Source organism: Massilia sp. LXY-6 (assembly GCF_051233485.1).
GTDB lineage: Bacteria > Pseudomonadota > Gammaproteobacteria > Burkholderiales > Burkholderiaceae_D > Telluria.
The window spans coordinates 113658-224103 of the sequence record NZ_JBKFGF010000018.1; the positions used below are offsets into that span (position 1 = coordinate 113658).

112 protein-coding genes and 1 other RNA gene (2 of these 113 only partly in view) are annotated in these 110446 nt (G+C 65.5%); 63 read left to right on the top strand and 50 right to left on the bottom strand.

Features of this window, described 5'->3' with window-relative positions; genetic code table 11:
* Together ACI48D_RS09385 and ACI48D_RS09390 are read right to left on the bottom strand one after the other, a co-directional pair.
* Positions 1-308: the 5' portion of a hemerythrin domain-containing protein gene (locus ACI48D_RS09385; protein ID WP_435570954.1), read on the bottom strand. 166 nt of this gene lie to the left of the window's left edge; 308 of the gene's 474 nt are visible here — the first part of the coding sequence; the start codon lies at positions 306-308; the stop codon falls past the left edge of the window.
* 151 nt (positions 309-459) lie between these two features.
* Positions 460-1002 carry an SRPBCC family protein gene (locus tag ACI48D_RS09390; RefSeq protein ID WP_435570955.1) on the bottom strand — a complete coding sequence of 181 codons (543 nt, stop codon included), beginning with the start codon at positions 1000-1002 and terminating at the stop codon, positions 460-462.
* A gap of 195 nt (positions 1003-1197) precedes the next feature.
* On the opposite strand from ACI48D_RS09390, the gene ACI48D_RS09395 reads away from it, so the two are divergent.
* Positions 1198-3516, top strand: coding sequence for a UvrD-helicase domain-containing protein (locus ACI48D_RS09395; RefSeq protein ID WP_435570956.1), 2319 nt, complete (start codon positions 1198-1200; stop codon positions 3514-3516).
* Between the two features lie 52 nt (positions 3517-3568).
* Here the strand turns inward: ACI48D_RS09395 and ACI48D_RS09400 are convergent, their stop codons facing one another.
* The 3 genes from ACI48D_RS09400 to ACI48D_RS09410 are packed head-to-tail and all read right to left on the bottom strand — an operon-like array spanning position 3569 to position 5818.
* Entirely contained in the window at positions 3569-4339 is a 771-nt protein-coding gene (locus ACI48D_RS09400; RefSeq protein ID WP_435570957.1) for a BPSS1780 family membrane protein, read from the bottom strand.
* A complete protein-coding gene (locus ACI48D_RS09405) occupies positions 4336-5295 on the bottom strand; it encodes a homoserine kinase (protein ID WP_435570958.1) in 960 nt (319 codons plus the stop codon). The genes ACI48D_RS09400 and ACI48D_RS09405 overlap by 4 nt, the downstream gene beginning before the upstream one ends.
* Before the next feature lie 49 nt (positions 5296-5344).
* A complete protein-coding gene (locus ACI48D_RS09410) occupies positions 5345-5818 on the bottom strand; it encodes a hypothetical protein (RefSeq protein WP_435570959.1) in 474 nt (157 codons plus the stop codon).
* A gap of 176 nt (positions 5819-5994) precedes the next feature.
* Between ACI48D_RS09410 and polA the strand changes: the two genes are divergently transcribed.
* Positions 5995-8772 (top strand): DNA polymerase I, encoded by a 2778-nt coding sequence (gene polA / locus ACI48D_RS09415; protein WP_435570960.1) that lies wholly within the window; start codon positions 5995-5997, stop codon positions 8770-8772.
* Between the two features lie 208 nt (positions 8773-8980).
* Positions 8981-10201: a DUF4382 domain-containing protein gene (locus tag ACI48D_RS09420; protein WP_435570961.1), complete on the top strand. Its 1221-nt coding sequence runs from the start codon at positions 8981-8983 to the stop codon at positions 10199-10201.
* Here the strand turns inward: ACI48D_RS09420 and ACI48D_RS09425 are convergent.
* Both ACI48D_RS09425 and ACI48D_RS09430 read right to left on the bottom strand, forming a co-directional pair.
* Complete coding sequence (locus tag ACI48D_RS09425; protein ID WP_435570962.1) at positions 10185-10676, bottom strand: hypothetical protein; 492 nt, start codon at positions 10674-10676, stop codon at positions 10185-10187. The genes ACI48D_RS09420 and ACI48D_RS09425 overlap by 17 nt on opposite strands.
* 278 nt (positions 10677-10954) lie before the next feature.
* Positions 10955-11704: a hypothetical protein gene (locus ACI48D_RS09430; RefSeq protein WP_435570963.1), complete on the bottom strand. Its 750-nt coding sequence runs from the start codon at positions 11702-11704 to the stop codon at positions 10955-10957.
* 169 nt (positions 11705-11873) lie between these two features.
* On the opposite strand from ACI48D_RS09430, the gene ACI48D_RS09435 reads away from it, so the two are divergent.
* The 3 genes from ACI48D_RS09435 to ACI48D_RS09445 all read left to right on the top strand — a co-directional run bounded on the left by ACI48D_RS09435 (position 11874) and on the right by ACI48D_RS09445 (position 13762).
* Positions 11874-12686: a dienelactone hydrolase family protein gene (locus tag ACI48D_RS09435; RefSeq protein WP_435570964.1), complete on the top strand. Its 813-nt coding sequence runs from the start codon at positions 11874-11876 to the stop codon at positions 12684-12686.
* Positions 12687-12794: 108 nt separating this feature from the next.
* Positions 12795-13544 carry a ZIP family metal transporter gene (locus tag ACI48D_RS09440; protein ID WP_435571120.1) on the top strand — a complete coding sequence of 250 codons (750 nt, stop codon included), beginning with the start codon at positions 12795-12797 and terminating at the stop codon, positions 13542-13544.
* Positions 13545-13618: 74 nt separating this feature from the next.
* Positions 13619-13762: a hypothetical protein gene (locus ACI48D_RS09445; protein WP_435570965.1), complete on the top strand. Its 144-nt coding sequence runs from the start codon at positions 13619-13621 to the stop codon at positions 13760-13762.
* Between the two features lie 3 nt (positions 13763-13765).
* On the opposite strand, the gene ACI48D_RS09450 is transcribed toward ACI48D_RS09445, so the two are convergent.
* The 3 genes from ACI48D_RS09450 to ACI48D_RS09460 are packed head-to-tail and all read right to left on the bottom strand — an operon-like array spanning position 13766 to position 16676.
* Entirely contained in the window at positions 13766-14623 is an 858-nt protein-coding gene (locus tag ACI48D_RS09450; protein WP_435570966.1) for a sulfurtransferase, read from the bottom strand.
* A 20-nt stretch (positions 14624-14643) separates the two neighbouring features.
* Positions 14644-15561, bottom strand: coding sequence for a DMT family transporter (locus ACI48D_RS09455; RefSeq protein WP_435570967.1), 918 nt, complete (start codon positions 15559-15561; stop codon positions 14644-14646).
* Positions 15561-16676: an aromatic ring-hydroxylating oxygenase subunit alpha gene (locus tag ACI48D_RS09460; RefSeq protein WP_435570968.1), complete on the bottom strand. Its 1116-nt coding sequence runs from the start codon at positions 16674-16676 to the stop codon at positions 15561-15563. Before ACI48D_RS09460 ends, ACI48D_RS09455 begins: the two co-directional genes overlap by 1 nt.
* A gap of 428 nt (positions 16677-17104) precedes the next feature.
* Here ACI48D_RS09460 and ACI48D_RS09465 point away from each other — a divergent pair, with 428 nt between their 5' ends.
* The 4 genes from ACI48D_RS09465 to ACI48D_RS09480 are packed head-to-tail and all read left to right on the top strand — an operon-like array spanning position 17105 to position 21137.
* Positions 17105-17383: an exodeoxyribonuclease VII small subunit gene (locus ACI48D_RS09465; RefSeq protein WP_435570969.1), complete on the top strand. Its 279-nt coding sequence runs from the start codon at positions 17105-17107 to the stop codon at positions 17381-17383.
* Complete coding sequence (locus ACI48D_RS09470) at positions 17380-18288, top strand: polyprenyl synthetase family protein (protein ID WP_435570970.1); 909 nt, start codon at positions 17380-17382, stop codon at positions 18286-18288. Before ACI48D_RS09465 ends, ACI48D_RS09470 begins: the two co-directional genes overlap by 4 nt.
* Entirely contained in the window at positions 18289-20160 is a 1872-nt protein-coding gene (gene dxs / locus ACI48D_RS09475; RefSeq protein ID WP_435570971.1) for a 1-deoxy-D-xylulose-5-phosphate synthase, read from the top strand.
* Between the two features lie 23 nt (positions 20161-20183).
* Positions 20184-21137, top strand: coding sequence for an MYG1 family protein (locus ACI48D_RS09480; RefSeq protein ID WP_435570972.1), 954 nt, complete (start codon positions 20184-20186; stop codon positions 21135-21137).
* Here ACI48D_RS09480 and ACI48D_RS09485 read toward each other — a convergent pair.
* The gene (locus ACI48D_RS09485; protein WP_435570973.1) at positions 21134-21850 is read right to left on the bottom strand and encodes a 2OG-Fe(II) oxygenase; all 717 of its coding nucleotides are present in this window, start codon (positions 21848-21850) and stop codon (positions 21134-21136) included. The genes ACI48D_RS09480 and ACI48D_RS09485 overlap by 4 nt on opposite strands.
* Positions 21851-22000: 150 nt before the next feature.
* On the opposite strand from ACI48D_RS09485, the gene ACI48D_RS09490 reads away from it, so the two are divergent.
* Positions 22001-23203 carry a diguanylate cyclase domain-containing protein gene (locus ACI48D_RS09490; protein WP_435570974.1) on the top strand — a complete coding sequence of 401 codons (1203 nt, stop codon included), beginning with the start codon at positions 22001-22003 and terminating at the stop codon, positions 23201-23203.
* 23 nt (positions 23204-23226) lie between these two features.
* Here ACI48D_RS09490 and ACI48D_RS09495 read toward each other — a convergent pair whose 3' ends face one another.
* The gene (locus ACI48D_RS09495; protein WP_435570975.1) at positions 23227-24393 is read right to left on the bottom strand and encodes a rhomboid family intramembrane serine protease; all 1167 of its coding nucleotides are present in this window, start codon (positions 24391-24393) and stop codon (positions 23227-23229) included.
* 15 nt (positions 24394-24408) lie between these two features.
* A complete protein-coding gene (locus tag ACI48D_RS09500; RefSeq protein ID WP_435570976.1) occupies positions 24409-24963 on the bottom strand; it encodes a cob(I)yrinic acid a,c-diamide adenosyltransferase in 555 nt (184 codons plus the stop codon).
* Positions 24964-25037: 74 nt separating this feature from the next.
* On the opposite strand from ACI48D_RS09500, the gene ACI48D_RS09505 reads away from it, so the two are divergent.
* From ACI48D_RS09505 to ACI48D_RS09535, 7 genes are all read left to right on the top strand, one after another.
* Positions 25038-26519, top strand: coding sequence for an FAD-linked oxidase C-terminal domain-containing protein (locus ACI48D_RS09505; RefSeq protein ID WP_435570977.1), 1482 nt, complete (start codon positions 25038-25040; stop codon positions 26517-26519).
* 9 nt (positions 26520-26528) lie between these two features.
* Complete coding sequence (gene glcE / locus ACI48D_RS09510; RefSeq protein WP_435570978.1) at positions 26529-27611, top strand: glycolate oxidase subunit GlcE; 1083 nt, start codon at positions 26529-26531, stop codon at positions 27609-27611.
* A gap of 16 nt (positions 27612-27627) precedes the next feature.
* Complete coding sequence (gene glcF / locus ACI48D_RS09515) at positions 27628-28866, top strand: glycolate oxidase subunit GlcF (RefSeq protein ID WP_435570979.1); 1239 nt, start codon at positions 27628-27630, stop codon at positions 28864-28866.
* Positions 28867-28871: 5 nt separating this feature from the next.
* The gene (locus tag ACI48D_RS09520) at positions 28872-29720 is read left to right on the top strand and encodes an NMCC_0638 family (lipo)protein (protein ID WP_435570980.1); all 849 of its coding nucleotides are present in this window, start codon (positions 28872-28874) and stop codon (positions 29718-29720) included.
* A gap of 75 nt (positions 29721-29795) precedes the next feature.
* Positions 29796-30110, top strand: a complete 315-nt coding sequence (locus ACI48D_RS09525; protein ID WP_435570981.1) for a hypothetical protein — start codon at positions 29796-29798, stop codon at positions 30108-30110.
* A 55-nt stretch (positions 30111-30165) separates the two neighbouring features.
* Positions 30166-30852: a pentapeptide repeat-containing protein gene (locus ACI48D_RS09530; RefSeq protein WP_435570982.1), complete on the top strand. Its 687-nt coding sequence runs from the start codon at positions 30166-30168 to the stop codon at positions 30850-30852.
* A 54-nt stretch (positions 30853-30906) separates the two neighbouring features.
* Positions 30907-32985 (top strand): glycoside hydrolase family 97 protein, encoded by a 2079-nt coding sequence (locus tag ACI48D_RS09535; RefSeq protein WP_435570983.1) that lies wholly within the window; start codon positions 30907-30909, stop codon positions 32983-32985.
* Positions 32986-33021: 36 nt separating this feature from the next.
* On the opposite strand, the gene hisC is transcribed toward ACI48D_RS09535, so the two are convergent.
* The 6 genes from hisC to ACI48D_RS09565 form a co-directional block, all read right to left on the bottom strand.
* Positions 33022-34083: a histidinol-phosphate transaminase gene (hisC, locus tag ACI48D_RS09540; protein WP_435570984.1), complete on the bottom strand. Its 1062-nt coding sequence runs from the start codon at positions 34081-34083 to the stop codon at positions 33022-33024.
* A gap of 70 nt (positions 34084-34153) precedes the next feature.
* Entirely contained in the window at positions 34154-34633 is a 480-nt protein-coding gene (locus ACI48D_RS09545; RefSeq protein ID WP_435570985.1) for a glutathione peroxidase, read from the bottom strand.
* Positions 34634-34738: 105 nt separating this feature from the next.
* A complete protein-coding gene (gene glcF, locus ACI48D_RS09550; RefSeq protein ID WP_435570986.1) occupies positions 34739-36019 on the bottom strand; it encodes a glycolate oxidase subunit GlcF in 1281 nt (426 codons plus the stop codon).
* Between the two features lie 23 nt (positions 36020-36042).
* A complete protein-coding gene (gene glcE / locus ACI48D_RS09555; RefSeq protein ID WP_435570987.1) occupies positions 36043-37131 on the bottom strand; it encodes a glycolate oxidase subunit GlcE in 1089 nt (362 codons plus the stop codon).
* A 26-nt stretch (positions 37132-37157) separates the two neighbouring features.
* On the bottom strand, positions 37158-38648 hold the full coding sequence (locus tag ACI48D_RS09560) for an FAD-linked oxidase C-terminal domain-containing protein (protein ID WP_435570988.1): 1491 nt from the start codon (positions 38646-38648) through the stop codon (positions 37158-37160).
* A 21-nt stretch (positions 38649-38669) separates the two neighbouring features.
* Positions 38670-40322, bottom strand: coding sequence for an L-lactate permease (locus tag ACI48D_RS09565; RefSeq protein WP_435570989.1), 1653 nt, complete (start codon positions 40320-40322; stop codon positions 38670-38672).
* Between the two features lie 178 nt (positions 40323-40500).
* Between ACI48D_RS09565 and ACI48D_RS09570 the strand changes: the two genes are divergently transcribed.
* Entirely contained in the window at positions 40501-41313 is an 813-nt protein-coding gene (locus ACI48D_RS09570) for a FadR/GntR family transcriptional regulator (protein WP_435570990.1), read from the top strand.
* Here the strand turns inward: ACI48D_RS09570 and ACI48D_RS09575 are convergent.
* Positions 41310-42446 carry a PilT/PilU family type 4a pilus ATPase gene (locus ACI48D_RS09575; RefSeq protein WP_435570991.1) on the bottom strand — a complete coding sequence of 379 codons (1137 nt, stop codon included), beginning with the start codon at positions 42444-42446 and terminating at the stop codon, positions 41310-41312. The genes ACI48D_RS09570 and ACI48D_RS09575 overlap by 4 nt on opposite strands.
* An 8-nt stretch (positions 42447-42454) precedes the next feature.
* Positions 42455-43498, bottom strand: coding sequence for a type IV pilus twitching motility protein PilT (locus ACI48D_RS09580; RefSeq protein WP_435570992.1), 1044 nt, complete (start codon positions 43496-43498; stop codon positions 42455-42457).
* A 54-nt stretch (positions 43499-43552) separates the two neighbouring features.
* On the opposite strand from ACI48D_RS09580, the gene ACI48D_RS09585 reads away from it, so the two are divergent.
* On the top strand, positions 43553-44254 hold the full coding sequence (locus tag ACI48D_RS09585; RefSeq protein ID WP_435570993.1) for a YggS family pyridoxal phosphate-dependent enzyme: 702 nt from the start codon (positions 43553-43555) through the stop codon (positions 44252-44254).
* A 27-nt stretch (positions 44255-44281) separates the two neighbouring features.
* Positions 44282-45100: a pyrroline-5-carboxylate reductase gene (proC, locus tag ACI48D_RS09590; protein ID WP_435570994.1), complete on the top strand. Its 819-nt coding sequence runs from the start codon at positions 44282-44284 to the stop codon at positions 45098-45100.
* Positions 45101-45112: 12 nt separating this feature from the next.
* Here the strand turns inward: proC and ACI48D_RS09595 are convergent, their stop codons facing one another.
* The 4 genes from ACI48D_RS09595 to ACI48D_RS09610 all read right to left on the bottom strand — a co-directional run bounded on the left by ACI48D_RS09595 (position 45113) and on the right by ACI48D_RS09610 (position 48753).
* Positions 45113-45790, bottom strand: coding sequence for a response regulator transcription factor (locus tag ACI48D_RS09595; RefSeq protein ID WP_435570995.1), 678 nt, complete (start codon positions 45788-45790; stop codon positions 45113-45115).
* A 13-nt stretch (positions 45791-45803) separates the two neighbouring features.
* On the bottom strand, positions 45804-47399 hold the full coding sequence (locus ACI48D_RS09600; RefSeq protein ID WP_435570996.1) for a sensor histidine kinase: 1596 nt from the start codon (positions 47397-47399) through the stop codon (positions 45804-45806).
* A 239-nt stretch (positions 47400-47638) separates the two neighbouring features.
* Positions 47639-48163, bottom strand: coding sequence for a hypothetical protein (locus ACI48D_RS09605; protein ID WP_435570997.1), 525 nt, complete (start codon positions 48161-48163; stop codon positions 47639-47641).
* Positions 48164-48207: 44 nt separating this feature from the next.
* Positions 48208-48753: a hypothetical protein gene (locus ACI48D_RS09610; RefSeq protein WP_435570998.1), complete on the bottom strand. Its 546-nt coding sequence runs from the start codon at positions 48751-48753 to the stop codon at positions 48208-48210.
* 242 nt (positions 48754-48995) lie between these two features.
* On the opposite strand from ACI48D_RS09610, the gene ACI48D_RS09615 reads away from it, so the two are divergent.
* Positions 48996-49190, top strand: a complete 195-nt coding sequence (locus tag ACI48D_RS09615) for a DUF1059 domain-containing protein (RefSeq protein ID WP_435570999.1) — start codon at positions 48996-48998, stop codon at positions 49188-49190.
* A 2-nt stretch (positions 49191-49192) separates the two neighbouring features.
* Here the strand turns inward: ACI48D_RS09615 and ACI48D_RS09620 are convergent, their stop codons facing one another.
* Genes ACI48D_RS09620 through ubiA form a run of 4 tightly spaced genes read right to left on the bottom strand, consistent with a single transcriptional unit; the run spans position 49193 to position 51100 of the window.
* Complete coding sequence (locus ACI48D_RS09620) at positions 49193-49495, bottom strand: hypothetical protein (protein ID WP_435571000.1); 303 nt, start codon at positions 49493-49495, stop codon at positions 49193-49195.
* Positions 49488-49883, bottom strand: a complete 396-nt coding sequence (locus ACI48D_RS09625; protein ID WP_435571001.1) for a phage holin family protein — start codon at positions 49881-49883, stop codon at positions 49488-49490. The genes ACI48D_RS09620 and ACI48D_RS09625 overlap by 8 nt, the downstream gene beginning before the upstream one ends.
* The gene (locus tag ACI48D_RS09630) at positions 49883-50203 is read right to left on the bottom strand and encodes a DUF883 family protein (protein ID WP_435571002.1); all 321 of its coding nucleotides are present in this window, start codon (positions 50201-50203) and stop codon (positions 49883-49885) included. Before ACI48D_RS09630 ends, ACI48D_RS09625 begins: the two co-directional genes overlap by 1 nt.
* Before the next feature lie 42 nt (positions 50204-50245).
* Positions 50246-51100 carry a 4-hydroxybenzoate octaprenyltransferase gene (gene ubiA, locus ACI48D_RS09635; RefSeq protein WP_435571121.1) on the bottom strand — a complete coding sequence of 285 codons (855 nt, stop codon included), beginning with the start codon at positions 51098-51100 and terminating at the stop codon, positions 50246-50248.
* A gap of 137 nt (positions 51101-51237) precedes the next feature.
* Between ubiA and ACI48D_RS09640 the strand changes: the two genes are divergently transcribed.
* On the top strand, positions 51238-51801 hold the full coding sequence (locus ACI48D_RS09640) for a hypothetical protein (protein ID WP_435571003.1): 564 nt from the start codon (positions 51238-51240) through the stop codon (positions 51799-51801).
* Here the strand turns inward: ACI48D_RS09640 and ACI48D_RS09645 are convergent.
* Entirely contained in the window at positions 51779-52729 is a 951-nt protein-coding gene (locus ACI48D_RS09645) for a hydrogen peroxide-inducible genes activator (RefSeq protein WP_435571004.1), read from the bottom strand. The genes ACI48D_RS09640 and ACI48D_RS09645 overlap by 23 nt on opposite strands.
* Before the next feature lie 119 nt (positions 52730-52848).
* On the opposite strand from ACI48D_RS09645, the gene ACI48D_RS09650 reads away from it, so the two are divergent.
* On the top strand, positions 52849-54039 hold the full coding sequence (locus ACI48D_RS09650; protein WP_435571005.1) for a PilT/PilU family type 4a pilus ATPase: 1191 nt from the start codon (positions 52849-52851) through the stop codon (positions 54037-54039).
* Between the two features lie 50 nt (positions 54040-54089).
* Positions 54090-54572, top strand: coding sequence for a D-glycero-beta-D-manno-heptose 1-phosphate adenylyltransferase (rfaE2, locus tag ACI48D_RS09655; RefSeq protein ID WP_435571006.1), 483 nt, complete (start codon positions 54090-54092; stop codon positions 54570-54572).
* 3 nt (positions 54573-54575) lie between these two features.
* Here the strand turns inward: rfaE2 and ACI48D_RS09660 are convergent, their stop codons facing one another.
* Together ACI48D_RS09660 and trmL are read right to left on the bottom strand one after the other, a co-directional pair.
* Entirely contained in the window at positions 54576-56171 is a 1596-nt protein-coding gene (locus tag ACI48D_RS09660) for a dienelactone hydrolase family protein (protein WP_435571007.1), read from the bottom strand.
* Between the two features lie 92 nt (positions 56172-56263).
* Positions 56264-56734 (bottom strand): tRNA (uridine(34)/cytosine(34)/5-carboxymethylaminomethyluridine(34)-2'-O)-methyltransferase TrmL, encoded by a 471-nt coding sequence (gene trmL / locus ACI48D_RS09665; RefSeq protein WP_435571008.1) that lies wholly within the window; start codon positions 56732-56734, stop codon positions 56264-56266.
* 195 nt (positions 56735-56929) lie between these two features.
* On the opposite strand from trmL, the gene ACI48D_RS09670 reads away from it, so the two are divergent.
* The gene (locus ACI48D_RS09670) at positions 56930-57532 is read left to right on the top strand and encodes a hypothetical protein (protein ID WP_435571009.1); all 603 of its coding nucleotides are present in this window, start codon (positions 56930-56932) and stop codon (positions 57530-57532) included.
* A 13-nt stretch (positions 57533-57545) separates the two neighbouring features.
* Here ACI48D_RS09670 and ACI48D_RS09675 read toward each other — a convergent pair whose 3' ends face one another.
* Positions 57546-58133 (bottom strand): ComF family protein, encoded by a 588-nt coding sequence (locus ACI48D_RS09675; RefSeq protein WP_435571010.1) that lies wholly within the window; start codon positions 58131-58133, stop codon positions 57546-57548.
* 243 nt (positions 58134-58376) lie between these two features.
* Here ACI48D_RS09675 and ACI48D_RS09680 point away from each other — a divergent pair, with 243 nt between their 5' ends.
* From ACI48D_RS09680 to ACI48D_RS09710, 7 genes are all read left to right on the top strand, one after another.
* Positions 58377-59300 (top strand): methyltransferase domain-containing protein, encoded by a 924-nt coding sequence (locus ACI48D_RS09680; protein WP_435571011.1) that lies wholly within the window; start codon positions 58377-58379, stop codon positions 59298-59300.
* Between the two features lie 360 nt (positions 59301-59660).
* Entirely contained in the window at positions 59661-60854 is a 1194-nt protein-coding gene (gene coxB, locus ACI48D_RS09685) for a cytochrome c oxidase subunit II (RefSeq protein ID WP_435571012.1), read from the top strand.
* Between the two features lie 24 nt (positions 60855-60878).
* Positions 60879-62489: a cytochrome c oxidase subunit I gene (gene ctaD, locus ACI48D_RS09690; RefSeq protein ID WP_435571013.1), complete on the top strand. Its 1611-nt coding sequence runs from the start codon at positions 60879-60881 to the stop codon at positions 62487-62489.
* A gap of 7 nt (positions 62490-62496) precedes the next feature.
* On the top strand, positions 62497-62634 hold the full coding sequence (locus tag ACI48D_RS09695) for a hypothetical protein (protein WP_435571014.1): 138 nt from the start codon (positions 62497-62499) through the stop codon (positions 62632-62634).
* 1 nt (position 62635) lies between these two features.
* Positions 62636-63205 (top strand): cytochrome c oxidase assembly protein, encoded by a 570-nt coding sequence (locus ACI48D_RS09700; protein WP_435571015.1) that lies wholly within the window; start codon positions 62636-62638, stop codon positions 63203-63205.
* Positions 63198-63413: a DUF2970 domain-containing protein gene (locus tag ACI48D_RS09705; protein ID WP_435571016.1), complete on the top strand. Its 216-nt coding sequence runs from the start codon at positions 63198-63200 to the stop codon at positions 63411-63413. Before ACI48D_RS09700 ends, ACI48D_RS09705 begins: the two co-directional genes overlap by 8 nt.
* A gap of 49 nt (positions 63414-63462) precedes the next feature.
* On the top strand, positions 63463-64326 hold the full coding sequence (locus ACI48D_RS09710; protein WP_435571017.1) for a cytochrome c oxidase subunit 3: 864 nt from the start codon (positions 63463-63465) through the stop codon (positions 64324-64326).
* Positions 64327-64441: 115 nt separating this feature from the next.
* Here ACI48D_RS09710 and ACI48D_RS09715 read toward each other — a convergent pair whose 3' ends face one another.
* On the bottom strand, positions 64442-64642 hold the full coding sequence (locus ACI48D_RS09715) for a twin transmembrane helix small protein (protein ID WP_435571018.1): 201 nt from the start codon (positions 64640-64642) through the stop codon (positions 64442-64444).
* A 31-nt stretch (positions 64643-64673) separates the two neighbouring features.
* On the opposite strand from ACI48D_RS09715, the gene ACI48D_RS09720 reads away from it, so the two are divergent.
* The 6 genes from ACI48D_RS09720 to ACI48D_RS09745 all read left to right on the top strand — a co-directional run bounded on the left by ACI48D_RS09720 (position 64674) and on the right by ACI48D_RS09745 (position 68967).
* Positions 64674-65393 (top strand): SURF1 family protein, encoded by a 720-nt coding sequence (locus ACI48D_RS09720; RefSeq protein WP_435571019.1) that lies wholly within the window; start codon positions 64674-64676, stop codon positions 65391-65393.
* A 46-nt stretch (positions 65394-65439) separates the two neighbouring features.
* The gene (locus ACI48D_RS09725; protein WP_435571122.1) at positions 65440-65994 is read left to right on the top strand and encodes an SCO family protein; all 555 of its coding nucleotides are present in this window, start codon (positions 65440-65442) and stop codon (positions 65992-65994) included.
* Positions 65995-66004: 10 nt separating this feature from the next.
* The gene (locus ACI48D_RS09730; RefSeq protein WP_435571020.1) at positions 66005-67159 is read left to right on the top strand and encodes a COX15/CtaA family protein; all 1155 of its coding nucleotides are present in this window, start codon (positions 66005-66007) and stop codon (positions 67157-67159) included.
* Positions 67156-68061 (top strand): heme o synthase, encoded by a 906-nt coding sequence (cyoE, locus tag ACI48D_RS09735; protein WP_435571021.1) that lies wholly within the window; start codon positions 67156-67158, stop codon positions 68059-68061. The genes ACI48D_RS09730 and cyoE overlap by 4 nt, the downstream gene beginning before the upstream one ends.
* 1 nt (position 68062) lies before the next feature.
* The gene (locus tag ACI48D_RS09740; RefSeq protein ID WP_435571022.1) at positions 68063-68659 is read left to right on the top strand and encodes an SCO family protein; all 597 of its coding nucleotides are present in this window, start codon (positions 68063-68065) and stop codon (positions 68657-68659) included.
* 95 nt (positions 68660-68754) lie between these two features.
* Positions 68755-68967 carry an AI-2E family transporter gene (locus ACI48D_RS09745; protein ID WP_435571023.1) on the top strand — a complete coding sequence of 71 codons (213 nt, stop codon included), beginning with the start codon at positions 68755-68757 and terminating at the stop codon, positions 68965-68967.
* 127 nt (positions 68968-69094) lie between these two features.
* Here the strand turns inward: ACI48D_RS09745 and ACI48D_RS09750 are convergent, their stop codons facing one another.
* The 5 genes from ACI48D_RS09750 to nhaR all read right to left on the bottom strand — a co-directional run bounded on the left by ACI48D_RS09750 (position 69095) and on the right by nhaR (position 74505).
* On the bottom strand, positions 69095-70312 hold the full coding sequence (locus tag ACI48D_RS09750) for an acyltransferase family protein (protein ID WP_435571024.1): 1218 nt from the start codon (positions 70310-70312) through the stop codon (positions 69095-69097).
* A gap of 94 nt (positions 70313-70406) precedes the next feature.
* Positions 70407-70877, bottom strand: coding sequence for a hypothetical protein (locus tag ACI48D_RS09755; protein WP_435571025.1), 471 nt, complete (start codon positions 70875-70877; stop codon positions 70407-70409).
* 85 nt (positions 70878-70962) lie between these two features.
* The gene (locus ACI48D_RS09760; protein ID WP_435571026.1) at positions 70963-72048 is read right to left on the bottom strand and encodes a DUF5694 domain-containing protein; all 1086 of its coding nucleotides are present in this window, start codon (positions 72046-72048) and stop codon (positions 70963-70965) included.
* A 125-nt stretch (positions 72049-72173) separates the two neighbouring features.
* Positions 72174-73535: a hemolysin family protein gene (locus ACI48D_RS09765; RefSeq protein WP_435571027.1), complete on the bottom strand. Its 1362-nt coding sequence runs from the start codon at positions 73533-73535 to the stop codon at positions 72174-72176.
* A 64-nt stretch (positions 73536-73599) separates the two neighbouring features.
* Positions 73600-74505 (bottom strand): transcriptional activator NhaR, encoded by a 906-nt coding sequence (gene nhaR, locus ACI48D_RS09770; protein ID WP_435571028.1) that lies wholly within the window; start codon positions 74503-74505, stop codon positions 73600-73602.
* A gap of 123 nt (positions 74506-74628) precedes the next feature.
* Between nhaR and ACI48D_RS09775 the strand changes: the two genes are divergently transcribed.
* The 5 genes from ACI48D_RS09775 to ACI48D_RS09795 all read left to right on the top strand — a co-directional run bounded on the left by ACI48D_RS09775 (position 74629) and on the right by ACI48D_RS09795 (position 80111).
* Positions 74629-75699 carry a DUF475 domain-containing protein gene (locus ACI48D_RS09775; protein WP_435571029.1) on the top strand — a complete coding sequence of 357 codons (1071 nt, stop codon included), beginning with the start codon at positions 74629-74631 and terminating at the stop codon, positions 75697-75699.
* Positions 75700-75801: 102 nt separating this feature from the next.
* The gene (locus tag ACI48D_RS09780) at positions 75802-76377 is read left to right on the top strand and encodes a TerD family protein (protein WP_435571030.1); all 576 of its coding nucleotides are present in this window, start codon (positions 75802-75804) and stop codon (positions 76375-76377) included.
* A 123-nt stretch (positions 76378-76500) separates the two neighbouring features.
* Complete coding sequence (locus ACI48D_RS09785; protein ID WP_435571031.1) at positions 76501-77199, top strand: TIGR00266 family protein; 699 nt, start codon at positions 76501-76503, stop codon at positions 77197-77199.
* A 28-nt stretch (positions 77200-77227) separates the two neighbouring features.
* A complete protein-coding gene (locus tag ACI48D_RS09790; protein ID WP_435571032.1) occupies positions 77228-77812 on the top strand; it encodes a TerD family protein in 585 nt (194 codons plus the stop codon).
* Between the two features lie 844 nt (positions 77813-78656).
* The gene (locus ACI48D_RS09795; protein WP_435571033.1) at positions 78657-80111 is read left to right on the top strand and encodes a hypothetical protein; all 1455 of its coding nucleotides are present in this window, start codon (positions 78657-78659) and stop codon (positions 80109-80111) included.
* A 391-nt stretch (positions 80112-80502) separates the two neighbouring features.
* On the opposite strand, the gene ACI48D_RS09800 is transcribed toward ACI48D_RS09795, so the two are convergent.
* Entirely contained in the window at positions 80503-81657 is a 1155-nt protein-coding gene (locus tag ACI48D_RS09800) for a GGDEF domain-containing protein (protein ID WP_435571034.1), read from the bottom strand.
* 523 nt (positions 81658-82180) lie between these two features.
* Here ACI48D_RS09800 and ACI48D_RS09805 point away from each other — a divergent pair.
* Positions 82181-82591, top strand: a complete 411-nt coding sequence (locus tag ACI48D_RS09805) for a response regulator (protein ID WP_435571035.1) — start codon at positions 82181-82183, stop codon at positions 82589-82591.
* A 185-nt stretch (positions 82592-82776) separates the two neighbouring features.
* Here ACI48D_RS09805 and ggt read toward each other — a convergent pair whose 3' ends face one another.
* Positions 82777-84534 (bottom strand): gamma-glutamyltransferase, encoded by a 1758-nt coding sequence (ggt, locus tag ACI48D_RS09810; protein ID WP_435571036.1) that lies wholly within the window; start codon positions 84532-84534, stop codon positions 82777-82779.
* A complete protein-coding gene (locus tag ACI48D_RS09815) occupies positions 84531-84929 on the bottom strand; it encodes a hypothetical protein (RefSeq protein ID WP_435571037.1) in 399 nt (132 codons plus the stop codon). Before ACI48D_RS09815 ends, ggt begins: the two co-directional genes overlap by 4 nt.
* A gap of 212 nt (positions 84930-85141) precedes the next feature.
* Here ACI48D_RS09815 and ACI48D_RS09820 point away from each other — a divergent pair, with 212 nt between their 5' ends.
* The 5 genes from ACI48D_RS09820 to crtB are packed head-to-tail and all read left to right on the top strand — an operon-like array spanning position 85142 to position 91114.
* Entirely contained in the window at positions 85142-86098 is a 957-nt protein-coding gene (locus ACI48D_RS09820; protein WP_435571038.1) for a polyprenyl synthetase family protein, read from the top strand.
* An 18-nt stretch (positions 86099-86116) separates the two neighbouring features.
* A complete protein-coding gene (locus ACI48D_RS09825; RefSeq protein WP_435571039.1) occupies positions 86117-87445 on the top strand; it encodes a glycosyltransferase in 1329 nt (442 codons plus the stop codon).
* A complete protein-coding gene (gene crtY, locus ACI48D_RS09830) occupies positions 87442-88623 on the top strand; it encodes a lycopene beta-cyclase CrtY (RefSeq protein ID WP_435571040.1) in 1182 nt (393 codons plus the stop codon). Before ACI48D_RS09825 ends, crtY begins: the two co-directional genes overlap by 4 nt.
* Complete coding sequence (locus ACI48D_RS09835) at positions 88620-90134, top strand: phytoene desaturase (RefSeq protein WP_435571041.1); 1515 nt, start codon at positions 88620-88622, stop codon at positions 90132-90134. Before crtY ends, ACI48D_RS09835 begins: the two co-directional genes overlap by 4 nt.
* A complete protein-coding gene (crtB, locus tag ACI48D_RS09840) occupies positions 90131-91114 on the top strand; it encodes a 15-cis-phytoene synthase CrtB (protein WP_435571042.1) in 984 nt (327 codons plus the stop codon). The genes ACI48D_RS09835 and crtB overlap by 4 nt, the downstream gene beginning before the upstream one ends.
* On the opposite strand, the gene ACI48D_RS09845 is transcribed toward crtB, so the two are convergent.
* Positions 91017-91547 carry a sterol desaturase family protein gene (locus tag ACI48D_RS09845; protein WP_435571043.1) on the bottom strand — a complete coding sequence of 177 codons (531 nt, stop codon included), beginning with the start codon at positions 91545-91547 and terminating at the stop codon, positions 91017-91019. The genes crtB and ACI48D_RS09845 overlap by 98 nt on opposite strands.
* Before the next feature lie 32 nt (positions 91548-91579).
* Between ACI48D_RS09845 and ACI48D_RS09850 the strand changes: the two genes are divergently transcribed.
* Positions 91580-91996 (top strand): DUF2141 domain-containing protein, encoded by a 417-nt coding sequence (locus tag ACI48D_RS09850; RefSeq protein ID WP_435571044.1) that lies wholly within the window; start codon positions 91580-91582, stop codon positions 91994-91996.
* A gap of 133 nt (positions 91997-92129) precedes the next feature.
* The gene (locus tag ACI48D_RS09855; RefSeq protein ID WP_435571045.1) at positions 92130-93014 is read left to right on the top strand and encodes a dienelactone hydrolase family protein; all 885 of its coding nucleotides are present in this window, start codon (positions 92130-92132) and stop codon (positions 93012-93014) included.
* Positions 93015-93144: 130 nt separating this feature from the next.
* Here the strand turns inward: ACI48D_RS09855 and rpoH are convergent, their stop codons facing one another.
* The 4 genes from rpoH to ftsY form a co-directional block, all read right to left on the bottom strand.
* Complete coding sequence (rpoH, locus tag ACI48D_RS09860) at positions 93145-94035, bottom strand: RNA polymerase sigma factor RpoH (protein WP_435571046.1); 891 nt, start codon at positions 94033-94035, stop codon at positions 93145-93147.
* A gap of 442 nt (positions 94036-94477) precedes the next feature.
* Positions 94478-95398 (bottom strand): permease-like cell division protein FtsX, encoded by a 921-nt coding sequence (ftsX, locus tag ACI48D_RS09865; protein ID WP_435571047.1) that lies wholly within the window; start codon positions 95396-95398, stop codon positions 94478-94480.
* Positions 95395-96066, bottom strand: coding sequence for a cell division ATP-binding protein FtsE (locus ACI48D_RS09870; RefSeq protein ID WP_435571048.1), 672 nt, complete (start codon positions 96064-96066; stop codon positions 95395-95397). Before ACI48D_RS09870 ends, ftsX begins: the two co-directional genes overlap by 4 nt.
* A gap of 6 nt (positions 96067-96072) precedes the next feature.
* Positions 96073-97323, bottom strand: coding sequence for a signal recognition particle-docking protein FtsY (ftsY, locus tag ACI48D_RS09875; protein WP_435571049.1), 1251 nt, complete (start codon positions 97321-97323; stop codon positions 96073-96075).
* Positions 97324-97606: 283 nt separating this feature from the next.
* Between ftsY and ACI48D_RS09880 the strand changes: the two genes are divergently transcribed.
* Entirely contained in the window at positions 97607-97816 is a 210-nt protein-coding gene (locus tag ACI48D_RS09880; RefSeq protein ID WP_435571050.1) for a hypothetical protein, read from the top strand.
* 96 nt (positions 97817-97912) lie between these two features.
* Entirely contained in the window at positions 97913-99376 is a 1464-nt protein-coding gene (locus ACI48D_RS09885; RefSeq protein WP_435571051.1) for a PQQ-dependent sugar dehydrogenase, read from the top strand.
* A gap of 78 nt (positions 99377-99454) precedes the next feature.
* Here ACI48D_RS09885 and ACI48D_RS09890 read toward each other — a convergent pair whose 3' ends face one another.
* Positions 99455-101155, bottom strand: coding sequence for a thiamine pyrophosphate-binding protein (locus ACI48D_RS09890; RefSeq protein ID WP_435571052.1), 1701 nt, complete (start codon positions 101153-101155; stop codon positions 99455-99457).
* 120 nt (positions 101156-101275) lie between these two features.
* Between ACI48D_RS09890 and rnpB the strand changes: the two genes are divergently transcribed.
* From rnpB to ACI48D_RS09910, 4 genes are all read left to right on the top strand, one after another.
* An RNA gene (gene rnpB / locus ACI48D_RS09895) (RNase P RNA component class A) lies at positions 101276-101621 on the top strand.
* A 19-nt stretch (positions 101622-101640) separates the two neighbouring features.
* The gene (gene glpK, locus ACI48D_RS09900) at positions 101641-103134 is read left to right on the top strand and encodes a glycerol kinase GlpK (protein ID WP_435571053.1); all 1494 of its coding nucleotides are present in this window, start codon (positions 101641-101643) and stop codon (positions 103132-103134) included.
* 256 nt (positions 103135-103390) lie between these two features.
* Positions 103391-103858, top strand: coding sequence for a hypothetical protein (locus tag ACI48D_RS09905; protein ID WP_435571123.1), 468 nt, complete (start codon positions 103391-103393; stop codon positions 103856-103858).
* Between the two features lie 10 nt (positions 103859-103868).
* Positions 103869-104276, top strand: a complete 408-nt coding sequence (locus ACI48D_RS09910) for a hypothetical protein (protein ID WP_435571054.1) — start codon at positions 103869-103871, stop codon at positions 104274-104276.
* Here ACI48D_RS09910 and ACI48D_RS09915 read toward each other — a convergent pair.
* Together ACI48D_RS09915 and ACI48D_RS09920 are read right to left on the bottom strand one after the other, a co-directional pair.
* A complete protein-coding gene (locus ACI48D_RS09915) occupies positions 104177-104587 on the bottom strand; it encodes a hypothetical protein (protein WP_435571055.1) in 411 nt (136 codons plus the stop codon). The genes ACI48D_RS09910 and ACI48D_RS09915 overlap by 100 nt on opposite strands.
* Before the next feature lie 82 nt (positions 104588-104669).
* On the bottom strand, positions 104670-105620 hold the full coding sequence (locus ACI48D_RS09920; protein WP_435571056.1) for an AAA family ATPase: 951 nt from the start codon (positions 105618-105620) through the stop codon (positions 104670-104672).
* Between the two features lie 475 nt (positions 105621-106095).
* Here ACI48D_RS09920 and mraZ point away from each other — a divergent pair, with 475 nt between their 5' ends.
* The 5 genes in view from mraZ to ACI48D_RS09945 are tightly spaced (at most 8 nt apart) and all read left to right on the top strand, a layout consistent with a single transcriptional unit that may run on beyond the window.
* The gene (gene mraZ / locus ACI48D_RS09925; protein ID WP_435571057.1) at positions 106096-106524 is read left to right on the top strand and encodes a division/cell wall cluster transcriptional repressor MraZ; all 429 of its coding nucleotides are present in this window, start codon (positions 106096-106098) and stop codon (positions 106522-106524) included.
* A gap of 8 nt (positions 106525-106532) precedes the next feature.
* Positions 106533-107489: a 16S rRNA (cytosine(1402)-N(4))-methyltransferase RsmH gene (rsmH, locus tag ACI48D_RS09930; RefSeq protein WP_435571058.1), complete on the top strand. Its 957-nt coding sequence runs from the start codon at positions 106533-106535 to the stop codon at positions 107487-107489.
* The gene (gene ftsL / locus ACI48D_RS09935) at positions 107486-107758 is read left to right on the top strand and encodes a cell division protein FtsL (protein WP_435571059.1); all 273 of its coding nucleotides are present in this window, start codon (positions 107486-107488) and stop codon (positions 107756-107758) included. Before rsmH ends, ftsL begins: the two co-directional genes overlap by 4 nt.
* The gene (locus tag ACI48D_RS09940; protein WP_435571060.1) at positions 107755-109542 is read left to right on the top strand and encodes a peptidoglycan D,D-transpeptidase FtsI family protein; all 1788 of its coding nucleotides are present in this window, start codon (positions 107755-107757) and stop codon (positions 109540-109542) included. Before ftsL ends, ACI48D_RS09940 begins: the two co-directional genes overlap by 4 nt.
* Positions 109542-110446: the 5' portion of a UDP-N-acetylmuramoyl-L-alanyl-D-glutamate--2,6-diaminopimelate ligase gene (locus ACI48D_RS09945; RefSeq protein ID WP_435571061.1), read on the top strand. It continues 640 nt past the right edge of the window; 905 of the gene's 1545 nt are visible here — the first part of the coding sequence; the start codon lies at positions 109542-109544; its stop codon lies beyond the right edge, outside the window. The genes ACI48D_RS09940 and ACI48D_RS09945 overlap by 1 nt, the downstream gene beginning before the upstream one ends.

Consider the following 110446-nt stretch of genomic DNA (forward strand, 5'->3'; position numbering starts at 1 on the left):
AGCATCTCGCGCATCAACGGCTCGGCGCCCGCTGCGTCGGGGGCCATGCCCTGCAGCGTGGCAAGCAGATCGTCGACCTTCAAGTGATCCTGTTCGAAATGGCCGACCAGGCCTTCGTCGATGCAGCGCACGTTCGGATAGAAGATGGATTCTTCCAGCCGGGAGTGGGTGTGGATGGCCTGCAGCAGCTGGATGGCCGCCTGCTTCTTGACCTCCATGTCCTTGCTGTTGAGGTAGGTGTCGGCCAGCTTGCGCACCAGGTCGTGGTCGCGCGTCAGGGCAGTGATCGGATCGTCGGCATTGTCCATGTTTCGTTCTCCTGAAAAGGACTGTCATCGTACGCTCGCCAGGAAAACGCTCCGATCCGTTTAGGCGCGGAAATGACGGCAGGGCGCGGCAAAAAAAACGCCGCCCGGAGGCGGCGCTGGCATGAGCTGACGTCGGATCAAACGCGTCGGATCAGTGCTGGGCGATGCTGCCGCGCCAGGCGCCGGTTTCCTTGCCGCGCGACTCCAGCATTTCCTTGAACTTCTGCAGGTTGCCACGCAGTTCCATACGCACCGCGCCGAAGGCATCGCCGATTTTTTCCATGGCGCCTTCCGGCTGGTAATCCATCTGGACGGTCACGCGGCAGACGTTGTCGGAGATCTTGTGGAAGGTCGCGACGCCGCCGTTCGGCACGCCGGTGGTGCTCTGCCAGGCGATGCGCTTGTCCGGGATCTGCTCGGTGATCTCGGCATCCCATTCCTTCTCTTCGCCGGCCACGTTGGCCTTCCAGTGCAGGCGCTTGTCGTCCAGCTGGCGGATCTCGTGCACGCTAGCCATGAATTGCGGGAAGTCCTCGAACTGGGTCCACTGATTGTAGGCAGTGCGGACCGGGACGTTGATCTCGATGGTCTCGACGATCGACGAATCCATGCCCGAACCACGGTTCTTCATTTTTTTCGACAGCATCATGCCGCCAACGGCCAGCGCGGCCACAGTAACGACTCGATTCAGCATTATTGCCTCCTTGTCACAAATAGAGCGTGGGTTGCGATGTAAATCCTTAAGAACACATCTGCCTTTAAATTACGATAAGTCCTGTTTGGATGGCGCTCGCGAGCCTTGAGGCAACTGTTGTGATACTGTATATATGCTCAGTAGATTTGCCGCCGAAAGGGACCGAAGGCCCATCCCGACGTTTATAATGCCCGCATGAATCTCCTCGACAATCTGAATCCCGAACAGCTCGCCGCCGTCACGCTGCCGTCCCAGAGCGCCCTGATTCTGGCCGGCGCCGGATCGGGCAAGACCCGCGTGCTGACCACCCGGATCGCCTGGCTGATCCAGACCAGCCAGGTCTCGCCGGCCGGCCTGATGGCCGTGACCTTCACCAACAAGGCGGCGAAGGAAATGCTGACCCGCCTGTCGACGATGCTGCCGGTGAACACGCGCGGCATGTGGATCGGCACCTTCCACGGCCTGTGCAACCGCCTGCTGCGCACCCACCACCGCGACGCCGCGCTGCCGCAGACCTTCCAGATCCTGGATTCGCAGGACCAGCTGTCGATGATCAAGCGCATGCTGAAGGCCCTGAATGTCGACGACGAGAAGTACCCGGCGAAGGACCTGATGTACTTCATCAACAACGCCAAGGACAACGGCCTGCGCGCCAGCCAGGTCGAGGCCTACGATCATGTCCAGCGCCGCATGGTCGAGCTGTACGACGCCTACGACCAGCAGTGCCAGCGCGAAGGCGTGGTCGATTTCGCCGAACTGCTGCTGCGCGCCTACGAACTGCTGCAGCGCAATCACCCGCTGCGCCAGCATTACCAGATGCGTTTCCGCCACATCCTGGTCGACGAGTTCCAGGATACGAACGACTTGCAATATAACTTGCTGAAACTGCTGGCGGGCCACGGCGAGCCGGCCGGCGGCGCGATCTTCGCGGTGGGCGACGACGACCAGAGCATCTACGCCTTCCGCGGCGCCAACGTCGGCAACATGCAGGCGTTCGAGCGCGATTTCGAGGTGAAGAACCTGATCAAGCTGGAGCAGAACTACCGCTCGCACGGCCACATCCTCGACAGCGCCAACTTCCTGATCGCGAACAACGCGAAACGCCTCGGCAAGAACCTGCGCACGGATGCCGGCCAGGGCGAGCCGGTGCGCATCTACGAAGCCTCGTCCGACCTCGAAGAAGCGCAGTGGATCATCGAAGAGGCCAAGAGCCTGATGGCCGAGGGCATGCCGCGCAGCGAGATCGCGGTCCTGTACCGTTCGAACGCGCAGAGCCGCGTGATCGAGCACGCGCTGTTCGCGGCCGGCATCCCGTACACCGTGTACGGCGGCCTGCGCTACTTCCAGCGTGCCGAGGTCAAGCACGCGATCGCCTACCTGCAGCTGATGGACAATCCGCACAACGATTCGGCCTTCATGCGCGTGGTGAACTTCCCGACCCGCGGCATCGGCGCGCGCTCGATCGAGCAGCTGCAGATGGCGGCCGACAGCTATGGCGTGTCGCTGTATGCGGCCGTGCCCCACATGACCGGCAAGGCCGGCAGCGTGCTGGCCAACTTCGTCAAGCTGATCGAGAGCGCGCGCTTCGAGACCCAGCAGCTGCCGCTGCCGGAGATGGTGAAGGTGGTGCTGGAGCGCAGCACGCTGCTGGACCATTATGCGAAGGAAAAGGAAGGCGCCGAGCGCATCGAGAACCTGGAGCAGATGGTCAGTGCCGCCACCCACTTCGTGCAGGAAGAGGGCTTCGGCACCCATGCGCCGGCCCACCTGGGTCCGCAGGCGCAGGCAAGCAGCGGCCAGGCCATCGTCAGCGCCGACGGCATCGAGCTGCTGGATCCCGACGCGCCGCTGGCCACCGTGATGTCGCCGCTGTCGGCCTTCCTGTCCCACGCCTCGCTGGAAGCGGGCGACGCCCAGGCCCAGGCCGGGCAGGACGCCATGCAGCTGATGACGGTGCACTCGGCCAAGGGCCTGGAATTCGACGCCGTCTTCATTACCGGCCTCGAAGAGGGCCTGTTCCCGCACGAGAGCAGTTCGCGCGAGCTGGACGGCGTGGACGAGGAACGGCGCCTGATGTACGTGGCGATCACGCGCGCCCGCAAGCGCCTGTACATGAGCTTTACCCAGCAGCGCATGCTGCACGGCCAGACCCGCTTCAACATGAAGTCGCGCTTCTTCGACGAACTGCCGGAGGAATCGCTGAAGTGGCTGTCGCCGCGCGTGCAGACCAACTGGTTCAGCAACCGCAAGTCGACCACGGCCTGGGACGACGCCGCCTTCCGCGAGGGCGGCAGCGACAACCAGATCGCCAAGCAGATCGCGCAGAAGTCGAGCAATGGAAACGGCACCGGCTGGCGGATCGGCGAGACGGTCAGCCACGCGCGCTTCGGCGAGGGCGTGATCGTCAACATCGAGGGCGGGGCCGGCAGCGCGCGCGCCCAGATCAACTTCGGCGCGGCCGGCATGAAGGTGCTCGACCTGTCGGTGGCCAAGCTGGAGCGGGTGGGGCGGTAACGCCGCGATGCGTCAATGCCGGCTTCCGCGTGGGCACCCCGTGCCCACGCATTTATGCGGGCAGCGCTTCCTTCTCGGCCGGCTTGCCGAAAATGTCGCGGTAGCCGGCGTAGATCGCGCACTGCAGGAACAGGATGAACAGGAACATCAGCCACATCAGCACGACCTGGGCCAGCGCGATCGCGCTGAACAGGTTCACCACCACGAAGGTGATGACGGTGAAGATGCCGAACCAGGACAGCAGCAGCACGCCGAACACGCGCGCCGAGCGCACCACGGCGAAGAAGCTGTAGAAGGTGGCCTTGCCGGGCCCCATCCGCTTCCAGTAGGTGAGCGGGGCGGCGAAGCACAGGGTCAGCAGCGAGACGGTTTCCAGGATCAGCAGGCCGAACACGGTCAGCACGTCGCTCAGCGTGAACGGCAGCTTGTCCTTCGGATCGAGCTTGATGTTGCCCGGCAGCTGGCGCAGCGATTCCGGCGTCACCAGCAGCGCGACCAGGGTCAGCACCAGGAACACCCCCAGATAGATCACCCCGACCTTGCACAGGCCGGCCAGCGCCGGCTTGCGGAAGCCGGTCAGCAGCACGCTTGGGGTCACACGGTCGCCGTTGTCGATCATCAGGCAGGCCTGCATGAAGGCCATCGAGAACGAGGGGATCAGCACCACCACGACGATGGGGCCGACGATGGGCACGGCGCTGATGCCGATCGCCAGCAGGATGCTCGCAAACAGCAGGGTCGTGAGGGCAGCCGGCTGCTTGCGGAACAGCTTGACGCCGCCTTTCAGCCAATCCCAGCCGGTTCGCGCGGGCAGATTGCTCATGCGCTCAGGCTCGGCGCGGGAACCGCGATGCGTTCGCGCAGCACGCGTTCGAAATGGCTTGGATCGTGCGGCGTCAGCATCTCGGCCTCGCGCGGACGGTGCAGGTCGTACAGGCGCGACAGCCAGAAGCGCAGCGCCGCCGCGCGCAGCATCGGCTGCCAGGCCTGCGCCTCGGCCGCGGTGAACGGGCGGGTTGCGTGGTAGGCCCGGGTCAGGGCGCGCACCCGGACCTGGTCGAGGCGGCCGGTGTCGAGGTCGATGCACCAGTCGTTGACGGTGACGGCGAGGTCGAACAGCCAGCTGTCCCAGCCCGCGAAGTAGAAGTCGAAGCAGCCGCTCAGGCGCTCGCCGACGAACATCACGTTGTTGCGGAACAGGTCGGCGTGCACGGGGCCTTGTTCCAGCTGGCGGTAGGTGTCGCCGGCGGCAAAGGCACGCTGGAACGCCAGTTCCGATTCCAGCAGGGCGGCTTTTTCCGCATCGAGGAAGGGCAGGACCTTGGGCACGGTCTCGATCCACCAGTCCAGGCCGCGCAGGTTCGGCTGGCGCAGCGGGAAATCGCGCCCGGCCAGGTGCATCCTGGCCAGCATGGCGCCCACTTCGGCGCAATGCACGGGCTGCGGATCCATCTGCGAGCTGCCGTCGAGCTTGCTGACCACGACGGCCGGCTTGCCGGCAAGCGCCACCACCAGCTCGCCCTGGGCGTTCGGCACCGGCGCCGGTACCGGCACGCCGCGCTCGGCCAGATGCCGCATCAGCTGCACGTAGAAGGGCAGTTGCTCGAAGCTGAGGTTCTCGAAGATCGTCAGGACGAATTCGCCGCGCTCGGTCGTCAGGAAGAAATTACTGTTCTCGATGCCGCTCGAGATGCCCTGGAGGTCCAGGGCTTTACCAAGGGGGAACTGCTTGATCCACTGGCTCAGGTCGTCCAGTGTGACCGTGGTGAAAACTGCCATCGTTCACGAAAGTTAGGTCACTGTGGCGGCCGCTTTTCGCGGCCGGTCTTTATTTCTTCTCAGCATTGGCCGGCATCGGCATCGGCGGGGGCGGCGGCACATCGGCCGCGGCCGGGGCGTTGGTCCCGGCCTCGGCGGCTTTGCGCTTGCCCGACAGGTCGAACTCGCCCACCTTCCATTGCGGCGCGCGGATCGAGTTGGCGTTGCTCCCCGGTACAGCATTGCCCGGCGGGGTATTCGGTTTCATATAGTAATGGCTGCCGCTGCTGTTGACTTCGACTTCGGTGACCTGGCCGCCGTCGCGCGATTCCTTGATCTGGGTACGGGTACGCGAGGGAATGTTCGTAGCCGGCACATCGCTGCCCGGTTCGATACGCTCGAGCCTGGGCGGGGCCTCGTTCTTGTTCGACTGCTGCGCTGCAGGCTGCTGCGCCGCTTGCTGGGCCAGCGTGGATCCGGCCTGCACGGCCAGCAGCAGTGTCAGGCAAGGTGCGAGGGGCAGGCGGGAGAAGATGCGGGGCATGGTGATCACCTATGTCGTTTAGGCCATTGTAACAAACAGCGCCGCCCGCCAGTAAAAAGCGTACAAAAAGAGCGGATCGACCCCATATGGGAGGCATTCCCGATCTGCGATAATGGCACGCTCGCCGTGCCTTATTGCGTCTCCTGCGGCCCACTTTTGCTCATTCGATTCCATACATGGACAATACCCTGCTTCTCGTTGACGGCTCCAGCTACCTGTATCGCGCCTTCCACGCGCTGCCCGACCTGCGCAGTCCCGACGGCCACCCGACCGGTGCGATGCACGGCATGGTCAACATGCTGCGCCGCCTGCGCGCCGACTTCCCGGCCGCCTACATCGCCTGCGTGTTCGACGCCAAGGGCAAGACCTTCCGCGACGACCTCTACCCCGAGTACAAGGCCACGCGCGCGTCGATGCCGGAAGACCTGGGCAAGCAGATCGAGCCGATCCACGAGGTGGTGCGCCACATGGGCTGGCCGATCCTGATGGTCGAAGGCGTCGAGGCCGACGACGTGATCGGCACGCTGGCGGCGCAGGCCACCGCGCGCGGCATGAACACCGTGGTCTCGACCGGCGATAAGGACTTGGCCCAGCTGGTCAACGACAAGGTCATGCTGATCAATACGATGAGCAACGAGAAGCTCGACGAAGCCGGCGTGCTGGCCAAGTTCGGGGTGCCGCCGAACCGCATCATCGATTACCTGACCCTGATCGGGGACACCGTCGACAACGTCCCCGGCGTGACCAAGTGCGGCCCGAAGACCGCGGTCAAGTGGCTCACCCTGCACGGTTCGCTGGACGGCGTGATCGAGAACGCCCACAGCATCGGCGGCGCGGTCGGCGCGAACCTGCAGGCTGCCCTGGAATGGCTGCCGAAGGGCCGCGAGCTGATCACGGTGAAGACCGACTGCGACCTGGCGAATCACCTGGTGTCGATCGAGGAATCGCTGGTCGGCCGTCCGGAGGACAAGGACGCGCTGCGCGACTTCTTCCAGCGCTACGGGTTCAAAACCATGCTGCGCGAGATCGGCAGCGGCAACGGCAACGCCGGTAAATACGCGTCGCCCGGCGCTGCTCCTGCGGCGGCCCTGAATTCGCCGGAAGGCGTGGCCGGCGCGAATGGCACGCTGCCCGGCATGCCCGTCATCAAGGGCGAGTACGAGACCGTCACCACCATGGAACAGCTGGAGCGCTGGCTGGAAGCGATCGACAAGGCCGAGCTGACCTCGGTCGACACCGAGACCACCTCGCTCGACCCGCTGGCGGCCGAGATGGTCGGGATTTCACTGTCGACCGAAGCGGGCAAGGGCGCCTACATCCCGCTGGCGCACCGCTACGCCGGCGTGCCCGAGCAGCTGAACCGCGAGGAAGTGCTCGAACGGATGAAGCCCTGGCTGGAAAACCCGGACAAGCCGAAACTCGGCCAGAACCTGAAGTACGACGCCCACATCTTCGAAAACCACGGCGTCAAATTGCGCGGCATCGTCCACGACACCCTGCTGCAGTCCTACGTGTTCGAATCGCACAAGCCGCACGACATGGACACTATGGCGATGCGCCACCTGGGTTACACCACGATTCCTTTCGTCGACGTGTGCGGCAAGGGTGTGAACCAGATCTGTTTCGACCAGGTCGAGCTGGGGCGTGCCACCGAATACGCGGCCGAGGATTCCGACATCACGCTGCGCCTGCACCAGGCGATGATCGGCCACGTCGAGAGCGACGAAGGCCTGAACACCATCTACCGCAAGATCGAGCTGCCGACCTCGGTGGTGCTGCAGAAGATCGAGCGCAACGGCGTGCTGATCGACGCCGAGCTGCTGGCCAAACAGTCGGGCGAGCTGGCCGCGCGCATCGCGGAACTGGAGCAGCAGGCCTACGAGCTGGCCGGCGGCCCGTTCAACCTCGGTTCGCCCAAGCAGATCGGCGAGATCTTCTTCGGCAAGCTGCAGCTCCCGGTGATCAAGAAGACCGCCACCGGCGCCCCGTCCACCGACGAGGAAGTGCTGCAGAAGCTGGCCGAGGATTACCCGCTGCCGAAGATCCTGCTCGAGCACCGCGGCCTGTCCAAGCTCAAATCGACCTATACCGACAAGCTGCCGAAGATGGTCAACCCGAACACCGGCCGCGTGCACACCAACTATGCGCAGGCGGTCGCGATCACCGGACGCCTGGCCTCGAGCGATCCGAACCTGCAGAACATCCCGGTACGCACCGCCGAAGGACGCCGCATCCGCGAAGCCTTCGTGGCCCCGCCAGGCAGCGTGCTGGTATCGGCCGACTACTCGCAGATCGAGCTGCGCATCATGGCCCACATCTCGGGCGACGAGGCGATGCTGCGCGCCTTCGCGCAGGGCGAGGACATCCACCGCGCCACCGCCGCCGAGATCTTCGGCCTGGCGCCGGAAGAGGTCGAGAGCGAACAGCGCCGCTACGCCAAGGTCATCAACTTCGGCCTCATCTACGGCATGAGCGCGTTCGGCCTGGCGCAGAACCTGGGCATCGAGCGTGGCGCCGCCGGCAACTACATCGAGCGCTACTTCCAGCGCTTCGCCGGCGTCAAGCAGTACATGGACGAGACCCGCCTGCAGGCGAAGGCGCGCGGCTACGTCGAGACCGTGTTCGGGCGCCGCCTGTGGCTCCCCGAGATCAACTCGCCGAACGGCCCGCGCCGCGCCGGCGCCGAACGCGCCGCGATCAACGCGCCGATGCAGGGCACGGCGGCGGACCTGATCAAGCTGGCGATGATCGCGGTGCAGGACTGGATCGAGAAGGAAAACCTCGCCACCCTCATGATCATGCAGGTGCACGACGAACTGGTGCTGGAGGTGCCGGAAGCCGAGCTGGAACTGGTCAAGCAGAAGCTGCCCGAGCTGATGGCCGGCGTGGCCACGCTGAAGGTGCCGCTGGTGGCCGAGACCGGAGTCGGGAAGAACTGGGAGGAGGCGCATTGAGTATGCGCCTCCGCACATTGAGTATGTGCCTCCGCGCATTGAGCCCCTTATTGTTCAATTAATTTAACGGTTGTGTTTACGCCACGCCCAGCTGTATCAGTTGTAAGTAGAAGTTTCAATGTACGTTGCTTAACATAAAAGTTGCTGTCCAGAATGTATATTGCTTGAACCGTATTCACGCGGCAATAACATGAAAGGCAACACTATTATGAAGACCACGTTCCGTCAGGCCGGCCTGTTCGCCGGCAGCGTCATTGCAGCAGTTTCACTCAGCGCCTGTGGCGGCGGCGGTGGCGGAAGCGGATCGTCCGCCCCGGCCCCGGTCTCCACCGCCGGCACGCTGAAGGTCTCGCTGACCGACGCCCCGGCCTGCGGCTATGATGCCGTCAACGTCACCGTCAACAAGGTGCGCGTGAATGCCAGCGCCACCGCCGCTGACACCGACGGCGGTTGGACCGACATCACCCTGAGCCCGGCCAAGAAGATCAACCTGCTGAACCTGACCAACGGCGTGCTGGAGTCGCTCGGCCAGGCCACGCTGCCGGCCGGGCACTACTCGCAGATCCGCCTGGTGCTGGACGCGAACATCGGCACCGGCCTGGCCAACTCGGTGGTGCCGAGCGGCGGCACCGAGACCACCCTGAGCACCCCGAGCGCGGTCCAGAGCGGCATCAAGCTGAGCAACGAATTCGACGTCGCCGCCGGCCAGAGCGCCGACCTGGTGCTCGATTTCGACGCCTGCAAGTCGGTCGTCACCCAAGGCAAGGGCCGCTACCTGCTCAAGCCGGTCGTGAAGGTCGTCCCGGCGCTGGCCACCGGCATTTCCGGCTACGTTGCCACCTCGCTGCTGGGCAGCCACGTGAGCGTCTCGGCGCAGCAGAACGGCGCGATCGTCGGCGCCACCGTGCCCGATCCGACCACCGGCGCATTCTCGCTGACCCACCTGCCGGCCGGTAACTACGACGTGGTCATCACGGCCGACAACAGCGCCGCAGGCGTGATCGGCGCCGTGCCGGTGGCCGCCAGCGGCAGCACCACGCTCAGCACCGCGAGCGCGCCGCTGACCCTGGCCACCAGCGCCACCGGTTCGATCAGCGGCACCGTAAGCCTGCCGGCCAACGCCACCGAGGCCGCGTATGTCGCCGCCAAGCAGAGCTTCGCGGCCGGCCCGACCGTCACCGTCAAGTATGCCGGCGCCGACCTCGCGACCGGGGCCTATACGATCGCCAACCTGCCGCTGGCGGCGCCGCAGTACGCCGTCTACAGCACGGCCCGGCCGCTGGTGCTGACCCCGAGCGCCACCGTGCAGCCGGGCGTGGGCAAGTACCGCGTCGATGCATCCGGCACCGGCTACACGGCCAAGACGATCACGATGGTCGACATCTCGGCCACCAGCGCCACCAAGGTCGACTTCACGCTGGCGCCCTGAACCTGTCCCCGAGCCGGGGCAGCAGGAGCAGCAGCCCGGCCAGCAGCATGGCGGCGTGCGCCGGTTCCGGGATCGGCGCCGCCGGCGCCGAATTGCTGGCCCCGACTCTGGCGGAGACCGTCATATAGCCGCTGACCGGCTCTGCGCCGCTGACGACGTCGACTTCCACCAAGCGCTGCTGCGATCCCGGCTGGTTCACGAACAGCATGTCGTAGATGTCGGTCTCCGGGGTCGTCGACCCGGCGAAACGCTTGCCGTAGAGGCCGGCGTCGGCGTAGGCCTGGCTGCCGGCATCCGCGGCGGTGCTGCCCGTGGCGTAGGCCAGGAACTCCAGCCGGGTATTCGGCGACAGCGTGAAATAGGAAAAGGTCGACGCTTCGGCGCGCCCCGAACGGTCGCCCATCCCGATCCCGGCATGCGCGTCCTGCAAGTTGACGCCGGCGCTGTACGTATCGTTTCCGTATTGCGCATGCACTTCCCCGTCCTCATGGCGGAAATCCTGGACCAGCTGGTCTCCCTTGTATCCGGTATCGCTGTAGATGATCGCGAACGGTGCGCTCGACCACGGGCCCAGCGTGAGCGAGGGCGCCTGGCCGTCGCCTGGGGTCAGGTCGATCAGCCTGTAGCTGAAGCTGCCGATCGAGGCCGCGGCGGTCGCGGGCCGGTCGCCGCGGCCGCGGGAAGGGCGGCGGCAAGCAGGACGCCGGCAAGCAGGCCGGCAAATGGGCGGATCGGTTTCATGGTATGCCTCGCTTATCCGGGTTGCGGGCGGCGCCGGGCGGCGGGCAGTAGCGCCAGCCCGGCCAGCAGCATGGCGGCCGGCGCCGGTTCGGGCACCGGCGCAACGGTCGCCAGCACATAGGCCGTGTGGTCCAGCCGGCCGCTCAGTTCGCTGTCGCCGGCGCTGAACGACAGCGAGGCCGGCAGCGTCTCCCGGCCCGGCAGCTCGATGTGGACGCCGGAGGTATAGGTCAGCACGGTACCGTCGTCGGGATAGATCTCGACCCGCAGCCTGGCATTCGCCGTCATGTCGGCCTGGCCCGGATCGAAGGCCAGTTCGCCGCTGGTGTCGGCCGAGAAGATCACTGTCGTATGCGGCGACAGGGAAAAGAAGATCCCGCTGTCGGAGGAGGTGGCGTCGGCAGAGTTGGCGCCGATGTCGATGGTGGCGCTGAAGATGCCGCCCTGGACGCTGCCCCCGGCCGAGCCGCCCGGCCCTTCGAGCGTGGTGGCCTGCTCGCCGAAGTTCATGCGGTAATCCGGGGCCGATTGATAGGCGGGAGCAGGGTAGAGATTCACCAGGGTATAGCGCGAACCCGTGATCGAGCTGAACTCGATCGAGGGCGCGATGCCGTCATTCGGCGTCAGGTCGATCAGCCGGTAGCCGATGTTGCCGATGCTGGCCGTCCCGTGCCTCGCCGTGCCGGCCCGCGCCGGCGCCGCGCCGAGGACCAGCGCCAGCGCCAAGGTGGCGGCCAGGCCGCCCGTCGTACGAGAGTTCATATTGTTCTCCCCCGTCAACGCCGCGCTGGCGCATCGCCATGGCGGCCCCTGCAGTATCCTGCGGTTCGCGGCCGGCGGGCGCACGCATGCGCGGCTGAGTCGCGTCGGCGCAACCCGGCGCCCACTGCTAAGATAGCAATCCATTGTTACCCCGACCGGAGGATTGCATATGAAAGACCTCGTACAGGATCGCGCCGGCTTCGCTGCCGCCACGCTGCCGGTGGCGGCCCATTCCGTGATCGAGACCGATACCGCGGGCCTGGATGCCGGCACCGTGAAGCTGACCGTGAACGGCCAGGACTTCCCCGTCTACCACGCCCGCCCCGAGGGCAAGGCCGATCTGCCGGTGATCCTGGTGGTGTCCGAGATCTTCGGCGTGCACGAACACATCGCCGATGTCGCGCGCCGCTTTGCGCGGCAGGGCTACCTGGCGCTGGCGCCGGACCTGTTCGTGCGCCAGGGCGATCCGTCGACGATCGCCGACATCCCTACGCTGATGAAGGACATCGTCTCGAAGACCCCGGACGCCCAGGTGATGGGCGACCTCGATGCCTGCGTGGCCTGGGCCGCGAACAACGGCGGCAACGCCGACAAGCTGGGCATCACCGGTTTCTGCTGGGGCGGACGGATCACCTGGATGTATGCGGCCCACAATCCGAAGGTCAAGGCCGGCGTGGCCTGGTACGGCCGGCTGGTGGGGGAGGCGACCGCGAACACACCGCGGCACCCGGTCGACATCGCACCCGGCTTGAGCGTGCCGGTGCTCGGCCTGTACGGCGCCAAGGACACCGGTATCCCGCTCGACACCGTCGACAGGATGAAGGCGGCGCTGGCCCAGGGCGCGAGCGGGTCGGAGTTCGTGGTCTATCCGGATGCCGGCCATGCCTTCCATGCCGACTACCGCCCGAGCTACAACGAGAAGGACGCGAAGGATGGCTGGACCCGCGCGCTGGCCTGGTTCCGGCAACATGGCGTGGCCTGAGCGCGCACGCATGCAGGCCGGGCGCGGTACAATGCCCGGCTTGCGCGCCGGACGCGCGGACCAAGAATAACAAGAGGCTTCACGATCGACCCCGTTCTCATCTCCATCCTGCTGGCCACCGGACTGGCGGGCATCGTCAGCATCACGGCTGCCGCGGTATTCTCCTTCACCCTGTTGTCGAAGGTCGTCGAGCGCATGGTCAGCCTGTCGGTCGGCATCATGCTCGCGACCTCGCTGCTGCATGCGCTGCCCGAGGCGTTCGAGTCGCATGTCGACCCGCGCGCCCTGTTCGCGACCCTGCTGGGCGGGCTGCTGGCCTTCTTCGTGCTGGAAAAGGTGGCGCTGCTGCGCCATTCGCATCACCACGAGGGCGACGGCCATCACCACGCCCACGGGCACGATGCGCACCAGGCGGGCAAGGCGGGATGGATGATCCTGATCGGCGACGGCATGCACAACTTCACGGACGGGATCCTGATCGCGGCGGCCTTCCTCGCCAATCCGCAGCTGGGCATCGTGACCGGGGTGGCGATCATCGCCCACGAGATCCCGCAGGAGATCGGCGACTTCATCGTGTTGCTGAACGCGGGCTTTTCGCGCGCCCGCGCCTACGTCTTCAACCTGCTGTGCAGCATGCTCGCCGTCGGCGGCGGCCTGCTCGGCTACTACACCCTGGACAAGGCCAGCGGCCTGATTCCCTATGTCCTGGTGTTCGCTTCCTCGGGCTTCATCTACATTGCCGTCAGCGACCTGATGCCGCAGATGCAGCGCCGCGCCACCGTGCACGAGTCGATTCCCCAGTTGCTGCTGATCGGCCTGGGCGTGGTGATCGTGCTGCTCCTGACGCACGGACATTGATGAAACTTGTGCCTGGATGTTGACAGGCGAATTCTTTGCAGCCTATGCTGATCCGTCACCTACGTGGAGGAAGCATGGTAAGGCTGGTCAATCAATTGCTTGTGGCGCTGCGCGAGAAGCCTTGGCGGTTCGGCTATGTGTTGGGCGTGCTGCTGCTGTCGGTCGTCGTCTTTACGCTGGCGGACTTCCTGCCCGCCCCCTATGACTTGAGTCACTGAGCCTTACTGGGCACCCGTCGCCACCGGCCGCGCCGGATCGGCGCTCCATTCGCTCCACGAACCCGGATACAAGGCTGCGCCCGGCATGCCGGCCACTTCCAGAGCCAGCAGGTTGTGGCAGGCCGTGACGCCGGAGCCGCACTGCATGATGGCGCTCTTCGGATCGCCCACCGCCACCCCCAGTTCGGCCTTCAGTTGTGCCGGTGCCTTGAAGCGGCCGTCGGGCTGAAGGTTGTCCTTGAAGAAGCGGTTTTTCGCGCCCGGAATGTGGCCGCCGACCGGGTCGATGGTCTCGTTCTCGCCGCGGAAGCGGTCCGGCGCGCGCGCGTCGACCACCGTGCGGCCGCCATGCTCCACGTTGTGCAGGACCGTCCCGACGTCCACCGTCGTCGCCAGCGGCGCGCGTGCGGCGATCCTGCCGCGCGGGCGTGCCGCGGGCGTATCGGTGGAGAGCGGCATTCCTGCCGTCTGCCATGCCGGCAGGCCGCCGTCCAGCACCGCCACCGCTTCATGCCCGACCCAGCGCAGCATCCACCACAGGCGCGCCGCGAACATGCCGCCGTGCGCGTCATAGGCCACGAGCTGGGTATCGTCGTTCACGCCCCAGGAGCGCAGCAGTTCGATGAAGGCATCCTTCTCCGGCAGCGGATGGCGGCCGCGGAAGGCGCCGCCGGCATCGCGTTTTTGTCCGGAGAGTTCGTGCTCCATGTCCGCGAACAGCGCGTTCGGCAGGTGGCCGGCCGCATAGGCGTCGCGCCCGGCGTCCAGGTTCACCAGGTCGTGGCGGCAGTCGACAACCACCCAGTTGGCGTCGCCCAGGTGGGCAGCCAGGGCGGCGGGTTCGATCAGGGTCGTGTACATGGGCAGTCTCCTCACGATGCTTACGCCTCGCTGGCGATAGGATCGGTTTCCTTGACGACGGCGCCGCGCGCCGTGCTCTTCGTATTGTAGAACGTCGCGGCGATGCCGGAGGCCAGGATCACGCCCATCCCCAGCCACACGTGCCAGTCGAACACGTCGCCCCACAGCAGCATCCCCCACAGGCTCGAGAAGATGATGCCGGTGTACTGCAGGTTGGCCACCACCAGCACCTTGCCGAGGCGGTAGGCGCGCGTCATCGCCATCTGCGCGAGCAGGGCGGGAATGCCGATCGCCAGCAGCAGCACGCCGCTGTGCCAGGTATGCGCGTGGAAGGGCGTCGCCGGGCCGTTCTCGAGCAGGGTGCCGCCCAGGCCCGCCAGGGTCGTGGTCAGCGAAAAGAAGAACACCACGCGGTATTCGGGTTCGCCCATCTGGCCGAGGTTACGCACCTGCATATACGCCATCGCCGAGACGATCGACGACAGCAGGCCGATCGCGCCGCCCAGCCACTGGTTGGTCTCGACCGCCGGGCGCAGCACCAGGGTCACGCCGACGAAGCTCATGCCGATCGCCAGCACCAGCGGCCATTCGGTCTGGCCCTTGGCATGCCACCAGCCGACGAAGAACATGTAGGTGGCGATCCAGATCGGCGCCATGTAGTTGAGGGTGACGGCGGTGGCCAGGGGCAGCTTGCCGATCGCGTAGAACCACATCCACAGCGAAGTCACGCCGACCAGGCTGCGCACCAGGTGCTGTTTCGGGAACATCGTCCGGAACGTGCCGCCCTGCAGGCGCACCGTCAGGAACAGGATCAGGGTGCCGACCAGGCCCCTGTACATGACGATTTCGGAAGTGGAGTAGAAAGAAGAGGCCAGCTTCACGCCCGCGCCCATGGCGGCGAACGCGAAGCTGGCAAATAACATCCATAAGGCAGGCATCAGATTCCTGGAGGGATTGCGTCGAGTTTACTTCTGTACCACTCATGGAAGTGCTGCATGCCGTCTTCCATCGGCGACTGGTAGGGTCCCACTTCGTTGACGCCGCGATCCAGCAGGATCTTGCGGCCGGCATCCATGCGCAGGGCGATCTCGTCGTCCTCGACGCAGGTTTCCATGTACGCCGCGCGCTCGGCCTCGACGAAGCCGCGCTCGAACAGCACGAACTCCTCCGGGTAGTAGAACTCGACCACGTTGCGGGTCTTCTGCGGACCCATCGGCCACAGGGTCGACACCACCAGCACGTTCGGATACCACTCGACCATGATGTTCGGATACAGCGTCAGCCAGATCGCGCCATGCTTCGGCGCCTGCCCGTTGTTGAACTTCAGGACCTGTTCCTGCCACCTCCGGTAAGCCGGCGAGCCGGACTTCTGCAGGCCGCGGTGCACGCCGACGGTCTGGACGCTGTAGTCGGTGCCGAATTCCCAGCGCAGGTCGTCGCAGCTGACGAAGTTGCCCAGGCCCGGGTGGAAGGGCTCGACGTGATAGTCCTCCAGGTAGACCTCGATGAAGGTCTTCCAGTTGTAGTCGCACTCGTGGACCTCGACGTGGTCGAACATATAGCCCGAAAAATCGAGGTCCTTCGTCACCGACAGCTTGCCCAGCTTGTCCATGACGTTGTAGCCGTTCTGCTCGAACAGCAGGCCGTTCCAGTTCTGCAACGGCGTCTTCGAGAGGTTCAGGCAGGGCGTATCGGCAAAGTGCGGCGCGCCGATCAGTTCGCCCTTCAGGTCATAGGTCCAGCGGTGCAGGGGGCACACGATATTGCTGGCATTGCCGCGGCCATTGAACATCAGCGCCTGGCGATGACGGCAGACGTTGGACAGCAGTTCGATGCCCTGCGCGTTACGCACCAGCATGCGCCCCTCGTTCTCCGATTTCAGGGTCGCGAAATCGCCCTGTTCGGGAACCATCAATTCATGCCCGACATAGCGGGGGCCCTTCAGAAACAGGTGCTGCATTTCGCGCTGCATCAGCGCTTGGTCGAAGTAGACATCTACCGGAAGCTGCGCGCACGAGCGAGCCAGCTTGGCGTGGGTAGCCAGATCGGACATCCCAACCCCCCTTTACACAAATTTCAGCCAAAGAAGAGAAAGAATCCGAGAACCAGTATTTGAGGCGTCGAAAAACCCGTGGTGCGTCGCATTCGCGGCCGTGTACGGTTTTTCTCGCCCCATTAAAAAAAAGAATACGGTATTTCGGAGACAGAACCGGAGATTATAGCCTGTAAAGGCTCATCCGGGCTTGGTCCGGCGCGAGCTTGTGGTGCCCGTGTGCTTAAAAATTGCCTGTAGGGCATCGTTTTCATGAATCGGCGGGCAGAGTGGGATAAAATGTGTCTTTGCTTACAAGATGGCGGCGTCAGTCACACCGGCATGCAGGGGTAGGATTGTTTACAATAAGCGATTAGACTGTCGCGCCTTGCACAAGTGCCATCGCACATGTCGCCAGGAAAGCCGAGCCCCGAACCGAACAATTCATTATGCCAAATAAATCAAGCGCGGAGAGCGCCGTAGCCGCCGCACCTCTTGGAACGCCGGCCGCCGCGTCGTTCGAGCAGGCGATGGCCGAGCTGGCCCAGCTGGTCACGCAAATGGAAGGCGGACAATTGCCGCTGGAAGCATCGGTTGCCGCCTATGCGCGCGGCTCCGAACTGGTGCGCTATTGTGCGGCCCAGCTGGAAAAGGTGGAATCGCAGGTCAAGGTGCTCGAGGGCGACATGCTCAAGCCCTTTAGCGCCGATAGCGAGGACGACGAATGAGTGCGCAGCCCGATTTCCGCGCCTGGATGGAGCATGTGCAGGCCTGCACCGAAGCGGCGCTCGAGCGCTTCCTGCCCGCGCCCACGCTGGTGCCGGCCAGGCTGCATGAAGCGATGCGCTACACGGTGCTGGGCGGCGGCAAGCGCGTGCGCCCGCTGCTGGTCCATGCCGCCGGCTCCCTGTTCGGCGCCGCCGACGGGGAAGATGCGGATGCGGTGGCGCGCGCCGCCTGCGCGGTCGAGATGATCCACGCGTATTCGCTGGTGCACGACGACATGCCGTGCATGGACGACGACGCGCTCCGGCGCGGCAAGCCGACCGTGCACGTGGCCTACGACGAAGCGACCGCGCTGCTGGTCGGCGACGCGCTGCAGGCCCAGGCCTTCGAGGTGCTGGCAGGCGCCGCCGAGGTCGCCCCCGCGCGGCTGATACAGATGCTGCGCCTGCTGGCCGAAGCGGCCGGGTCGAGCGGCATGTGCGGTGGCCAGGCCATCGACCTCGACAGCGTCGGCCTGAGCCTCACGCTGGACGAGCTGGAGCGGATGCACCAGCTCAAGACCGGCGCCATGCTGCGCGTTTCGGTGCTGCTCGGCGCCCTCTGCGGGAAGGACCTGGCGCCGCAGGAGATGGACGCATTGAAAGAATATTCGCGCGCGATCGGCCTGGCCTTCCAGGTGGTGGACGACGTGCTGGACGCGACCGAGGATTCCGCCACCCTCGGCAAGACCGCGGGCAAGGACGCCGCGGCGAACAAACCGACTTACGTGTCGATTCTGGGGCTGGAGCCGTCCAAGGCGCTGGCCGAACAACTGCGGCGGCAGGCGCATGAGGCGCTGGCGCCGTTCGGAGAACAAGCACTGCGGCTGCGCGAACTGGCAGACCTGATCGTGCAGCGGAAGGCCTAAATGAAACTGTTAGAGACCATCAACGACCCGGCGGACCTGCGCAAGCTCCCGCGCACCCAGCTGATCCCGCTGGCCACCGAACTGCGCCAGTTCCTGCTCGACTCGGTATCCAAGACCGGCGGCCACCTGTCGTCCAACCTCGGCACCGTCGAGCTGACGATCGCACTGCACTACGTGTTCAATACGCCGGAAGACCGCATCGTGTGGGACGTCGGCCACCAGACCTATTCGCACAAGATCCTGACCGGGCGCCGCGACCGCATGCCGACGCTGCGCCAGCACAACGGCCTGTCCGGCTTCCCGAAGCGCGACGAGAGCGAGTACGACACCTTCGGCACCGCGCACTCGTCGACCTCGATCTCGGCGGCGCTGGGCATGGCGCAGGCGGCCAAGATCAAGGGCGAGAAGCGCAAGGCGATCGCCGTGATCGGAGACGGCTCGATGACCGCGGGCATGGCCTTCGAGGCCCTGAACAACGCCGGCGTGGAGGACGACGTCGACCTGCTGGTGGTCCTGAACGACAACGACATGTCGATCTCGCCGCCGGTGGGCGCGCTGAACCGCTACCTGGCGCGCCTGATGTCGGGCCAGTTCTACGCCGCCGCCAAGAACGTGGGAAAAAGCGTGCTGCCGGCCCCGATGCTGGAACTGGCGAAGAAGCTCGAAGAGCACGCGAAGGGCATGGTGGTCCCGGCCACGATGTTCGAGGAATTCGGCTTCAACTACATCGGCCCGATCGACGGCCACGACCTCGACTCGCTGATCCCGACCCTGGAAAACATCCGCAGGCTCAAGGGGCCGCAGTTCCTGCACGTGGTGACGAAGAAGGGGCAGGGCTACAAACTGGCCGAGGCCGAGCCGATCCTGTACCACGGCACCGGCAAGTTCAACCCCAGCGAGGGCATCAAGCCGGCCACCGCGCCGTCCAAGATCACCTACACCGAGGTGTTCGGCAACTGGCTGTGCGACATGGCGGCCGTCGACAAGCGCCTGATCGGCATCACGCCGGCGATGCGCGAAGGCTCGGGCATGGTGCGCTTCCACCAGCAGTATCCGGAGCGCTACTTCGACGTCGGTATCGCCGAGCAGCACTCGGTCACCTTCGCCGCCGGCATGGCGACCGAAGGCGTCAAGCCGGTGCTGGCGATCTACTCGACCTTCCTGCAGCGCGGCTACGACCAGCTGATCCACGACGTGGCGCTGCAGAACCTGGACGTGACCTTCGCCCTCGACCGCGCCGGCCTGGTCGGCGCCGACGGCGCCACCCACGCCGGCAACTACGACCTGGCCTACCTGCGCTGCATCCCGAACATGGTCGTGATGGCACCGTCCGACGAGAACGAATGCCGCCAGATGCTGACCACGGCCTACCACTACCCGGGCCCGGCGGCGGTGCGCTATCCGCGCGGCGCCGGGGTCGGCGCGAGCATCCAGTCCGAACTGAGCACGATGGAGATCGGCAAGGGCCTGGTGAAACGCCAGGGCAAGGGCGTCGCCATCCTGGCCTTCGGCTCGATGGTCGCTCCCAGCCTGAAGGCCGCCGAGGACCTGAACGCGACCGTGGCTGACATGCGCTTCGTGAAGCCGCTCGACGTCGAGCTGGTGAAGCGCCTGGCGAAGGACCACGACTACCTGGTGACGGTGGAAGAGGGCTGCACCATGGGCGGCGCCGGTTCCGCCGTGGCCGAGGCGCTGGCGGCGGAGGGCATCGTCAAGCCGCTGCTGATCCTGGGCCTGCCGGACCGCTTCATCGACCAGGGCGACCCGGGCGTGCTGCTGGCTTCCGTCGGCCTGGACGCGCACGGCATCGGCAAGTCGATCCGCGAGCGTTTCGGGATCGGCGAGCCGCGCCTGGTCGTGAATAACAACTAAGCAACAACTGAGCAAGGCCGACCATGCTGATCGTCACCCACGGCGGTAAATTCCATGCGGATGATGCCTGGGCCGTTGCCGTCATCACCGTGCTGCACCCCGAGGCGGAACTCGTGCGCACGCGCGACCAGGCCATCATCGATCGCGCCGATATCGTAATCGACGTCGGCGGCGTCTGGGACCCGGCCACGGGCCGCTTCGACCATCACCAGAAGGGCTTCAGCGGCGCGCGCCAGACCGGTGTGCCGTATGCCAGCGCCGGCCTGGTATGGCGCGAATACGGCGGCCCTTGCGTCGCCGCGCTGGCCGCCAAGTACACCGGGCAGCTGCTGGGCGACGACACCGCCCAGCAGATCGCCTACGCCATCGATGCCGACATCGTGCAATACCTCGACCTGTCGGACGTCGGCGCCGCCAAGAACGCGCCCGGCGGCTATGGCCTGTCGGCCGTGGTCTCCGGCTACAACCTGAACTGGATGGACGAGGAGCGGCTGGGTTACGGCGAGGCCGCCGACGTCTACCGCCTGAGCCAGTTCCGCCGCGCGATGGACTTCCTGACCGACGTGATGGCGAACGCCGTCAAGTACCGCGTCGGCGCCATGCTGGCGCTGCAGCAGGTGCGCCAGGCCGAGGTGCTGGAAGAGGGGCGTCTGTTATATCTGAAAAACAGCGCGTTGCCCTGGAGTTCGGTGGTGCGCAAGGAAATGCCCAAGGTGCTGTTCGTCATCAGCCACAACCTGGGCGAGCAGCGCTACATGCTGCACACGGTGCCGGCCACCGCCGACACCTTCGAGGCGCGCGCCGATCTGCCGGCATCCTGGGCCGGCCTGCGCGATGCCGAACTGGCCGCCGTCACCGGCGTGGCGGACGCCGGCTTCTGCCACAACGGCCGCTTCATCGCCGCCGCCAAGTCCTACGAGGGCATCCACGCGATGGCGCTGCAGGCCTTGCGCGAGGTCGAGCAGGGGCAGGCTTAAGCGGCGCGCTGCCCGAACAGTTCTTCCGCGCGCCGGTACAGGATCCACGAAGTCGACACGTATTTGTCGCCGCTGTGCGGCACATGGCCCTTGTGCGTGTGCGTGAAGCCGGCCGGGGCGATGATCAGGCGGCCCTGTTTCGCTTCCACCTTGCGGCCCTGGTACAGGAATTCCGTCTCGCCGCCATCGGTCGCATCGTTCAGGTAGAACTGGAACAGCAGCACCCGGTGCAGGGTCTCGCAGCTGGCGTTCTGCGGGTAGATCTCGGAATGCCAGTGATGGTAGCCGCCGCTGCCGCGCAGGTACTTCTGCAGGTTGATCGGGCCGCAGCGGTACATCGCCTGCACCAGCGCGTCGAGGTGAGGGCGGCCGCACTCGTCGAAGTTGTCGAGCGAGAGCGCGACCGGCTCGCCGGTGGACGGATGCGCGACCATCGGCGACAGCGCGCCCAGCACCAGTGCGCGGTAGCGGTCCACGTAGTGCGCCAGGTGGCGCCGCAGGGTCGACGCCATCAGCGCGGCGACGTCCTGCCACTCCGGATGCTGGGTGATGGTAAGGTCCCAGCTGTCCTTCTTGGCGACGTCCACGCCGGTGCCGGTACGCCCGCGCACGAGCTTGTCGCTGCTGTCGAAGCGCGCCAGGATGCGGGCGCACTGCTCGCCGGTAAGCGCGTTGTCGTAGATGCCGATGAAATCGTCTGTCATGATCGTCATGGAAATGTTTTCAGGAGCATACGCGAAATCGTGCGACGCCAGCCGCCCACGACGCGGCCGTGTGATTTCCGCTTTGCATTTTTAATGTTGTCTCGGAAACGTAACATTCCTATATGTTGAGATGGCTTGTCAGTTCGCCATGGGTTACGCTTGCGTATCCCTCATCCGGGCCTGCCCTTTCTCGTGTTCCGATCCATCCTTTCCTCCGCCACGTCCGAGCCGTTTTCCCCCGCGCTCGAAGCCGCCTACCAGGCCGACCTGGCCGGCGAAAAGATCCGCATGCTCCATATCGCATGCTTCCTTTGCGTGTTGCTGTATATGAGCTCGGCCTTCCTCGACGCCGGCGCCTTGCCGGGCCATGTGGCAGGCGCATGGATCGTACGCTCTACCGTCGTGCTGGCGACGATCATCGTCGCGGTGGCCATCCGCCTGCGGCCCGAGGCCTTCCTGCGCCATTACACGACCGGCATTTGCATGAATGCGCTCATCTGGACCGCCGGCGTCGAAGCCCTCATGATCCTGTCGGACCCGAAGGACCTGGCCTGGAGTAACTATTACGCCGGCCTGATCCTGGTGGCGATGGCCCTGTACACCTGGACCTACCTGCGCTGGCAGCATGCCGGTCTGACGGGCCTGGTCATCATCGGCGTCTACGTCACGGTCGCGCTGTTCGTACAAGGCATGGCGGACGGCAGGCATTGGCCGCTGCTGGCCCAGAACTGCTTTTTCCTGGTCAGCGCGAACGTGCTCGGGATGGCGTCGATGGCCATTCGCGAACGCTTCTCGCGCCAGGCCTTCCTGCTGAAGAACGCGCTGGCGCGCGACCTGAAGCTGGAGGAAGAAGCCAAGCGCCAGAGCCAGTACCGGTCCGAGCACGACGCCCTGACCGGGCTGCCCAACCGGGTGCTGTTCCTGCGCAGGCTGGACGAACTGCTGGCGGCGCGCCAGGGTGCCGCCACGGTGGCGGTGCTGTTCCTGGACCTGGACGGCTTCAAGCCGGTCAACGACTCCCATGGCCACGCCGCCGGCGACCATGTGCTGGCCGTAATCGCCGAGCGGCTGCGCGGCACCATCCGCGCGTCCGACCTGGCGGCGCGCCTGGGCGGCGACGAATTCGTGGTGGCGGTGCCGCTGGCCGACGCCAACGGCGAACTGGTCCTGCGCCGCTTGCGGGCTGCGCTGCGCGCGGCAATCGCCGAGCCGGTCGAGTTCAAGGGACATCAGCTGCGCGTGTCGGCCAGCATCGGTTCGGCGCTGTGTCCGCACGATGCGGGCAGCGCCGCGCAACTGGTCGACCTGGCCGACCAGGCGATGTACGAATCCAAGCGCCAGCGGAAACGCCTGGTGGGCTGAACGCGCGGACGCCCCGGGAGGCGTCAAGCCGCGCGCTGGCTCGGCACGTGCAGCGAACGCGCCAGCAGGTGGCCAGCCAGCCAGCCGGCGGCCAGGCCGCCGATGTGGGCCGCGTTGTCGGTGTGCGGATACAGGAAACCGGCGCCGATATTAAACAGCAGGAAGGGGCCGATCGAAGCGCGCAGGTCGCGCACCACGGTCGGCGGCACGCCGCTGTGCTCGCGGCCGATGAAGGCGAACAGGCCGCCGATGATGCCGAAGATCGCGCCCGAGGCGCCGACGCTGTTGACGGGGTGATGCGTCAGCAGGCCCCACAGCAGGCTGCCCAGGCTGCCGCCGATGCCGGCCAGCAGGTACAGCCCGGCAAAGCGCAGGCTGCCGAAGATGCGCTCGACCAGTTGGCCCGCCTGCCACAGCGCGAACATGTTCATTCCCAAGTGCAGCAGATTCCCGTGCAGGAAGGCCGATGTCACGAGGCGCCACCATTCGCCGGCGCCGAGCGTCCAGCGCGGCACGTTCGAGCCCCATGCCACCAGCTGATGCTGCAGCAGGGCAGGATGGATTTCCGGGCCGAAGCCCGTGAACGAGGCCGCCAGGAGGCGCCAGTTGCTGCTGTGCAGGACGTTCAGCACGCCCTGCATCCACAACTGCAGATGCCCCTGCAGCGCGGCGGCCGAGCCCCAGCCCGGGAGCGGCTTGAACCAGGGCGTGCCGAAACCCTGGCGCTCCAGCCACATCAGCAGGAAGATCGCGATGTTCGCCGCCAGCAGCGTCCGGATCACCGGCGTCGACGGGCTCCAGTAGTCGATACGGTCGTTGAACACTTCCCGTTCGGTATGTGCCTCCATTTCGAACCCGGGCGTGCAGCGCGTGGGGAGCGCGGCCGCGAGCGCCTTGGCGGCCTCGCGGCCGGCGGCGGAAAAGCCGACCTGCTGCATGTCCTGCACGCCGACGACGTCGAAAATCACGTCCTCGCCCGAGGTCCGCACGTTGACGATGTCGGCCTTGCGCAAGCGCTGCTGTTCCGTCTTCGGGAAGCGGAACGCGCGGTGGCTGCTGCCGCGCACGATGACGAAATCGGGCTCGACCGCCAGCTGCCCCGGGCCCTGGAAGCCGAAGGGATTCGACGGCCAGCTCGGGCCGCCCCGGTAGAAACGGACCTCGAAGGTCTCGACGCTACTCTCTTGCAACTGCAGCGCCATCCGTCAGCCGCGCTTGCGTTCGTGCTGCCACAACACGTCGCTGCCGCCGGCATGGCGGTTCAGCACGCGCGCCAGCACGAACATCAGGTCCGACAGGCGGTTCACATATTGACGCGGCTGGGCATTGATGGTGTCCGTTTTCGACAGCGCGACGATGCTGCGCTCGGCGCGCCGGCACACGGTGCGGCACACATGGGCGAGGGATGCCGCGCGCGAACCGGCCGGCAGGATGAATTCCTTCAGGATCGGCAGGTCGGCATTGTATTTCTCGAGCAGCCCGTCGAGGCGCGCGACATGCTCGTCCTTGATCATCTGGTAGCCAGGGATGCACAGCTCGCCGCCCAGGTCGAACAGGTCGTGCTGGATCGAGACCAGCTCTTCCCTCAGCTTGGCGGGCATGTCCTCGCACAGCAGCAGGCCGACGAAGGAGTTCAGCTCGTCGACCTCGCCCAGCGCAGCGATGCGCGCGCTGTCCTTGCCGGTGCGGCTGCCGTCGCCGAGTCCGGTGCTGCCGTCGTCGCCGGTGCGGGTTGCGATTTTCGAGAGTCGATTGCCCATGACTATGCCCTGCCTATAAAAAAAGATAGCGGGAGCATACGCCAAAAAAGTGCAATAGTGCTTACAATCGAATCATGATCCCCGCCATCACCGTCGATCCCGAGCGCCGCCGTGAAGTGGCCTCAGCCTTGCGGGCCGTGCTTCCCGCGCGTTGCGTCCTGCACGATCCGGAAGACACGCGCCCCTACGAATGCGACGGCCTGGCGGCCTACCGCCAGTTGCCGATGATCGTCACGCTCCCCGACAATGAGGAGCAGGTGCTGGCGATCCTGAAAGTCTGTCGGACACTCCAGGTGCCGATCGTGCCGCGCGGCGCCGGCACCGGCCTCTCGGGCGGCGCCCAGCCCCTCGCCGACGGCGTGGTGATCTCCACCGCGCGCCTGAACCGTATTGTGCGGGTCGAACCGTATGCGCGCGCCGCCGTGGTCCAGCCGGGCGTGCGCAACCTCGCGATCTCGGAAGCGGCGGCGCCGTTCGGCCTGTACTACGCGCCGGACCCGTCCTCGCAGATCGCCTGCACGATCGGCGGCAACGTCGCCGAGAACTCGGGCGGCGTGCACTGCCTCAAGTACGGCCTGACGGTCCACAACGTGCTGCGGGTGCGCGTCTGCACCATCGAGGGCGAGGTCATCGAGCTGGGCAGCGAGGCCCTGGACGCGCCCGGCCTGGACCTGCTGGCCGTCTTCATCGGCTCGGAAGGCATGCTCGGCATCGTCACCGAAGTCACCGTGAAACTGGTGCCGAAGCCGGCGCTGGCGCAGGTGATCATGGCCTCCTTCGACGACGTGGTTACGGGCGGCAACGCGGTGGCCAGCGTGATCGCGGCCGGCATCATTCCGGCCGGCCTGGAGATGATGGACCGCACCTCGGTGCGCATGGTCGAGCCCTTCGTGAAGGCCGGCTACGACCTCGACGCTGCCGCGATCCTGCTGTGCGAAGCGGACGGCACCGCGCTCGAGGTGGCCGAGGAAATCGAGCGCATGACGGAGGTGTTGCAGCAGGCCGGCGCCAGCGCCATCGCGGTGTCGCAGAACGAGGCCGAGCGCCTGCGCTTCTGGTCCGGCCGCAAGAACGCCTTCCCGGCGGCGGGCCGCATCTCGGCCGACTACTACTGCATGGATGGCACCATCCCGCGCAAGCAGCTGGCGCACGTGCTGGCGCGGATCGAGGAAATGCAGGACGTCTACGGCCTGCGCTGCGCGAACGTGTTCCACGCCGGCGACGGCAATATGCACCCCTTGATCATGTTCGACGCCAACAAGCCGGGCGAACTGCAGCGCGCGGAAGACTTCGGCGCCGCCATCCTGGCCCTGTGCGTCGAGGTGGGCGGCACCATCACCGGCGAGCACGGCGTCGGGGTCGAGAAGATCGATTCCATGTGCGTGCAGTTCGGGGCCAACGAGCTGGAAGCCTTCTTCACGGTCAAGCGGGCCTTCGACCCCGGCATGCTGCTGAACCCGAACAAGGCGGTGCCGACGCTCCAGCGCTGCGCCGAAATGGGCAGGATGCGGGTGAGCGGCGGCGCGCTGCCGTTCGCGGACCTGCCGCGTTTTTGAAAGTAAACCATGCAGCAGATCCTTGAACAATTCCAAGACCAGGTGCGCGCGGCCGCAAACGGCAAACGCGCGCTTCGCATCCGCGGTGGCGGCACCAAGGACTGGTACGGCCAGCGCCTCGAAGGAGAGATCCTCGACACCCGCGCGTATGCCGGCATCGTCGACTACGAGCCGACCGAACTGGTGATCACGGCGCGCTGCGGCACGCCGCTCGCCGAGATCGAGGCGCTGCTTTCCGAACGCAAGCAGATGCTGGCCTTCGAGCCGCCGCATTTCGCGCATGCCGGTGACGGCGGCGCGACCCTGGGCGGCACCATCGCCGCCGGCCTGTCCGGACCGCGCCGCGCCAACAGCGGCGCGCTGCGCGACTTCGTGCTCGGCGCCAAGCTCCTGGACGGCAAGGGCGAGGTGCTCAGCTTCGGCGGCCAGGTGATGAAGAACGTGGCGGGCTACGACGTCTCGCGCCTGCTGGCCGGATCGCTCGGCACCCTCGGCCTGCTGCTGGAAGTGTCGGTCAAGGTGCTGCCGCTGCCTTACCGCGAAGCCACGCTGCGCTTCGAGATGAACGAGGCCGATGCGCTTCGCAAGCTGAACGAATGGGCCGGCCAGCCGCTGCCGCTGTCGGGCAGCTGCTGGGTTGATGGCGTGCTGGCGCTGCGCCTGTCCGGCGCGCGGGCCGCGGTCGATGCCGCGATCCGCGCGCTGGGCGGTGCGCACGGCGGTCACATCATGCCCGATTGCGCGAGTTTCTGGGCCGATCTGCGCGAGCAGCGCCACGCCTTCTTCGCCGGCGACTTGCCCCTGTGGCGGCTGTCGGTGCCGTCCACCGTCGGCGCCATCGACCTTGGCGCTCCGCAGCTGATCGAGTGGGGCGGGGCGCAGCGCTGGCTGCGCGCGGACGGCGATGCCGCCACCGCGGAGCGCATCCGTGCGAAGGTAGCGGCCTGCGGCGGCCACGCGACCCTGTTCCGCGGCGGCGACAAGCGCGTCGGCGTGTTCCAGCCGCTGGCGCCGGCCATCGCAAGAATCCACGAACGCCTGAAGGCCGGGTTCGATCCGGCGAATATTTTCAACCCGGGCCGCATGTACTGAGCAAAGTGAACCGATCATGCAAACGAATCTCGCCGATTTCATCAAGGACACCCCGGAAGGCCGGGAGGCCGATGCCATCCTGCGCGCCTGCGTGCACTGCGGTTTCTGCACCGCCACCTGTCCCACCTACCAGGTACTGGGCGACGAGCTCGACAGTCCGCGCGGCCGCATCTACCTGATGAAGCAGGTGCTGGAAGGGGTAGAGCCGACCCGCAAGACCCAGCTGCACCTGGACCGCTGCCTCACCTGCCTCAACTGCGAAACCACCTGTCCGTCCGGCGTGCGGTACGGCCGCCTGGTCGACATCGGCCGCCGCGTGGTCGAGGAACGCGTCAAGCGTCCGCTGGACGACCGCGTCAAGCGCACCATGCTGAAAGAGTTCCTGCCGCGCGGCGAGCTGTTCAAGCCGGCCTTCAAGGCGGGGCAGCTGGTGCGCCCGTTGCTGCCGTACAGCCTGCGCGACAAGCTGCAGCCGGCGCGCCGTGCCGGGCCCTGGCCGCAGCGCGAGCATGCTCGCAAGATGCTGGCGCTGGCGGGCTGCGTGCAGCCGGCGATGGCGCCCGACATCAACGCCGCCACCGCGCGCGTGCTGGACATGCTTGGCATCCAGCTGATCGAAGCGCCGAAGGCCGGCTGCTGCGGCGCGGTGCGCTTCCACATGAACGACCAGGAGGCCGGCCTGCAGGACATGCGCCACAACATCGACGCCTGGTGGCCCTACGTGGAAAGCGGCCAGGTCGAGGCGCTGGTGATGACGGCGTCCGGCTGCGGCTTCACCGTCAAGGAATACGGCCACCTGCTGGCCCATGATCAGGCCTATGCGGCCAAGGCCGAGCGCATCAGCAAGATGACGCGCGACCTGTCCGAAATCCTGCCGGAATTCGAAGGCGAGATCGGCGCGCGCATGGCCGGCCGCATCAAGGAACGGGTCGCCTTCCACCCGCCGTGCACCTTGCAGCATGGTCAGAAGATCCGCGGCAAGGTCGAGGGCGTGCTGCGCGCCGCCGGCATCGACGTGGTGCTGCCTGCGGAAAGCCACCTGTGCTGCGGCTCGGCCGGCACCTATTCCGTGCTGCACCCGGAGATCGCGCACGAACTGCGCGACCGCAAGCTGGCCAACCTGGAAGCGACCGGGGCCAAAGAGATCGTGTCCGCCAACATCGGCTGCATCTCCCACCTGCAGTCGGGGACGGCGACCCCGGTCACGCACTGGATCGAACTGGTCGACCGCGCCCTCGCCGGGGCGGCCCGATGAGGGGCGTGGCAGCGTCGCTGCTGGCGCTGGCTTTCGCGTGCGGCCTGCCCGGCATCGCCGCCGCGGCGGAAGAGCAGGCCCACAAGCAGGCCCACAAGCAGGCCCACAAGCAGGCCCACAAAGCCCCGCAAAAACAGGTAGGCAAGCAGTCGTCCAAGCAGGCGAAGCAGCCGGCGAAAAAGCCGGCGCAAAAGGCCGCTCAGCAAAAGGCTGCTCAGCAAAAGGCCGCTCAGCAGAAGCCCGCTCAGCAGCCGGCCGTGGCCGCCGTGCCCGCGGACGAGCATGCCGACGGCTTCCTCAACCTGTATGTGGAACTGTGCGTGCGCCACTTCGGCGACCTGGAAGAGTTCCATGCGCGCCTGCTGCACGACAAGGTGCCCAAGCTGCCGGCGGAAGATGCCCAGCTGTTCCTGTCCGGGATGGAGGGCGACGCCTGGCCGGTGCCGTACAAGGGCGACATGGAAAACTACGTGCTGGCCCTGCCGGCCGGGAAGAACCTGTGCCTGCTGCACGCGCGCCGCGCGAACGCCGCCGCGGTCGAGAAGGGCTTCCTCGACATCGTCGCCGACGCGCCTTCTCCGATGGTGGCGCGGCGCGGCCCCAACCGGGAAGAACTCACCGAGGCGAAGATCAGGACGCGCACCGTGTCCACCACCTGGGCGCCGCCGGACGCGCGCCGCAAGATGGAGTTCATGCTGACCACCACGGCTTCCAGCAAGGCCGAGCTGCAGGTGCTGGGTTCGGTGGCGATGGTGGCCGGCGGCGAACAACAGGCCCCTACCAGTATGCCCACCAAGGCGAAGACGACGGCGCCCGCGCGCCAGACCCAGGCGCGTCCGCACGCCAGCCCCTGAGCGCGGCGGCGTCCGGCGCAAAACCGCGTGCCATGATAGGATCGGCGCCCCCATATTTGCGAGGCGGAGGTGCCCATGAGTTTCGTGTTTCGGCTGATTTCCCAGGACGAGGATGCGGCGCCGTCGGTCGCGTTCCAGGATTCGATCGGCCCCGGCTACGTCTCGCTGTGGGAAGAAGTCGGGGTCTACGATGCGCTCTACAACAGCGACGGACGCGAGGCGCGCGACGTGTCGCGGGCGATCGCCTACGGCATCGACCGGCTGTCGGACGACGAATCGCTGGGCCGCCTGCTGCCGGCCACGGCGCGCCTTGGCGAGGCGATCCGCTTCCTGGAAAACGTGCACCGCGGCTGCACCATCCACCCGTCGGCGCGGGTCGAAACGCGCTAGAGCGCTCCTTCAAACGGGGCTGTATTTTGGCTCGTGGCCGGGTATGCTGTCGGCCATGTCACAACCCACGATTACCCTCACCGGCGAAACCATCGGCCGCGGCCGCATCGAACGGCTGCTCGCGGAACAAGCGCTGCTGGCGTTCGAAGACTGCGATTTCCAGCAGGCCGACCTGTCGCGCCTGAACCTGCAGGATTGCAGCTTTTCCAACTGCGCCGTCGCCGAAGCCTCGTTCTACGCGGCCAACCTGGCCCGTACCCGCTGGCGACGCTGCCGCGGCGGCCACGCCGACTTCGAGGCCAGCGACCTGGTCGACGCGCGCTTCGAATCCTGTGACCTGAACAACGCCAGCTGGCGCCGCGCCAAGCTGGCATCCTGCAGCTACCGCGGCTGCAAGCTGACCGGCGCCAGCTTCGAGGAAGCCGGGCAGCTCGGCCTGTCCTTCGAGAACTGCCTGCTGATCGGCGCCGACCTGCGCCGCATGTCCTTCCGCAAGGCCACGCTGAAGGTGCTGGATTTTTCGGACGCCGACCTGGCGGGTTGCGACTTCCGCGACGTCGTGTTCGAAAGCGGCAGCCTGCGCGACGCCCACATCAAGGACACCCGCTTCGATCACGCCGATCTGCGCGAGGCCGACCTCGGCGGCTTGAAGCTGTCGAACGCCAAACAGTTCGCGGGCGCGACGATCTCGCCGCGCCAGGCGGCGGAACTGGTACGGGCGCTTGGCCTGAACGTAGCCTGAGCTTCGGGCTCATCCGCTGTAGTAAAATTACATCTCTTTATGGAGGTGTCAGCGATGCGCGTTCGTCCCCGTTTCAAGCCGAGTTTCCGTTTGTTCGCCGCGGGCCTGGTGGCGGCAGTCTCCCTGGCCGGCCAAGCCGCATGGGCGCAGGCCGTGGTGGCCAGCGCGTCCTCTCCCGGAGACGTGCTCAGCGTGGAAGTGCAGATCGATGGCGCCGGCAAGCTGGGCTACGACATCAAGCGCCGCGGCAAGGAGATCATCGGCCTATCGCGCCTGGGTTTCAACCTGGCCAACGCGGCCAAGCTGGACGGCGGCTTCAGCCTGCGCGCAAAGAAGCTCAGCGAGCATGACGACACCTGGGAGCAGCCCTGGGGCGAGCGCCGCTTCGTGCGCAACCATTACCGCGAACTGCGGGTCGACGTCGAGCAGAAGGGTGGGCAAATGAGCCGTGCCGGCCGCGCCTTGACCATCGTCTTCCGGATCTACGACGACGGTGTCGGCTTCCGCTACGAATTCCCGGCCCAGCCGCAGCTACCTGATGTCGCCATCCTCGACGAGCTGACCGAATTCGCGGTCGCCCAGCCGGCCACTGCCTGGTGGATCCCGGCCGGTGAGCTGCCCGGCCTGGAAGAGCTGATCCAGAAAGCGCCACTGGCGGAAATCGGCACCGCCAACACCCCGCTGACCCTGCGCCTGGAGGACGGTACCCACGTCGCCCTGCACGAGGCGGCGCTGGTCGATTACGCCTCGATGTGGGTGCGCAAGGTCGAAGGCCAGAAGCTGCGCGCGCAACTGGCGCCGTCGAGCATCGGCCCGGCCGTGGTGCGCCACGGCGCCTTCACGACCCCATGGCGCACGCTGCGCATCGCCGACGACGCGGCGGGGCTGTACATGTCCGACCTCGAACTCAACCTGAACGAGCCGAACAGGCTGGGCGACGTGTCGTGGGTGCACCCGTCGAAATTCGTCGGCGTCTGGTGGAGCATGCACCTGCAGCACACCAGCTGGAATGCCGGGCCGAAGCACGGCGCCAACACGGCCAACGTGAAGCAGTACATCGACTTCGCCGCCCAGAACGGCTTCCGCGGCGTGTTGGTCGAAGGCTGGAACCAGGGCTGGGAAAGCGACTGGGGCCATGGTGGCGCCGACTTCAGCTTCACCAAGCCGTATCCGGACTTCGACCTGCCGGTGCTGGCGGCGTATGCGAAGGAGAAGGGCGTGCGCCTGATCGGTCACCACGAGACCGGCGCCAAGCTGCCGGCCTACGAACAGCAGATGGATGCGGCCTACAAGCTGTATGCGAAGCTGGGCGTGGACAGCGTCAAGTCCGGCTACGTGCACGAAGCCGGCAGCATGCAGTTCGCGGGACCGGACGGCAAAATCCACTACGGCCACTACGATTCGCAGGAGGGCGTACGCCATTTCGTGAAAGCGGTGAAGGAAGCGGCGCGCTACAAGATCGCCGTCGACACCCACGAGCCGATCAAGGACACCGGCCTGCGCCGCACCTACCCGAACTGGATCTCGCGCGAAGGTGCGCGCGGCGTCGAATATAACGCCTGGGGCAATCCGGTGAACCCGGTCGACCACGAAGCCAAGCTGGTGTTCACGCGCATGCTGAGCGGGCCGATGGACTATACCCCGGGCATCGTCAGCCTGCTGGGCGCGGACGGCAAGGTGTTCAACTCGACCCAGGCCAAGCAGCTCGCCAACTTCGTCGTCATCTACTCGCCGGTCGTGATGGCGGCCGACCTGCCGGAGAACTACGCCAAGTACCCGGCCGCCTTCAAATTCATCCGCGAGGTGCCGACCGACTGGGCCGAGACCCGCGTGGTGAATGGTGCGGTCGGCGAGTATGTCAGCATCGCGCGCAAGGACCGCAAGTCGGATGACTGGTACGTCGGCGCGGTGACGGACGGGCAGGCGCGCACCCTGCGTTTCCCGCTGTCCTTCCTCGACCAGGACAAGACCTATGTGGCCGAGATCTACCGCGATGGCGATGCGGCCGATTACCGCAACCAGCGCCGCTTCGATCTCGTCACCGAAACGCGCACGGTGACGGCGAAGGACGTGCTGCAGCTGAAGCTGGCGCCGGGTGGCGGACAGGCGATCAGGCTGTCGCCGCAGCGCTGAGGGCAAGCCTGCGGCGGCAAGCGAAGCCGCGGGAAGCTATCGTTCGAGGAGGTCCGCCAGCGCGGTGTCGAGCTGGGCGCATTCCTCGTCGGTGCCGATGCTGATGCGCAGGTAGTTGTCGATACCGCTGGTCTTGAAGTGGCGCACCAGGATGGCGCGTTCGCGCAAGGCCTGGGCCAGCTCGCCTGCACGGTGGGCAGGATGGCGCGCGAACAGGAAGTTGGCGGCCGAAGGCAGTACCTCGAAACCGAGCGCACGCAGGCGCTCGGCAAGGCGCTCGCGCGTCGCGATGACCTGCGCGCGCCTTGCCTGGAAATAGTCCTCGTCTTCCAGTGCAGCGACGGCGCCGGCGACTTCGAGGCGCCCCAGCGGGTAGGAATTGAAACTGTCCTTGACCCGCTCCAGGCCTTCGATCAGGTGCGGCTGGCCGAACGCGCAGCCGACGCGCAGTCCGGCCAGCGCACGCGATTTGGAGAAAGTCTGGACCACCAGCAAGTTCGAATAGCGACGAATCAGCGGGATGGCGGATTCTGCGCCGAAGTCGACATACGCCTCATCGACCAGCACGACACGATCCGGCTGCGCGCGCAGGATCCGCTCCACCTCGTCGAGCGACAGCGCAATGCCTGTCGGTGCGTTCGGATTTGCGATCACCACGCCGCCGCAAGGGACGCCATACTGGCCAGGATCGATGCGCATGGCCTCGTCGAGGGGTAGCAGGGCGGCTTCGATTCCGTAAAGGCGGCAGTACACCTGGTAGAAGCTGTAGCTTACCGTCGGCATCAGTAGCGGCTTGTCCTGCATGAAGAATGCGTGAAACGCGTGGGCAAGCACTTCGTCGGAGCCGTTGCCGACAAATACCTCGCCTGGTGCGACGCCATGATAAGACGAGAGCGCCCGCTTCAGCTCGGCCGATTGCGGGTCCGGGTACAGGCGCAGCCGGTCGCCGGTTTCGGCATTGATGGCGGCGAGGACCCTTGGCGAGGGGGGATACGGGTTTTCGTTGGTGTTCAGCTTGACCAGGCGCTCGATGCCAGGCTGTTCTCCCGGAATATAAGGCGTCAGATTGCTGACGTGGCGGCTCCAGAATTTGTTCATGGTCTAGCAGGCTGATCGATTATGCGGAACCGCTAACTATAGCAGAGCTGCCGGCCGGGCTGGAGAATCGCTATCCCAGCAGTTTCTCGACGTCGCCCGCAATCTCCTCCGGCTTGGTCTGCGGCGCATAGCGCTTGACCACCTTGCCGTCGCGCCCGATCAGGAACTTGGTGAAGTTCCACTTGATCGCTTCAAGGCCGAGCACGCCCGGCGCTTCGCCCTTCAGGTGCTTCCACAGCGGATGCGCATGGTCGCCATTGACGTCGACCTTGGCGAACATCGGGAAGCTCACGCCGTAGTTCTTTTCACAGAAGTCGCCGATCTCGGCTTCCGTGCCCGGCTCCTGGCTGCCGAACTGGTTGCAGGGGAAGCCCAGCACTTCCAGGCCGCGCCCGTGCAGCTCGCGGTACACGGCTTCGAGTCCCTGGTACTGCGGGGTGAAGCCGCATTTGCTGGCGGTGTTGACGATGAGGAGGACCTTGCCGCGGTACCGGGCGAGGTCGACTGGCTTGCCGTCCAGGGAGGTGGCCTGGAAATCGAAGACGTTCACGGAAGACTCCTGCATTCAGGGTTGAACAAGATGCATGAGTGTAAGGCAAAGCGCTGCGGCGCGCTGGGCGCCGCAGCGGTATCGCGCAGATGTCGATGAGCGCGCTCAGGCAGCCTGCCGGGCGGCGGCGGCCGCAGTCGCCGTTGCCGGCCGCGCCAGCGCTTCCTCGATGAACTCGATCCAGTGGCGTACCGGCAGCGCGGTGCCGCCCTGCAGGTGGCTGATGCAGCCGATGTTGCTTGATGCGACTTCCTGGGCGCCGGTGGCTTCCAGGTTGGCCACCTTGCGCTCGCGCAGCTGGGCCGACAGTTCCGGCTGCAGCACGGAATAGGTACCGGCCGAGCCGCAGCACAGGTGGCTGTCCTTGCACAGCTGGACGTCGACGCCCGCCAGCGCCAGCAGGCGTTCGGCATGGCCGCGGATCTTCTGCCCGTGCTGCAGCGTGCACGGCGGATGGTAGGCGACGCGCGGTCCTTCGCGGCCCGCGAGGCGGGCGGCCAGTTGCGCTTCGAAGCGCGCCAGCACTTCGGACAGGTCGAGGGTCAGCGCGGAGATACGTTCGGCCTTTGCCGCGTAGGCCGGATCGTGCGCCAGCAGGTGGCCGTAGTCCTTGACCATCACGCCGCAGCCGGAGGCCGTCATCACGATCGCCTCGACCGGCGCGCCATTCTTCCCTTCGACGTAAGGCCACCAGGCGTCGATGTTGCGGCGCACGTCGTCGAGCGCGGCCTCCTGTTCGTCGAGGTGGTGGCGCAGGGCGCCGCAGCAGCCGGCCTTGGGCGCCACCACCAGCTGCACGCCGAGCGTATCGAGCACGCGCGCCGTGGCCGCATTGATGTTGGGCGCCATCGCCGGCTGTACGCAGCCGTCGAGCACCAGCATGCGGCGCGCGTGCACCGTCGTCGGCCACTCCGTGCGGGCGGCGCGCGGCGCGACTTTCTGGCGCAGGGCGGCAGGCAGCAGCGGACGCAGCGCCTGGCCGGCCCGCATGGCCGGCGAAAAGATCCAGCGCCGCGGCAGCAGCTCGGCCAGCGCTTGCCGTGCGACGCGCTGGCGCAGCGGACGCGCCACCTGGCGGTCGACCACCTTGCGGCCGATGTCGAGCAGGCGCGCGTACTGCACGCCCGACGGACAGGTGCTTTCGCAGTTGCGGCAGGTCAGGCAGCGGTCCAGGTGCTGCTGCGTCTTGGCGGTCGCCGGCTCGCCTTCGAGCACCTGCTTGATCAGGTAGATGCGTCCGCGCGGGCCATCGAGCTCGTCGCCCAGCAGCTGGTAGGTCGGGCAGGTTGCCGTGCAAAAGCCGCAGTGCACGCAGTTGCGCAGGATGGCCTCGGCCTGGTCGCCGTCGGTGCTGCCCTTGATGAAGTCAGCCAGATTGGTTTGCATAATTTAAAAATTCGCAGGGATCGTCAAAACTCGTTGTACATGCGCGCGGGGTTGAAGATCCCCGCGGGATCGAAGGTGTCCTTGAGGCGCCGGTGGATGCTTGCCAGGGCCGGCTGCAGGGGCGAGAACACGCCGAGGCGCTTGTCGCCGCCGCGGAACAGGGTCGCGTGGCCGCCGTGCTCGATGGCGGTCTTGCGGATCGTCGCGGCATCGACATCGGCAGTGGAATCGCCGAGCAGCCAGCGCTGGCCGCCACCCCATTCGATCAGCTGGCGTCCCGGCAAGGGCAGCGCCGGGGCGGTCGACGGCAGCGCGAGGCGCCACAGGCCGGCGTGATGGGCGCCGATGAAGAAGTCGGCTTGCTGCTCGCGCAGATCGAGCCAGAAGCGGTCGGCATCCTCCATGATCTCTCCACCATGTGCGCCGCCGAGTTCGCGTGCGGCGGCGTCGACCGCCGCGCCGGCACCCGACAGGCGCAGCGCCAGCCTGCCGCCCTGCCAGCTGCTTCCCGAGATCGGCAAGGCGCGGCCGCCCCAGGCGTTGAGCTTGTCGAGTGCTTCCTGCTGGCCGATCTCGAACACCAGCGTGGCCTCGCGCACCGGGCGTGGCAGGACTTTCAGCGACACGCTGGCCAGCAGCCCGAGCGTGCCGAGCGAACCTGCCAGCAGGCGCGAGACGTCGTAGCCGGCGACGTTCTTCATGACCTTGCCGCCGAAGTGGAGCAGCTCGCCGCGCCCATCCACCAGGTCGGCGCCGAGCACGAAGTCGCGCAGCGCGCCGGCGCCCTGGCGCCGCGGCCCGGACAGGCCGCTGGCGACCATCCCGCCGACCGTGGCGCCGGGACCGAAGTGGGGCGGTTCGAAGGCGAGCATCTGGTTCTGCTCGGCCAGCACCTGTTCGAGCTCGGCCAACGGCGTGCCGCAGCGCGCCGTGACCACCAGTTCGGACGGCTCGTAGTCGATGATGCCGCGGTAGGCGCGCGTATCGAGGACCTCACCGGTGACCGCCTGTCCATACCAGTCCTTGCTGCCGCCCCCGCGCAGGCGCAGCGGCGTGCGCGCGGCATGCGCGGCGGCGATGCGCTCGCGGAATTCCTGAAGTACCTGTTCCATCGTGTTGTCGATCCTAAAAAAGCGTCTCAGAAGCGCGGCAGGTGCGCGAACCGGGTGAGGCCGCCGGTGACATGCATTTTTCCGAATTCGGCGCAGCGGTTCAGCGTCGGAATCGCCTTGTCCGGGTTGAGCAGGCGGTGCGGGTCGAACGCGCGCTTGACGGCATGAAAGGCTTCCAGCTCGGCGCTCGAGAACTGCACGCACATCGAGTTGATCTTCTCGATGCCGACGCCGTGCTCGCCGGTGATGGTGCCGCCGACCTCGACGCACAGCGCCAGGATGTCGGCGCCGAAGGCTTCGGCGCGTTCGAATTCGCCGGGCTGGTTGGCGTCGAACAGGATCAAGGGGTGCATGTTGCCGTCGCCGGCGTGGAACACGTTCGCGCAGCGCAGGCCGTAGGTGGTTTCCATCTTCTCGATGCTGGTCAGCACGTGGGCAAGCTGCTTGCGCGGGATGGTGCCGTCCATGCAGTAGTAGTCCGGCGAGATCCGGCCGGCGGCCGGGAAAGCGTTCTTGCGGCCGGACCAGAAGCGCAGGCGCTCGGCCTCGTTCTGCGATACCGTGATCGCGCTCGCGCCGGCTGCCTGCAGCACCTCGGCCATGCGTTCGATCTCCTCGGCCACCTCGAGTTCGGTGCCGTCCGCCTCGCACAGCAGGATCGCCGCCGCCTCGGTGTCGTAGCCGGCCTTCACGAAGGGCTCGACCATGCGCGAGGAGGTGCGGTCCATCATCTCCAGGCCGGCCGGAATGATGCCGGCCGCGATCACGCTGGCCACTGCGTTGCCGCCCGTGACCACGTCGTCGAAGGAGGCCATGATCACCCGCGCGGCGGCCGGCTTGGGCACCAGCTTGACCGTGACTTCGGTGACCACGCCCAGCATGCCTTCCGAGCCGATGAACACGGCCAGCAGGTCGAGGCCGGGCGCGTCCGGCGCCTCGCTGCCCAGCTCGACGACATCGCCGTCGATCGTCACGACGCGCACCCGCAGCACGTTGTGCACCGTGAGGCCGTACTTGAGGCAGTGCACCCCGCCCGAGTTCTCGGCGACGTTGCCGCCGATGCTGCAGGCGATCTGCGAGGACGGATCGGGCGCGTAGTACAGCCCGAGTGGCGCGGCGGTCTCCGAGATGGCGAGGTTGCGGACCCCCGGCTGGACCACCGCCGTGCGCGACGCCAGATCCATGCGCAGGATCTTGTTCAGCTTCGCGGTGGACAGCACCACGCCGTCGGCGATCGGCATGGCGCCGCCCGACAGGCCGGTACCGGCCCCGCGCGGCACGATCGGCACCTGCAGCGCGCGGCACACGGCCAGCACGTCGATGACCTGCTGCTCGGTCTCGGGCAGGGCCACGACCATCGGCAGCTGGCGGTAGGCCGACAGGCCGTCGCACTCGTAGGGCCGGGTGTCTTCCGGCTCGGCCAGCAGGCAGCGGTCCGGCAGCACCGGACGCAAGGCCTGCACCACCTGCCGGCGGCGTGCCAGCAGGGTTTCCGGATCGGGGGACATCTTCATCATTACCTCTTGAAATTGCCGCGCTTACCTGACCAGCGCGGTGAACGGATAAACATAGGCCTGCAGCGTCACCAGCACGCCGACCAGGCAGGCCAGCGCGATCGAATGGAAGAACACGTAGCGCAGGATGTCGCCTTCGTGGCCATACCATTTGGTTGCCGTGGACGCCACCACGATGGATTGGGCATCGATCATCTTGCCCATCACGCCGCCCGAGGAGTTGGCCGCCGCCATCAGGACCGGGTTCAGCCCGAGCTGGGTGGCCGAGGTCTTCTGCAGGCCGCCGAACAGCACGTTGGAGGCGGTGTCCGAGCCGGTCAGGGCGACGCCGAGCCAGCCGAGCAGGGTGCCGAAGAAGGGATACAGCACGCCGGTATGCGAAAACGCCAGGCCGAGCGTCGAGTCGAGGCCCGAATAACGGGTGGTGTAGCCGAGCGCCAGCATGGCGGCGATGGTCAGCAGCGAGAAGCGCAGCAGCTTGATGGTGTCCCAGTACACGGCGAACATCTCACGCACCTTGTAGCCCATGACGAAGGCCGAAATGATCGAGGCGAACAGGATGCCGGAGCCGGTGGCGGACAGCCAGTTGAGGGTGTAGACGGCGGCTTCGGCGGACGGCTTGCTCACGACCGGCGGCATCTTCTGCACCACCTTGTGCAGCGCCGGCCAGTCGTATTTGAAGACCGAAATACTGTCGAGCAGCTTCTTCCACTCGGGGACGCCCCACAGGAACACCAGCACCGACAGGATCAGCCACGGCATCCAGGCCTTGAGCACGGCGGAGCGCGAGTGGTCGTAGGCGACGGACTCGGGCGCGACGGCGTTGCCGCTGCCGGTGAACTTGCCGGCCGCATTGGTCCAGATCGTGGCCGGCTTCCACACCTTGAGGAACATGGTCAGGAAGAACATCGACGAGATCGAAGCACCGACGTCGACCAGCCACGGACCGTGGTAGTTCGAGATCAGGTACTGCGGAATGGCGAACGTGGCACCCGCCACCAGGATGGCCGGCCAGATCGCGGCCATGCCAGCGAAGCCGCAGAAGGCCCAGATCAGCCAGAACGGCACCAGGACCGAGAAGAAGGGCAGCTGGCGGCCGACCATGCCCGACAGTTGCAGCAGGTCGAGGCCGGTCACGCCGGCCAGCGCGATCAGCGGGGAGCCGAGCGCGCCGAACGCCACCGGCGCGGTATTCGCGATCAGCGACAGGCCGGAGGCGGCCAGCGGTGCGAAGCCGAGGCCGATCAGCATGGCGCCGGTGACTGCCACCGGCGTGCCGAAGCCGCCCGCGCCCTCGAAGAAGGCGCCGAACGAAAACGCGACCAGCAGCAGCTGCAGGCGACGGTCGGTGGTGATGCCGGTGATCGATTCCTGCAGGACCTTGAAGTAGCCCTTACGCTCGGTCAGCTGGTACAGGAAGATCACGTTCAGGATGATCCAGCCGATCGGCAGCAGGCCGTTGGCGGCGCCGTACAGGGCGGCCGACACCGCGGTCGGGGCCGGCATCGCATACGCGAAAATGGCGACCAGCAGCGCCGCGGCCAGGCCGAGCAGGGCAGCAATGTGGGCCTTGATGTGAAAGAAAGCGAGCGCCGCCAGCATCACGGCAACGGGAATGGCTGCCGCCGCTGTCGATAGGACGGCATTGCCTAAGGGGTCATACACTTGGCTCCACATGCTTCTATTTCTCCTCAGATGTCATTGGCCAGTCCGTGTGTTGTTTGTTGTAGCCGGACTGGTATTCAAACTTGTATGACAATAAGATGTCATACAAGTTGATTTCAAGTGTAGGCAAGTGCCTATATAATTGTCAATCGAGTTTTCGCTGGTCGATCTATGTAGTAAGGAGTCATGCATGACGCATGCAGGTACATCAAAAGAAGCAATCGTGGCGCCCGGCACCCTGTCTGACCGTGTTACCGAGGTTCTTCTGGAGAAAATCAGGAGTGGCGAATTTGCCACAGGTACGCGCCTCCCCGCCGAGGCGGCACTGGCCGAGCGCTTCGGCGTCAGCCGTACCGTCATCCGCGAGGCCGTGTCGCGCCTGAAGGCGGAAGGGCTGGTGGCCACCCACCAGGGCAAGGGGACGCTGATCGTCGGTTCAAGCCAGGCGGCGCGCTTCCAGATCGATGTCGATGTCGAAAGTTCGGTGCAGGCCGTGCTGCGGGTGATGGAATTGCGCGGCGGCCTCGAAGCCGAAGTGGCGGCGCTGGCGGCCGAGCGCCGTACGCCGGTCCAGAACGACGAGATCCAGCAGGCGCTGGCGTCGATCGACAAGGCGGTATCGGCGGGCAGGGATGGGGTCGACGAGGACCTGGCCTTCCACAATGCGATCGCCGACGCGACCGGGAATCCGCTCTACACCTCGCTGCTGGGTTTCCTGCGCCAGTTCCTGCACGAAGCCGTCACCCTCGGACGCATGAGCGAGCCGCGCCTCGGCGACATCAAGTCGCAGCTGCGCAACGAGCACTGGGCCGTTGCCGATGCCATCGCGCGCCAGGACAAGGAAGGCGCGCGCGATGCGGCGCGCAGGCACGTGGCGAATGTCGCGGCGCGCATCCGCGGCGTCGACGTGGACTTCTGGAGCGGCGCCGGACGCGACGTGGTACGGCGCCTGGCGGAGTCGGAGGAGCAGGTGCTGAAGCAGGTCGTCAAGCGCCAGGCTTAGACGATGCCGAGGTGCTCGGTCCCGCTTGAAAAATCGCGGTTCTTCGCGTGCTTGCTGTTGAGCTTGATGTTCAGGCGCAGGTCGTTGACGGAGTCGGCGTTGCGCAGCGCATCCTCGTAGCTGATCTTGTCCGCTTCGTACAGGTCGAACAGGGCCTGGTCGAAGGTCTGCATGCCGAGTTCGCGCGACTTCTTCATGATCTCCTTGATCTCGTGGACTTCGCCCTTGAAGATCAGGTCGGAGATGAGCGGCGAATTCAGCATGATTTCGATCGCGACCACGCGGCCCTTGGTTTCCTTCTTGGGGATCAGGCGCTGCGAAATCAGTCCCTTCAGGTTCAGCGACAAATCCATCAGCAGCTGCTGGCGGCGCTCTTCGGGGAAGAAGTTGATGATCCGGTCCAGCGCCTGGTTGGCGCTGTTCGCGTGCAGCGTCGCCAGGCACAGGTGGCCGGTTTCGGCGAAGGCGATCGCGTGTTCCATGGTCTCGCGGTCGCGGATCTCGCCGATCTGGATCACGTCCGGCGCCTGGCGCAGCGAGTTCTTCAGCGCGGCTTCGAAGCTGTCGGTGTCGACCCCCACCTCGCGCTGGGTGATCACGCAGTTGCGGTGCGGGTGGACGAATTCGACCGGGTCTTCGATGGTGATGATGTGGCCGTAGCTGTTCTCGTTGCGGTAGCCGACCATGGCCGCCATCGTCGTCGACTTGCCGGAACCGGTGGCGCCGACCATGATCACCAGGCCGCGCTTGGCCATGATCACGTCCTTCAGCACGTCCGGCAGTTCGAGGTCCTCGAACTTCGGGATGGTGGTCGTGATCACGCGCAGCACCATGCCCACGCAGCCCATCTGCATGAAGGCCGAGACGCGGAAGCGTCCCAGGTCGCCGGGGCTGATCGCGAAGTTCGCTTCCTTCGACAGCTCGAAGCCGGCGGCCTGCTTGTCGTTCATGATGGCGCGCGCCAGGTCGGCCGTGTGACCGCCGCCCAGGGCCTGGTTCGAGACCGGGGTCATCCTGCCGTCGATCTTGATCGCGGGCGGGAAGCCGGCCGTGATGAACAGGTCGGAGCCGCCCTTGCTGACCATCAGGCGCAGCAGGTCGAACATGAATTTGGAGGCTTGGTCGCGTTCCATGTTGTCCTTTAGCCCGGGAAGTTTTCGGGAATCTTGGCGGCGGAGCGGGCCGCGGCGGACGAAATCACGTTGCGGCGCACCAGGTCGGTCAGGTTCTGGTCGAGGGTCTGCATGCCGACGTTGGAGCCGGTCTGGATCGACGAATACATCTGCGCGATCTTCGCTTCGCGGATCAGGTTGCGGATTGCCGGGGTGCCGATCATGATCTCGTGCGCGGCCACGCGGCCGCTGCCGTCCTTGGTCTTCAGCAGGGTCTGCGAGATCACGGCCTGCAGCGATTCCGACAGCATCGCGCGCACCATCTCCTTTTCTTCGGCCGGGAAGACGTCGACGATACGGTCGATGGTCTTGGCCGCCGACGAGGTGTGCAGGGTGCCGAACACCAGGTGGCCGGTCTCGGCGGCCGATAGCGCCAGGCGGATGGTCTCCAGGTCGCGCAGCTCGCCGACCAGGATCGCGTCCGGGTCTTCGCGCAGCGCCGAGCGCAGCGCGTTGTTGAAGGACAGCGTGTGCGGACCGACTTCGCGCTGGTTGATCAGGCACTTCTTCGAATCGTGGACGAACTCGATCGGGTCTTCGATCGTCAGGATGTGGCCGTACTCGTTCTCGTTCAGGTGGTTGACCATCGCCGCCAGCGTGGTCGACTTGCCCGAGCCGGTCGGGCCGGTCACCAGCACCAGGCCGCGCGGCTTCATGGCCAGCTCGGCGAAGATCTTCGGCGCGTTCAGTTCTTCCAGCGACAGGATCTTGGACGGGATGGTCCGCATCACGGCGGAGGCGCCGCGCTCCTGGTTGAAGGCGTTGACGCGGAAGCGCGCCAGGCCCGGAATCGCGAACGAGAAGTCGCACTCCAGCATCTCTTCGTACTGCTTGCGCTGGCCGTCGTTCATGATGTCATAGATCATGCCGTGCACGTCCTTGTGCTCCAGCGGCGGCAGGTTGATGCGGCGGACGTCGCCGTGCACGCGGATCATCGGCGGCAGGCCGGCCGACAGGTGCAGGTCCGAGGCCTTGTTTTTGACCGAGAAGGCGAGGAGTTCAGAGATGTCCATTTATAATCAGCACGGGTCCGTATAACCGAAAAATATTTCCTGTAGAAAACCATTATGTCCATAATCGCCGGGAACTTGCAAGCTGTCGAAGCGACAATCCAGCGGGCCTGCGAGGCCGCATCGCGGCCCCGTTCCACCGTCCAGCTGCTGGCGGTATCGAAGACTTTCCCTGCCGAGGCGGTGCTGGAGGCGGTCAGCGCAGGCCAGCGCGCGTTCGGCGAGAACTATCTGCAGGAAGGCATCGACAAGATCGCGGCTGTCGCAAAAGCGCTACCGGATACCCGGCTGGAATGGCACTTCATCGGCCCGATCCAGTCCAACAAGACGCGTCCGATCGCAACGAGTTTCGACTGGGTGCACACGGTCGAGCGGCTGAAGATCGCCCAGCGCCTGTCCGAACAGCGTCCTTTCGCACTGGGGCCGCTGAATATCTGCCTGCAGGTGAACATCAGCGGCGAAGCCAGCAAGAGCGGCATCCCGCCCGCAGAACTGCCCGCCCTGGCGCAGGCGGTGGCCGCGCTGCCGAACCTGCGCCTGCGCGGCCTGATGGCCATCCCCGAGCCGCAGGAAGACCCCGAGCTGCAGCGCGTGCCCTTCGCGCGCCTGCGCGAGCTGGCCCAGGCCATCGTCAAGTCCGGCATCCACCTGGACACGCTGTCGATGGGCATGTCCGGCGACATGCACGCGGCGATCCTGGAAGGCGCAACCATTGTGCGGGTAGGCAGCGCCATTTTCGGCGCCCGCCATTACGAATAGCGCGCTGTGCGCTTGAAAAGGAAAAGCATGAAGATCAGTTTCATCGGCGGCGGCAACATGGCCACCGCCCTCATCGCCGGCCTGGCCGGCACGGTCACGCAAGCATCGAGCATCCACGTGGTCGATCCGAACGCGGACGCGCTGGAACGGCTGCGCACGGAATACGGCGTGACGACCGCGCCCGAGATCGGCGCCGCCGTCGCCGCCAGCGACGTGATCGTGCTGGCCGTGAAGCCCCAGCAGATGCGCGACGTGGCGCTGCGCCTGCAGTCGCAACTGGAGGCGCGGCCGCTGGTGCTGTCGATCGCCGCCGGCATCCGCGGCACCGATCTGTCGCGCTGGCTGGGCGGCTACGGCGCCATCGTGCGCACCATGCCGAACACGCCGGCGCTGATCGGGCAGGGCATCACCGGCATGGTGGCGATGGCGGGGGTGAGCGCGGCGCAGAAAGAGGCGGCCGACAGCATCCTGCGCGCGGTCGGCAAGACCGTCTGGCTGGACAGCGAGGACGCCATCGATCCGGTGACGGCGGTGTCGGGCAGCGGCCCGGCCTATGTGTTCTTCTTTCTCGAAGCGATGCAGCAGGCGGCCCTCGAGATGGGCTTGTCGAAGGAGCAGGGCAGGGAACTGGCGATCGCCACCTTTACGGGCGCGGCCCAGCTGGCGGCGCAGTCCGGAGAGCCGGTCGAGGTGCTGCGCCAGCGCGTGACCTCGAAGGGCGGCACCACGCACGCGGCCATCGTCAGCCTGGAGGCGGCCGGCGTGAAGCAGGCCATCGTCGAGGCGATGAAGGCGGCGGCGGCGCGCGGACGCGAGCTGGGCGAGGAACTGGGCCGGGACGGATGAGCGGCGGGCCGTTCAATATGCCGCGGGGCGGTCCAGGCCATGCTTGACCGCATACACATACAGCTGGAGACGGTTACCGACGCCGAGCTTCTGGTAGATCGCCGACAGGTGATTGCGCAGGGTGTGTTCGCTCATGAACAGCAGCTTGGCCAGCTCCTTGTTGCTGACGCCTGACTCGACGGCGACCATCCTGGCGATCTCGCGCTCCTTGGGCGTGAGTTCGGCGATGCGGGCTCTCTCGCCACTCTGCTGGCGTTCGCGTTCCTGCTGCTGCTGGAGGACCCTGCCGATCATGATGCGGTCGAGCCATAGCTCGCCACGGTGGACGCTGGCGATCGCTCGCAGCACGATCGCGGCCGGTACTTCTTTCTTGAGGATGCCACGCGCGCCCCGGAGGATGGCTTCGTCGGTCCTTGCTTCGTCGCGCACGCCCGTCAGGATCAGGATCTTGGCGTCGCAGCACGCCAGCAGCTCGGGAATGAGCTGGTTGGCGTCGCTCATGCCCAGGTCCATGTCCAGGAGAATGACGTCCGGTTTAAGTTGCGGCGCCAGCCGCAGGGCCTCGGCCGGATCGCTCGCGGTGCCGGCCACCGCCATCTCCGGCTGGCGGCTGTCGATCAGCTGCTGCAGTCCCCACAGTACGGTTTGATGGTCATCGACCACTAGCACGCGGATCGGAAGTTGGCTCATGGATGGGTGCCGCTCATGTGGGAATCGTGATGTGGACCACCGAGTGGCGATCCCGGGTGTCGACCGCGACATGGCCCCCGAGTGCGCGCGTACGGGTCGTTAGCGAGCGCGGTTCGAAGCGCGGCGGCTCGCCCGCGTCGCAGGGATTTTCGATGCGCAGCTCCAGCATGTTTTCGTGGCTGGCGAGCAGGATGCGGCAGCGGCTTGCGCGCGTATGCTTGCGCACATTGCTCAGGCCTTCGTTGACGAGCTGGAGGATCTCGGCCGCCAGCCGGTCGCTGACCGCCAACGGCTCCCGGATCTCCACCTCGACGTGCATGCCGAAGTGGTCGCGGAAGCGCCTGGCACGCTCCTGGATGCCGGACGCGAGGGCATCGGCGGAGGCCACATGCTGCTGTTCGATGTCGTGCACGAAGTTGCGCAGGTCCTTGATGACCGAGGACGTCATCGCCAGCAGCCTGTCGATGGGCGTCGTGAGCGGATTCGCCGGATTCGCCTGCTCCCTGAGCGCCTCCAGTCCCATCTTCAGGCCAATATACGGCTGGATCGCGCTATCGTGCAGGTCGGTGACGATACGGCGCCGCTCGACCGCCGCCGCGACCGACGCCATGCGGTCGAGGATCTTCACGTGCTCGATCAGGCGGAACGCTTGTTCCACCGCTTGCGCCAGGAAGCTGGCGTCGCTGTCCCGGAACCGCAGCCCGTTCGAGGTCAGATACAGCCGTCCGCCATCCCGGCCGGCTTGCAGGGGAACGCTCATGAATGCGCCGGCATTCAGGATGTCGGCCACGCCCTGGCCGAGATCGGAGGGGGCATTCGTCCAGTGGCCGTCGGCGAGGTCGGTCACGCGGGTCGGCCGGCGCTGTCCGCGATCGAGGCTGTCGATGGCGGAGAAACAGACCGCCTCATGGGAGCCGAACGGCGACAGCGAGCGCGCCAGCTCGGCGGGAATCGGTGCCGGGATGCCGCCGGGCCGGGCCGCGTTCGATTCGCGCAGTGTGTAGCGCTCGGTATCGGTATCGTAGGCCAGCAGCACGCAGGCATCGGCCTCGAAAAACAGCCGCAGTTTTTCCATGGTCGCATCGAGCACATGGTCGACACCAAAACGCGGATTCGACAAGCTGTTGATTTCGCGTAGCAGCGCCAGGCGCTTCTTGAGCGAGAGCTCGGAGCCGCCCCACAGCGAGATCATGATGCCCAGGCTGACCAGGAAGAAACTGCGCAGCAACAGGGCCGACCATTCGACCCCGGCATGCTGGCGCGACAGCATGAACACGACCCCGAGATAGACCCCGGCGCTGCCGAAGGTGATGCAGATGCCGGCAACGCTGCCTTGCCTGAACGATGCCACGAGGATGGCGAACACGTAGAACAGGAAGATGCCGCTGGTGGCCGGATCGGTGAGGGCGGTGAGCAGTCCGTACCAGGCCAGGTCCAGCCAGTGCTGCCAGGGCCGCGCGCTGAAGGCGTGCAGTGCATCGGGAAAGGCATACAGGCCCAGGCTGTACAGCAGGTAGGCGGCAATCGCGGCCCAGGTCAGGTGACTGGACTCGACCTGGCCGGGGATGTCGATCAGGTAGGCGAGCAGGACGGTACTGGCCAAGGCCACGCGCACTCCTGCGATCAGCGACGGGCTCGTTTCGAACGACAGTCCGGAGATACCCGAATGAGCAGGCGAGGAAAATAGCATAGGGATCGAAGCGTCGGCGTGCCGGAAAATGCGAGCGAAGATCCAATCTATCGAAGAGTGTTAAAAATTGCAAGAAAATAAAGAATGTCGGTTTCTATTCACGTTCGGACAGCGGGCGGGACGGCGCGCGCTTGCGCCCACGTCCCGCGGCCGGGCTCTTACTGCGGCAGGGCCGGCCAGTTCAGCCGGACTTCGGTACCGCCGTAGCTCACGAACAATCCGTCGACGCCGGTGCCCGAGGTCGTGACCGAGCTCCAGGTCCCACCGGTGCCCTGGTTGCCGGGGCAGGGGCCGCCCACCACGGGTACGGTACCGATCGAGGTTTCGGTGCCGATGCCTTTCAGGATGAAGCCGGTGATCTGGTTCATGACCCGGGGAGCGTAGTTGATCGAGGCGCCCAGCTTGTACTTCAAGGTATGGGTGACGGTATGCGTATGTTCGCCCTTGGTGCCTTCGCCGGTGGTCCAGGTGCATACGGCAACATAGTCCTGGCGCACCTGGTAGGAAAAGCTCAGGCCGGAGGCGTTGGTTTGCAACTGGGCATTGTTCCAGCCGAACGCCAGCTGGACGTCGCCCTTGCCGACGAAACCGCTGCCGGTAAGGGGATCGAAGCTGACATCGGCGTTGGCGAAGGCGGCAGCGGAGAACAGGGCGGCGGCAACGGCGATACGTGCAATTTTCATGTGGTTCTCTCCCATCTGGTGGTTGGTAAAGGGCGGAATGCCCGTCATGGGTGGGGCCCCGGCCGCGCGGCGGCCGGCAAATTCGTGTCCATGCCCGATTGGGCGAGCTGGAGCTGGCGGGCAGCCCTGAATTGCTGGATACGCTCCGCCATCTGTTCCTGGCGCAGGGCCTGGACCGCGGGGTCGATGGCAGCTGCCGCCTGCAGCGGCGCGGTGGTGGTCGGGAGGGCTGCCTTGTCGCCTGCGCGCAGGCCGGCGAGGTCGCCGGGACGGGCCGCGGACCTGGCGGCGGCGCTGTCGGTATCGCTGTGCTTGCGCGGATGCGCCGCCCTGAACCTGGCAATCCGGTCCTGCATCTGCTGCTCGGCGTCCGGCGGGCTTTCCTGCTCCGCGTGCTTGCCGGTGCCGGCCTGGCGCAGGGACCAGGCGTCAATGAAGCCCGCCAGGGACATCCCTTCCTGCGCTGCCTGCGTCTGGGCAGCCCGGCCGGCGGCCGGCGCGGCCGAGGCTGGAGCGGCGCTCAGCCCGGATGAGGGCTTGTCGCATCCCGAGAGTACTGCAAGCACCAGGAAAAAAAGGAAGAGCCGCATTTCATTAACGTTGTTTGATTTGAGTCAAACGCAGTGTAGAAGTAGCTCAAGCGTGCCGCCATCAGCGTCCCGTCCATATTCCTAGTACACATGTACTAAACAACCGGATACCACTCAGCCCATCGATTCGACCGTTTGGCCAAGCCGCGGCCAGGCCGATGCGTGTTGCCAAGCGCTGTCTCCGCTTGATGTGGCGGAGGCCCGGCCTATACTGTGCTTGGTAGTTCTGTCAGGAGGTCGTCATGACACGCAAATACATCGACTGTCGCGAGTTCCCGAGCGACGTCAAATGCAGCATCACGATAGCGGCCGACCGCGAGGATGAGCTGATCGAAGCCGCGGCCCAGCATGCGGTTGCCGTGCACAAGCATGCCGATACCCCCGACTTGCGCAAGCAACTGAAACAGATCATGCGCGAGGGGAGTCCGCCCGAGTAGGCTTACTGCCGCGCCCTTGGTCGAAGCCGCGCCAGCAGCGCCAGCGCTCCCTGCGCCATGCGCCAGGCCGACATCGCGGACCCGGTCGCCGCCAGCAGGCGTTTGCGCCGCACCAGCGCCAGCGCCAGCGTCGCGCCGAGCGCGCCCAGCACCATCTTCTTGTGCCCGGCGACGTAGCCGGCAAGCGGATGGCCGAGCGCATTCGACGGCCGCAGCGACTGCAGTTCGTAGCCCAGCCCGGTACGCTGCTCGGCGCAGCGCTCGATGAGTTCCGCGCGGCGCGCGGCCAGCGATGGTTTATTCATCGATTTCCCCCGCGTTGGCGCCGGCAGCCGCATGGCGCACGTACGCGATGTCCTTGCGCAGCTCGGCCAGGGTGGTCGCGAACAGGGGCGTCTGGGCGTTGAGCCTGGACCGCACGCTCGACACGATGAGAAACGCGCCAAGTCCCAGTACGGCGGCCATCGCGGCCACGGCCTGCAGGCGGTAAGTGTCCCAGAACAGCAGGATCACGAACAGCGCCACCAGCATGACGGCGCCGGCGGCCAGGAACACCGCCAGCATCGACCACGCGAGGTAGCCGAGCAGGCGGCGCGCGTCTTCCTGGAATTCGACGGCGGCCAGTTCCAGCCGCGTGCCGACCATGGCCACCAGGGTCGACGCGATACGGCCTGCCGTCGCAAACAATGCCATTACTTACGGGCGATCAGCATGCCGATCACGACCCCGACGGCAGCGCCGATGCCGACCGACTTCCACGGATTTTCCTGGACGTACTCGTCGGTCGCCTTGGCGGCAATCTTGGTCTTCTCGACCACGGCTTCTTCCAGGCGGATGATGTCGTCCTTGGCCTTGACGATGGTGCGCTCGAACTTGGCCTTGGCCGCCTTCAGTTCGTCGCCGGTCAGCGAACCGCTGTGGCGCAGCCACGCTTCGGCGTCCTGGATGACGGTTTTCAGGTCGGACAGCAGCTGGTCGCGGGCGCCGGTCTGGGTCGGGATTTTTTCCATCATGGGTAAACCTCGTCGATGTTGGGTTGTGTATTACGGACAATATTAACCGAATGCATAGTCTAGCGCGACACCTGCGAACAGTGCGGCACCCAACCAGTTGTTGTGTCGGAAGGCCGCAAAGCAGCGCATGCGGTCGCGTCCGCGGATCAGGGTGTAGTGGTACAGCGCCATCGCGGCCGCCACCAGCACGCCGGCCACGAACCACCAGCGCAGGCCCAGCATCCAGCCGCACACCAGGTCGATGCCCAGCGCCACCGCGTAGCACAGCATGACGGCGAATACATCGTATCTGCCGAAGGTGATCGCCGAGGTGCGGATGCCGATCTTGAGGTCGTCGTCGCGGTCGACCATCGCGTACTCGGTGTCGTAGGCCACGGCCCAGAACACGTTCGCCACCAGCAGCCACCAGGCCAGCGCCGGAACCTGGCCCTGTACGGCGGCGAAGGACATCGGGATGCCGAAGCCGAATGCGATCCCGAGATAGGCCTGGGGAATGGCGAAGAAACGCTTGAAATACGGGTAGGTGCCGGCCACGATCACGGCCACCACCGACAGCTCCTTGGTGAGCGCGTTCAGCGGCAGGATCAGCAGGAAGGACACGACCGCCAGCAGCGCCGCCACCATCAGCGCTTCCCAGCCCTTGATGCGGCCGCTGGTCAGCGGGCGGTCGACGGTGCGCTTGACGTGGCGGTCGAAGTCGCGGTCGGCATAGTCGTTGATCGCGCAGCCTGCCGAGCGCATCAGGGCGGTGCCGAGCACGAAGATCAGCACCAGCATCGGGTCGGGCCGTCCCTTGGTGGCCATCCATAAGGCCCACAGGGTAGGCCACAGCAGCAGCAGGATGCCGATCGGTTTGTCGGCACGGATCAGACGGAAATAGAGCGCCAGCTTGTTCATCGGGTATTTTTCATTGAAAATCTGCAAGGTCAGGATTTTAGCCTGTTCATGGCGCACCATCGACTATGCACAAAGTATGACTAACCCGGCCGGGCTACGATGCCGGCTTTCGACGATAAAACCATGAGGAGACATGCATGCAGTTCGCAAGTATCGTAGTAGCGGCCGGCATCGGGATCGGCTGCTGTGCGCTGGCCGATGCGGACGCCAATGCGGATCGCAGCCGGGGCGATTGGACCGAAGCGCAGTCGCTGCGCGAGTTGCCGGCCGGGGTCCAGGTGCTGCTCGGCGTCGGCCTGTCGCCACACGACGGCGGGATTGCCGACCGCGGCGAAAACTTCAATTCGAGCGATGTGTGGAGCGCCGGAATGCCGCCGGTGCGCCGCTTCGTACTTGGCCTGGTGAGCGGCGACAAGGCCTTGGTGGCGCTGGAGCAGGGCGGACGGGCGCACCAGTTCAAGGCGGTGGAATTCAGGCAGGCCGGCACGACCTGGGAGCCGGTGCGCTGCGTGGCGACCCGCGCCCTGCCGCACCGCGGCGCCGAATTGCTGGAATCCGTCGCCGCGAATCGTCCTCCCGAGGCATGTTCGCTGGCCACCGTGCTGCCGTCCGGCGCGGCCGATACCGCGGTCCAGGCGCCGAACCAGGCGCCGATCCAGCCGCCGATTCCGGCCGGCCTCAGGCTGCGGCCTGGAGGCTGAGCATCTCCACGCCCGGCAGCCGGCAATCGGCCACCGCATTCACCACGGCGTCGATCGCGGCGCGCCGGGTAAAGCTCTTGCGCCAGACGATCACCACGCGGCGCGACGGCGCCGGGTCCTGGAACGGCACGAAGCTCAGCATGCCGTGCGGGTCCTTCATGTCCGGCACCGAGGCGCGCGGCAGCACGGTCAGGCCGATGCCGCTGGCGACCATGTGGCGGATCGTCTCGAGCGAGGAGCCTTCGAAGGTGCGCTGCATGCCGTTGCCGGCGCTCGGCGACGATGAGAAGCGCGCCATCTCCGGGCAGACTTCCAGCACCTGGTCGCGGAAGCAGTGGCCGGCGCCCAGCAGCAGCATGGTTTCGCTTTTGAGGTCTTCGGCGGAGATGTCCTTGCGCGTCGCCCACGGATGGTTCTTCGGCATCGCCACGACGAAGGGCTCGTCGTACAGCGGCTGCACCGCCATCCCGTGTTCGGGCAGCGGCAGGGCCATGATGGCGGCGTCCAGCTCGCCCTGGCGCAGCAGGTCGAGCAGCTTGACGGTAAAGTTCTCCTGCAGCACCAGCGGCATCTGCGGCACGTGCTCGATCAGGTTTTTCACCAGCGGCGGCAGCAGGTAAGGGCCGATCGTATAGATCACGCCCAGGCGCAGCGGACCCGACAGCGGATCCTTGTTCTGCTTGGCCAGTTCCTTGATCGCGGCCGTCTGTTCCAGCACGCGCTCGGCCTGGGCCACGATCTGCGCGCCCAGCGGCGTCACCGAGACTTCCGAGCCGCCGCGTTCGAACAGCGTCACGCCCAGCTCATCCTCGAGCTTCTTGATGGCGACAGACAAGGTCGGCTGTGCAACGAAGCAAGCCTCGGCGGCATGGCCGAAATGCCTGGCGCGCGCGACGGCCACAATGTATTTGAGTTCGGTCAGGGTCATGGGCTTCGAGATTACAACAGTGCGGCACGCTTGAGATGTTGAGCACTATTTTACCGATAAAGCTGCCGATATAATGGGCGCGCCGGGCAATGTTGCCCTGTGTTAACAAAAAGGCCACCATGTCCTCCACCTTCGGCCCGGCGGAAGCCCAGGCGTACACGCACAAGCTGCTGACCGTCATGCAGCAGCAGGGCGGCTCCGACCTCTTCATTTCCGCGGATTTCCCGCCCAGCATGAAGCACCAGGGCGCCATGAAGCCGCTCAGCAGCCAGCGCCTGACGGGCGAGGTGACGCGCGCGCTGGCCCTGTCGCTGATGAACGAGCGCCAGCGTGCCGAGTTCGAGGCCGAGATGGAATGCAACTTCGCGATCTCGCTGCCGAACGTATGCCGCTTCCGCGTCAACGTCTTCGTGCAGCAGCAGAGCGTCGGCATGGTGGTGCGCACGATCGCCTCCGAGATCCCGAACTTCGAGAAGCTCGACCTGCCGGAGGTGCTGAAGGAGGTCGTGATGACCAAGCGCGGCCTGGTGCTGGTCGTCGGTGGCACCGGCTCGGGCAAGTCGACCACGCTGGCGGCCATGATCGATTACCGCAACGCCAACTCGGCCGGCCATATCATCACGGTCGAGGACCCGGTCGAATACGTCCACAAGAACAAGAACTGCCTGGTGACGCACCGCGAGGTCGGGGTCGATACCCACTCCTGGCACAACGCCCTCAAGAACACGCTGCGCCAGGCACCGGACGTGATCCTGATCGGCGAGATCCGCGACACCGAAACGATGGAGCACGCGATCGCCTTCGCCGAGACCGGCCACCTGTGCCTGGGCACGCTGCACGCGAACAATGCCAACCAGACCATGGACCGGATCATCAACTTCTTCCCGGAAGAGAGAAGGCCGCAGCTGCTGATGGACCTGTCCGCCAACCTGCGCGCGATCGTCTCGCAGCGCCTGATCCGCACCGAGGATGGCAAGGGCCGCAAGGCGGCGATCGAGATCCTGCTGAACACGCCGACCATCAGCGAGATGATCCTGAAGGGGAACTTTCACGGCATCAAGGAAATCATGCACAAGTCGCGCGAGCTGGGCATGTGCACCTTCGACCAGGCGCTGTACGAGCTCTACAACGCCGGCCATATCGGCTACGACGAGGCGATCCGCAACGCTGACTCGGCCAACGGCCTGCGCCTGCAGATCAAGCTGTCCGGCGAACGCCGCGCGCCGGCCGGCGACGGCGCGAGCAAGCCGGCCGAGCTGTCGATGATGCCGGAAGAAGAACCGGAAGAAAGCGCGCCGGGCGCGGCCTGATAAGATGCAACGTCGTCCTCGCGAAGGCGGGGACCCAAGTACCCATACCCATGCCTACCTTCGAAACCAAACTCACCACCCGCGCCGAGCTGCAGCAGCGCGTCGCCCAACTGCCGAAACCGGTCGTCCTGACCAACGGCGTGTTCGACATCCTGCACCGCGGCCACGTCACCTACCTGGCCCAGGCCCGCGAACTGGGCGCCTCGCTGGTCGTTGCCGTCAACACCGACGCCTCCGTGAAACGCCTGGGCAAGGGCGACGACCGCCCGCTCAACACCATGGAGGACCGCATGGCCGTGCTGGCCGCGCTGGAGTCGGTCAGCCTGGTGGTCGAGTTCGACGAGGACACCGCCCTGGAGGTGGTGCGGGAAGCCCGCCCCGACATCTACGCCAAGGGCGGCGACTACGTCATGACCGAGATCCCGGAAGGGAAGGAAGTCATCGCGCAGGGCGGCAAGGCGGTCGCGATCGACTTCGCGCACGACCGCTCGACCACCAGGCTGGTGGCGAAGATCCGAAAGTATGGCGGATAAGCTTCAGCCGCCGACAGCCTTCGCCGCCGGAGCCCCTCCCAATGCCTTCAGGCGCTCGATCGCGTGGCCGATCGCCGGATCGATCGACAGCGCGCGGCGGTATTCGTCGATCGCCAGCTGGCGTTCACCGACCGCCTCGTAGGCTTCGGCCAGGCTGTCGGCGATGTCGCCCCATGTTGGCTCCAGCTTGGTGCCGAGACGGAAGATCGGCACCGCCTCCTTCTTGCGGCCGCTGCGCAGCAGCTCGTAGCCGTACACGTTCAGCCATATCGGCTCCAGGGTGAAATCCGGATTGGCGGCGTGCATCCGGTCATAGACCTCTTGCGCGTGCTCGTAGCCGCCCGACTGCAGCGTGCGCACGAATGCCTCTTTCGTCGGCGGGATGCCCGCACCCTTGCGCCGTTCGACCGCCAGCATGTGGGCCGGCGCCCGGTTGGCCGAGGGCTTGTTGTCCAGGAAGGCCATCGCCTGCGCGTCATTTTTCAGGTAGGCGTCGAGGAAGCGCTCGACGTAGCGCGCGGTCCAGCTGTAGGCCATCGACACTTCGTCGCGCGAGTACTCGCCGAAGTGCGCGTCGTTCGCAAAGTGCTGGGAGACCGCCGCGAAGTCCGTGTGCGTCATCGGGCGCATGGTCACGATGGTCATGTCCGCATACGTCATCTGGTTCAGCATGCTGTAGTCGAGTTTCTTCTTTTCCTTCACCAGGGTTTCGGTGGAGTCGCGCTCGCGGCCGACGAACAGCATCGGCACCGCCAGCCGCGCCGGCACCGCATACCTGGCGGCGTCCTTGCCGCCGTCGACGTACTGGGGCCAGTAGCGCACCGAACCGTCCAGGCTTACCAGCGCCCGGATGCGGTCGTCCTTCGCCGCCGCCAGCACGTTCGCCAGCCCGCCCCAGCTGAAGCCAGCCACGGCGATGCGCGACATGTCGGCCTGCGGCATCGCGTGGGCCTGGCCGATCAGGAAGGCGATGTCGCCGGCCTGCGCCTCGAGGCCTTCGAGGTCGGTCGTCATGGTCTTGCTGCGCGGCCCCATCGAGCGGCTGGCGATCACGATGTAGCCGTGGCTGGCCAGGTACTCGCACAAATCGACGTTTTCGGCGGCCACGGAACTGTGGCTGGGCGCATAGATCACGACCGGGAACTTGCCGGCGGCGGGGGGAACGTCGCGGCTGGCCCACATCGGCTGGGCCAGCACCTTGTTGGCGATGGCCGGCGCCAGCCCGGCGGTGCTGCCGGCAAGGTCGGCCTCGACGGCGCGCTGCACGTCGGCAGGCGTCAGCCAGAACGCATCCTCGGTCGCCCTGGTCGCCATGTAGTCGCGCCAGGTGAGCGGCTTGCCCTTGGCGCTGGCCGGATACCAGGTGATCGACTGGATCGGCCGCGCCCGCTCGTGGGTTTCGGGCTGGCCGGTCACCATGTCGAAGGCGGGGCGGTAGACCCGGGTGGTGTCGTATTGCGCCTTGACCTGCACGCCGACCGGCCAGGGGCCGGGGTCGTTCGAAAACACAAAGGGGCCAGGGCCGCCGGAAGCGGCGCTGGCCGCGGCGCCGGCGGCGGCGGAGGCGGTCAGCAGCAGGAGGGCAAGCAGTTTGGGCATCGCAGGAACTGGATGAGTGGAAAGTTTCTCATCCTAGCCGCCGACCCGCGACGGGTATAGCTGGTATATCTGACAGCTCCGCCATCCGGGCTTCATGCGCCGCCCGCGTAAGCGTTCTGGCGCCAGGCCTCGTAGACCACCACCGCCACCGTGTTCGACAGGTTCAGGCTGCGGTTCCCCGGCATCATCGGCAGGCGGATGCGCTGCGCCGGCGGGAAGGATTCGCGCAGCGCCGGATCGAGGCCGCGCGACTCGGCGCCGAACACGAACACGTCGCCCGGCCTGAACTCGGCGTCGGCGAAGGGCGAGGAGCCGTGGGTGGTCATGGCGAACATGCGGCTGGTGTCCGGCTTCGCGTCAAGCAGGAACGCATCCCAGTTCTTGTGCACTTTCATGCTCGCATAATCATGGTAGTCGAGGCCGGCGCGGCGCATCTTGGCGTCATCCAGCGGAAAGCCCAGCGGCTCGATCAGGTGCAGCTGCGCCCCGGTGTTGGCGCACAGGCGGATGACGTTGCCGGTGTTCGGCGGGATTTCCGGCTCAACCAGTACTACGTGAAACAAATTCTTCTCCTTGGCAGTGATCAACGGCGGCTTCCCGCCGTCCGAAGCGGGAGCATAGCGCAGATCGGCAGTGCCGTTGCAATGTCGCCCTATCAGAATCGATGGGCGGATTTCAGCTGGTGTATTGACGGGTGCTGCCTATACTGGATGGATTCGTCTTCGGCCCACCGGTGTACTTCAACACAAGGAGGAAACATGAACGGATCCGGATTTTCCCGCCGCCATCTCTGGATGGCGATCGTCCTGGCCGCGGCCAGCGCCGCGCCGCTGCTCGCCGATGCCGGTCCCGGCAACGGCAACGGCAAGAATGCCGGAACCTCGCTGGACGACGGCGACAGCCGCGTCCAGCGGGGCCGCGAGATCGTCCCGCCCGGCGTCGTCCTGAACCTGCAGGGCAAGCAGCGCGGCATGGTCTGGCTGGGCAGCTACATCGTCAACACGAGCGGCTGCGTCGATTGCCACACCCATCCCAGCTATTCGCCGGGCGGCGATCCGTTCAAGGGCCAACCCGAGCGCATCAACGCCGAGCAGTACATGTCGGGCGGGCGCATGTTCGGCCCGGCCATCACCGCCGCCAACCTGACCCCGGATAACGCCGGACGCCCGGCCGGCCTGACGCGCGACGAGTTCGTGCAGACCTTGCGTACCGGCCACAATCCGCACGATCCGGCCGGCCAGATCCTGCAGGTGATGCCGTGGCCGACGTTCGGCAAGATGACCACCCGCGACCTGTACGCCGTCTACGAGTACCTGCGCGCGATTCCTTCGCTGCCCGACAATCCGAAGCCGGGCCCCTGAACGACGCAATGCTTCAGGCCCGCGGCGGCGTGCGCGCGACCACCAGGCCGGTCACGCGCGCGGCGCCGAAGCGTTTGAAGGTGGCCGCCAGTTCCTCCAGCGTGCTGCCGCTGGTCATGACGTCGTCGACGATGCCGACGTGGCGTCCTTCCACCAGGTCCGGATCCTCGATGGCGAAAGCGCCGGGGATGTTTTCCGCGCGCTCGTGCGGCGAGACGCCGGACTGGGCGCGGGTGTCCACCTGGCGCGACGCCAGCCGCGGGTGCAGGGCGACGCCCAGCGCGCCGGCCAGCGGCCTGGCGATTTCAAGCGCCTGGTTGAAGCCGCGTTCGATCAACCGGGACGGTCCCAGCGGTACCGGGCACAGCAGGTCGGGCAGCGGCAGGCCGGGGCGGGCCAGGACGGCGTCGCGCAGCAGGTCCGCGAACCAGGGCGCCAGCGGCAGGCGGGCGCTGAATTTCAGCTGCAGGACCAGGTGGTCGAGGGGCGGGGCGTAGTCGACGGCAACGACGGCGGCGTCGTAGGAAGGCGGATAGGACAGGCAGACGCCGCAGATGGTGTCCGGCTCCTTGTCAGGCGGGGACGACCCTGTTCCAGGCAAGGGGTTCGCGCAGCGTGCACAGCGATTTGTGGCTGGCAAGCAAAAATGACCGCGGCAGGGCGCACACACGACGCCCTCGCAACCGGCCCCGCACAGCGCGCAGGTCGAGGGCAACAGCAGGTGCAGAAGGGCGCGCGGCCAGCGGCGGGCCCAGGGAGGGTGGCGTTTTGGCATGGGCTTCCGATCGGTTCGGGTGGCATCATGTACACTCCCGCCATTGTCCCCATTTGACCGCAGTTGACCATGGCTTCGCCCCAATCCCCTTCCAAAATGAGTGCGCCGATCGACCCGGCACGCATCAAGCAGCTGTTCGCCGACCCGCGCCGGGTGGCATCGTCGGATTTCCTGCGCCGCGAAATCGCCGGCCGCATGTTCGAGCGCCTGTCGCTGGTGAAAAATTCTCCGCAGCACGTGCTGGATGCCGGCTGCGGCGCCGGCGCCGACCTGGCCCAGCTGCAGAAAGCCTATCCGGCCGCCCAGGTGATCGGCATGGACGCGGTGCCGGCGATGCTGCTTGCGGCCGGCAACGCCGCCCAGGCGCCGCGCTCTTTCCTCAGCCGTTTGCTGCCGGCCAAGAGCGGCATCGATCTGGTGTGCGCCGACTTCGGGCAACTGCCGCTGGGGCCGAACTCGCTCGACCTCGTATGGTCGAACCTGGCATTGCACTGGCATCCGCAGCCGGATCGCGTGTTCGCGGAATGGCGGCGCGTGCTGCGCGTGGAGGGCCTGCTGATGTTCTCGAACTTCGGCCCGGACACCTTCCGCGAGCTGCGCAACGCCTTTGCGGCGATGGACGAAACCCCGCACACGCTGCCCTTCGTCGACATGCACGATTTCGGCGACCAGCTGGTGGAGGCAGGCTTCACCACGCCGGTCATGGACATGGAACAGATCACGGTCACCTACGACACCGCGCAGGCCTTGCTGGCCGACGTTCGCGCCTTCGGCGGCAACCCGCTGGCCACCCGGCGCCGCGGCCTGGTCGGACGCGCGGCCTGGCAGCGCATGCTGGATGCGCTGGAAAGCCAGCGCCGCCCGGACGGCAAGCTCGGCCTGAGCTTCGAGGTCATCTACGGCCACGCATTCCGGCCGGCGCCGAAGGTCACGGCGGCGGGCGAGGCGATCGTGCGCTTCCAGCCGAGGCCGCAGCCGCCGCGTCCGCGCTGAGCGGTGATCGGTATGGCGGTCGTGTCGCAGTGCATCATGCAACATCCATGCCGGTGAGGTAATTTTCCTTGAATAAAAATTAGCGATTTCAGTATAATCAATGACACTTTTTTCGACTTGAGCAGTCATCACGCTAAAAACTTCAGTAAAAACAGCGTGAAGTCGAACTGGTTGCAGCAACACCAAAGGCTCCGGAAAACCGTCTTGCGCGGTAGCGGGGCCCGAGCAAGCAGATTCATCGAGGTCTCGTGGCCCTTGATGGTCGATGTTTGCAGGAAGGATTTCGGAGCGGCGGCAGTTCGTTCATGGAGTGCCGGCCTCTTTAAGAAAATTCATTTTTTTTGGGTGGTTGGGGACAACATGACTTATGCACAGCGATTAAAAGCGGCGATGTTCGGTCTCGCGGTAGCGGCCAGCATTCCGGCCCTGGCGCGGCCGGAGCCTGACATTACCGGTCGGCCGGTGGAGCACCAGTTCGGCATGCAGCCTCCGGTAACGGGGATCGGCGACTATATCTACAGCCTGCACAACTGGATGATGGTGGTCTGCCTGGTCATCTTCCTCGGCGTGTTCGGCGTCATGTTCTATTCGGTGTTCAAGCACCGCAAATCGCTCGGCCACAAGCCGGCAACCTTCCACGAATCCACGGCCGTCGAGATCGCCTGGACGGTCATTCCCTTCCTGATCGTGATCGGCATGGCGCTGCCGGCCACCCACGCGGTCGTCGCCATGAAGGACACCTCGAACCCGGACCTGACCATCAAGGTCACCGGCATGCAGTGGAAATGGGGCTATGACTACCTGAAGGGCGAGGGCGAGGGCATCGCCTTCCTGTCGAACCTGGCCACCCCGCGCAGCGCCGTCGGCGAGCCGGGCGTGGCGCCGACCACCGCGCGCACCGAGAACTACCTGCTCGAAGTCGACAACGAAATGGTCGTGCCGGTGAACAAGAAGGTTCGCCTGGTGCTGACCGCCAACGACGTGATCCACTCCTGGACCATCCCGGCCTTCGCCGTCAAGCAGGACGCCATTCCGGGCTTCGTGCGCGACACCTGGTTCAAGGCCGAGAAGGTCGGCACCTACCGCGGCAACTGCGTCGAGCTGTGCGGCAAGGAACACGCCTTCATGCCGATCGTCGTGAAGGTCGTCTCCGCCGAAGACTATTCCGCCTGGGTCAACGCCAAGAAAAAGGAAATGGCGGCCCTGGCCGACGATCCGAACAAGGTCTGGACCATCGACGAACTGAAGACCAAGGGCGAGAAGGTCTACGCCGCCAACTGCGTGGCCTGCCACCAGGCCAGCGGCCAAGGCGTGCCGAACGCCTTCGCCGCGCTGGTCGGTTCGCCGGTCGTGCTGGGTCCGAAGGCCGACCAGATCAACGTGCTGCTGAACGGTAAGCACAGCGGCAAGTATCCGAGCGCCATGCCGGCATGGAAGCAGCTGTCGGATTCCGACATCGCGTCCGTGATCACCTATACCCGTAATAATTGGACCAACAAGGCCGGCGAGAATATCGTCCAGCCGTCGGAAGTCCTGGCCGCCCGCGGCAAATAAGCGTTTGGATTCGGAGACACTGCCATGAGTTCCACCATCGATCACGCACACGACCATGACCAAGCGCACGACCATGCGCACGATCACGCCCACGATCACCCGACCGGCCTGCGCCGCTGGCTGTTCGCCACCAACCACAAGGACATCGGCACCCTGTACCTGTGGTTCTCGTTCACCATGCTGCTCTCGGGCGGCGTGCTGGCGCTGATGATCCGCACCGAGCTGTTCCAGCCCGGCCTGCAGTTCTTCCGCCCCGAGTTCTTCAACCAGCTGACCACCATGCACGGCATCGTGATGGTGTTCGGCGCGATCATGCCGGCCTTCGTCGGCTTCGCCAACTGGATGATCCCGCTGCAGGTGGGCGCCTCCGACATGGCGTTCGCGCGCATGAACAACTTCTCGTTCTGGCTGCTGCCGCCGGCCGCCATCCTGCTGGCCAGCTCCTTCTTCGTGCCGGGCGGCGCCACCGCCGCCGGCTGGACCCTGTACGCGCCGCTGTCGACCCAGATGGGACCGGGCATGGACATGGCGATCTTCGCCCTGCACATCATGGGCGCCTCGTCGATCATGGGCTCCATCAACATCATCGTCACCATCCTGAACATGCGCGCGCCCGGCATGACCCTGATGAAGATGCCGATGTTCTGCTGGACCTGGCTGATCACCGCCTACCTGCTGATCGCCGTGATGCCGGTGCTGGCGGGCGCCATCACCATGACCCTGACCGACCGCCACTTCGGCACCTCGTTCTTCAACGCGGCCGGCGGCGGCGACCCGGTCATGTACCAGCACATCTTCTGGTTCTTCGGCCACCCCGAGGTCTACATCATGATCCTGCCGGCCTTCGGCATCGTCTCGCAGATCATCCCGGCCTTCGCCCGCAAGCCGCTGTTCGGCTATGCCTCGATGGTGTACGCGACCGCCTCGATCGCGATCCTGTCCTTCATCGTCTGGGCCCACCACATGTTCACCACCGGCATGCCGGTGACCAGCCAGCTGTTCTTCATGTACGCCACCATGCTGATCGCGGTGCCGACCGGCGTGAAGGTGTTCAACTGGGTCGCCACCATGTGGAAGGGCTCGATGACCTTCGAAACGCCGATGCTGTTCGCGGTCGGCTTCATCTTCGTGTTCACGATGGGCGGCTTCACCGGCCTGATCCTGGCCGTGACCCCGATCGACATCCAGGTGCAGGACACCTATTACGTGGTGGCGCATTTCCACTACGTGCTGGTGGCCGGCTCGCTGTTCGCCCTGTTCGCCGGCTTCTACTACTGGGCCCCGAAATGGACCGGCCACATGTATCCGGAATTCCGCGGCAAGATGCACTTCTGGCTGTCCCTGATCACGTTCAACGTGACCTTCTTCCCGATGCACTTCCTGGGCCTGGCCGGCATGCCGCGCCGCTACGCCGACTACGCCGTGCAGTTCACCGACTTCAACCAGATCGTGTCGATCGGCGCTTTCGGCTTCGGCCTGAGCCAGGTCTACTTCCTGTTCTTCGTGGTGCTGCCGACCATCCGCGGCGGCCAGAAGGCGGAAGCCAAGCCATGGGAAGGCGCCGAAGGGCTGGAGTGGACCGTGCCGAGCCCGGCGCCGTTCCACACCTTCGAGACCCCGCCGCTGGTGAAGTGAGATGATCATGGCTGACCAAGCCAAGGAACGCGGCAGGCACGCCGAGGAAATGCGCAGGAAGAACCTGCGCACGGCCCTGTGGGTGGGCGGCCTGGCCCTGTTTTTCTTCGTGCTGCTGTTCGTCAAGCGCCTCTGGCTGGGCTGAGATGAGCGCCGAACGCAGGACCGAGCAAAGCGGCCGCCTGGCGCTGAACCGCAGCACCTTCGTCAAGCTGGTGGTGGTGGCCTGCGTGATGTTCGGCTTCGGCTACGCGCTGGTGCCGGTCTACCGCCAGGTCTGCGAGGTGCTCGGCATTAACGTGCTGACCCAGAAGGACGGCACGGTGGAGCGGCCCGCCAACACCCAGGTCGACCTGGCGCGCACCATCACGGTGGAGCTGGACGGCAATGCGCAGGGACCCTGGCGCTTCCGTCCGACCCAGCGCAGCATCGACGTGCATCCGGGCGAGATGGCGACCGTGATCTACGAGGTCGTCAACACCCAGGCGCGTACCGTGAAGGCGCAGGCCATCCCGAGCTATGCGCCGCAGTCGGCCACCCCGCACTTCAAGAAGGTCGAGTGCTTCTGCTTCAAGGAGCAGGTGCTGGGTCCGAACGAGGCGCGCCAGATGCCGGTGGTGTTCTTCATCGATCCGGCCCTGCCGCGCGAGGTGAAGAACATCACGCTGTCATACACCTTCTTCGAAATTGGCGGGGCGGTGGCAAAAAATGAATGAACCAAGGAAGGCCAGCGAAGTAAAGATGAACTTCGGCGCCACCATGAAGGCCGTCTTCTGGTCCTTCTTCGGGGTGCGCAAGCGCAAGGACTACGAGCACGACGCCGCCAACCTGAACCCGATCCACGTCATCATCGGCGCACTGATCGGGGTGGCGATCTTCATCGGCATCCTGATGTTCGTGGTGCGCTTGGCGGTCGCGAAATAAAGAGTAGAGCAGAGCAAGAATTCGACAAATCAAAAGTTCGTTTGAGGAGATGAGAATGAGTTCGCCACACAATGCGCCGTACTATTTCGTCCCCGGCCCCTCGCGGTGGCCGATGGCTGGGGGCATATCGATGCTCGTCACGATGGTCGGGGCAGCCGGCTGGGTCAATTCCGCATCCTGGGGCCCGGGCGTGTGCGTCGCCGGCATCCTGGCCATGCTCGTGGTCCTGTATTTCTGGTTCGGCGACGCGATCGGCGAATCGGAATCGGGCAAGTACAGCGCGCGCATCGACTCGTCCTACCGCTGGTCGATGAGCTGGTTTATCTTCTCGGAAGTCATGTTCTTCGGCGCTTTCTTCGGCGCGCTGTTCTATGCGCGTTCGATCTCCATGCCGTGGCTGTCCGATCTCGACCACAAGGTCATCTGGCCCGACTTCGCCGGCCACTGGGGCAGCGTCGGCCCGGCCGGCACCGTCGAGTCCTTCAATACGATGGGCCCGTTCCCGATCCCGACCATCAATACCGCGCTGCTGCTGACCTCGGGCGTGACGCTCACCATCGCCCACCACGCCCTGCGCGCCGGGCACCGCAGCAAGACCGCATTCTGGCTGTTCTGCACCATCCTGCTGGGCGCCGTCTTCATGGGCTTCCAGGCCTACGAATACCACCACGCCTACACCGAGCTGAACCTGAAGCTCACCTCGGGCATCTACGGTTCGACCTTCTTCATGCTGACCGGCTTCCACGGCTTCCACGTGACCATGGGTGCGATCATGCTGTCGGTGGTGCTGTACCGCGTGCTGAAGGGGCACTTCACGCCGGAACACCACTTCGCCTTCGAAGGCGCGGCCTGGTACTGGCACTTCGTGGACGTGGTGTGGCTGGGGCTGTACGTGGTTGTGTACTGGCTGTAAGGAATACAGGATAGCAGCGCTGGTACGTCGTCCCCGCGAAGGCGGGGATCCAATTTTTGCATGAGTTATCGAAACGCCAGCAAACTTGGGTCCCCGCCTCTGCGGGGACGACGTTTTAGCGTAAGCCGGTCGGCTGTATCCACCCCATCTTGTACGAAAACAGTACGAGCAGGAACAGCGTGATCGACAGCCCGACCCGCATCGCCAGCGCCTGCACGGTGCGGTTGCTGCGGCCCTTGTCGCGCATCAGGAAGAACAGAGCGGAGGCCAGGCTGCCGAGGATGAGCACGAACGCAATGGCGACGACGATCTTCATGACTAGCCCCGATATGGAATAGTGACATTGTATGCGACTTCGCTTCCGTTTCAGGACTGTCCCGTTCCTTGCCACACTCATCCTCGTGCTGCTCGGGATCGGGCTGGGTAACTGGCAAACCCGGCGCGCGGCCGAGAAGACGCTGCTCCAGGCCAGGCTCGAGCAGGGCATGGCGGCGCCGCCGCTGGCGCTCGACGGCAGCGGCGTCGATCCGGCACGCCTGGAATTCCACCGTGTCATTGTGACGGGGGAATTCGTCCCCAACTGGCCCGTGTTCCTCGACAACCGGCCGCTCGAAGGCCGCAGCGGATTCGTTTTGCTGATGCCGTTTAAAATAGCGGGATCGAAGCGCTTCGTGCTGGTCGCGCGCGGTTGGCTGCCGCGCAATACGGCCGAGCACGACCGGCTGCCGCCCTACACCACGCCCGCGGGCCGCGTCACGATCGAGGGCAGGGCGGTGGGGCAGCTGGCGCACGTGATGCAGCTGGGGACCCCGGCGCCGCTCAAGCCGAATGCGATCGTGCAGAATACCGATCCGGCCGAGCTCGCCCACGCCAGCGGCCTGGACCTGCTGCCGGTCGTGGTCGAGCAGACCGGGCCGGACTTGCCGGGCGACGCCCTGGTGCGCCGCTGGCCGGCGCCCAGCCTCGACATCGACCGCCACAAGGGCTATGCCGTGCAGTGGTATGCGCTGGCGGCGATGGCGTTTCTATTTTTTGTGATAACAGGATTTCGACGTGGACGACCTTAAACCGAGCAAGCCGGCTGAACCCCAACAACGCAAACGCGGCCGCTGGATGCTCTGGATGGTGCTGCTGGTCTGCGCCTCGCCGATGATCGCGTCCTACTTCACCTTCTATGTGTTGAAGCCTGAAAAGCGCAATAACTACGGCACCCTGATCGACCAGCGCGCTCACCCGATCCCGGCGATGGCGACTACCACCCTGGACGGCAAGCCGGCGGCACTCCAGCAGTTCCAGGGCAAGTGGGTGATGCTGATGGCGGCGCCCGGCGCCTGCGAGGATGCCTGCCGCAAGCAGCTGTTCGCGATGCGCCAGCTGCGCCTCATGCAGGGCAAGGAGATGGAGCGCATCGAGCGGGTCTGGCTGATCCTCGATCGCGAGCCGCTCGACACCCTCGTCATCCGTGAATACGACGGCACCCACATGCTGCGCGCCGACGCGCAGGCCGTGGCGGACTGGCTGCCGGCCGACCCGGGCACCAGCGCGGCCGACCACATCTACCTGATCGACCCGCTGGGCCACCTGATGATGCGCTTCCCGAAGGATCCGGAGCCGCGCAAGGTACACAAGGACATCAACAAGCTGCTGAAGGCTTCTTCGGTCGGCTGAGTAATCAAGCATGCAAGTTTCGAATTTCGTATTGCTGGCACTGACCGGCATCCTGGCCGCTTCGGTGCCGCTGTCCATGGTCTGGATGGCAACCGGCGCCCACCGCTACCGCAAGCTGGCGTGGGTGATCGTCTTCTTCACCTTCGACCTGATCGTGTTCGGCGGCTTCACCCGCCTGACCGATTCCGGCCTCGGCTGCCCCGACTGGCCGGGCTGCTACGGCGAAGCCAACCCCTTCCTGGCGCATGCGCACATCGCCGCCGCCGAGGCCCTGATGCCGACCGGACCGGTGACGAAAATGAAAGCCTGGATCGAAATGATCCACCGCTTCCTGGCGATGGGCATCGGCTTCCTGATCATCGGCCTGATGATCGCGTCCTGGGTGCAATGGCGTCGCTCGAAAGGACGCGCGGCTTCTCCTTGGCTGCCGACGGTGCTGTTCCTGTGGGTCTGCGTGCAGGGCGCGTTCGGCGCCTGGACCGTGACCTTGAAGCTGCAGCCGGTCATCGTCACCCTGCACCTGCTGTTCGGCATGACCCTGCTGGCGCTGGCCGCCTGGCTCGGTGGCCGTGAAGACAATATCGTGAAGCCGATGCCGGCGCTGGCCCCGCTTGACGCCATGAAGTTGCGCCGCCTGCGCCCGCTGGCTTGGCTGGCCGGCGCCGTTTTGCTGGTCCAACTGGCCCTGGGCGGGTGGGTGAGTACCAATTATGCGACGCTTGCCTGCAATGACTTTCCACTCTGCCAAGGACAAATTGTCCCAGAGATGGACTTCCAGCATGGCTTCACCTTGTGGCGCGAGCTGGGCAAGACGGCCGCCGGCCACTACCTGCCATTCTCGGCCCTGACCGCCATCCACTGGGTGCACCGGAACTTCGCCGTCGTCGTGGTGCTGGTGCTGGGGCTTACCGCCTGGCGCGCCTGGCGTCTTCCCGGCCTTCACGGCGCCGCCCGGAACATTGCTTTAGTATTATTGGCGCAGGCCCTGACGGGTGTCGCAACCGTCTTTTTGAATTTCCCACTTGCAATTGCCGTGTTGCATAACGCAGGGGCGGCCCTCCTTGTCTTGCTGGTGACCATGTTAAACTACAAGGTACAGTATCAACTCGGAACGAAGCCGCAAGCCCGCCCCCACCCGGCAGCGGCGCCTGCGGGCCATTCATGATTACCCAAACCGCCACCCATAAACCGCCCAGCCGCGTCTCGCAATACTGGGCGCTGACCAAGCCGCGCGTCACCCAGCTTGCCGTCTTCTGCGCCGTGATCGGCATGTTCCTGGCCACCGACGGCTTCCCAGGCTGGCACGTGCTGTTCTGGGCCACGCTCGGCATCTGGCTGCTGGCCGGCGCCGCGTTCGCCGTCAACTGCCTGATCGAAGCCGAGGTCGACGCCCGCATGGCCCGCACCGCGCGCCGCGCCACCGCGATGGGCGAACTGTCGACCACCCAGACCCTGTTCTTCTCCGCCATCCTCGGCGGGGCCGGGATGGGCATCCTGTACACGATGGTCAATCCGCTCACCATGTGGCTGACCTTCGTCACCTTCGTCGGCTATGCGCTGATCTACACCGTCCTGCTGAAGCCGAATACGCCGCAGAACATCGTGATCGGCGGACTCTCCGGCGCGATGCCGCCGGCGCTGGGCTGGGCCGCGGTGGCGAATACCGTGCCGATGGAAGCCTGGCTGCTGGTGCTGATCATCTTCGTCTGGACCCCGCCACACTTCTGGGCGCTGGCGATGTACCGCCGCGACGACTACGTGCGCTCGGGCCTGCCGATGCTGCCGGTCACCCACGGCATGCAGTACACCGGCCTGCAGGTCTGGCTGTACTCGGTCGCGCTGGCGGCCTGCACGCTGCTGCCGTTCGCGGTCGGCATGAGCGGCCTGCTGTACCTGCTGGCCGCCATTGGCCTGAACGCCGTGTTCCTGCGCTACGGCTGGCTGGTCCACAAGCATTACAGCGACCAGATCGCGCGCAAGGCCTTCGCCTGGTCCATCGTCTACCTGTCGCTGCTGTTCGCGGCGCTGCTGGTGGACCACTATGTGAAGCAATACCTGAGCTTCTAAGATGAAGAAACTGCTGCCCGTTCTTGTTGCCGCCGCCCTGACGCTGTCGCTGTCCGCATGCGACAAGCTCGCGGGCAAGCAGGCCGCCAGCTTCCAGAACACCGACGTCACCGGCCTGGACTACGCCAAGGGCTTCAGCCTGACCGACCACACCGGCAAGCCGCGTACCCTGGCCGACTACAAGGGCAAGGTCGTGATCGTGTTCTTCGGCTACACCCAGTGCCCGGACGTGTGCCCGACCACGATGGCGGAAATGGCGAGCGTGATGCAGAAGCTGGGCCCGCAGGCCGACCAGGTGCAGGTGCTGTTCATCACCCTCGACCCCGAACGCGATACCCCGCAGCTGCTGGCCAGCTACGTGCCGGCCTTCGACAAGCGCTTCGTGGGCCTGTACGGCACCCTTGACCAGACTGCCAAGACGGCCAAGGACTTCAAGGTGTTCTACTCGAAGGTGCCGGGTTCAAGCCCCGGCAGCTATACCATCGACCACATGGCCGGCAGCTATGTGTTCGACAAGGACGGCAGGCTGCGCCTGTTCATCCGCCATGGTGGCAACGCCGATTCCATCGTCCACGACATACGCCAGCTGCTGAGCTGAGCTAAGCTAAGGGCATCGGCCGGCGCGCCCCTACCCGGTGGCGGCCGGCATCGTGCTGGGCACTGGGTCGTGCAGATGAGCGTGGCGGCGAGGCCATGCAGCGCATCATGAACGAGGAAGCCGAATCGCTTACCGAGACCGTCAGCCAGACCGTGCGCGGTGCCATGTACGGCCTGCTGGGCACGGCGCTGCCCCAGGCCATGGTGGCGGCGATCGGCTTCCCCATCGCCGGCGTGCCGGCGGTGCTGCTGCTGTCGGTGCTGGTGTTCATCTCGTCCCTGATCCCGGTCGGCCCGCCCCTCATCTGAGGCGGCGCGGCGATCTGGCTGTTCGCCCAGGACAGCACCGGCTGGGGCATCTTCATGCTGGTGTGGGGCTTCTTTGCGATCAGCGGCGTCGACAACGTGGTGATCGCGTTCGGCTTCGTCGGCCTGTTCATCGGGCCGACCTTGCCGGCGGTCGGGTATTCGCTGATGAGTGGGTGGACCCACACGAAGAATCCGATCGTGAAGCGGGAAGGGAAGGAGACATGGGCCCGGTCGGATACCAGCGCGACCGCAGCCGCATGAACGGCGTCTCCACCAGCCGGTACAGCAGCCAGCCGCCCAGGACACCGGCCGCCATCACCGCCACGATGGTCAGCGGCGCGGCCGGATCGATATCCCGCTGTTCCAGTTGCGGCCGCAGGGCCATGAACACCGGCTTGTGCACCAGGTAGACCGCATACGACCACAGCGCCAGGCTGGCCGCGCCGGGAATGCGCACGTGGTTGAGAATGGAGTACGGGCTGAGCGCCGCGCAGCTCAGCAGGGCGAAGCTGATGGCGGTCAGCGAAAAGCCGAAGGTGGAGGTCAGGAAGAGGTTCGGCACGTCGTAGCGCACGCCGTACAGCACTGCCGCCGCCATCCCCAGGCCGGTCACCAGCAGGGCATTCCCGTGCTTGAGGATGCGCTCGAACAGTGTCGGGTGAAAATTCTTCAGCATCGCGATGGCCACCCCGGGTAGCAGCTCGTCGAAGCGGCACCAGGTCGAGTAGTAGGCAGGCGCCGCAAATGCCTCCTGGCCGTTCATGAAGTTGATCGCGCGCGCGGCGATGCCGGCGCCGATCGCCGCAAGCAGCACGCACCACAGCAGGCGCGGCGAGCGGCCCGGTCGCACCAGCGCCAGCACAGCCAGCGGCAGCACCAGGTAGAACTGCTCCTCGATGCACAGCGACCACGAATGCGTGAAGGTCTCCCCATAATTCAGGCCGAAGTTCTGGGTGAAGGTCAGAAAACGCCAGACCGGCGCCATGGTCTTGCCCCAGATCGGGCTGTGCGGCAGCAGCAGGTAGACCGCCAGCACCGCGTAGTAGTTGGGCAGCGTGCGCAGCAGCCGGCGCGCGAAGAAGATCTTCAGCGACAGGCTTTCGCCGCGCGCCGCCGGCGCCAGCAGCTGGTTGCCGATCAGGTAGCCGCTCAGCACGAAGAATAGGTCGACGCCGGCCCAGCCGACCTCGCCGATGAAGCCGAAGATGGAGCCGCGGGCGACGAAGCCGTTGTAATGGGTCATCAGCACCAATGCGATGGCGAGCGCGCGCAGGGTGTCCAGGCCCGTGAGCCTGGCGGGTGCAGCAGGGGTGTGCATCATGCGGTCAAGCGATTCGGCGATCATCCGGCAATTCTATCGTCTTGACGGCCCATCGAATACAGCATCGAACTGGTTTTCCAACGGTCCTCGGCGCCGTTGGCGTCGATACGGTGAGCCCTCAGCCAGGAGGTTCTGCGCGCAGGCTTTCCATGACGCGTTCGAGGTGGGCTTGCGCCGCCTCGCGGCCGTGCTTCGAGGCCTGCAGCGCCATATGCCAGTGCCCGACCACGCCCAGCAGCTCGCGTTCGTCGGCGGCCCGTTCGATGCGGCGCACGACCTCGGCGGCCAACAGGCCGAGGCAGGATTGCGCCGTCTCGACCATCTCCGCCTTTACCTGCGCCAGCCTGGCGGACGAGGGCGCGGCAGTCGCCGGCGCGGACACGCCGGATCGCACGATCAGCCCCATCGACAACAGTTCGCCGACGATGGCCGCGAGCTGGCCGGCCGGCAGCAGCCCGACCAGCACGGAGCAGCGCTTGCGGCCATCCAGCAGGATCAGGACGGTGCGCTGCCTGCTGTTCAGGCCCAGGCTGCGCTGGGCGACCTCGGCCCTGCCTTTTTCCGTCTTGGCATAGACGTCGGTGAGCATGGTTGAGCCTCGTCTTCGTCGTCGGGATCGAATGATTCTATGTGGCAATTATTACTGCCGCGTGTCAGCCATGCCCCGACGAGTGCTAGCGCAGCACCTGCAAGCTCTCTACGATGCGCACGTCGTGCATCTGGTTCGGGTAAGCCTCCAGATACCACTTGTGCGAAGCGCCCACGATCACCAGCGTGCGGCGGCCCGGCTGCATCCCGATGGCTTCGCGGATGTTCGCGGCCATGCGCAGGTTGCGCGTTTCCCAGTAGCCGACGTAGCCGCGACCGAATTGCTGCGGCGAGGGCTCTTCGAGCGCCGCGCCGAAGTCGCTGTCGAAGACCAGCCGGGCCTGCGACGGATCATTGATGGCCCGGTACAGCGCCATGACGCCTTCGGCATCGCCGACCTTCGCATGCAGGCGTTCGTCCATTTGCCGGCGCTTGGCGGTGGCGGGATTGTCCCAGGCCTTTCCGATCGCTTCGCCGGCCGCTTTCGGGTCGGCGTCGGGCGCGTCGGCCGTGTGGTCGTCCATGGCCACCACGCGTTCGAGGCCCAGCGCGGCCGCCAGCGGCGCGGCGAGCAGCGAGTCTTCGCCGCGTGCGCCGCGCCTCGTTTCGAGCGCCGCGACCAGGGTGGCATCGAGGCTGTCACCGGCGTGCCGCTCTGCTTCCGGCAGGCGCAGCCACTGCACCAGCGCCGATACCGGTTCGCCGCCGGCAAGGAACACGGCGGCAAGATGGCGGCGCTGGGCCGGCGTCGGGACGGCGGGCCAGCTGGCCAGCAGGCGGTCGGCTTCGGCGGTCGCGGCAGGCAGGTCGAGACCGGTGGCCGCACGGGCCGGCGCCGGGTCCCACCCGCAATACGATTCGATCGTGTCCTTGTAGCGCTGCGGATACTGGCGCACGAAGGCACACTGCGTGCCGGACAGGTTTTCGATGGCGATGATGCGCGGCTTCCAGGCTAGCAGGCGTTCGTTCAGGAGCCTGAGGCTGGCCGGCTGAAAGGTGGGCGGCAGGTACTTCAGGTGGGCCGTGCCGAGCACCATCACTTCGTTCGGCCTGCCTTTCGCCGGGCCCTTCAGTTTGCCGGGGTCGAAGTTTCGTGCGGATTCCTGCGCGTGCGCGCTGGCGGCGCACAGGATGGCAGCCGCTGCCAGCAGGCCGGTCACTCGTTGCAGCATCGGTCGTTTCCTTTCAAGACGGGTTGAAAGGCTAATGTAGGCGGGTGCCGCCGCCGAGGCTGGCCTTATGCGACAGGATGCAGGATCGGCGGTCTGGAATGCCGCCGGCGCCTGGGATGGCTTCCTTAGTCCAGTTCATCCTCGTCCGCGCCCCGTTCGAGGCGCGGAATCACTTTCACCAGCAGGATGCGCGGGCCGACGGTCTTCTTGACCACCACGTCGAAGCGCGGGAATTCGATGCGCTGGCCCTGCTTGGGGATGTCGCCCAGCTTGGCCATCAGCAGGCCGCCGACCGATTCCACCTCGTCCAGGCCCATCTCTTCGTTATTGATGTCGATCCCGAGCACGCGCTCGAGCGAGACGATCGGCAGGCTGGCCTTGCCGATGAAGGTGCCGTCGGCCTGGCGGATCCAGTCGTTCTCGTTGAGGCGGAACTCGTCGCGGATCTCGCCGACGATGGCGCCCAGCAGGTTGTCCAGGGTGATGAAGCCGACCGGGCGCTTGCCCTTTTCGCCGATCAGGGCGAAGTGCGGGGCGCCGGTGCGGAAGCGGCGGAACAGTTCGATCGCCGGGGTGCGCGCCGAGATCGTCTCGACCGGGCGCAGGAATTCGGTCAGGTCGGAAACCATCTTGCCGGCCTGCTGGGCGAAGAACAGGTCCTTCAAGTGGATCACGCCCAGCACTTCCTCGCCGTCCTCGTCGAACCAGGGGTAGCGCGAGAAGCGGTTGCGGCGCATCGTGTCGAAGTTCTGCTCGAGCGAGCGGCTGGCGTACAGCGCGCTCACCTCGTTAATCGGGCGCATCAGGTCCGACACCGTGTGCTGGGCGAACTCCAGCGACTGCGCCAGGATGTGGCGCTCGTCCTGCGTGAACTTTTCCTTTTCGCCTTTTTCGCCGGTGGTGCTGGTGTTGGTGCGCAGGATCAGCTTCAGTTCTTCGTTCGAGTAATGGGTCTCGTGGCCGCCGGCGCCGGACAGGCCGGCGACGCGCAGCACCATGTTGGCGCTGGCGTTCAACAGCCAGATCGCCGGGTACATCGCCCAGTAGAAGCCGTACAGCGGCAGCGCGCTCCACAGGCCGACCGCTTCCGGGATCCGGATCGCCAGCGACTTCGGCGCCAGTTCGCCTACAACAATATGCAGGAACGAGATCACGCCGAACGCGATCACGAAGGACACGCCGTGGATCAGCTGCGGGTTGGTGACGCCCAGCAGGTCGAATACCGGTTCGAGCAGGCGGGCAAAAGCGGGTTCGCCGACCCAGCCCAGACCCAGCGAGGCGAGGGTGATGCCGAGCTGGCAGGCCGACAGGTAGGCGTCGAGCTGGCTATGGACCTTGTAGAGGATGCGGCCTTGCAGGCCGCCGCTTTTCGCAATCGCCCGCACGCGGGTCTTGCGGAGCGTGACGATGCCGAACTCGGCCGCCACGAAAAAGCCGTTCAGCACCACCAGCAACAGCGCCAGAACGACAAGTAATATATTTTCCATACAAATGGTAGTTAATCAACAGGCACAGCCGAAGCATTGTACATGGTCATCTCAGCCATGCCACTCAGGCCGCGGCGGGCATCGCTTTCTGGACGGCGCCGAGAATGGCTTCGACCGCCGGGTGCTTGATCTTGCGTTCGTTCGAGATCACGTAGAACTGCTCGCGCACGCCGGGCACCGCCCCGACCTGGACCGCGCCGAATTGTTCGGCGATTTCGGACGCCAGCGCCGCCGGCGCGAAGAACAGGCCGAGGCCGCGCCGTCCGAAGGTGTTGAGCAGCGCGTTGTCTTCGAATTCGCCGACCACGTCGGGTTTGGCGGCGACCTGCACGAACCATTCGTCGATCTTGCCACGCAGGGCATTATTACGCGTCGGCAGCAGGAACGGCGCGCCGTTCAGGTTCCCCGGGAAATCTTTTCCGTACTCGGCCGCCAGCTCCGGCGTGCCCACCACGAGCATCTCGCTCTCGAACAATTGGTGGCTGAACACCTTCAGCGCGCTGCCCGGCTGCACCTCGCGGTCGGTCAGCACCACGTCCAGCTTGTGCAGGGCGAGATCGGCCAGCAGCGCGTCGAACTGGTCTTCGTAGCAGACCAGGCGCACCTGCTTGTCGATGCCCATTGCCGCTTCCAGCATGCGGTAGGCGGACAGCTTCGGCAGCGAGTCCGAGATGCCGACCGAGAGCCGGATCCGCCCGCTGTCGGCCTCGCTCACCGCTTCCTGCATCTGCAGGCCCAACAGGAAGATCTGGTCCGCGTAGTTCATCGCCACGCGCCCCGCCTCGGTCAGCACCAGGCGCCGGCCCTGCTGCGCGAACAGGGTCTTGCCCATCGATTGTTCCAGCAGGGTCAGCTGGGAACTAATGGTCTGCACCGCCAGCCCAAGACGCTCGGCGGCACGCGTGATGCCGCCTTCCTTGGCGACCACCCAGAAGTAGTACAGGTGACGGAAATTCAGGTCGTTTTTCATCGTCTTGAGCGATAACTCATGTTTTTACGAAGTAATTCTCTCATTATCTTCGCTTTTTCCTTTTGCGTCATCCCCCTACACTGCGTCATATCAACAACCAAACAAAAACCAGGGAAGACCAAGATGAAACATTTTAGGGTGTCATTTTTTGTCACCGCACTCTGCCTGGCGGCATCGGGCTGGTGGGGGTATACGCACGGCGGGCCTGCCGGCGCGCTGACCGCGGTGGGCGTCGCCGCCATCCTGGCGGTGATGGAGGTCTCGCTGTCGTTCGACAACGCGGTGGTCAACGCCTCGGTCCTGAAGACCTGGGACGCGTTCTGGAAGAAACTGTTCCTCGGCGTGGGCATCATCGTCGCCGTGTTCGGCATGCGCCTGCTGTTCCCGCTGGTGATCGTCGCTGTGGCAGCTGACCTGGGCATGGGCGAGGTCTGGAAGATGGCGCTGGAGAACCCAAAAGAGTACTCGATGCACCTGACTAACCACCACGCGGAAGTGGCGGCCTTCGGCGGCATGTTCCTGCTGCTGGTGTTCCTGAACTTCCTGTTCGACGACGAGAAGGAGCACCACTGGCTGGGCCACTTCGAAGAGAAGCTGGGTTCGCTCGGCAAGGTCTCCTCGATCTCGGTGATGATCGCGATCGGCGCCCTGATGGCCAGCCTTTCGCTGGTGGCGGAAGGCCAGAAGATGGTGGTGCTGATGTCGGGCCTGTGGGGCATCCTGATCTACGTCGGCGTCGATGTGCTGTCGAACATGCTCGAGAAGTCGGAAGAGGGCGGCGGCGAGGTCGGCGACATGGTCAAGCGCGGCGGTATCGGCGGCTTCCTGTACCTGGAAGTGCTGGATGCATCGTTCAGCTTCGACGGCGTGATCGGCGCCTTCGCGATCACCAACGACGTCGTGATCATCATGCTGGGCCTGGCGATCGGTGCGATGTTCGTGCGTTCGCTGACGGTCTACTTGGTGGACAAGGGCACGCTCGACGAGTTCGTCTACCTGGAGCACGGCGCCCACTACGCGATCGGCATCCTGGCGCTGATCATGCTGGCGAGTATGAAGTTCCACGTGCCCGAGCTGGTAACCGGCCTGGCTGGCGTGGCCTTCATCGGCGCCTCGCTGTGGTCGTCGATCCGCTACCGCAAGCGCTTGGAAGCGATCGGTGCGGGGCATAAGGAATTGGCAGAGGTGAAGTGACGTAGGGTGGGCGGCCCCGCCCACGCGAATTCAGCGAACCACGGGACACCAGTTCGCTGCATGTGGTAACGAAGGTGTTCAACCAAAACAAGGAGAGTCAACATGGCAATCAGTCTGCAAAAAGGCGGTAACGTCAACCTGTCGAAAGAAGCGCCGGGCCTGGTCAACCTGAAGGTCGGCCTGGGCTGGGATACGCGCGCCACCGATGGCGCCGCGTTCGACCTGGACGGCGTCGTGTTCCTGCTGAACCAGTCGGGCAAGGTCCGCTCGGACGCCGACTTCATCTTCTACAACAACCTGAAGTCGGCCGACGGCTCAGTCAATCACTCGGGCGACAACCGCACCGGCGAAGGCGAGGGCGACGACGAATCCGTCTCGATCGACTTGTCGAAGGTGCCGGCCGACGTCGACCGCGTGGTCGTGGCCGTGACCATCCACGACGGCGAAGCGCGCCGCCAGAATTTCGGCATGGTCGGCAAGGCCTTCGTCCGTTGCGTGAACGCCGCCAACAACAGCGAGATCGCCCGCTACGACCTGTCCGAGGACAGCTCGACCGAGACGGCCATGATCTTCGGCGAGGTGTATCGTAACGGCGCGGACTGGAAGTTCCGCGCGGTCGGCCAGGGCTTCAACGGCGGCCTCGGCCCCCTCGCCAAGAACTACGGCGTGGGCGTTTAATTTTTAAACCGACACAATAAAGAGGGATCGAGGAAGCGCAGCGAGCATCGCAGACCGCCAATGCGACCGGTCCGCCGTCGCGGCGCACTAGGTTCATCGATCCCCACCACGGGAGCCAAGGAAATGCCTAAATTTACCGTTACCGGAGATGTCGACCCCTTCCTGCACGTGTCCATGCGCCACGGCGAGACCATCTACTGCGAATCCGACGCGATGGTGATGATGGAATCGACGCTCGACCTGAAGGGCAAGATGCGTGGTGGCCTGGGCAGCGCCCTGATGCGCACCTTCGCCAACGGCGAGTCCTTCTTCCAGCAGCACATCGAAGCCGCCCGCGGCGACGGCGACTGCCTGCTGTCGCCGACTTTGCCGGGCGCGATGCAGATCGTCGACTGCGGACCCTCGGGCCAGTACATCATCAGCGACGGCGCCTTCGTCGCGGCCAGTTCGGGCGTGGACCTGAAGGTGCGCACCCAGAGCCTGGGCAACGCCCTGTTCGCGCAGAGCGGCGGCTTCTTCGTCACGGAAACGACGGGCAGCGGCCAGGTGGTGGTGTCGGGCTTCGGCTCGATGAGCATGCTGGAGGTCGAGCCGGGCAAGGACGCGATCATCGACAACTCGCACGTCGTGGCCTGGGATTCCACCCTGCGCTACGAAGTCTCGATCACGACCGGCACCAGCGGCGGCTTCCTGGGCAACCTGATCAACAGCCAGACCAGCGGCGAAGGCATCGTCCTGCGCTTCTCCGGTCGGGGCAAGATCTACGTCTGTTCGCGCAACCGCGCCGCCTTCAAGGCCTGGATGCAGACGTCGTCGCGCTGAGCAAACCTACTTACAAAGGAGTTTTACCATGGCAGTCAACCTGCAAAAAGGGCAGAAGATCTCGCTGGAGAAGGAAGCCGGCGGCGCGCTGTCGCGTGTCACGATGGGCCTGGGCTGGGACGTCGCCAAATCCAAGGGCTTCTTCGGCTTCGGCGGCGGCAAGAGCGAGAGCATCGACCTCGACGCCTCGGTCGTGATGTTCGACGAATCCAACAACCCGGTCGACGTGGTCTGGTTCCGCCAGCTGAAGAGCCGTGACGGCAGCATCGTCCACACCGGCGACAACCGCACCGGCGCCGGCGACGGCGACGACGAACAGATCATCGTCGACCTGCGCACCGTGCCGGCCAGCGTGAAATCGCTGGTGTTCACCGTGAACAGCTTCACCGGCCAGAACTTCTCGACGGTCGAGAACGCGTTCTGCCGCATCTTCGACACCACCAACGGCAAGGAGATCGCGCGCTACGACCTGTCGGTGCAGGGCTCGCACACGGCCCAGATCATGGCCAAGCTGTACCGCCACAACGGCGAATGGAAGATGCACGCGATCGGCGAGAACGGCAGCGGCCGTACCTTCGACGACCTGATGCCGCTGATCGTGTCGCACCTGTAATCGCCAGCCGTTTCCAGTAGTTCCCGCGCGGACACCGTTTCCGTCCACGCGTTCCCGGCCCGGACGGCTTGGCGTCCGGGTTCTTTTTGCGGCTCCTTCGGGAGCCGTTTTTTTTCATGCCTGGCCCACCCATACAAATGTCCCGGGTGTTCAGTACGAGAAGCTGGCATGGAAAAGGACCTATGCCCCTTCATTATCTCAAACCCGTTCTATACCATGGTGATGAATGTTAGATGCACCAAATCGTTCATGAGCAGCACGATTTGAACTAACCATTGGTTTTAAGTTTAGTTTTCACTCGGGCTAGTCGTAAATTCGAATTCACTACCGTTTTGCCACCATGTTGTTTTGCTGCCCGCAGAGCTGCCTGGGCTATAGAGTGTGCTTAGATGGCCCGACGCCAACGCCAGCAGAAAGAGGAGGTCACCCAGCAAAATGTAGAGGGTAGGTACATACGAAAATATTACACCAATATTGTTGGTCAGCAGGTGATCAGTCTAGTATTGCCGTTGTAGTTCGATACCGCATGCGCATCGCAATTAATGGCTGCCCGAGCGGCGGCTTGATATCGTTGTCGCTTCCTTCTAAAAGACAAATGGGCAATAAGAATGAAAATGTAATTTATAAAATATTTTCACATTACTATACATTCTGCCGGTAACTAAATACTGTGTGGTGTCGTCGCGCAGTTCGTTTAATAACTGAATAAATACACGCAGCCTCCATCCCTTTAGGCACTGCAGCAAAGAGAGCGTTCACAGCTGCTGAGGCAGTGAATGCGGACTTCTTGCATCTCTCAGCTGGCAAACAGCGGCCACCATCGCTGAACATACAGGAGAACGCCATGCTTCATCTTGCCTCAAGAAAGGGTTTGGTCCATGGTTTGCTGTGGGGGGCCTCGGCTCTGGTCATCTGCCCGGCCTTTGCCCAGACCTCGCCCGGGACACCCAGTCCGCTTCCCGGTGCGGCGTTTACGACCGATCCGTATTGTAATCAAGTCAATGGCAACATTTATCCGACCAAGGAAGTGGTGTACATCGGCGGCGGCCCCTCGCGCCTGAACGCCGCCGGCCTAAAGCCACTGACGAGTTACTATCTCCGGGTAACCGATCCGAGAGGCGAAGTCGTGTTAGGTACGAGTGCGGTGATGCAACTGCTCACCCCCATCAAGACTGACGCAACCGGCAAATTTTCCTGCATTTCAATTTTCAGCAATGTCGGCCAGATCACTTCGACAGGCGCCTTCAACGGCGTGGGATACGCAACGACGCCAAATAACGGCGGCGAGTACAAAGTCTGGATCAGTCCTGACCCCAACTTCCCCCCGGAGAACTCGAAAACGGACAATTTCAAAGTATTAGCCGACAGTTCCGTGCCACCCAACGGGACAGCCAGCATCACCATCAATAAATTTTACGATGCCAATGCCAACGGCGTGTATGACCCGGGCGAGGACATATTGAACTCAGCTGTCGACGGCAAAGGCTGGAAGGTCGACCTGTTACTGGCCAACCCTGACGGTTCCCCTGTCACCCCTGCTTTCACTGGAGTAACGTACTACAATCTCCTGCCGAATACTGCGTATGTCGCCCGTGAATTTCAACCGATCGAAACGAATTGGAAGACAACCGCAGCCTACGATGAGCAGTTTCCGAATGCACGTCAGCCTTTTTCCACCACGCCGCCGTATATGAACCAGTTCACGGTTAACACGACGGGCGATTCGCTTACGCGTACAGTTTGGTTTGGCAATGTATGTACTGGCCCAGGAAACGGGTACACCTTAGGATTCTGGAGCAACAAGAACGGCAGCAATGCCATTAAGGCGTCGAATATAATCCTCGGCAATATTTTCCTGACCCCGCCCGCCGTCGGCTCAACGCCCTTGGTCAATGCAGATGGGACGCTGCTGTTGAATCCAAGCATCACTCAATTCCAATCGTTTTTGCTGGCCGGAAAAGCGACAAACATGGCCAACATGCTGTCGGTGCAGCTTGCAACCATGGTGCTTAACGTCAATGTTCCAGTTAAGGGAAGCAATGGCTTACTGCAAACCGTCAACGGGTCGGCGATGGTCTTTGCGCCCGGGATGACGAATCCAGGCCGGACCGATTTTATAAGCATCAATGAATTGATCAGCAGAGCGCAAGTCGAGCTGAACACGCCGAAGCACAACGTGACCTTGTCAGCCAATCCAAATAGGCCGTATCAAGAGGCATTGAAAAATGCGCTAGATTGGGCGAACAATAACTTGACATTCGTTCAATCCAAGCCTTGCAGCTATTCTTTCGCTCCATAATCCCGGATAAATGTCGCCTGATCGATGTATGTTCGGGCGGTGTTGAACCTGGTCTGGTCTAATGCATATGTCGAGATCGATTGTTTAACTGCATCATCGGTGACGTTCTCGTAAATAGGCGCTCAATTTCCTACGAACGCCTATTTCGTCTGATTATTGCAGCCGTCCAATGAATTGGCACCCGCCGGTTTCTCCACTTCTTGGAATGCGACCTGCTCGACCCAGGAAGACCTCCCGCTATGACATGAGGTCAACAACACGAAGCAATGCTTGTGTAAGCGTCCAGCCGCGCCACCTGGACATGGCAAACAACAACCGCACCTTCGTGCTGCCGACCCAGTGCAGTTTCAGCATTGCACCGCTGATGTAAGCAGGCTGTGGACGGGGCGCGTCAGGCCAGCTGCATCGACCGCACGCAGTCCCGTCCGCCGCGCTTGGCCTCGTACATGAGCTTGTCGGCCGCCGAAATCAGGTCGTCCAGCGTACGGCCGGTGCCGTCATCGCCCAGATCGGCGGAGGCGACGCCGAAGCTGGCGGTCGTGCAGATCTGGCTGCTGCCGTCGGCAGAAGGACAGGCGCTTGCGGCAAACCGTGTGCGCAGCCGCTCGGCAAAGCGGATGCCGCCTTCGAGGCCGGTGTCGGGCAGGATCGCCAGGAACTCCTCGCCGCCATAGCGGACCACGCTGTCGGTGCCCTTGCGCGTCATGCTGTCGAGCAGCTTTGCAAAGCTGCGAATCACCTCGTCGCCGTCGGCATGGCCGTAGGTGTCGTTGATGCGCTTGAAGTTGTCGATGTCGCACAGCACGACGGTCAGGCTGCGCTTGCGGCGCAGCGGGGCCGCTTGCGGCCGCATCAGGTGGTCGACCAGGTAGCGCCGGTTGTAGCAGCCGGTCAAGTGGTCGCGCTCCGCCGCATGCTGGAGTCGCGCCTGCGCCCGGTATTCCTCGCGCGATGCGCGGTTGAAGCGCCGTGCCGCCAGGGCGCCGAAGGCGTTTGCCAGCGTCAGCAGCATGCTCATCGTGACGATGTCGGCCGGCGTCATATGCGCCAGGCGCAGGGCGAGCGCCAGCAGCCCGACGGTCGCGGCGAAGGCCAGCAGCAGCGCGTTGACGAAACCGTTCGGGATGTAGAGATAGACGACGATCAGCATGATCGCCAGCGACATCGCATGCCAGTGGAATTCCGCCGGACGCAGCATGGCGATGAACATGAAGCAGCCCAGTGCCACCGCTTCCACCACCGACGCCGCGATCCGCATCGCGCGCACGCTCAGGCGGCTGCGGTAAGCCAGCCAGGCACAGGTCCCGGCGGTGACGGCCACCACCATGCGCGCGCCGAGCAGCGACAGGAAGGCCGGTCCGTAGCCGAGCGCGGCCAGGTCGGTGACCGAAAAGGCCACGTAGAACAGCGTGCAAAAGACCAGCGTGAAGCCGAGCAGGCGCTGGGTCTGCGGTTGCCGATGGCGCAGGAACGCGGCCTCGTCCGCCGGCATGGCGAACTCGCCGGTCAGCGAATCGAATTCCATCGGGGCGTCAGCCAGGTTCATGGCCGGGTCTTGGCATTCGGTGTGCAGAAGATGCGTAAGGAAAGCGGGAGCAGGACAGGGCAACTACACGAGAATGGCATGGCGGCGCTTGTGCATACGGAATGTTGCATATTTTGGCACGTTAACCAAAGGAAATACTCACGCATTCTAACGTGTTGGCCATTGGCGGCTCGTTGCCGGCAACCGGACATTGCCTGGAACCCCAAAACGGCCGAGGCCTTGTGCGCAGACTGGCCAGACGCGGTCGACCGTGGCGTGCCTATGTGATTGGCATGAAATGTTGTTATTCGTTCTCAAGGCATCCGTCTTGCTGAATATAGTAGTGTTTTCCCAGAGTCTTTTATATAAAATTTCCTGCAATGGAAAAAAAGCGTAGATAATATCGATACTTATCTTTTTGGAAATTAATGATCGGAAACGGAGGACAACAATAAATCCATCGGTCAGGCGAGAAGAAAGCTAATCAGAGGAGACAGAAAACGCGACGAAGCTCCCTCTGCTTCGAACCGTTTTTTCTACAAAAATGATAAAAATTTGTATTGCTGATCGGCACGAGATCATGCGTAGAAGAGTAAAAATGTTGCTGGACTGTGTGCCCGGCCTTCAGGTGGCAGCCGAAGCGGGTGATGCCGGCCAAACCCTGGCTTGTGTGAGGGAAGGGTACGTCGACGTCCTGTTGCTCGATCCATCGCTGCCACCCTACGATGACATCCTGCTTGTCCAGCAGATTCGCGATGAAGCACCGGAGCTGAAAATCCTTATCCTGAGCAAGAATAATGACGACCAGTACTTGTCTCGCCTCTTGAGGGCTGGCGCGGATGCTTACGTGGCGAAAACGAGTGAGCTGAACCAGTTAATCACCGCCATCAAGGTCGCTGCGTCTGCGACTCGACAGAGAACGCGGTCCCGGTCGTCCTCGCTCTCCCTCGCCTAGGCACTGTGTCGGCACTTGCCGGGCACGCATTCGGTGCCGTGTCCAGGCCAGTGCCTGCCCCGGGCGGCATGGACCGGCCGGGCAGCCTTCGCGTCGACTCGGGCATGGGAAGGCCGGTCTTGCGTGGGCGCCCCGGAGCGCTGCACCCGGCAATCATGACGCGACGCCTGTCCGCGCCTGGTCCCTCAGTGCCCGCGCTTCTGTACCAGCGCCGTGCCGATGCCATGGCGGTGGCTTTCGCTGACCGCCGTCACGGTCCCGTCCGGATTGAACACGAGCGCATTCGCGGCCCCGATCTCTTCCGGCGCCGGACTGGTTTCCCACTTGTGGCCGAAGTTCTCCAGCCCGCGCGCCTGCTGGGTGCCGGCGAAGCCCGGCTCCACCGAGGTCTCCTTCGCGTTGCGCTGCGACAGGCGCGGCGCATCGATCGCCTTGTCCATGCTCATGCCGAGGTCGACGTAGTTGACGATGGTCTGCAGCACGGTGGTGATGATGGTGGCGCCGCCCGGGCTGCCGATGGTGAAGGCCGGCTTGCCGTCCTTCAGCACGATGGTGGGCGCCATGCTGCTGCGCGGGCGCTTGCCGGGTTCCGGGATGTTCGGCGCCGGGCCGGTGAAGTCGAAGTCCGTCATTTCGTTATTCAGCAGGAAGCCGTAGCCCGGCACGACGATGCCGCTGCCGCCCCAGGATTCGATGGTAAAGGTATAGGAGACGACGTTGCCTTCCTTGTCCGACACGGTCAGGTGGGTGGTGTGCGTGCCTTCCTGGATCATTTTCTGCTGCGGGCGCAGCGGGAAGCTCTGGTCGTTCTCGTACAGGAAGGCATCGCCGGCCGGAACCACGGCGGCGGCCTTGTCGGGACGGATCAGCGAACGGCGCTGGGCTGCGAACTGTTTCGACAGGATGCCGTCGACCGGGGCGTCGACGTATTCCGGATCGGCCAGGTAGGCGTTGCGGTCGGCGAAGCTCAGGCGGCTGGCTTCCAGGTACAGGTGCTCGACGTTCGGGCGCGGCATGCTCTTCAGGTCGTAGCCTTCGAGGATGTTGAGGGCCTCGGCCACCGTGATGCCGCCGCTGCTGGGCAGGGACATGCCGTAGATGTCATAGCCGCGGTAGGTCGAGCGCACCGGCTGGCGGATGCGCGCTTCGTAGTTGGCCAGGTCGGCCATCGACATCGTGCCCGGCCGCACCTGCGCGCCCCTCGCCAACGGGGGGCGATTCACGGCGCCGACGATCGCCTGCGCCATCGGCCCTTCGTAGAACGCTTTATAGCCGCGCGCGGCGATCTCGCGGTAGGCCTTGGCCATGTCCGGATTCTTCAGCGTCGTGCCCGCCGGGACCGCCTTGCCGTTCTTCAGGTAGAGCTGGCTGGTGCTCGTAAATAGTTGAAATTTTCCTTCATTTTCGGCCGTTAATTTGTGAAAAGTTTCACTGACCGGAAAACCTTTCGTCGCCACCTCGATCGCCGGCGCCAGCACCTGCTTGAACGACATCGTGCCGTAGCGCTGCAGGGCTTCGTGCCAGCCGCGCACCGTGCCCGGCACCCCGACCGAGGCGCCGCTGGCGACCGCTGTCTCGAAGTCGATCGGCTTGCCGTTTTCCTGGAACACGGCGGGGCTGAACGAGGCGGGTGCCGTCTCGCGGTGGTCGATCGTGATCACGCGCTTGTCCTTGGCCAGGTAGATGACCATGAAGCCGCCGCCGCCGATGCCGCAGCTGAACGGATCGGTCACGCCCAGCGTGGCGGCGGCCGCGACCGCGGCGTCGATCGCATTGCCGCCCTTGTTGAGGATGGCGATGGCCGTTTCGGACGCCTTTTCGCTGATGGTGGCGACCGCGCCGCCGGTACCGGTGGCGACGGGCGTCCTGGCGAGCGCCAGCGGCGGCGCGAGGACGATGGAGAGGATCAGGGCGCTGGCGAGCGCTTTGCACGAGTTGGTCATGGGTGCTTGAAAGTTGAGGTGATCGTGAGCGTGACGGGGATGACGTAGCCGGGGCGCGTCGCAACGCTGCTGCGCGCCGGCGGGATGCTGCCCGGGTCGAGCGCCACGCGCGCGCCGTGCAGCGATGTCGGTGTGGCGGCCAGCTGGTCCGGACCCAGCGAAAACTCCTCGGCGCCCTCCGGACCGTCCAGCACGAACCGGAAACTCAGCCGTCCGGCCCAGATGCAGCGTGCGTTGGCCGGGCAGCGGCTGTCGCTGAAGCTGTCATAGGTGAGGGTGGTATTGCCGGACAGGGCCACGCGCTGGCCCGGCTGCAGCGGATAGGTCCCGTCCTTGAGCGGCGCGCCGGCACAGGCGGACAATCCAGTCAGGACGAGCAGGGCGAGCCACTTCATTGCATCTTTCCGGTTATTTGCGGAAAGCCAATCATAGCAAAGTTACCAGGCAGAGCAGGGCGCCGTCGTGTTCCTGACTGTGTCGGGAAGCCGCGCACGCTTGGAAACAATTGGCGGTGCTTTAACATGGTTCCGGTATCATCAGCCTCAATTTCATCAAATTTTGCGGGGCGCGCATGACGACACAGACAAGGCGGTTCGACGAGCCCGGCATGGACCACCTCGACGATGCCCCGCCCCAGGAAATGGAACTGCTGCGCCGGCAGCTGGAAGAACGCATCGGCCGTTCCCTGGCGCAGAGCCCGGACCAGGCCGATCTGCTGGCGCGGGCGATGCGCGCCGCTGCGCTCGGCGCCGGCAAGCGCATGCGTCCGCTTCTGCTGATGCTGGTGGCGCGCGACCTCGGCTGCGATTCGCCGGCCCTGGTCGACGTCGCCTGCGCGGTCGAGATGGTGCATGCGGCCTCGCTGATCCTCGACGACATGCCGTGCATGGACAATGCCATGCTCCGCCGCGGCAAGCCCACCGTGCACGTGCAGTTCGGCGAGGACGTCGCGATCCTGGCCGCCATCGGCCTGCTCAGCCGCGCCTTCGGCATCCTGGCCTCGGCCCCGGAAATCCCGGCTCCGATTCGCGCCCGCCTGGTGGCCAGGCTGTCCGAGACGATCGGCGACCAGGGCCTGGTCAAGGGCCAGTTCCTCGATCTGCGTGGCGGCCAGCGCAGCGCGCACGAGATCGCCGTGACGAACGAGCTGAAGACCGGCGTGCTGCTGGGCGTGGCGGTCGACATGGCCGCCATCATCGCCGAAACTGACGACTGCGTGGCGGCGTCCCTGCGTGCCTTCGCGCTGGCGGCCGGCCACGCCTTCCAGATCCGCGACGACTTCCAGGACGGCGCCGGCAACGACAGCGCCGTCACCGGCAAGGACACCGGCAGGGACCTCGGCAAGGCCACCCTGGTCAACACCGTGGGCCATGACGAGGCGCGCCGGCAGCTGGGCCGCCACCTCCTCGATGCCGAGCGCCACCTGAACGCGGCGCTGGGCGGCAAGGGCCACACGCGCCGCTTCGTTGCCGGCTTGTTCGCCAAGACCCATCCGGGCATGGCGTTCGCGTCCGCCACCCACCGCCACACCGCCGGCGCCGGGGTGAGCCTGGTGCGCCACTGACACCGGACGGGACGGCGCATGGCCCACTTCGGCGTGGTCGCACCGGCGTTCTACAGCCACTTCAGCGCGCTGTCGGCGCTGGCGCTCGAACTGATCGCGCGTGGACACCGCGTGAGCTTCCTGCAGCGTCCGGACGGCGCCGCCTTGCTGAAGGATGGCCGCATCGGCTTTCACGCGGTGGGTGCCAGCACCCATCCGCCCGGTTCGCTGGCCGCCGCGCTGCGGCGCGGCGCCAATCCCGGCGGTCCGCTCGGGCTGCGCCGGGTCATCCTCGACATGGCGGGCGGCACCGGCATGCTGTGCCGCGAACTGCCGGCCGCGCTGGAATCCTTGCACGTCGATGCCCTCATCGCCGACCAGATGGAAGCGGCCGGCGGCCTGGTCGCCGAAGCGCTCGGGCTGCCCTTCGTCTCGGTCGCCTGCGCGCTGCCGGTCAACCGCGAGCCCGGCATCCCGCTGCCCGTGATGCCCTTCGCCCACGGCGACAGCGAGCGGGCAAGGCAGGTGGTGGAGGGCAGCACCCGCGTCTACGACTGGATGATGGGCCCGCACCGCGAGGCGATCGACGCCCACTCGCGCCGGCTCGGCATCGGCGCGCGCGGCGCCCTGCACGAATGCCTGTCGCCCCTGGCCCAGCTCAGCCAGACCATCGCCGCCTTCGACTTTCCGCGCCGCGCGCTGCCGCCGCATTTCCACCACGTCGGGCCGCTGCGCTCCGCGGACGATGCGGGCGCGGCGGTGCCCGCGCCGATGCCTGAAACCATGTTCGAGCAAGAGCGCGGCCGGCCCTTCGTGTTCGCCTCGCTCGGCACCCTGCAGGGCCAGCGTTTCGGCCTGTTCAAGCGCATCGCCAAGGCCTGCCGCCGGCTCGACGCCCAGCTGCTGGTGGCCCATTGCGGCGGGCTCGGCGCGGCCCAGGAACAGGCCCTGCGGCATGCCGGCGCCACCCGGGTGTGCGCCTTCGCCCCGCAGCGGGAGGTGCTGGCACGCGCCGACGCCGTGGTCTCGCACGCCGGCCTGAACACGGTCATGGATGCGATCGCGGCGCGCACTCCGATCCTGGCGCTGCCGATCGCCTTCGACCAGCCGGGCGCAGCGAGCCGCATCGTGCACGCCGGGATCGGCTTGCGCGCCTCGGCCCGGTTGGCCGGCGCCGCCAGCCTGGAGCGCCAGCTGCGCCGCCTGCTCGAGGAGCCGCAGTTTGGCGCGCGGATCGATGCGATGGCCACGCAGCTGGCCCGCGCCGGCGGTACGCCGCGCGCAGCCGACATCGTCGAGGCGGCCGTGGGCCTGCGCCGCAGCCGGGGCCGGAACGCCGAGGCCAGCGCCGGCGCGGGACCGGCATGAGCAAGCCGGCCTGGGACCTGATCCTGGCCGGCGGCGGCCTGGCGAACGGCCTGATCGCCTGGCGCCTGCGGATGAACAAGCCCGGCCTGCGCATCCTGCTGCTCGAGCAGGGCGAACGCCTGGGCGGCAACCACACCTGGTCCTTCCACGACGGCGACCTGGACGCCGGCCAGCAGGCCTGGATCGCGCCGCTGGTGTCGCACCGCTGGCCGCGCCACGAGGTCGTGTTTCCGGAGCACGCGCGCACGCTGGACGGCGGCTATGCCAGCATCGCATCGAGCGACTTCGCGCGCGTCATCGAACCGGCGCTCGGCCCGGCGCTGCGGCTGCGGGCGCGCATCGCCGGCATCGCGCCGACCCGGGTCGAGCTGGCCGATGGCGAGGTGCTGGAAGCGCGCGCCGTGATCGACGGACGCGGCATGCGGCCGAGCGGCCGGCTGGCGCTGGGCTGCCAGACTTTCCTTGGCCAGGAAGTGCGGCTCGCCGAAGCGCATGGACTGCGGCACCCCGTCATCATGGATGCCGGCGCGCGGGTAGACCAGCAGGGCGGCTACCGCTTCGTCTACGTGCTGCCCTTCGATACTCACCGCCTGCTGATCGAGGACACCCACTACGTCGACAGCACCGCCTGGGAGCCCGGGCGCCTGCGTGCCAACATCGCCGCCTACGCGCAAGCGCGCGGCTGGCGCATCGCCGAGGTGCTGCGCGAGGAGGAGGGCCGGCTGCCGATCGTGCTGGCCGGAGACTTCGACGCCTACTGGAACGACCTGGCCGGCCAGCCCAGCGCCGGCCTGCGCGCCGGCTTGTTCCACTCGACCACCGGCTACTCCTTGCCGCATGCGGTGCGCCTTGGCGAGCGCATCGCCGGCCTGCGCGATATCGACGCGGCCGGCCTGTTCGCCGCCATCCGCGACGAAGCCGCGCGGGAATGGCGGCGCCAGCGCTTCTTCCGGCTGCTGAACCGCATGCTGTTTTTGGCCGGCAGCCCAAACCAGCGCTGGCGCGTGATGCAGCGCTTCTATCGCCTGCCGGCTTCCCTGATCACGCACTTCTACGCCGGTCGCCTGAGCTTGAAAGACAAGGCGCGCCTGTTGTCCGGCAAGCCGCCGGCTCCCGTAGGCCAGGCGATCGTTGCCGCCTGCAAGATCCACCCTCACCAGATCGGAACAGCAGAATGAACGCACGGAACATCGAACCGCGCCACGCGGTTGTCATCGGCGCCGGCTTCGGCGGGCTGGCGCTGGCCATCCGCCTGCAGGCCAGCGGCATCCGGACCACGCTGCTGGAGGGGCGCGACAAGCCGGGCGGGCGCGCCTACGTGTACGAGGACCAGGGCTTCGTGTTCGACGCCGGCCCGACCGTCATCACCGACCCCTCGTGCATCGAGGAGCTGTTCGCGCTGGCCGGCAAGCGCATCGCCGATTATGTCGAGATGCTGCCGGTGACGCCGTTCTACCGCCTGTGCTGGGAAGACGGCAGCCACTTCGACTACGCCAACGACCAGGACGTGCTGGACCGCCAGATCCACGCGCGCAACCCGGCCGACGTCGCAGGCTACCGGCGCTTCCTGGCCTACTCGCAGGCGGTGTTCGCGGAAGGCTACCTGAAGCTGGGTGCGGTGCCTTTCCTGTCCTTTCGCGACATGGTCGCCGCCGGCCCGCAGCTGGCGCGCCTGCAGGCATGGCGCAGCGTGTACGGCATCGTTTCCCGCTTCATCCAGGACGAGCAGTTGCGCCAGGCCTTCTCCTTCCACTCGCTGCTGGTGGGCGGCAACCCCTTCGCGACATCGTCGATCTACACCCTGATCCATGCGCTGGAACGCACATGGGGCGTGTGGTTCCCGCGTGGCGGCACCGGCGCCCTGGTGCGCGGGCTGGTGCGCCTGTTCGAGGACATCGGCGGGCGCATCGAGCTGAACGCGCCGGTGGCCCGCATCGACGTCGCCGCCGGACGGGTCGCCGGCGTGCGGCTGGAGGACGGGCGCGGCTTCGCGGCCGATGCGGTGGCCTCGAATGCCGACGTGGTGCACACCTATGCGACGCTGCTGGGCCAGCATCCGCGCGGCGCGGAGCAAGGCGCGGCGCTGGCGAAGAAGCGCTTTTCGAATTCGCTGTTCGTGCTGTACTTCGGCCTCGACCGCCACCACAGCCAGCTGCGGCACCACACGGTCTGCTTCGGACCGCGCTACCGCGAGCTGATCAAGGACATTTTCAAGGGCGAGACCCTGGCCGAGGACTTCTCGCTCTACCTGCACGCGCCATGCGTGACCGACCCCTCGCTGGCGCCACCCGGCTGCGGCAGCCACTACGTGCTGGCGCCGGTGCCGCACCTGGGCAACGCGCCGATCGACTGGGAAACGGAAGGGCCAACATACCGCGACCGCATCTTCGACTACCTCGAAAGGCGCTACATGCCGGGCCTGCGCAGCCAGCTCGTCACCAGCCGCATCTTCACGCCGCTGGACTTCCGCGAGCAGCTGAATGCCCACCTGGGCTCGGCGTTCTCGCTGGAGCCGCTGCTGACCCAGAGCGCCTGGTTCCGCCCGCACAACCGCGACGCCCGGCTTTCCAACCTCTACCTGGTCGGCGCCGGCACCCATCCCGGTGCCGGCGTGCCGGGCGTGATCGGCTCGGCCAAGGCCACCGCCGGCCTGATGTTGAAAGAGATGCGGGAAGGAGCGCCGGCGTGAACGGAGCCCTGCTGGACCATGCGACCCGCACGATCGAGGCAGGCTCGAAGAGCTTCGCCGCGGCCGCCAGGCTGTTCGACCCGGCCACCCGGCGCAGCGCGCTGATGCTGTACGCCTGGTGCCGCCACTGCGACGACGTGGTCGACGGCCAGGAGCTCGGCTTCAACGCCGCGCCGTGCCGGCAGGCCGGCGCCGCAGACAAGCTGGAAAGCCTGCGCGAGCAGACTCGCCGCGCCTATGCGGGCGACAACATGGCGTCTCCGGCCTTCGCCGCCTTCCAGGACGTGGCGCTGCGCCATGCGATTCCCCAGTGCTTCGCCTTCGACCACCTGGCCGGCTTCGCGATGGACGTGGAGGGTGCGCATTACGAGACCATCGAGGACACGCTGCGCTACTGCTACCACGTGGCCGGGGTGGTCGGGCTGATGATGGCCTCGATCATGGGCGTGGATGATGCGCGCGTGCTGGACCGCGCCTGCGACCTCGGCCTGGCATTCCAGCTGACGAACATCGCGCGCGACATCGTCGAGGATGCGCACATCGGGCGCTGCTACCTGCCGGCCCGGTGGCTGGCGGACGCCGACATCCCGCCGGACGAGCTCACGCTGCCGCGCCATCGGGCCGCGCTGGCGGTGCTGGCGGCGCGCCTGGTCGATCACGCCGAACCGTATTACGAATCGGCGCTGGGCGGCATCGCCGGCCTGCCGCCGCGTTCGGCCTGGGCGATCGCCACCGCGCGCAAGGTGTACCGGCAGATCGGGATCGTCGTGAAGCAGCGCGGGGCGCGGGCCTGGGACGAGCGGACAGGGACATCGAAGGCCACCAAGCTGCGCCTGCTGGCCGAAGGCGGTGTGCAGGCGCTCGGTTCGCGTCTGGATCGGTTCAATCCCGCGGCGCGTCCGCGTCCGGCCGGCCTGTGGCGGCGTCCCGGCGCGGCTGGCGAAGCGGCCCCTGGTGCAGCGCATGCAACGCCTTTTTGAGGTCCTCGACGGGCGGCGCGTACAGGAAGCCGAAGGAGACCGCGCCATCCTTGCCGCCCACCGCATGGTGCATGCGGTGGGCCTGGTACAGGCGCTTCAGGTAACCGCGCCGCGGCACGTAGCTAAAAGGCCAGCGGCGGTGCACCAGGCCGTCGTGGGCCACGAAGTACAGGAAACCGTAGGCCGTCATGCCGGCGCCGATCCATTCCAGCGGATGATGGCCGAGCGTGGCGCCCGCATGGATGAGGGCGATCGCCACGCCCGCGAACACGAGCGCGTACAAGTCGTTCTTCTCGAACCATCCGGTGCGCGCTTCGTGATGCGAGCGGTGCCATCCCCAGCCGAAGCCGTGCATCACGTACTTGTGCGCGACGATGGAAAACACTTCCATCAGGACCACGGTCACGATGAGGATGAGGACGTTGAGCAGCATGAAACCAGCCTACCATAATCGAAAGGAAACGCATGCCACGTTCCAGCCAGTTCCTGCAGAGCCTCCTGCTGCTGTCGCTCGCCGCCGGCGCGGGCGCCGCCACGGTCGAAGTCCACGTCTCGGCCGTTGCCGGCGGCAAGGGCCAGGTCAAGGTTGCCGTGTGTGACCGCGAAAGCTTCCTGAAGCAATGCGCCTACACCGCCTCCGCGCCGGCGCGCGACGGCGAGAACGTGATCGCGGTGCCGGGCGTGCCGAAGGGGACCTGGGCCGTGCTGGTCTACCAGGACGACAACGAAAACGGTCAGCTGGACCGCAACCTGATCGGCATCCCGAAGGAGAACTACGGTTTCAGCCGCGACGCCGCCGGCAAATTCGGCCCGCCGGGCTTCGACGATGCCGCCATCGAGGTCGACGACGGGGTGACGGTGGCCGCGGTGCGGCTGCACTGAAGCTGCCCCGGCAACGCCTGCGACCTCACCCGCGTGATGGGGCACCTGATCGCCGGGGCGGCGCCGGGACAAGTGAGCGGTTCCCGGGGCTGCGGAATCGGCGTATGCTTGCGCAAAACCCAAGGAGACCACCATGACGCGTTTGACCGCCGCGGATTTTGACCCGGAAGTGCTGGAACTCTTCGATGGCTATGTGCACGGGCGCCTGTCGCGCCGCGACTTCCTCGTGCGGGCGGGGCGCTATGCGGCTGGCGGCGTCACGGCGGCCACCTTGCTGGCGCAATTGTCGCCATCATTCGCGGCGCCGCTGGTCACGCCCGCCGATGCCCGGCTCAAGACCGGCTACCGCGAATTTCCGTCGCCGCAGGGCTACGGAACGGTGCACGGCTACCTGGCCGTGCCGGCCAATGCCAAGGGCAAGCTGCCGGCGATTCTGGTCGTGCACGAGAACCGCGGCCTGAATCCGCATATCGAAGACATCGCGCGCCGCCTCGCGCTCGAGGGTTTCATCGCCTATGCGCCGGATGCGCTGTTCCCGCTGGGCGGCTATCCCGGCGACGAGGACAAGGCGCGCGCGCTGTTTCCCAAGCTGGACCAGGCCAAGACCCGCGCCGACTTCGTCGCCGCGGCCCATGCTTTGGCGACGCTGCCGCAAGCCACCGGCAAGGTCGGCGTGGTCGGCTTCTGCTGGGGCGGCGGCATCGCCAATTACCTCGCCACGCAGCTGCCGGAGCTGGCGGCGGCCGTACCCTTCTACGGCTCCCAACCCGCAGCGGCCGACGTCGCCCGCATCCATGCGCCGCTGCTGATCCACGACGCCGGCAAGGACGAGCGCATCCTGGCCGGCTGGCCCGCCTACGAGGCCGCCCTAAAGGCCAACAAGGTGGATTACCAGCACTACGTCTACGCCGGCGCCGAGCACGGCTTCAACAACGACACCACCCCGCGCTACGACGAGGCGGCGGCAAAGCTGGCGTGGGCACGCACGATCGCCTTTTTCAAGGAAAAGCTGATTTAAAACAAACCGGGGTCAGACTCCCGATTTTGGAAATATCGCCAGAGCTATTGCCAGAGTTCGGAGTCTGACCCCGGTTTGAGGCAAAACAAAAGGCACCCGAAGGTGCCTTTGCGTTGGTACGAAAAACGGTTTAGACGTACGCCGCCAGTGCCGTTTTCATCTTCTTCAGCGCCGCCGTTTCGATCTGGCGGATGCGCTCGGCCGACACGCCGAATTCCTCGGCCAGCGTGTGCAGGGTCGCGCCCGAGCCGTCGTCGTTGGCCAGCCAGCGCGCTTCCACGATGCGGCGCGAACGCGGGTCGAGCTTGCCCAGGGCCGTTTCCAGGCCTTCCGACTGCAGGCGCACCGTGTCGTTCGCTTCCAGCACCTTGGTCGGTTCCTGCTGGTCGGAGGACAGGTAGGCGATCGGCGAAAACTTGTCGTCTTCGTCGTCGGTCGGCGCTTCCAGCGCGATGTCGCGGCCCGACAGCCGGGTTTCCATCTCGATCACTTCTTCGCGCTTCACGTCGAGCATCTTGGCCAGGTCGTCGACTTGTTGCGGCGACATGGCGTCCAGGCCCGTCTTGTTGCTGCGCAGGTTGAAGAACAGCTTGCGCTGAGCCTTGGTCGTTGCAACCTTGACCAAGCGCCAGTTCTTCAGGATGTATTCGTGCATCTCGGCCTTGATCCAGTGCATGGCGTAGGACACCAGGCGCACGCCCTGGTTCGGGTCGAAACGCTTGACTGCCTTCATCAGGCCGATATTGCCTTCCTGGATCAGGTCGGCGTGCGGCAGGCCATAGCCCAGGTAGCCGCGCGCGATCGACACCACCAGGCGCAAGTGCGACATCACCAGCTTCTGTGCGGCATCCAGGTCATTGTTATCCCGCAGCCGCTTTGCCAGCGAAACCTCTTCCTCGTGGGACAGCATCGGCAGACGGTTGACGGCCGAGATGTAGGCGTCGATATTGCCGAGATTGCCGGTGAAACCAAGTCCCAGAGCACGGCTGCCAACAGGAACCAATGCGGATTGTGCGGACATAGTCATTTTCCCTCGTAGAGTAATCTGTGCTGCATCGTCAATGTGCCCGAAAAAATGCCCCGAAGGCGCGATTTTTACGGCTTGTTACGGGATGCGGAACGTGTGCTTCAGGAGCCACTTACGTTCATAGTCAAACGTAATATTAGCACTCTCTTGAGGTGAGTGCTAGCCGCCACCATATCCCGGACGACGTCCTTAAGTCTTGTTAAAGTATTGCTCTAAGGAATCGAATTTCTGGTTTGATTCAACTGTAGAGCAGGTACGAGCGGTACAGTTGATGGAGGTCAAACGTGACGCTGGTACTAATTGAGTTCGGTAGAAGACAGGTTAGGCTCCTCGTGCTGCGAGGTCTGTGAAATGGCGCACCTACTCTTGTAGGCGTATACCCCGCCTCGGCTAGCGATTTTTCTGGCGAGCCGTAGACGGGTTAACGAAAGCGCAATCAGTTGAGACGTGCCAGGTGCCGCTGCACCGACAGCATCGCCCCCACCAGCCCCAGCCCGGCGCTGATGGCCAGCAGGCCGGCCAGGCCGAGCGGCGGCAGCGCCGTCAACTGGAATTCGGAAGCGTACAGGCGGGCGAATTCGGCGATCGCCGCGTTCAGCGGACGCAGCGCCAGGCTCACCGCGCCCAGCGCCACCACGCCGGCGCACAGGCCGAGCAGGGCTCCGGTGTAGTAGAACGGGCGGTGGATGAAGTTGTCGGTCGCACCCAGCAACTTGGAGACCGCGATCTCGTCTCGCTGAGTCAGCACCTGCAGGCGGATCGTGTTGAACACCACTGCGATCACGACCACGCCGAGGGTGACTGCCAGCAGCAGCAGCACCAGGCGCAGCACGCCCAGCAGGGCCGCCAGGCGCTTCACCCAGGCCGAGTCGACCTGCACCGAATCGACGCCCGGCAGGCCGCGCATCTGCTCGGCGATGCCGTCCACGCGCGCCGCGTCGGCGCGGCTGGTAAAACCTTCCAGCTTCATCACGTAGCTGTCCGGCAGGGGATTGTCGCCGAGGGTCTCGATCACGCCGGTCAGGCCGCTCTTGGCCTTCAGGTTGTCGAGCGCCTGTTCGCGCGGGATGAAGCTGAGCTTGGCGTGGCTGGAGGCGAGGATCTGGCGCAGCTGCGGCGCCAGCGCCTGCGCCTGTTCGCGCGGAGCATCGGTCTTCATGAACAGGCTGATCTCGGGATCGACCGAGAGCTGTTCCGACATCGGACGCACGTTGTCGAGCAGGGTCACGCCGGCGAACGGCAGGGCCAGCGCCACCGCCACGACCAGCACGTTGAACAGGAAGCTGCCGGGCGCCTTGCGGACTTGCGCGAAGGCTGCCCGAAAAGCGAAGCGGTGTTGGCGGAACCAGATATTCATGACGCACCCCCGGCCACACTCGCCACCAGCTGGCCGTGCTCGAGGCGGATCACGCGCGCGGCCGAGTCCAGAATCTGCTCGTCGTGGGTCGAAATCATGCAGGTCACGCCGACGGAGTGAAAGGCGCGCAGGGCATCGATCACGCGGTCGGCCGCGGCACGGTCGAGGTTCGCAGTGGGCTCGTCGGCCAGGATGATCTGCGGGCGGTTGACGATGGCCCGTGCGATCGCCGCGCGCTGCTGCTCGCCGCCGGACAGTTCCAGCGGCATGGCGTTGGCGCGGTCCAGCAGCCCGACCTTGTCGAGCGCGGCCCTGGCACGCTGTTCGGCCTGGCCCCTGGCGGCGCCGGTGACGATCAGCGGCAGCATCGCGTTGGCCAGGATCGAGCGGTCGTTCAGCAGGCGCTGCTGCTGGAAGATCACGCCCAGGTTACGCCGCAGGAAGGGCACGCCGGCCTTCTTCAACTTGCCGATATCGTGGCCGTTGACGACCACCCGGCCGCTGGTCGGACGCTCGACCGCGGCGATCATCTTCAGCAGGGTCGACTTGCCGGCCCCGGACGGGCCGGCCAGGTAGACCAGCTCGCCCTTGGCGATGTTGAACGACACATCGCTCAGAGCAAGCGCGTCGGCGGAATATTTTTTCGAGACGGACTGGAATTCGATCATCGATACTTACCCCAGCAGCGCCTCGGCGAACTCGTCGGCACTGAAGGGCTGCAGGTCCTCCAGCTTTTCGCCCACGCCGATGAAGTACACCGGCACCGGACGGGTGCGGGCGATCGCGGCCAGGATGCCGCCCTTGGCGGTGCCGTCCAGCTTGGTGATCACCAGGCCGGTCAGCTGCAGGGCGTCGTCGAAGGCTTTTACCTGCGCCAGCGCGTTCTGGCCGGTGTTGCCGTCGATGACCAGCAGCACTTCGTGCGGGGCGCCTTCCATGCCCTTGGCGATCACGCGCTTGATCTTCTTCAGCTCTTCCATCAGGTGCAGCTGGGTCGGCAGGCGGCCGGCGGTGTCGACCATGACCACGTCGACGCCGCGCGCGCGGCCCGACTGCACCGCGTCGAAGGCGACCGCGGCCGGATCGCCCGAAGCTTGCGAGATTACGGTCACGTTATTGCGCTGGCCCCAGACCATCAGCTGTTCGCGCGCCGCGGCGCGGAAGGTGTCGCCGGCCGCCAGCAGCACCGACTGCTCGAAGCGCTGCATGTGCTTGGCCAGCTTGCCGATCGTGGTGGTCTTGCCGGCGCCGTTCACACCGGCAATCATCATCACCATCGGCTCGTGGCGGCCCAGTTCCAGCGGCTTCTCGAGCGGGCGCAGCAGGTCGACCATCAGCTCCTTCAGCGCGGCTTTCACGGCGCCGGCGTCGGTCAGCTTCTCGTCCTTGACCTTGCGGCGCAGGCTGTCGAGCAGGAACTGGGTGGCGTCCATGCCGGCATCCGACATCAGCAGGGCCGATTCGAGTTCCTCGTACAGGTCTTCGTCGATGCGGGCGCCGACGAACAGCAGCGACAGGTTGTTCGAGGTCTTGGACAGGCCGGCCTTCAGGCGCGCCATCCAGGATTTCTTTTTCTCGGCTTCGTTGCCCGGACGTTCGGCGGTCTCGGGGAACAGCTGGCCTTCGTAGGCGTTCGACAAGATGGCGGCCTGTTCGGCCGTGCGGGTCGCGAGCGGATCCGGGACCTCGGCCTCGCGCGCGGCCGGCTCTTCCGGCTCCGCGGCCGGCTCGGCCGGCGCTGCGGTGTCGGGCGTCGGGACGAAAGTGTCCTCGCCGGCGCCGAACAGGCGGCGCAGGAAGCCCGGCTGGGCGGGCGCTTCCGCAGGCGCTTCCGGCGCCGCAGCAGAGGGAGATGCATCTGCGGCGGACTCGGCCTGGACGGGCGTCTCGGTTTCAGGTTTTTTCTTTTTGAAGAAACTAAACATGGATGTAGTCGGGGAGGGGAACTGCATGCATATGCCCGATTTTTCCGGGCATGTCAACGATCGCGGTATTCTACCAGAGCGTTGCGGCAAAGCCCCGTCCCGGTCTGGCCGCCAGGCAAGCCGTTTATCCGGGAAAGTGGTCGCACGGTGTGCGACAGCTCATCCATATTGTCGCTAGAATGCTGCTCATCAGTTTATACATCCATACGCTTACTGGAAAATCGGCGTCGACTGGTATAGATTGTGAACGTCCACAAAAAAATGCGTCCTATAAGGGATCATCGTGAAGATTCTGTCCAGGTACATCAAACGGCTTATTTCCGGAGACGAAGTGACGGACGGCACTCCTGCCTCGTTGCGCAATGTCGTCGTCTGGATATTCATCGTCCTGGTGGCAGCATTCCTGACCCATCCCGCGGGTGGACCGCGTGGCATGTTGGATACGCCGGTGCCCTGGCCGGCGGAGCTGGGGCTCGACAATCCCGGGATCTGAGCGCCGCACCTCATCTTTTTCCTGAACCTTCCTGCCGTCCTTCGGCATTAACCGGGGTCGTCGTCAACGGCCGTACGGCCATAAGGAGGGTTCACTATGAAAGGTCGCAAGTTTTCCTATGCACTCGTGCTGGCGCTTGCCAGTGCCGGCTTCGCGGCTTCGGCTGCGGCGCAGCAACATACTCCGCTGGCAGACCCGATCCCGGGCCTGATCCCGCAGAGTCCGGTCCGCATCGGTCTCGAAACCGTCATGTCGGGTCTGGTGTCGCCGGTCGCGGCCGCCGTCACGCCCGGCGACCGGCATCACCTTTATGTGGCCGACCAGCCCGGCCAGTTATGGCGCATCCCGATCGCCAATCGCGACGGTGACGATGACGAGGACCACGATGGAGACGGCCAGCATGCGTCGCAGCGGCCGGAACTGTTCCTCGACGTGAGCAAGCTGCTGGTCGCGCTCGGGCTGGGGCCGGGGAAATACGACGAGCGTGGCCTGCTGGGCATTGCCTTCCATCCGCAATTCAGGTTCAACGGCCTGTTCTATACCTTCACCTCGCAGCCGGTGAAGGGCCGGGCCGACTTCAGTACCATGCCGCAAGGCGTGGCGCCGAACTGCCAGAGCGTGATCACCGAGTGGCGTGTCCAGCATCCGGGCAAGCGCAACAGCCCGGTCGACCTGGCGAGCGCGCGCGAGCTGGTCCGCATCGACAAACCCCAGTTCAACCACAACGGCGGCGCGCTCGTGTTCGGCCCCGACCAGATGCTCTACGTGTCGCTCGGCGACGGCGGCGGCGCCGACGATGAAGATGTAGGGCATGCGCCCGGAGGTAATGCGCAAAGCCTGGCGCCTGGCAATGTGCTCGGCAAGATACTGCGCATCGACCCGCTGGGACGCAATTCGGCGAATGGCAAATACGGGATTCCCCCTGACAATCCCTTCGTCGGCAAGACAGGCGCCGACGAAATTTTCGCCTACGGCTTCCGCAATCCCTTCCGGATGTCCTTCGACCCCAACGGCCGCCTGGTCGTGGGCGACGTCGGCCAGAATAATATCGAGGAGGTGGACATCGTGACCGCAGGCGGCAATTACGGCTGGCGCGTCAAGGAAGGTAGCTTCCTCTTCGATACGGGCGGACCGAACAGCCCCACCGATCCCGAGGTCGGCAAGGGCTTCGTGTATGCCGACAGTCCCGGCATGCCTGCCAATATGATCGATCCGATCGCGGAGTATGACCATGCCGACGGGCCGGATGTGCCCGAGACCCGTATCGCCGTCATCGGTGGCTTCGTCTACCGCGGCCACCAGCTGCATGAGCTGCGCGGCCAGTACGTGTTCGGCGACTATTCGGGCGAGGCCAGCAAGACGCCGGAAGGCCACCTGTTCGTCCTCGGCAGGAACAACCGCATCGAGAACCTGGTCCCGGTCAACCGCAACCCGCTCAATATGGCGGTGCTCGGCTTCGCCCAGGACGCGCGGGGCGAGCTCTACCTGCTGGCCAACGGCACCGGTACCCTGCTGGGCAAGACCGGCGTCGTCATGAAGCTGACGCGCCCGCCACGCTGACGGGCATCGCCATCCCTTGCAGGCGACTGGATAACGGGGGCCAGCCGCTTGCAGGGATGGTGGATGCGAAACGGATGCTCAGCCGGCCTTCGCGGCCTCGGCATTCTTCCGAATCGTCTCCAGCGTCGCCCCCGGCGTGATCAGGTTGCCGTCATAGCGCAGTTCGATTACCGCCGGCAATTTCCGTTCATTCGTAAACGCCACCGCGCGCTGTAGCGCCGGCGCGAAGTCGGCCGTCTTTTCCACCACCTCGCCCTGTCCGCCGTAAGCCTGGGCCAGGGCCGCGAAGTCCGGGTTGTGCAGTTCGGTGCCCGACACCCGGCCCGGATACTCGCGTTCCTGGTGCATGCGGATCGTGCCGAACATATTGTTGTTGAAGACGATCAGGATCAGGCCGGCGCGGTACTGCACGGCGGTCGCCAGTTCCTGGCCGGTCATCATGAATTCGCCGTCGCCGGCGAAGGTGAGCACGGTGCGCGACGGATCGACGATCTTCGCCGCCACGCCGGCCGGTACGCCATAGCCCATCGCGCCGCTGGTCGGGGCCAGCTGGGTGCGCATCGGGCCGTAGCGCCAGAAGCGGTGCGCCCAGGTCGCGTAGTTGCCGGCGCCGTTGGTGACGATGGTGTCGCGGGGCAGCGCTGCTTGCATGTCCTGCACCAGCTGCCACAGGTTCAGCGGCGCTCCGCCGCCCGCGAACACGGGCGGCTCCGCCTGCCAGGCGCGCAGCTCGGCCCTGGCTTCCTCGATCGTGTGGCGCCAGGCGGAAGCATCGACCGGCTCCATCGCCGCCAGCATGCGCGCCGTTTCCGGGGCGCCGCCGGCGATCATCAGCTCGGCCTGGTAGACGCTGCCCAGTTCCTGCGGGTCCGGATGGATGTGCACCAGGCGCTGCTTCGGCACCGGAGAACTCAACAGCGAATAGCCGCTGGTCGTCATCTCGCCCAGGCGCGGGCCGAAGGCGATCAGGAGGTCGGCTTCCTTGACGCGCGCGGCCAGCTTCGGGTTGATGCCGATGCCGACGTCGCCGACGTAGTGCGGGTGTTCGTTGTCGAGCAGGTCCTGGAAGCGGAAGGCGCAGGCCACCGGCAAGCCGTTCGCTTCGGCAAACTTGCGCACGTCGGCGCAGGCTTCATCGGTCCAGGTGCCGCCGCCCAGCAGCAGCAGCGGCTTCTTGGCATCGAGCAGCATCGCGCGCAGCTGCGCGATCTGCTGCTGCGAGGGCGAGGCCTGCACCGGCTGGTAGCGGCGGGTGTCCGCCACCTCGGCCTTTGCCACCAGCATGTCTTCCGGCAGCGCCAGCACCACCGGGCCCGGACGGCCACTTGTCGCTACCTGGAACGCGCGTGCGATGTATTCGGGGATGCGCTCGGCACGGTCGATCTGGGCCACCCACTTGGCCATCTGGCCGTACATGCGGCGATAGTCGATTTCCTGGAAGGCCTCCCGGTCCATGAAGTCGGTGCCGACCTGGCCGATGAACAGGATCAGCGGCGTGGAATCCTGGTAGGCCGTGTGCACGCCGATCGAGGCATTGGTGGCGCCGGGGCCGCGGGTGACGAAGCAGATGCCGGGCTTGCCGGTCAGCTTGCCGTAGGCCTCGGCCATGAAGGCCGCGCCGCCCTCCTGGCGGTTGATCACGAAGCGGATGTTCGAGTCATGCAGGGCGTCGAGCACGTCGAGGTAGCTTTCGCCGGGCACGCCGAAGGCGGTGTCCACGCCGTGGACCTGCAATGCATCGACCAGGATCTGGCCGCCGGTGCGGGAGGGGTGCGTCATGTGCGTCATCCTTATAGATTTTGCTATCGGAACATTCTATGCGAGGGTGCCACAGCGGGCTTTTGAAATGGCGACACAAAATTACAGAAATCGCAGGCGCATCGAGTACAATGCCCCCGTGAAGCAGGCCAGACAGCCGCTGGCCGGCGCCGCAAGGTGTTGGCGGGAGGAAGGTCCGGACTCCATAGAGCGGGGTGACGGTTAACGGCCGTCCGCCGAAAGCCAGGCGCAAGCCGGTATAAGGCGAGGAATAGGGCCACAGAGACGAGCGTATTAAGTTACGGTGAAACGCGGTAACCTCCACCTGGAGCAATTCCAAATAGGCACGCGTTGATGTTGCTCGCGGAGCGTGCGGGTAGGAAGCTTGAGCGCCGGAGTAATTCGGCGCCTAGAGGAATGGCTGTCATAGGGGCGTCCCGCAAGGGAGACCACTACACAGAATCCGGCCTATCGGCCTGCTTTACACATAATTCTCGGTCACGACGATGGAATACATCCTCGCCCTCGACCAGGGCACCACCAGTTCGCGCGCCATCCTGTTCGATTGCCAGGGCCAGGTGGCCGCCACCGCCCAGCAGGAATATCCCCAGCACTTCCCCCAGCCCGGCTGGGTCGAGCACGATCCGCTCGACATCTGGAACAGCCAGCTCGCCTGCGCGCGCCAGGTGCTGCGGGACAGCGGCGTGGCTGCCTCCCAGGTGGCCGCGATCGGCATCGCCAACCAGCGCGAAACCACGGTGGTCTGGGACCGCCGGACCGGCGAGCCGCTGTGCCACGCCATCGTCTGGCAGGACCGGCGCACCGCCGGGATCTGCGACGCCCTGCGCGCGGCCGGACACGCCCCGCTCATCCAGCGCAAGACCGGCCTCGAGCTGGACGCCTATTTTTCCGCCACCAAGCTGCAATGGCTGCTGACCAATGTGCCGGGCGCGCGCGTGCGCGCCGAGCGCGGCGAGCTAACCTTCGGCACCGTCGACAGCTGGCTCGCGTTCAGGCTCACCGGGCGCCACGTGACGGACGTGAGCAATGCCTCGCGCACCATGCTCTTCAATATCAACAGCCTGCGCTGGGACGATGAGCTGCTGGCCCTGTTCGGCGTGCCGTCGTCGATGCTGCCGGAAGTCGTCCCGAGCAGCGGGCGGGTGGCGACGACGTCCGACGCCTGGTTCGGCCGCGCGATCCCGCTGGCCGGCATCGCCGGCGACCAGCAGGCGGCGACCTTCGGCCAGGCCTGCCACCGCCGCGGCATGGTCAAGAATACCTATGGCACCGGCTGCTTCATGCTGATGCACGCGGGCGCCGCGCCGCCGGTCTCGCACAACCGGCTGCTGTCCACGGTCGGCTGGACCGTCAAGGGACATACCGATTACCTGCTGGAGGGCAGCGTCTTCATGGGCGGCGCCACGGTCCAGTGGCTGCGCGACGGACTCGGCATCATCAAGCAGTCCGCCGACGTCGAAGCATTGGCCCTGTCCGTGCCCGACAGCGGCGGCGCGATGCTGGTGCCGGCCTTCGTCGGCCTCGGCGCGCCGCACTGGGACGCCTATGCGCGCGGCACCATCGTCGGCATGACGCGCGGGACCACGGCCGCCCACATCGCCCGCGCCGCCGTGGAAAGCATCGCCTACCAGAGCGCCGAACTGCTGGCCGCCATGCAGAAGGACGCCGCTTGCGCCGTGCACGAGGTGCGCGCCGACGGCGGCGCCGCCCGCAACGACCTGCTGATGCAGTTCCAGGCCGACCTGCTGGGCGTGCCCGTCGTCCGTCCGCGCGTCACCGAGACGACCGCGCTCGGTGCCGCCTACCTGGCCGGGCTGGCGCTCGGCTTCTGGGAATCGCAAGAAGAGATCGCGGCCCAGTGGCAGGCCGAGCGCCGCTTCGAGCCGCGCATGCCGGCCGCGCGCCGCGACGCGCTGATGGCGCGCTGGGCGAGGGCGGTGGCGCACGCCAGGAGCTGGGCCGAGCCTGGTTCAGCTTAGCCGAGGCTCGCTGTCGACTCGCGCACCGCCTCGGCAAAGGCGGCAGCGTCCGCCCTTGTGCAAGGGCGCAGCAGGAAGCGGTCGGTATGCAGCTGTGTCATGAATGAGCTTGATGAGTTGAAATATTTTCATCATGGCATCGGACTTTGCCGGCGGGATGCCGTGCGAGCCGCCGCCGTGGAATAGGGCACAATTTGAACCGTCCAATCCTGCAGGAGCCTCCTTGAAGACCTTCTTCTCGACCGTTCACGCGCTCATGGCCTTGCTGTTCATCGCCATCTCCCTGATGCTGATGGTGATGGCCGCGCTGACGGGCTGGAAAGCCGTCGGCGTCGCGCCGAGCGAAGGTGCCGAGAGCGCGATCGAGGCGATCGGTTTGCTGGCGATCGCGGTGGTGTCGCTGCAGATTTCCCAGACCATCGCGGAAGAAGAGGTCATCCGCGACGCCCACATCAGCGCGCCGACGCGCGTGCGCCGCTACCTGTCGCGCTTCATGGTCGTGGTGGTGGTGGCGCTGTCGATCGAAGGCCTGGTCGGCATCTTCAAGGCCCTGCACGAGGAACCGGAATTGCTGCCGCATGCGGCGTCGGTGCTGGTCGCGTCCGGCATCCTGCTGGCCGGCTGGGGGGTGTTCATCCGCTTCAACAAGGAAGCCGAGCTGCTGGAACCGGAGGCGATGGAAGAGGCGAAAAGCGAGGACAAAAAGCTGGCGAAGAGCGGGTAGAATGTTCCGCATGACTCCCGAAGGAAATGCGATGCGCCACCGGAACCTGATCATGCCCCTCGTCTTCGTCATTGCCGGCGCTGCCGGTCTTCCGGCAGCCTCCGCCCAGCAGGCGTCGCCGCAAGCCGGCGAGCTCGCCTCGCTGGCCGAGCTGCCGTCCGACATCCGCCTGGTGGTCGGCCCCGACGTCTCGGACCGCGGCGGTCCCTTCGCGGCCGGCTGCGTCGCCGTCAACGGCGAGCCGCACAGCCGCTTCGCGGGCGCCCGCATGAACGCGGACACCGCCCAGGTCACGATCGAGCGCGGCGGCATCGCCCATTACTTCGATACGCTCGACTTCCGCCGGGTAGAAGGCCGCTGGGTCCACGTACCGAAGCAGCCGGGCCAGGTCGCGTCCGTGCAGGCGCCGGAGAAATAAGGCCTTTTCAGGCCGCGCCCGGCGGTGTAGGCACGCAGCCGCTCCAGGTCTGGCGCAGCCGTTTCGCTCTCGGCGTATGGCGCATGGCGCATGACGAAGCCGAGGTGGGCGCCCAGGATGCTCATGTAATCGGCCAGCGTATAGGACACGCTGAAGTGGATCGGCGGCGCATCCGGCGGCGGCGCGACGTCAGAGGACGGTGGCGAATCGATCGTCAGTTCGGCGCCGGCGAAGCTTCTCCGTTCCTGCCGGACGATCTGCATGGCCACCTCCTTGCGCTGAGGCGGCTGGGGATGGCTGGTTCCGAACATGGCGGCCTCACGCTGATGAGCAGTGTCCGGAAGGTGGAACCATCCCCAACTATTGCAAGAGTGTAATGAATATCTTATACAGTCAAAACCCGATCCGCCCCTTGCCCGGCGTCGGCTTGAGGCGGATATCGGCCGCAATCACATGCTCCCGCCCATCCGCCACCGCATAGCCTAGGCCATCCAATAAAGTCTTGCGCAAATCCCGCGGCGACACCCCCGCCAGCTTGTCCAGCACCACATCCCCCAGGCGCGGATCGAAGCCGCCCAGGTTCAGTTCGCGCAGCAGCCCTGCATACATGCGCTGGGCGATGCCGGCCGCCTGTTCCGGCGTCGGCGCCGGCACCTCGTACACCGCCATGCGGTTCAGCAGCGGATGCGGGATGCCCTCGGTGGAATTTGCGGTCAGCACCCAGAAGATCTGCGAGGCGTCGATGTCGACGTCGATGAATTCATCGCGGAAGGCGCAGGCGGTTTCCGGCTCCAGCAACTGATACAGGGCGGCCAGCGGATCGGACTGCGAGGAACCGCTCGCCTTTTCGACTTCGTCCAGCACGATGACGGGATTCGCGAACTGGCCGCGTACCAGGCGCTCGGCGACCTTGCCGCATTTGGCGCCGCGCCAGCTGGCCGAGCTGCCGGTGATGACGAAGCCGGCCGACAGGGCGTTCATGCTGATCAGTTCGCAGTCGGTCTGCATGACCTTGGCCAGCCGCTTGGCGAAATGGGTCTTGCCGACGCCCGGGCCGCCCAGCAGGAGGATGGGCATGACGTTGAAACCTTTATCACCGGCGTGGGCCAGGCGCAAATAGCGCGCCAGGTCGTCCAGCACTTCGTCGAAGTTGGGACACTCCTCGAACAAGGGGGCGAGGGCGTCGATGGAAGAGGGGGTGGTGACGAAACGCTCGGCGCCGGTCTCGAGCATGCGTTCGTAAAACGCGTCGAGCTCGGGCGAACGTCCGCGGCTGCGGTCGAGCGCACCCTGGACCTCATGAAGGTCGTAGACGGTGCGGGTCCGGGCTAGTGTGATGCTCACGACGTTCTCCAGAGGCGGATGAGTTAGCAGGCGCTCACTTACCAGGTGCCAAGCCCTGCTGGGTTATCGCCTTGGTTTTATCCTAACCCGCTCTGCATCAATTCGCAATTTCCCTGTGTACCGTGCCATGCAAATGGGGTGAACGCTGTCGCGCCAGACTGACCTACCGTCAGTAAAAAGTTGCGGTTGATCAAACGTAAAACCCATGTGTATACGTGAGCTTACACATGCACTCTATTAGCTAAGTACCTAATTTTGCTCAACATTTTTACTTGAGGCAGCTTCAGGGAAGTTCGCTAAGTCATTGGTTTCATTGGCAATTTCGCTCTTTTCCAAACGTGAATTCGCTTGACCAGGGACAACGCTTCCTCTAAAGTGGGAAACGGTGGCAAAAAGTGCAGTTTTGTGGGGGAAATCAGGATCTCCCGGCGCCTAAAACTAATAAACTGATAACTCTCCAAAACTAGGTAAATACGTGTTTCAGGGCGCGTCAGCGATCAATCTCGATGCGAAAGGGCGGATGTCCATACCGTCCAAGCACCGTGACGCCTTGTTGCAGCAGTGCGAAGGCCGTATGACGCTCACGAAACACCCACATGGTTGCCTGTTGTTCTTCCCGCGCCCGGTGTGGGAAGAACATCGCGAACAGATCGCCTCCTGGCCGATGTCCGCCAGGGCGTGGCAACGTATTTTCCTGGGTAACGCCTGCGATGTCGAGTTGGACGGGTCGGGCCGGGTGCTCATTTCGCCCGAACTGCGCAGCGCAGTTGGATTGGAGAAAGAAGTGATGATGCTCGGGATGGGAACCCATTTCGAGATCTGGGATGCCGCCAAGCTGGCCGAAAACGAGGCCGAAGCCGTTGCTGGCGGCATGCCCGATGTCCTTTCCAATTTCTCCTTCTAAGGCGCCGCATGAACGTTATTCCGGTGCCTGAATGGCAGCATCGTACGGTGCTGCTGGATGAAGCAGTCGATGCCCTCGATCTCGAAGGCGCGCGCGCATCCGGTACTTATATAGATGGCACGTTCGGCCGCGGCGGTCACAGCCGGCTGATCCTGTCGAAGCTGGCCCCGCAAGGGCGCCTGATCGCTTTCGACAAGGACCTGCAGGCGATCGCCACCGCCGAACAGATTAACGATCCGCGATTCGCGATCGTGCACGACAGCTTCGCGACGATGGTCGAGGCGCTGGCGGCACGCGGCATCGCCAGGGTCGACGGCATTCTGCTGGACCTCGGCATCTCGTCGCCCCAGGTGGACGACGCCAGCCGCGGTTTCAGCTTCCGCAACGATGGTCCTTTGGACATGCGGATGGATACGACACGGGGCATCTCGGCCGCCGAGTGGCTGGCGACGGTGCCGGAACAACAACTGGAAAAGGTGATTCGCGATTATGGGGAAGAACGGTTTGCTTTTCAGATTGCAAAGGCGATTGCTGCTCGCCGGGCAATCGAGCCAATTTCAAGCACACGACAGCTTGCCGCAATCGTGGCAAACGCGGTCAAAACCCGGGAGAAAGGCAAGGATCCGGCAACCCGCACCTTTCAGGCTATCCGGATTTTCATCAATCAAGAGCTTGAGGACCTTGAAGCAGGTCTGAACGCGGCCTACGAGCTGCTCGCGCCCGGTGCGCGCATGTCGATCATCAGCTTCCATTCGCTGGAAGACCGCATGGTCAAGCAGTTCCTGGCCTCGAAGGCCAAGGTCGAGCAGCCGGACCGCCGACTGCCGATCCGCGCCGTCGACCTGCCTCAGCCCTTGATGAAGCTGATCAGCAAGACCAAGCCGTCCGGCCCCGAGGTCGAGGCCAACCCGCGCGCCCGCTCGGCGGTGCTGCGCGTGGCGGAACGCCTGGGAGCCTCCGCATGACCGGCAAGATCAACGTCGTGCTGGCCGCGCTGCTGGTCGGCTGCGCGCTGTCGGTCGTGAACGCCCGCTACCAGCGCAACCACCTCGTCAACGAGATCGAAAAACTGTCGACCCAGCAGCGCCAGCTCGACATCGACTGGGCCCAGCTCCAGCTCGACCAGTCCACCCTCGGCAAGAACGAGCGCATCGAACAGATCGCGCGCGTCAACCTGAACATGACGCCCCTGAGCCCGGCGCGCACCCAGTACCTGACGGAAGGCGGCAAATGAAGTCGAGCGCCAGCACTTCCCGCGCCAATTCCCGCGTTGCCGCCTCCAAGGGCGTGGCCTTCTCGAAGAGCCCCGTGCTGGCCGTGCGCCTGCCGGATTGGCGTTCGCGCGTCGTCCTGTTCGTGCTGTTCGCCGCCTTTGGCCTGCTGGCCGGGCGCGCCGTGTGGGTGCAGGTCGCGGACAACAAGTTCCTGCAGGAGCAGGGCGCCAACCGCTACATGCGTACCCAGGAACTGCCGGCCACGCGCGGCAAGATCTTCGACCGCAACGGCATGGTGCTGGGCTCGTCGCTGCCGGTGAAGTCGGTCTCGATCTTCACCGATGATTACAAGGCCAGCCCCGCATCCAGCGACAAGGTGCGCGAGCTGGCCACGCTGCTGGACATGCCGCAGGCGGAGCTGCTGAAGAAGCTGAAGTCGGACCGCAGCTACGTCTACCTGAAGCGCCAGGTCGAAATGGAGGTCGTCGCCAAGATCGAAAAGCTCGGCATCGAAGGCATCGACACCCGCAAGGAATACAAGCGCTACTACCCGCAGGGCGAGGTGATGGCGCACATGGTCGGCTTCACCAACGTCGAGGACGTGGGCCAGGAAGCGATGGAGCTGGCGCAGCAGAAGGCGCTGGCCGGCCAGCCCGGCAGCCGCCGCGTGATCAAGGACCGTCTCGGCCGCATCGTCGAGGACGTCGGCATGTCGCGCGAGCCGCACGACGGCAAGGACCTGACCCTGTCGGTCGACAGCAAGCTGCAGTACATCGCCTTCAACAGCGTCAAGAACGCGGTCGAGAAATTCCATGCCAAGGCCGGTGCCGCGGTGGTGCTGGACGTGCATACCGGCGAAGTGCTGGCGCTGGCCAACTGGCCGACCTACGACCCGAACAACCGCTCCCACCTGACCGGCGAACAGCTGCGCAACCGCGTCATCACCGACACCTTCGAGCCGGGTTCGAGCCTCAAGCCGTTCACGGTCGCGCTGGCGCTCGACAAGGGCCTGATCACGCCGCGCAGCACCTTCGACACCGGCAACGGCCGTTATTCCACCGGCGGCCACGTCATCCGCGATACCCATGCGCACGGCGTGATCGACGTCGGCACCATCATCCAGAAGTCGTCCAACATCGGCACCACCAAGATCTCCGAGCTGCTGTCGGCCCAGGAGATGTGGGAGCTGTTCACCAAGGTCGGCTTCGGCCAGGCGCCGCGCTTCGGCTTCCCGGGCGCAGTCGCGGGCCGCGTGCGTCCCTACAAGTCCTGGCCTATCGTGGCCAAGGCCAACATGTCCTTCGGCCAGGGCATCTCGATGTCGCTGCTGCAGCTGGCACGCGCCTGGCTGATCTTCGCCCGCGACGGCGACATCATCCCGCTGTCCTTCCAGAAGGTGACCGACAAGCCGGTCGGCCAGCAGGTGATCTCGGCCAAGACCGCGGCCCAGTTGCGCGTCATGGTCGAATCGGTGGTCGGTCCGGAAGGCACCGCGTCCCAGGCCCAGGTGGCCGGCTACCGCATCGGCGGCAAGACCGGCACCGCGCAGAAGGTCATCGACGGCCGCTATTCGCAGACCCACTACATCGGCAACTTCGTCGGCATCGCACCGATGTCGAACCCGCGCTTCGTGATCGCCGTGATGATCGACGACCCGAGCGGCCCCTTCCATACCGGCGGCGCGGTGGCGGCGCCGACCTTCGCGGCGCTGGCCGCGAATGCGCTGAGGGCGGCCAACGTGCCGCCCGATTCGACGGTCACCGACATCATCATCCCCGAACATCCCCTCGAGGAGAGCAACTGATGACGAGCCTGGACGATATCTGCAAATGGATTCGCGCCGCCGCCCCGGGCGGCCGTCTCGTTTCCGACTCGCGCCGCGTGGGCCAGGGCGACGTGTTCTTCGCCTATCCGGGCGAGGGCACTGCCGACGGCCGCAATTACATCGCTTCGGCGCTCGAGAAGGGGGCGGCCGCGGTGGTTCATGAAGCCCGCGATTTCGTGTCCGACGAGCGCAACGGCGTGCCGCACCTGGCCGTCGAGAACCTGAAAAAGAACGCCGGCGCCATCGCCCACGCGTATTACGGACAGCCGGACGCCGGCATGTTCACCGTGGGCGTGACCGGCACCAACGGCAAGACATCGATCGCGTTGTGGACCGCGCAGGCGCTGGCCCGCCTCGGCGGCCCGGACGACGGCGTCGGCGTGATCGGCACCCTGGGCGTCGGCCTGGTGCGCGCCCGCGTGCAACCCGAATTCGACGTGACCGGCTACACCACCCCGGACGCGGTGCTGCTGGCGACCCGCCTGGCCGCCCTGCGCGATGCCGGCGCGCGCGCGCTGGCGATCGAAGTATCCTCGATCGGCCTGGTCGAGGAACGCACCGCCGGCATGCATTTCGACGTGGCCGTGTTCACCAACCTGACCCGCGACCACCTGGACTACCACGGCGACATGTCCAGCTACGAGGCGGCCAAGCTGAAGCTGTTCGAGTGGCCGGGCCTGAAGCACGCCGTGCTGAACCTGGACGATCCCGCGGGCGTGCGCATCGCCGCGCACCTGCGCGCGCAGCGTCCGGAAGTGGCGATCACCGGCTACACGGTGCGCGGCGAAGAACAACAGCCGGCAATCGAAGGCGTCTCCATCCTGCGCGCGTCGCAGCTGCGTTCGCGCCCGGCCGGCACCGAGTTCCACGTCGGCACCCCGGC

Coding starts and splice junctions, on each gene's coding strand:
- ACI48D_RS09390 (WP_435570955.1), bottom strand. CDS start 1,002: ATGCTGAATCGAGTCGTTACTGTGGCCGCGCTGGCCGTTGGCGGCATG.
- ACI48D_RS09395 (WP_435570956.1), top strand. CDS start 1,198: ATGAATCTCCTCGACAATCTGAATCCCGAACAGCTCGCCGCCGTCACG.
- ACI48D_RS09400 (WP_435570957.1), bottom strand. CDS start 4,339: ATGAGCAATCTGCCCGCGCGAACCGGCTGGGATTGGCTGAAAGGCGGC.
- ACI48D_RS09405 (WP_435570958.1), bottom strand. CDS start 5,295: ATGGCAGTTTTCACCACGGTCACACTGGACGACCTGAGCCAGTGGATC.
- ACI48D_RS09410 (WP_435570959.1), bottom strand. CDS start 5,818: ATGCCCCGCATCTTCTCCCGCCTGCCCCTCGCACCTTGCCTGACACTG.
- polA (WP_435570960.1), top strand. CDS start 5,995: ATGGACAATACCCTGCTTCTCGTTGACGGCTCCAGCTACCTGTATCGC.
- ACI48D_RS09420 (WP_435570961.1), top strand. CDS start 8,981: ATGAAGACCACGTTCCGTCAGGCCGGCCTGTTCGCCGGCAGCGTCATT.
- ACI48D_RS09430 (WP_435570963.1), bottom strand. CDS start 11,704: ATGAACTCTCGTACGACGGGCGGCCTGGCCGCCACCTTGGCGCTGGCG.
- ACI48D_RS09435 (WP_435570964.1), top strand. CDS start 11,874: ATGAAAGACCTCGTACAGGATCGCGCCGGCTTCGCTGCCGCCACGCTG.
- ACI48D_RS09445 (WP_435570965.1), top strand. CDS start 13,619: ATGGTAAGGCTGGTCAATCAATTGCTTGTGGCGCTGCGCGAGAAGCCT.
- ACI48D_RS09450 (WP_435570966.1), bottom strand. CDS start 14,623: ATGTACACGACCCTGATCGAACCCGCCGCCCTGGCTGCCCACCTGGGC.
- ACI48D_RS09455 (WP_435570967.1), bottom strand. CDS start 15,561: ATGCCTGCCTTATGGATGTTATTTGCCAGCTTCGCGTTCGCCGCCATG.
- ACI48D_RS09460 (WP_435570968.1), bottom strand. CDS start 16,676: ATGTCCGATCTGGCTACCCACGCCAAGCTGGCTCGCTCGTGCGCGCAG.
- ACI48D_RS09465 (WP_435570969.1), top strand. CDS start 17,105: ATGCCAAATAAATCAAGCGCGGAGAGCGCCGTAGCCGCCGCACCTCTT.
- ACI48D_RS09470 (WP_435570970.1), top strand. CDS start 17,380: ATGAGTGCGCAGCCCGATTTCCGCGCCTGGATGGAGCATGTGCAGGCC.
- dxs (WP_435570971.1), top strand. CDS start 18,289: ATGAAACTGTTAGAGACCATCAACGACCCGGCGGACCTGCGCAAGCTC.
- ACI48D_RS09480 (WP_435570972.1), top strand. CDS start 20,184: ATGCTGATCGTCACCCACGGCGGTAAATTCCATGCGGATGATGCCTGG.
- ACI48D_RS09485 (WP_435570973.1), bottom strand. CDS start 21,850: ATGACGATCATGACAGACGATTTCATCGGCATCTACGACAACGCGCTT.
- ACI48D_RS09500 (WP_435570976.1), bottom strand. CDS start 24,963: ATGGGCAATCGACTCTCGAAAATCGCAACCCGCACCGGCGACGACGGC.
- ACI48D_RS09505 (WP_435570977.1), top strand. CDS start 25,038: ATGATCCCCGCCATCACCGTCGATCCCGAGCGCCGCCGTGAAGTGGCC.
- glcE (WP_435570978.1), top strand. CDS start 26,529: ATGCAGCAGATCCTTGAACAATTCCAAGACCAGGTGCGCGCGGCCGCA.
- glcF (WP_435570979.1), top strand. CDS start 27,628: ATGCAAACGAATCTCGCCGATTTCATCAAGGACACCCCGGAAGGCCGG.
- ACI48D_RS09525 (WP_435570981.1), top strand. CDS start 29,796: ATGAGTTTCGTGTTTCGGCTGATTTCCCAGGACGAGGATGCGGCGCCG.
- ACI48D_RS09530 (WP_435570982.1), top strand. CDS start 30,166: ATGTCACAACCCACGATTACCCTCACCGGCGAAACCATCGGCCGCGGC.
- ACI48D_RS09535 (WP_435570983.1), top strand. CDS start 30,907: ATGCGCGTTCGTCCCCGTTTCAAGCCGAGTTTCCGTTTGTTCGCCGCG.
- hisC (WP_435570984.1), bottom strand. CDS start 34,083: ATGAACAAATTCTGGAGCCGCCACGTCAGCAATCTGACGCCTTATATT.
- glcF (WP_435570986.1), bottom strand. CDS start 36,019: ATGCAAACCAATCTGGCTGACTTCATCAAGGGCAGCACCGACGGCGAC.
- glcE (WP_435570987.1), bottom strand. CDS start 37,131: ATGGAACAGGTACTTCAGGAATTCCGCGAGCGCATCGCCGCCGCGCAT.
- ACI48D_RS09560 (WP_435570988.1), bottom strand. CDS start 38,648: ATGATGAAGATGTCCCCCGATCCGGAAACCCTGCTGGCACGCCGCCGG.
- ACI48D_RS09565 (WP_435570989.1), bottom strand. CDS start 40,322: ATGTGGAGCCAAGTGTATGACCCCTTAGGCAATGCCGTCCTATCGACA.
- ACI48D_RS09570 (WP_435570990.1), top strand. CDS start 40,501: ATGACGCATGCAGGTACATCAAAAGAAGCAATCGTGGCGCCCGGCACC.
- ACI48D_RS09575 (WP_435570991.1), bottom strand. CDS start 42,446: ATGGAACGCGACCAAGCCTCCAAATTCATGTTCGACCTGCTGCGCCTG.
- ACI48D_RS09580 (WP_435570992.1), bottom strand. CDS start 43,498: ATGGACATCTCTGAACTCCTCGCCTTCTCGGTCAAAAACAAGGCCTCG.
- ACI48D_RS09585 (WP_435570993.1), top strand. CDS start 43,553: ATGTCCATAATCGCCGGGAACTTGCAAGCTGTCGAAGCGACAATCCAG.
- proC (WP_435570994.1), top strand. CDS start 44,282: ATGAAGATCAGTTTCATCGGCGGCGGCAACATGGCCACCGCCCTCATC.
- ACI48D_RS09595 (WP_435570995.1), bottom strand. CDS start 45,790: ATGAGCCAACTTCCGATCCGCGTGCTAGTGGTCGATGACCATCAAACC.
- ACI48D_RS09605 (WP_435570997.1), bottom strand. CDS start 48,163: ATGAAAATTGCACGTATCGCCGTTGCCGCCGCCCTGTTCTCCGCTGCC.
- ACI48D_RS09610 (WP_435570998.1), bottom strand. CDS start 48,753: ATGCGGCTCTTCCTTTTTTTCCTGGTGCTTGCAGTACTCTCGGGATGC.
- ACI48D_RS09615 (WP_435570999.1), top strand. CDS start 48,996: ATGACACGCAAATACATCGACTGTCGCGAGTTCCCGAGCGACGTCAAA.
- ACI48D_RS09620 (WP_435571000.1), bottom strand. CDS start 49,495: ATGAATAAACCATCGCTGGCCGCGCGCCGCGCGGAACTCATCGAGCGC.
- ACI48D_RS09625 (WP_435571001.1), bottom strand. CDS start 49,883: ATGGCATTGTTTGCGACGGCAGGCCGTATCGCGTCGACCCTGGTGGCC.
- ACI48D_RS09630 (WP_435571002.1), bottom strand. CDS start 50,203: ATGATGGAAAAAATCCCGACCCAGACCGGCGCCCGCGACCAGCTGCTG.
- ubiA (WP_435571121.1), bottom strand. CDS start 51,100: ATGAACAAGCTGGCGCTCTATTTCCGTCTGATCCGTGCCGACAAACCG.
- ACI48D_RS09640 (WP_435571003.1), top strand. CDS start 51,238: ATGCAGTTCGCAAGTATCGTAGTAGCGGCCGGCATCGGGATCGGCTGC.
- ACI48D_RS09645 (WP_435571004.1), bottom strand. CDS start 52,729: ATGACCCTGACCGAACTCAAATACATTGTGGCCGTCGCGCGCGCCAGG.
- ACI48D_RS09650 (WP_435571005.1), top strand. CDS start 52,849: ATGTCCTCCACCTTCGGCCCGGCGGAAGCCCAGGCGTACACGCACAAG.
- rfaE2 (WP_435571006.1), top strand. CDS start 54,090: ATGCCTACCTTCGAAACCAAACTCACCACCCGCGCCGAGCTGCAGCAG.
- ACI48D_RS09660 (WP_435571007.1), bottom strand. CDS start 56,171: ATGCCCAAACTGCTTGCCCTCCTGCTGCTGACCGCCTCCGCCGCCGCC.
- ACI48D_RS09670 (WP_435571009.1), top strand. CDS start 56,930: ATGAACGGATCCGGATTTTCCCGCCGCCATCTCTGGATGGCGATCGTC.
- ACI48D_RS09680 (WP_435571011.1), top strand. CDS start 58,377: ATGGCTTCGCCCCAATCCCCTTCCAAAATGAGTGCGCCGATCGACCCG.
- coxB (WP_435571012.1), top strand. CDS start 59,661: ATGACTTATGCACAGCGATTAAAAGCGGCGATGTTCGGTCTCGCGGTA.
- ctaD (WP_435571013.1), top strand. CDS start 60,879: ATGAGTTCCACCATCGATCACGCACACGACCATGACCAAGCGCACGAC.
- ACI48D_RS09695 (WP_435571014.1), top strand. CDS start 62,497: ATGGCTGACCAAGCCAAGGAACGCGGCAGGCACGCCGAGGAAATGCGC.
- ACI48D_RS09700 (WP_435571015.1), top strand. CDS start 62,636: ATGAGCGCCGAACGCAGGACCGAGCAAAGCGGCCGCCTGGCGCTGAAC.
- ACI48D_RS09705 (WP_435571016.1), top strand. CDS start 63,198: ATGAATGAACCAAGGAAGGCCAGCGAAGTAAAGATGAACTTCGGCGCC.
- ACI48D_RS09710 (WP_435571017.1), top strand. CDS start 63,463: ATGAGAATGAGTTCGCCACACAATGCGCCGTACTATTTCGTCCCCGGC.
- ACI48D_RS09715 (WP_435571018.1), bottom strand. CDS start 64,642: ATGAAGATCGTCGTCGCCATTGCGTTCGTGCTCATCCTCGGCAGCCTG.
- ACI48D_RS09720 (WP_435571019.1), top strand. CDS start 64,674: ATGCGACTTCGCTTCCGTTTCAGGACTGTCCCGTTCCTTGCCACACTC.
- ACI48D_RS09725 (WP_435571122.1), top strand. CDS start 65,440: ATGCTCTGGATGGTGCTGCTGGTCTGCGCCTCGCCGATGATCGCGTCC.
- ACI48D_RS09730 (WP_435571020.1), top strand. CDS start 66,005: ATGCAAGTTTCGAATTTCGTATTGCTGGCACTGACCGGCATCCTGGCC.
- cyoE (WP_435571021.1), top strand. CDS start 67,156: ATGATTACCCAAACCGCCACCCATAAACCGCCCAGCCGCGTCTCGCAA.
- ACI48D_RS09740 (WP_435571022.1), top strand. CDS start 68,063: ATGAAGAAACTGCTGCCCGTTCTTGTTGCCGCCGCCCTGACGCTGTCG.
- ACI48D_RS09745 (WP_435571023.1), top strand. CDS start 68,755: ATGCAGCGCATCATGAACGAGGAAGCCGAATCGCTTACCGAGACCGTC.
- ACI48D_RS09750 (WP_435571024.1), bottom strand. CDS start 70,312: ATGATCGCCGAATCGCTTGACCGCATGATGCACACCCCTGCTGCACCC.
- ACI48D_RS09755 (WP_435571025.1), bottom strand. CDS start 70,877: ATGCTCACCGACGTCTATGCCAAGACGGAAAAAGGCAGGGCCGAGGTC.
- ACI48D_RS09760 (WP_435571026.1), bottom strand. CDS start 72,048: ATGCTGCAACGAGTGACCGGCCTGCTGGCAGCGGCTGCCATCCTGTGC.
- ACI48D_RS09765 (WP_435571027.1), bottom strand. CDS start 73,535: ATGGAAAATATATTACTTGTCGTTCTGGCGCTGTTGCTGGTGGTGCTG.
- nhaR (WP_435571028.1), bottom strand. CDS start 74,505: ATGAAAAACGACCTGAATTTCCGTCACCTGTACTACTTCTGGGTGGTC.
- ACI48D_RS09775 (WP_435571029.1), top strand. CDS start 74,629: ATGAAACATTTTAGGGTGTCATTTTTTGTCACCGCACTCTGCCTGGCG.
- ACI48D_RS09780 (WP_435571030.1), top strand. CDS start 75,802: ATGGCAATCAGTCTGCAAAAAGGCGGTAACGTCAACCTGTCGAAAGAA.
- ACI48D_RS09785 (WP_435571031.1), top strand. CDS start 76,501: ATGCCTAAATTTACCGTTACCGGAGATGTCGACCCCTTCCTGCACGTG.
- ACI48D_RS09790 (WP_435571032.1), top strand. CDS start 77,228: ATGGCAGTCAACCTGCAAAAAGGGCAGAAGATCTCGCTGGAGAAGGAA.
- ACI48D_RS09795 (WP_435571033.1), top strand. CDS start 78,657: ATGCTTCATCTTGCCTCAAGAAAGGGTTTGGTCCATGGTTTGCTGTGG.
- ACI48D_RS09800 (WP_435571034.1), bottom strand. CDS start 81,657: ATGAACCTGGCTGACGCCCCGATGGAATTCGATTCGCTGACCGGCGAG.
- ACI48D_RS09805 (WP_435571035.1), top strand. CDS start 82,181: ATGATAAAAATTTGTATTGCTGATCGGCACGAGATCATGCGTAGAAGA.
- ggt (WP_435571036.1), bottom strand. CDS start 84,534: ATGACCAACTCGTGCAAAGCGCTCGCCAGCGCCCTGATCCTCTCCATC.
- ACI48D_RS09815 (WP_435571037.1), bottom strand. CDS start 84,929: ATGAAGTGGCTCGCCCTGCTCGTCCTGACTGGATTGTCCGCCTGTGCC.
- ACI48D_RS09820 (WP_435571038.1), top strand. CDS start 85,142: ATGGACCACCTCGACGATGCCCCGCCCCAGGAAATGGAACTGCTGCGC.
- ACI48D_RS09825 (WP_435571039.1), top strand. CDS start 86,117: ATGGCCCACTTCGGCGTGGTCGCACCGGCGTTCTACAGCCACTTCAGC.
- crtY (WP_435571040.1), top strand. CDS start 87,442: ATGAGCAAGCCGGCCTGGGACCTGATCCTGGCCGGCGGCGGCCTGGCG.
- ACI48D_RS09835 (WP_435571041.1), top strand. CDS start 88,620: ATGAACGCACGGAACATCGAACCGCGCCACGCGGTTGTCATCGGCGCC.
- ACI48D_RS09845 (WP_435571043.1), bottom strand. CDS start 91,547: ATGCTGCTCAACGTCCTCATCCTCATCGTGACCGTGGTCCTGATGGAA.
- ACI48D_RS09850 (WP_435571044.1), top strand. CDS start 91,580: ATGCCACGTTCCAGCCAGTTCCTGCAGAGCCTCCTGCTGCTGTCGCTC.
- ACI48D_RS09855 (WP_435571045.1), top strand. CDS start 92,130: ATGACGCGTTTGACCGCCGCGGATTTTGACCCGGAAGTGCTGGAACTC.
- rpoH (WP_435571046.1), bottom strand. CDS start 94,035: ATGTCCGCACAATCCGCATTGGTTCCTGTTGGCAGCCGTGCTCTGGGA.
- ftsX (WP_435571047.1), bottom strand. CDS start 95,398: ATGAATATCTGGTTCCGCCAACACCGCTTCGCTTTTCGGGCAGCCTTC.
- ACI48D_RS09870 (WP_435571048.1), bottom strand. CDS start 96,066: ATGATCGAATTCCAGTCCGTCTCGAAAAAATATTCCGCCGACGCGCTT.
- ftsY (WP_435571049.1), bottom strand. CDS start 97,323: ATGTTTAGTTTCTTCAAAAAGAAAAAACCTGAAACCGAGACGCCCGTC.
- ACI48D_RS09885 (WP_435571051.1), top strand. CDS start 97,913: ATGAAAGGTCGCAAGTTTTCCTATGCACTCGTGCTGGCGCTTGCCAGT.
- ACI48D_RS09890 (WP_435571052.1), bottom strand. CDS start 101,155: ATGACGCACCCCTCCCGCACCGGCGGCCAGATCCTGGTCGATGCATTG.
- glpK (WP_435571053.1), top strand. CDS start 101,641: ATGGAATACATCCTCGCCCTCGACCAGGGCACCACCAGTTCGCGCGCC.
- ACI48D_RS09905 (WP_435571123.1), top strand. CDS start 103,391: ATGGCCTTGCTGTTCATCGCCATCTCCCTGATGCTGATGGTGATGGCC.
- ACI48D_RS09910 (WP_435571054.1), top strand. CDS start 103,869: ATGACTCCCGAAGGAAATGCGATGCGCCACCGGAACCTGATCATGCCC.
- ACI48D_RS09915 (WP_435571055.1), bottom strand. CDS start 104,587: ATGTTCGGAACCAGCCATCCCCAGCCGCCTCAGCGCAAGGAGGTGGCC.
- rsmH (WP_435571058.1), top strand. CDS start 106,533: ATGAACGTTATTCCGGTGCCTGAATGGCAGCATCGTACGGTGCTGCTG.
- ftsL (WP_435571059.1), top strand. CDS start 107,486: ATGACCGGCAAGATCAACGTCGTGCTGGCCGCGCTGCTGGTCGGCTGC.
- ACI48D_RS09940 (WP_435571060.1), top strand. CDS start 107,755: ATGAAGTCGAGCGCCAGCACTTCCCGCGCCAATTCCCGCGTTGCCGCC.